General features: G+C 70.9%; 91 protein-coding genes, 1 pseudogene and 1 riboswitch. Of the genes and pseudogenes, 60 read left to right on the top strand and 32 right to left on the bottom strand.

What is annotated here, in order from left to right:
- Positions 1-141: 141 nt before the first annotated feature.
- On the bottom strand, positions 142-732 hold the full coding sequence (locus ABZ434_RS15375) for a M23 family metallopeptidase (protein WP_359135759.1): 591 nt from the start codon (positions 730-732) through the stop codon (positions 142-144).
- 423 nt (positions 733-1,155) lie between these two features.
- Between ABZ434_RS15375 and rpsB the strand changes: the two genes are divergently transcribed.
- The 5 genes from rpsB (at position 1,156) to ABZ434_RS15350 (ending at position 5,770) form a co-directional block, all read left to right on the top strand.
- Positions 1,156-2,088 carry a 30S ribosomal protein S2 gene (gene rpsB / locus ABZ434_RS15370; protein ID WP_306057991.1) on the top strand — a complete coding sequence of 311 codons (933 nt, stop codon included), beginning with the start codon at positions 1,156-1,158 and terminating at the stop codon, positions 2,086-2,088.
- A 99-nt stretch (positions 2,089-2,187) separates the two neighbouring features.
- Positions 2,188-3,024 (top strand): translation elongation factor Ts, encoded by an 837-nt coding sequence (gene tsf / locus ABZ434_RS15365; protein ID WP_359135757.1) that lies wholly within the window; start codon positions 2,188-2,190, stop codon positions 3,022-3,024.
- 157 nt (positions 3,025-3,181) lie between these two features.
- Complete coding sequence (pyrH, locus tag ABZ434_RS15360; RefSeq protein ID WP_359135755.1) at positions 3,182-3,958, top strand: UMP kinase; 777 nt, start codon at positions 3,182-3,184, stop codon at positions 3,956-3,958.
- 169 nt (positions 3,959-4,127) lie between these two features.
- Positions 4,128-4,685, top strand: a complete 558-nt coding sequence (gene frr / locus ABZ434_RS15355; protein ID WP_037690170.1) for a ribosome recycling factor — start codon at positions 4,128-4,130, stop codon at positions 4,683-4,685.
- On the top strand, positions 4,685-5,770 hold the full coding sequence (locus ABZ434_RS15350; protein WP_359135752.1) for a phosphatidate cytidylyltransferase: 1,086 nt from the start codon (positions 4,685-4,687) through the stop codon (positions 5,768-5,770). Before frr ends, ABZ434_RS15350 begins: the two co-directional genes overlap by 1 nt.
- Before the next feature lie 89 nt (positions 5,771-5,859).
- Here ABZ434_RS15350 and ABZ434_RS15345 read toward each other — a convergent pair whose 3' ends face one another.
- Positions 5,860-6,387, bottom strand: coding sequence for a hypothetical protein (locus tag ABZ434_RS15345; RefSeq protein WP_359135750.1), 528 nt, complete (start codon positions 6,385-6,387; stop codon positions 5,860-5,862).
- Between the two features lie 296 nt (positions 6,388-6,683).
- On the opposite strand from ABZ434_RS15345, the gene rlmN reads away from it, so the two are divergent.
- The 6 genes from rlmN to ABZ434_RS15315 all read left to right on the top strand — a co-directional run bounded on the left by rlmN (position 6,684) and on the right by ABZ434_RS15315 (position 14,319).
- Positions 6,684-7,790 carry a 23S rRNA (adenine(2503)-C(2))-methyltransferase RlmN gene (rlmN, locus tag ABZ434_RS15340; protein WP_359135748.1) on the top strand — a complete coding sequence of 369 codons (1,107 nt, stop codon included), beginning with the start codon at positions 6,684-6,686 and terminating at the stop codon, positions 7,788-7,790.
- A gap of 41 nt (positions 7,791-7,831) precedes the next feature.
- A riboswitch (TPP riboswitch) is annotated at positions 7,832-7,948 on the top strand.
- Positions 7,949-8,028: 80 nt separating this feature from the next.
- Complete coding sequence (locus tag ABZ434_RS15335; RefSeq protein ID WP_359135746.1) at positions 8,029-9,132, top strand: thiamine ABC transporter substrate-binding protein; 1,104 nt, start codon at positions 8,029-8,031, stop codon at positions 9,130-9,132.
- Positions 9,133-9,218: 86 nt separating this feature from the next.
- Positions 9,219-10,832: an iron ABC transporter permease gene (locus ABZ434_RS15330; protein WP_359135848.1), complete on the top strand. Its 1,614-nt coding sequence runs from the start codon at positions 9,219-9,221 to the stop codon at positions 10,830-10,832.
- A gap of 2 nt (positions 10,833-10,834) precedes the next feature.
- Positions 10,835-11,857 (top strand): ABC transporter ATP-binding protein, encoded by a 1,023-nt coding sequence (locus tag ABZ434_RS15325; RefSeq protein ID WP_359135744.1) that lies wholly within the window; start codon positions 10,835-10,837, stop codon positions 11,855-11,857.
- A 579-nt stretch (positions 11,858-12,436) separates the two neighbouring features.
- Positions 12,437-13,621 (top strand): globin domain-containing protein, encoded by a 1,185-nt coding sequence (locus ABZ434_RS15320; protein ID WP_359135742.1) that lies wholly within the window; start codon positions 12,437-12,439, stop codon positions 13,619-13,621.
- The gene (locus tag ABZ434_RS15315; RefSeq protein ID WP_359135740.1) at positions 13,618-14,319 is read left to right on the top strand and encodes a pyridoxamine 5'-phosphate oxidase family protein; all 702 of its coding nucleotides are present in this window, start codon (positions 13,618-13,620) and stop codon (positions 14,317-14,319) included. Before ABZ434_RS15320 ends, ABZ434_RS15315 begins: the two co-directional genes overlap by 4 nt.
- Positions 14,320-14,386: 67 nt before the next feature.
- Here the strand turns inward: ABZ434_RS15315 and ABZ434_RS15310 are convergent, their stop codons facing one another.
- The 5 genes from ABZ434_RS15310 to ABZ434_RS15290 all read right to left on the bottom strand — a co-directional run bounded on the left by ABZ434_RS15310 (position 14,387) and on the right by ABZ434_RS15290 (position 19,598).
- Positions 14,387-15,526, bottom strand: coding sequence for a Rossmann fold nucleotide-binding protein (locus ABZ434_RS15310; RefSeq protein ID WP_359135738.1), 1,140 nt, complete (start codon positions 15,524-15,526; stop codon positions 14,387-14,389).
- 46 nt (positions 15,527-15,572) lie between these two features.
- Positions 15,573-16,757 (bottom strand): hypothetical protein, encoded by a 1,185-nt coding sequence (locus tag ABZ434_RS15305; protein WP_359135736.1) that lies wholly within the window; start codon positions 16,755-16,757, stop codon positions 15,573-15,575.
- On the bottom strand, positions 16,739-17,476 hold the full coding sequence (locus ABZ434_RS15300) for an ATP-binding cassette domain-containing protein (protein ID WP_359135734.1): 738 nt from the start codon (positions 17,474-17,476) through the stop codon (positions 16,739-16,741). The genes ABZ434_RS15305 and ABZ434_RS15300 overlap by 19 nt, the downstream gene beginning before the upstream one ends.
- Positions 17,477-17,742: 266 nt before the next feature.
- Positions 17,743-19,122, bottom strand: a complete 1,380-nt coding sequence (locus ABZ434_RS15295; protein ID WP_359135733.1) for an aspartate aminotransferase family protein — start codon at positions 19,120-19,122, stop codon at positions 17,743-17,745.
- A complete protein-coding gene (locus tag ABZ434_RS15290) occupies positions 19,107-19,598 on the bottom strand; it encodes an Lrp/AsnC family transcriptional regulator (RefSeq protein WP_326739069.1) in 492 nt (163 codons plus the stop codon). The genes ABZ434_RS15295 and ABZ434_RS15290 overlap by 16 nt, the downstream gene beginning before the upstream one ends.
- Before the next feature lie 178 nt (positions 19,599-19,776).
- Here ABZ434_RS15290 and ABZ434_RS15285 point away from each other — a divergent pair, with 178 nt between their 5' ends.
- From ABZ434_RS15285 to ABZ434_RS15275, 3 genes are all read left to right on the top strand, one after another.
- A complete protein-coding gene (locus ABZ434_RS15285; RefSeq protein ID WP_359135732.1) occupies positions 19,777-21,216 on the top strand; it encodes a gamma-aminobutyraldehyde dehydrogenase in 1,440 nt (479 codons plus the stop codon).
- A 197-nt stretch (positions 21,217-21,413) separates the two neighbouring features.
- A complete protein-coding gene (locus ABZ434_RS15280; RefSeq protein WP_359135846.1) occupies positions 21,414-22,577 on the top strand; it encodes an extracellular solute-binding protein in 1,164 nt (387 codons plus the stop codon).
- A 54-nt stretch (positions 22,578-22,631) separates the two neighbouring features.
- The gene (locus tag ABZ434_RS15275; protein WP_359135730.1) at positions 22,632-23,177 is read left to right on the top strand and encodes a hypothetical protein; all 546 of its coding nucleotides are present in this window, start codon (positions 22,632-22,634) and stop codon (positions 23,175-23,177) included.
- A 1-nt stretch (position 23,178) separates the two neighbouring features.
- On the opposite strand, the gene ABZ434_RS15270 is transcribed toward ABZ434_RS15275, so the two are convergent.
- The 6 genes from ABZ434_RS15270 to ABZ434_RS15245 all read right to left on the bottom strand — a co-directional run bounded on the left by ABZ434_RS15270 (position 23,179) and on the right by ABZ434_RS15245 (position 29,047).
- Positions 23,179-24,375 carry a serine hydrolase domain-containing protein gene (locus tag ABZ434_RS15270; RefSeq protein ID WP_359135728.1) on the bottom strand — a complete coding sequence of 399 codons (1,197 nt, stop codon included), beginning with the start codon at positions 24,373-24,375 and terminating at the stop codon, positions 23,179-23,181.
- Between the two features lie 84 nt (positions 24,376-24,459).
- Positions 24,460-25,188, bottom strand: a complete 729-nt coding sequence (locus ABZ434_RS15265; RefSeq protein WP_359135726.1) for a response regulator transcription factor — start codon at positions 25,186-25,188, stop codon at positions 24,460-24,462.
- Complete coding sequence (locus ABZ434_RS15260; protein ID WP_359135724.1) at positions 25,185-26,390, bottom strand: histidine kinase; 1,206 nt, start codon at positions 26,388-26,390, stop codon at positions 25,185-25,187. The genes ABZ434_RS15265 and ABZ434_RS15260 overlap by 4 nt, the downstream gene beginning before the upstream one ends.
- A gap of 13 nt (positions 26,391-26,403) precedes the next feature.
- Entirely contained in the window at positions 26,404-27,210 is an 807-nt protein-coding gene (locus ABZ434_RS15255; RefSeq protein ID WP_359135722.1) for an SAM-dependent methyltransferase, read from the bottom strand.
- A gap of 64 nt (positions 27,211-27,274) precedes the next feature.
- Positions 27,275-27,988 (bottom strand): glycerophosphodiester phosphodiesterase, encoded by a 714-nt coding sequence (locus ABZ434_RS15250; protein ID WP_359135720.1) that lies wholly within the window; start codon positions 27,986-27,988, stop codon positions 27,275-27,277.
- A gap of 24 nt (positions 27,989-28,012) precedes the next feature.
- The gene (locus tag ABZ434_RS15245; protein WP_359135718.1) at positions 28,013-29,047 is read right to left on the bottom strand and encodes an adenosine deaminase; all 1,035 of its coding nucleotides are present in this window, start codon (positions 29,045-29,047) and stop codon (positions 28,013-28,015) included.
- Positions 29,048-29,167: 120 nt separating this feature from the next.
- Here ABZ434_RS15245 and ABZ434_RS15240 point away from each other — a divergent pair, with 120 nt between their 5' ends.
- Positions 29,168-29,932, top strand: a complete 765-nt coding sequence (locus ABZ434_RS15240; protein WP_359135716.1) for a DUF4190 domain-containing protein — start codon at positions 29,168-29,170, stop codon at positions 29,930-29,932.
- An 81-nt stretch (positions 29,933-30,013) separates the two neighbouring features.
- Here ABZ434_RS15240 and ABZ434_RS15235 read toward each other — a convergent pair whose 3' ends face one another.
- Positions 30,014-30,592 (bottom strand): NADAR family protein, encoded by a 579-nt coding sequence (locus ABZ434_RS15235; RefSeq protein WP_359135714.1) that lies wholly within the window; start codon positions 30,590-30,592, stop codon positions 30,014-30,016.
- A gap of 206 nt (positions 30,593-30,798) precedes the next feature.
- Between ABZ434_RS15235 and ABZ434_RS15230 the strand changes: the two genes are divergently transcribed.
- From ABZ434_RS15230 to ABZ434_RS15195, 8 genes are all read left to right on the top strand, one after another.
- Positions 30,799-32,313: a gamma-aminobutyraldehyde dehydrogenase gene (locus ABZ434_RS15230; RefSeq protein WP_359135713.1), complete on the top strand. Its 1,515-nt coding sequence runs from the start codon at positions 30,799-30,801 to the stop codon at positions 32,311-32,313.
- A 43-nt stretch (positions 32,314-32,356) separates the two neighbouring features.
- Positions 32,357-33,607 carry a spermidine/putrescine ABC transporter substrate-binding protein gene (locus ABZ434_RS15225; RefSeq protein ID WP_359135711.1) on the top strand — a complete coding sequence of 417 codons (1,251 nt, stop codon included), beginning with the start codon at positions 32,357-32,359 and terminating at the stop codon, positions 33,605-33,607.
- 58 nt (positions 33,608-33,665) lie between these two features.
- Complete coding sequence (locus ABZ434_RS15220; protein ID WP_359135709.1) at positions 33,666-34,814, top strand: ABC transporter ATP-binding protein; 1,149 nt, start codon at positions 33,666-33,668, stop codon at positions 34,812-34,814.
- Entirely contained in the window at positions 34,811-35,737 is a 927-nt protein-coding gene (locus ABZ434_RS15215) for an ABC transporter permease (protein ID WP_359135707.1), read from the top strand. The genes ABZ434_RS15220 and ABZ434_RS15215 overlap by 4 nt, the downstream gene beginning before the upstream one ends.
- Positions 35,737-36,537, top strand: a complete 801-nt coding sequence (locus ABZ434_RS15210; RefSeq protein WP_359135705.1) for an ABC transporter permease — start codon at positions 35,737-35,739, stop codon at positions 36,535-36,537. Before ABZ434_RS15215 ends, ABZ434_RS15210 begins: the two co-directional genes overlap by 1 nt.
- 23 nt (positions 36,538-36,560) lie before the next feature.
- Positions 36,561-37,976 carry an FAD-binding oxidoreductase gene (locus tag ABZ434_RS15205; RefSeq protein ID WP_359135703.1) on the top strand — a complete coding sequence of 472 codons (1,416 nt, stop codon included), beginning with the start codon at positions 36,561-36,563 and terminating at the stop codon, positions 37,974-37,976.
- Positions 37,977-38,115: 139 nt separating this feature from the next.
- The gene (locus ABZ434_RS15200; protein ID WP_359135701.1) at positions 38,116-38,601 is read left to right on the top strand and encodes a hypothetical protein; all 486 of its coding nucleotides are present in this window, start codon (positions 38,116-38,118) and stop codon (positions 38,599-38,601) included.
- Positions 38,602-38,664: 63 nt separating this feature from the next.
- Positions 38,665-40,491: a glycoside hydrolase family 18 protein gene (locus ABZ434_RS15195; protein WP_359135699.1), complete on the top strand. Its 1,827-nt coding sequence runs from the start codon at positions 38,665-38,667 to the stop codon at positions 40,489-40,491.
- Here ABZ434_RS15195 and ABZ434_RS15190 read toward each other — a convergent pair.
- Positions 40,476-41,063 (bottom strand): phosphatase PAP2 family protein, encoded by a 588-nt coding sequence (locus tag ABZ434_RS15190; RefSeq protein WP_359135697.1) that lies wholly within the window; start codon positions 41,061-41,063, stop codon positions 40,476-40,478. The genes ABZ434_RS15195 and ABZ434_RS15190 overlap by 16 nt on opposite strands.
- A gap of 383 nt (positions 41,064-41,446) precedes the next feature.
- Positions 41,447-42,787 (bottom strand): 4-aminobutyrate--2-oxoglutarate transaminase, encoded by a 1,341-nt coding sequence (gene gabT, locus ABZ434_RS15185; protein ID WP_359135695.1) that lies wholly within the window; start codon positions 42,785-42,787, stop codon positions 41,447-41,449.
- Positions 42,788-43,041: 254 nt separating this feature from the next.
- Here gabT and ABZ434_RS15180 point away from each other — a divergent pair, with 254 nt between their 5' ends.
- The 13 genes and pseudogenes from ABZ434_RS15180 (at position 43,042) to ABZ434_RS15120 (ending at position 61,326) form a co-directional block, all read left to right on the top strand.
- Positions 43,042-45,489, top strand: a complete 2,448-nt coding sequence (locus ABZ434_RS15180) for an ATP/GTP-binding protein (RefSeq protein WP_359135693.1) — start codon at positions 43,042-43,044, stop codon at positions 45,487-45,489.
- A gap of 129 nt (positions 45,490-45,618) precedes the next feature.
- A complete protein-coding gene (locus tag ABZ434_RS15175) occupies positions 45,619-47,187 on the top strand; it encodes a PucR family transcriptional regulator (RefSeq protein WP_359135691.1) in 1,569 nt (522 codons plus the stop codon).
- 134 nt (positions 47,188-47,321) lie between these two features.
- A complete protein-coding gene (locus ABZ434_RS15170) occupies positions 47,322-48,767 on the top strand; it encodes an aldehyde dehydrogenase family protein (protein WP_359135689.1) in 1,446 nt (481 codons plus the stop codon).
- A 412-nt stretch (positions 48,768-49,179) separates the two neighbouring features.
- Positions 49,180-51,141, top strand: coding sequence for an acyl-CoA dehydrogenase family protein (locus tag ABZ434_RS15165; RefSeq protein WP_359135687.1), 1,962 nt, complete (start codon positions 49,180-49,182; stop codon positions 51,139-51,141).
- A gap of 84 nt (positions 51,142-51,225) precedes the next feature.
- Complete coding sequence (aroA, locus tag ABZ434_RS15160) at positions 51,226-52,470, top strand: 3-phosphoshikimate 1-carboxyvinyltransferase (protein WP_359135685.1); 1,245 nt, start codon at positions 51,226-51,228, stop codon at positions 52,468-52,470.
- A gap of 42 nt (positions 52,471-52,512) precedes the next feature.
- Positions 52,513-53,025: pseudogene (locus tag ABZ434_RS15155) on the top strand (hypothetical protein); the annotation flags it as partial.
- Between the two features lie 96 nt (positions 53,026-53,121).
- Positions 53,122-53,898 carry a hypothetical protein gene (locus ABZ434_RS15150; RefSeq protein WP_359135683.1) on the top strand — a complete coding sequence of 259 codons (777 nt, stop codon included), beginning with the start codon at positions 53,122-53,124 and terminating at the stop codon, positions 53,896-53,898.
- A gap of 73 nt (positions 53,899-53,971) precedes the next feature.
- Positions 53,972-55,234 (top strand): 1-deoxy-D-xylulose-5-phosphate reductoisomerase, encoded by a 1,263-nt coding sequence (dxr, locus tag ABZ434_RS15145; protein ID WP_359135844.1) that lies wholly within the window; start codon positions 53,972-53,974, stop codon positions 55,232-55,234.
- Positions 55,231-56,541 (top strand): site-2 protease family protein, encoded by a 1,311-nt coding sequence (locus ABZ434_RS15140; RefSeq protein ID WP_359135681.1) that lies wholly within the window; start codon positions 55,231-55,233, stop codon positions 56,539-56,541. The genes dxr and ABZ434_RS15140 overlap by 4 nt, the downstream gene beginning before the upstream one ends.
- Before the next feature lie 184 nt (positions 56,542-56,725).
- Positions 56,726-57,880: a flavodoxin-dependent (E)-4-hydroxy-3-methylbut-2-enyl-diphosphate synthase gene (gene ispG / locus ABZ434_RS15135; protein WP_359135679.1), complete on the top strand. Its 1,155-nt coding sequence runs from the start codon at positions 56,726-56,728 to the stop codon at positions 57,878-57,880.
- A gap of 191 nt (positions 57,881-58,071) precedes the next feature.
- Complete coding sequence (locus tag ABZ434_RS15130) at positions 58,072-58,914, top strand: GNAT family N-acetyltransferase (protein WP_359135843.1); 843 nt, start codon at positions 58,072-58,074, stop codon at positions 58,912-58,914.
- Between the two features lie 62 nt (positions 58,915-58,976).
- Positions 58,977-59,552: a GNAT family N-acetyltransferase gene (locus tag ABZ434_RS15125; protein WP_359135677.1), complete on the top strand. Its 576-nt coding sequence runs from the start codon at positions 58,977-58,979 to the stop codon at positions 59,550-59,552.
- A 73-nt stretch (positions 59,553-59,625) separates the two neighbouring features.
- Entirely contained in the window at positions 59,626-61,326 is a 1,701-nt protein-coding gene (locus ABZ434_RS15120) for a proline--tRNA ligase (protein ID WP_359135675.1), read from the top strand.
- Positions 61,327-61,395: 69 nt separating this feature from the next.
- On the opposite strand, the gene ABZ434_RS15115 is transcribed toward ABZ434_RS15120, so the two are convergent.
- Genes ABZ434_RS15115 through ABZ434_RS15105 form a run of 3 tightly spaced genes read right to left on the bottom strand, consistent with a single transcriptional unit; the run spans position 61,396 to position 63,421 of the window.
- Positions 61,396-62,328 carry an aminoglycoside phosphotransferase family protein gene (locus tag ABZ434_RS15115; protein WP_359135673.1) on the bottom strand — a complete coding sequence of 311 codons (933 nt, stop codon included), beginning with the start codon at positions 62,326-62,328 and terminating at the stop codon, positions 61,396-61,398.
- Positions 62,329-62,357: 29 nt separating this feature from the next.
- On the bottom strand, positions 62,358-62,885 hold the full coding sequence (locus ABZ434_RS15110) for a ferritin-like domain-containing protein (protein ID WP_359135671.1): 528 nt from the start codon (positions 62,883-62,885) through the stop codon (positions 62,358-62,360).
- Complete coding sequence (locus ABZ434_RS15105; protein WP_359135669.1) at positions 62,882-63,421, bottom strand: hypothetical protein; 540 nt, start codon at positions 63,419-63,421, stop codon at positions 62,882-62,884. The genes ABZ434_RS15110 and ABZ434_RS15105 overlap by 4 nt, the downstream gene beginning before the upstream one ends.
- A 177-nt stretch (positions 63,422-63,598) precedes the next feature.
- Here ABZ434_RS15105 and rimP point away from each other — a divergent pair, with 177 nt between their 5' ends.
- From rimP to ABZ434_RS15060, 9 genes are all read left to right on the top strand, one after another.
- A complete protein-coding gene (gene rimP / locus ABZ434_RS15100) occupies positions 63,599-64,096 on the top strand; it encodes a ribosome maturation factor RimP (protein ID WP_359135667.1) in 498 nt (165 codons plus the stop codon).
- A gap of 2 nt (positions 64,097-64,098) precedes the next feature.
- Entirely contained in the window at positions 64,099-65,139 is a 1,041-nt protein-coding gene (gene nusA, locus ABZ434_RS15095) for a transcription termination factor NusA (protein WP_359135664.1), read from the top strand.
- A 158-nt stretch (positions 65,140-65,297) separates the two neighbouring features.
- Positions 65,298-65,576: a YlxR family protein gene (locus ABZ434_RS15090; RefSeq protein WP_176729335.1), complete on the top strand. Its 279-nt coding sequence runs from the start codon at positions 65,298-65,300 to the stop codon at positions 65,574-65,576.
- 148 nt (positions 65,577-65,724) lie between these two features.
- Positions 65,725-68,859: a translation initiation factor IF-2 gene (infB, locus tag ABZ434_RS15085; protein ID WP_359135662.1), complete on the top strand. Its 3,135-nt coding sequence runs from the start codon at positions 65,725-65,727 to the stop codon at positions 68,857-68,859.
- A gap of 137 nt (positions 68,860-68,996) precedes the next feature.
- On the top strand, positions 68,997-69,293 hold the full coding sequence (locus ABZ434_RS15080) for a DUF503 domain-containing protein (RefSeq protein ID WP_326739190.1): 297 nt from the start codon (positions 68,997-68,999) through the stop codon (positions 69,291-69,293).
- Positions 69,294-69,372: 79 nt separating this feature from the next.
- A complete protein-coding gene (rbfA, locus tag ABZ434_RS15075) occupies positions 69,373-69,822 on the top strand; it encodes a 30S ribosome-binding factor RbfA (RefSeq protein ID WP_359135660.1) in 450 nt (149 codons plus the stop codon).
- Positions 69,819-70,772, top strand: coding sequence for a tRNA pseudouridine(55) synthase TruB (gene truB / locus ABZ434_RS15070; protein WP_359135658.1), 954 nt, complete (start codon positions 69,819-69,821; stop codon positions 70,770-70,772). Before rbfA ends, truB begins: the two co-directional genes overlap by 4 nt.
- 191 nt (positions 70,773-70,963) lie before the next feature.
- Positions 70,964-74,602 (top strand): serine protease, encoded by a 3,639-nt coding sequence (locus ABZ434_RS15065; RefSeq protein WP_359135656.1) that lies wholly within the window; start codon positions 70,964-70,966, stop codon positions 74,600-74,602.
- A gap of 43 nt (positions 74,603-74,645) precedes the next feature.
- Complete coding sequence (locus tag ABZ434_RS15060) at positions 74,646-75,599, top strand: bifunctional riboflavin kinase/FAD synthetase (protein ID WP_359135654.1); 954 nt, start codon at positions 74,646-74,648, stop codon at positions 75,597-75,599.
- 74 nt (positions 75,600-75,673) lie between these two features.
- Here ABZ434_RS15060 and ABZ434_RS15055 read toward each other — a convergent pair whose 3' ends face one another.
- Positions 75,674-77,038 (bottom strand): MFS transporter, encoded by a 1,365-nt coding sequence (locus ABZ434_RS15055; RefSeq protein WP_359135652.1) that lies wholly within the window; start codon positions 77,036-77,038, stop codon positions 75,674-75,676.
- Positions 77,039-77,249: 211 nt separating this feature from the next.
- Here ABZ434_RS15055 and ABZ434_RS15050 point away from each other — a divergent pair, with 211 nt between their 5' ends.
- On the top strand, positions 77,250-77,828 hold the full coding sequence (locus ABZ434_RS15050) for a MarR family transcriptional regulator (protein ID WP_359135650.1): 579 nt from the start codon (positions 77,250-77,252) through the stop codon (positions 77,826-77,828).
- Positions 77,829-77,908: 80 nt separating this feature from the next.
- Positions 77,909-79,018 (top strand): XdhC family protein, encoded by a 1,110-nt coding sequence (locus ABZ434_RS15045; RefSeq protein ID WP_359135648.1) that lies wholly within the window; start codon positions 77,909-77,911, stop codon positions 79,016-79,018.
- 57 nt (positions 79,019-79,075) lie between these two features.
- On the opposite strand, the gene ABZ434_RS15040 is transcribed toward ABZ434_RS15045, so the two are convergent.
- The 8 genes from ABZ434_RS15040 to eccE all read right to left on the bottom strand — a co-directional run bounded on the left by ABZ434_RS15040 (position 79,076) and on the right by eccE (position 90,569).
- Positions 79,076-80,059: an ABC transporter ATP-binding protein gene (locus ABZ434_RS15040; RefSeq protein ID WP_359135646.1), complete on the bottom strand. Its 984-nt coding sequence runs from the start codon at positions 80,057-80,059 to the stop codon at positions 79,076-79,078.
- Complete coding sequence (locus tag ABZ434_RS15035) at positions 80,056-81,078, bottom strand: ABC transporter ATP-binding protein (protein WP_359135644.1); 1,023 nt, start codon at positions 81,076-81,078, stop codon at positions 80,056-80,058. Before ABZ434_RS15035 ends, ABZ434_RS15040 begins: the two co-directional genes overlap by 4 nt.
- A complete protein-coding gene (locus tag ABZ434_RS15030; RefSeq protein WP_359135642.1) occupies positions 81,075-82,043 on the bottom strand; it encodes an ABC transporter permease in 969 nt (322 codons plus the stop codon). The genes ABZ434_RS15035 and ABZ434_RS15030 overlap by 4 nt, the downstream gene beginning before the upstream one ends.
- Positions 82,040-83,122, bottom strand: a complete 1,083-nt coding sequence (locus ABZ434_RS15025; protein ID WP_359135640.1) for an ABC transporter permease — start codon at positions 83,120-83,122, stop codon at positions 82,040-82,042. Before ABZ434_RS15025 ends, ABZ434_RS15030 begins: the two co-directional genes overlap by 4 nt.
- A gap of 117 nt (positions 83,123-83,239) precedes the next feature.
- Positions 83,240-85,117 (bottom strand): ABC transporter substrate-binding protein, encoded by a 1,878-nt coding sequence (locus ABZ434_RS15020; protein ID WP_359135638.1) that lies wholly within the window; start codon positions 85,115-85,117, stop codon positions 83,240-83,242.
- Between the two features lie 197 nt (positions 85,118-85,314).
- The gene (locus tag ABZ434_RS15015) at positions 85,315-88,200 is read right to left on the bottom strand and encodes an SCO5717 family growth-regulating ATPase (RefSeq protein ID WP_359135636.1); all 2,886 of its coding nucleotides are present in this window, start codon (positions 88,198-88,200) and stop codon (positions 85,315-85,317) included.
- Between the two features lie 327 nt (positions 88,201-88,527).
- Positions 88,528-89,250, bottom strand: a complete 723-nt coding sequence (locus tag ABZ434_RS15010) for a hypothetical protein (RefSeq protein WP_359135634.1) — start codon at positions 89,248-89,250, stop codon at positions 88,528-88,530.
- Positions 89,250-90,569, bottom strand: coding sequence for a type VII secretion protein EccE (gene eccE, locus ABZ434_RS15005; protein WP_359135632.1), 1,320 nt, complete (start codon positions 90,567-90,569; stop codon positions 89,250-89,252). The genes ABZ434_RS15010 and eccE overlap by 1 nt, the downstream gene beginning before the upstream one ends.
- A gap of 225 nt (positions 90,570-90,794) precedes the next feature.
- On the opposite strand from eccE, the gene eccB reads away from it, so the two are divergent.
- From eccB to ABZ434_RS14985, 4 genes are all read left to right on the top strand, one after another.
- Positions 90,795-92,345: a type VII secretion protein EccB gene (eccB, locus tag ABZ434_RS15000; RefSeq protein WP_359135630.1), complete on the top strand. Its 1,551-nt coding sequence runs from the start codon at positions 90,795-90,797 to the stop codon at positions 92,343-92,345.
- 54 nt (positions 92,346-92,399) lie between these two features.
- Positions 92,400-93,665, top strand: a complete 1,266-nt coding sequence (mycP, locus tag ABZ434_RS14995) for a type VII secretion-associated serine protease mycosin (RefSeq protein ID WP_359135628.1) — start codon at positions 92,400-92,402, stop codon at positions 93,663-93,665.
- Positions 93,666-93,846: 181 nt separating this feature from the next.
- Entirely contained in the window at positions 93,847-94,197 is a 351-nt protein-coding gene (locus ABZ434_RS14990) for a hypothetical protein (RefSeq protein WP_359135626.1), read from the top strand.
- Between the two features lie 47 nt (positions 94,198-94,244).
- A complete protein-coding gene (locus ABZ434_RS14985; RefSeq protein ID WP_359135625.1) occupies positions 94,245-94,550 on the top strand; it encodes a WXG100 family type VII secretion target in 306 nt (101 codons plus the stop codon).
- A gap of 76 nt (positions 94,551-94,626) precedes the next feature.
- On the opposite strand, the gene ABZ434_RS14980 is transcribed toward ABZ434_RS14985, so the two are convergent.
- Positions 94,627-94,860, bottom strand: a complete 234-nt coding sequence (locus ABZ434_RS14980; protein ID WP_359135623.1) for a DUF397 domain-containing protein — start codon at positions 94,858-94,860, stop codon at positions 94,627-94,629.
- A gap of 199 nt (positions 94,861-95,059) precedes the next feature.
- Positions 95,060-99,013 (bottom strand): type VII secretion protein EccCa, encoded by a 3,954-nt coding sequence (gene eccCa, locus ABZ434_RS14975; RefSeq protein WP_359135621.1) that lies wholly within the window; start codon positions 99,011-99,013, stop codon positions 95,060-95,062.
- A 202-nt stretch (positions 99,014-99,215) separates the two neighbouring features.
- Here eccCa and eccD point away from each other — a divergent pair, with 202 nt between their 5' ends.
- The 6 genes from eccD to ABZ434_RS14945 all read left to right on the top strand — a co-directional run bounded on the left by eccD (position 99,216) and on the right by ABZ434_RS14945 (position 106,275).
- A complete protein-coding gene (eccD, locus tag ABZ434_RS14970) occupies positions 99,216-100,691 on the top strand; it encodes a type VII secretion integral membrane protein EccD (protein ID WP_359135619.1) in 1,476 nt (491 codons plus the stop codon).
- Positions 100,692-100,867: 176 nt separating this feature from the next.
- Positions 100,868-101,158, top strand: coding sequence for a 30S ribosomal protein S15 (rpsO, locus tag ABZ434_RS14965; protein WP_018551846.1), 291 nt, complete (start codon positions 100,868-100,870; stop codon positions 101,156-101,158).
- Between the two features lie 270 nt (positions 101,159-101,428).
- Entirely contained in the window at positions 101,429-103,642 is a 2,214-nt protein-coding gene (locus ABZ434_RS14960; RefSeq protein ID WP_359135841.1) for a polyribonucleotide nucleotidyltransferase, read from the top strand.
- Positions 103,639-105,018, top strand: coding sequence for a pitrilysin family protein (locus ABZ434_RS14955; protein WP_359135617.1), 1,380 nt, complete (start codon positions 103,639-103,641; stop codon positions 105,016-105,018). Before ABZ434_RS14960 ends, ABZ434_RS14955 begins: the two co-directional genes overlap by 4 nt.
- 19 nt (positions 105,019-105,037) lie before the next feature.
- Positions 105,038-105,790 carry a 4-hydroxy-tetrahydrodipicolinate reductase gene (gene dapB, locus ABZ434_RS14950; RefSeq protein WP_359135615.1) on the top strand — a complete coding sequence of 251 codons (753 nt, stop codon included), beginning with the start codon at positions 105,038-105,040 and terminating at the stop codon, positions 105,788-105,790.
- Between the two features lie 14 nt (positions 105,791-105,804).
- Positions 105,805-106,275, top strand: a complete 471-nt coding sequence (locus tag ABZ434_RS14945) for a tetratricopeptide repeat protein (RefSeq protein ID WP_359135614.1) — start codon at positions 105,805-105,807, stop codon at positions 106,273-106,275.
- Between the two features lie 208 nt (positions 106,276-106,483).
- Here the strand turns inward: ABZ434_RS14945 and ABZ434_RS14940 are convergent, their stop codons facing one another.
- Together ABZ434_RS14940 and ABZ434_RS14935 are read right to left on the bottom strand one after the other, a co-directional pair.
- Entirely contained in the window at positions 106,484-107,035 is a 552-nt protein-coding gene (locus tag ABZ434_RS14940; RefSeq protein WP_359135612.1) for a hypothetical protein, read from the bottom strand.
- A 94-nt stretch (positions 107,036-107,129) separates the two neighbouring features.
- The gene (locus tag ABZ434_RS14935; RefSeq protein WP_359135610.1) at positions 107,130-107,369 is read right to left on the bottom strand and encodes a hypothetical protein; all 240 of its coding nucleotides are present in this window, start codon (positions 107,367-107,369) and stop codon (positions 107,130-107,132) included.
- Between the two features lie 186 nt (positions 107,370-107,555).
- On the opposite strand from ABZ434_RS14935, the gene thyX reads away from it, so the two are divergent.
- The 3 genes from thyX (at position 107,556) to ABZ434_RS14920 (ending at position 111,162) form a co-directional block, all read left to right on the top strand.
- On the top strand, positions 107,556-108,293 hold the full coding sequence (gene thyX / locus ABZ434_RS14930) for an FAD-dependent thymidylate synthase (RefSeq protein ID WP_359135608.1): 738 nt from the start codon (positions 107,556-107,558) through the stop codon (positions 108,291-108,293).
- Positions 108,294-108,445: 152 nt separating this feature from the next.
- Entirely contained in the window at positions 108,446-109,345 is a 900-nt protein-coding gene (dapA, locus tag ABZ434_RS14925; RefSeq protein ID WP_359135606.1) for a 4-hydroxy-tetrahydrodipicolinate synthase, read from the top strand.
- A gap of 131 nt (positions 109,346-109,476) precedes the next feature.
- Positions 109,477-111,162: a ribonuclease J gene (locus ABZ434_RS14920; RefSeq protein WP_359135604.1), complete on the top strand. Its 1,686-nt coding sequence runs from the start codon at positions 109,477-109,479 to the stop codon at positions 111,160-111,162.
- The last annotated feature ends 413 nt before the right edge of the window (positions 111,163-111,575 follow it).

The following is a 111,575-nucleotide window of genomic DNA, read 5'->3' as shown; positions in this document are numbered from 1 at the left end:
GCAGGAGTCGAGGAGGGCAGCGCCGCAGCAGGGACGGCGGCGTGTCGTGGTTACGCCCGCGCGGGACCGGGTTCCGGCACGCCCCACACCGGCAGGAGTCGAGGAGGGCAGCGCCGCAGCAGGGACGGCGGCGTGTCGTGGTTACGCCCGCGCGGGACCGGGTTCCGGCACGCCCCACACCGGCAGCAGCCGGGAAGGGCCGCGCCGCAGCAGGGACGGCGGCAGCAGCGACAGCGGGTCCAGATACGCCTCCGCACGCCGCAGCCCCCAGTGCAGACAGCCGGAATCACAGTGCGACGGCCCGGCCGACAGGACCGCCACCGCCTGGCCGGCCGTGACCTCGTCGCCCTTCGCGACGAGCGGGCGTACCGGCTCATAGGTGGTCCGCAGCGGTGGATCGCCGGTCCCCGCAAGCTCGATCACGATCACTCCGCGCCCCGCCACGCCGCCCGCGAACGACACCCGGCCCGCCGCGGCCGCGAGCACCCGCGCGCCCGGCCCGGCACCGAGGTCCACCCCGCGGTGACCGCGCCCGTACTCGGTGGCGGGCGGTTCCCACCCCCGTACGACCGTGGGCCGCCCCTCCAGGGGCCAGACCCTCACCTCCGCCGGACCCTGCGGAAGGGGTGCTCGGCCATCCGCCGTACCCGGCGCCCCCACCTCGACCGCAACCCCCGCCACGCTCGGCGGCGGCCGTTCCGCCGCCAGGGCGTGCAGGCCGCTGCAGCTCATGACGAGCGGCCCCCCGAGCAGCAGCCCCGGGGCAGCCGCGACCGCCCCACCCGCCCACCACCGGCGGTGACCTGCGGGCCCGCCACGACGCTCGAATGGGCGGCGGCCGGACCGGATCGGGCGACAAAGGCGTCCAGCTGTGAATCGCATGTGGTCACCGTCCCCCGCCCGGCGCTTCCGTGGGGATCATGGACCGGATCTGTGGACTACCGAACGGTTGTGGACAGCGTCGTCACCCGGCACCCGGTGGGTCCCGTACACTTCTTTTGGCGATCCGGGTCACCGGGTCGACTTCGCACGCCCCGCCATCTCCTCTCCGGAGGTGGCCGCGCTCCTCGGTCCTTCGTGGCACGGCGCGTCGGGGCGTCAGGCGCGACAGCAAACCTGCGGTCGCGATAACCGAGCACCTCAAGGAGTACGGCCATGGCCGTCGTCACGATGCGGGAGCTGCTGGAAAGCGGCGTCCACTTCGGTCACCAGACCCGTCGCTGGAACCCGAAGATGAAGCGCTTCATCTTCACCGAGCGCAACGGCATCTACATCATCGACCTGCTCCAGTCGCTGTCGTACATCGACCGCGCCTACGAGTTCGTCAAGGAGACCGTCGCCCACGGCGGCTCCATCATGTTCGTGGGTACGAAGAAGCAGGCCCAGGAGGCCATCGCCGAGCAGGCGACGCGCGTCGGCATGCCGTACGTCAACCAGCGTTGGCTCGGTGGCATGCTCACCAACTTCTCCACCGTCTACAAGCGCCTTCAGCGTCTGAAGGAGCTCGAGCTCATCGACTTCGAGGACGTGGCCGCCTCCGGCCTCACCAAGAAGGAGCTCCTGGTTCTCTCCCGCGAGAAGGCCAAGCTGGAGAAGACCCTCGGTGGTATCCGCGAGATGCAGAAGGTGCCGAGCGCCGTCTGGATCGTCGACACCAAGAAGGAGCACATCGCCGTCGGTGAGGCGCGCAAGCTCCACATCCCGGTCGTCGCGATCCTGGACACCAACTGTGACCCCGACGAGGTCGACTACAAGATCCCGGGCAACGACGACGCGATCCGCTCCGTCACCCTGCTCACCCGCGTGATCGCCGACGCCGTCGCCGAGGGCCTCATCGCCCGCTCCGGCGCTGCGACCGGCGACTCGAAGCCGGGCGAGAAGGCCGCCGGCGAGCCGCTCGCCGAGTGGGAGCGCGACCTGCTCGAGGGCGACAAGAAGGCTGACGCCGAGGTGCAGACCTCCGCCGAGACCGAGAAGGTCGCGGACGCGGAGGCCGCTGAGGCCCCCGCCGCCGAGGCTGCTGCCGAGGCCCCCGCCGCCGAGGCCCCCGCTGCCGAGGCTCCGGCCGCGGACGCCGAGCAGGCCTGACACCCGTCACGGCTGAAGACGGCGGGGGCGGGAGCCACAGGCACCGCCCCCGCCGTTCACCCGTAGATCTTTCAGACTTCGAGAGAGACATACAGACTCATGGCGAACTACACCGCCGCTGACGTCAAGAAGCTCCGTGAGCTCACCGGCGCCGGCATGATGGACTGCAAGAAGGCCCTCGACGAGGCCGACGGCAACGTCGACGGAGCCGTCGAGGCGCTTCGCATCAAGGGCCAGAAGGGCGTCGCCAAGCGCGAGGGCCGCTCCGCCGAGAACGGCGCGGTCGTCTCCGTCCTCTCCGAGGACAAGACCTCCGGCGTCCTGCTCGAGCTGAAGTGCGAGACGGACTTCGTCGCCAAGGGCGACAAGTTCCAGGCCGTCGCCAACACGCTCGCCGCTCACGTCGCCGCGACCTCCCCGGCCGACATCGAGGCGCTTCTCGCCTCCGAGATCGAGCCCGGCAAGACCGTCCAGGCGTATGTGGACGAGGCCAACGCCAACCTCGGCGAGAAGATCGTCCTGGACCGCTTCGCGCAGTTCGACGGCGCCTACGTCTCCGTGTACATGCACCGCACCATGCCCGACCTGCCCCCGCAGATCGGTGTCCTGGTCGAGCTGGACAAGGCCGACGCCGACCTGGCGAAGGGCATCGCCCAGCACATCGCCGCCTTCGCGCCGAAGTACCTGTCCCGCGAGGACGTCCCGGCCGAGATCGTCGAGGCCGAGCGCCGTGTCGCCGAGGAGACCACGCGCGCCGAGGGCAAGCCCGAGGCCGCGCTCCCCAAGATCGTCGAGGGTCGCGTCAACGGCTTCTTCAAGGAGGCCACCCTCCTCGGCCAGCCGTACGCGCTGGACAACAAGAAGTCCGTCCAGAAGGTCCTGGACGAGGCCGGTGTCACCCTGAAGCGCTTCACGCGCATCAAGGTCGGCATCTGAGTCCGTCCGCGAAAAACGGTGGACCCCGATAGGGTCTGGTGCAGTCGACGGCCGCACACCGCCGTACGACCGCAGATCTGACGAGGAGGCCATTGCCGCTGAGGGACACAGACCCACCGGCAATGGCCTCCTTCGTATGTGCACGAGGAGAATCTCCATGAACAAGGGCGCGGACGCCGCAACAGGTGACCACAAGCGCGATGACGGCAAGGTGCGCGGACGCTTCATGCTGAAGCTGTCCGGAGAGGCGTTCGCCGGCGGCGGGGGTCTCGGCGTCGACCCCGACGTCGTGCACGCCATCGCCCGCGAGATCGCGGCCGTCGTCCGCGACGGCGCGGAAATCGCGATCGTCATCGGCGGCGGCAACTTCTTCCGCGGTGCCGAGCTCCAGCAGCGCGGCATGGACCGGGCCCGGTCCGACTACATGGGCATGCTCGGCACCGTCATGAACTGCCTCGCTCTCCAGGACTTCCTGGAGAAGGAGGGCATCGACTCCCGTGTCCAGACGGCCATCACCATGGGCCAGGTAGCGGAGCCGTACATTCCGCTGCGTGCCGTACGACACCTGGAGAAGGGCCGCGTCGTCATCTTCGGCGCCGGCATGGGCATGCCGTACTTCTCGACCGACACCACAGCGGCACAGCGCGCCCTGGAGATCGACGCCGAGGCACTGCTGATGGGGAAGAACGGCGTGGACGGGGTCTACGACTCCGACCCGAAGACCAACCCCGCTGCGGTGAAGTTCGACGCGCTGGAGTACAGCGAGGTGCTCGCCCGCGATCTCAAGGTCGCCGACGCCACCGCCATCACGCTCTGCCGTGACAACCAGCTGCCGATCCTCGTCTTCGAGCTGACCACCGCGGGCAATATCGCCCGCGCAGTCAAGAGTGAGAAGATCGGCACGCTCGTGAGTGACCAGGGCACCCGGGCCTGACAACCGGGGGGACCGCACCGGGGGAACCCGGCCGGGCCCGGGAGCGCGGGGGACGCTCCCGAAGGATGGACAACGGCCTGCCGGTCGGACACCGTGCAGGTGAGGACGCGACGCAGGACCCGCCGGGCCCGAGCACGCCGGGCCCACTCAAGACACGCAGGAGCACGTGGTGATCGAAGAAACCCTCCTCGAGGCCGAGGAGAAGATGGAGAAGGCCGTCGTGGTCGCGAAAGAGGACTTCGCCGCGATCCGCACCGGCCGTGCGCACCCGGCGATGTTCAACAAGATCGTTGCCGACTACTACGGCGCACTGACCCCGATCAACCAGCTGGCCTCGTTCTCGGTGCCCGAGCCCCGTATGGCCGTCGTGACGCCGTTCGACAAGACCGCGCTGCGCAACATCGAGCAGGCCATCCGTGACTCGGATCTCGGCGTCAACCCGAGCAACGACGGCAATATCATCCGGGTGACCTTCCCCGACCTCACCGAAGAGCGCCGTCGCGACTACATCAAGGTCGCGAAGACCAAGGCCGAGGACTCCAAGATCTCGATCCGGGCCGTCCGCCGCAAGGCCAAGGAGACGCTCGACAAGCTGGTCAAGGACAAGGAGTCCGGCGAGGACGAGGTGCGCCGCGCCGAGAAGGAGCTCGACGACACCACCGCGAAGTACGTCGCGCAGGTGGACGAGCTGCTCAAGCACAAGGAAGCCGAGCTGCTCGAAGTCTGATGAACGACTCTTCCTGGGGCGTCCCGCAGGGCGCCCGCCACCGGGCCGCGCCCGAGATGCGGGCCGCTCCGGCGGGTCCTGCATACGATGTGCATGACGCCCAGCAGACTCGGCCCATGCCCATCGTGCCGGACGTTCCCGACGCAGGTAGAGACGCTGACGACCGTGATGACCGGGACCAGGGGGCCGCACGCCTGAACGGCGGCCCCCTGTTCCGCGACGAGAAGCCGCAGGAGCCCATGTCCACCGCGCCGCCACCCCCGCAGAAGAAGCGTGCGGGCCGTGATCTCGGATCCGCCATAGGGGTCGGTCTGGGGCTCGGCGCGGTCGTCGCCGTCTCGCTCTTCGTCGTCAAGGCAGTCTTCGTCGGTGTGATCGTGGTCGCCGTCGTCGTGGGCCTGTGGGAGCTCACGTCCCGGCTGGAGGAGCGCAAGGGCATCAAGGCGCCTCTCGTGCCGCTCGCGATCGGTGGCGCGGCCATGGTCGTGGCCGGCTACGCACGGGGTGCCGAGGGCGCCTGGATCGCCATGGCCCTGACCGCCCTGGCGGTGCTCGTCTGGCGGATGACCGAGCCGCCGGATGGGTACCTCAGGGACGTCACGGCCGGTGTCTTCGCCGCCTTCTACGTGCCGTTCCTGGCGACCTTCGTCGCGATGCTCCTGACCGCCGACGACGGACCGCAGCGGGTTCTGACCTTCCTGCTGCTCACTGTCGTCAGCGACACGGGTGCGTACGCCGTCGGCTGGCGCTTCGGCAAGCACAAGCTCGCACCGCGCATCAGCCCCGGCAAGACACGCGAGGGCCTGTTCGGAGCCGTGGCCTTCGCGATGGTGGCCGGTGCGCTGTGCATGCAGTTCCTGATCGACGACGGCTCGTGGTGGCAGGGCCTGCTGCTCGGCCTCGCGGTCGCCGCCAGCGCCACCCTGGGTGACCTGGGCGAGTCCATGATCAAGCGGGATCTCGGGATCAAGGACATGGGCACACTGCTGCCCGGGCACGGCGGGATCATGGACCGGCTCGACTCCCTGCTGCCGACCGCTCCCGTGGTCTGGCTGCTGCTGGTGATCTTCGTCGGCTCCGGCTGATCGGCCCCAGCATTCTTCCGGGTGAGGGCCCGCCGTCCGTGGACGGCGGGCCCTCACCCGTATGCAGGGCGGCAGCGAGACAGCACGCGTCAGCTCTGGTTCCGCAGGGCGGAGCGCATGTGGTGATGGAGTTCCATGGCCCGGCGGTGCATCCACAGGATCCAGAGGCAGAACGCCACCACCCCGACCGTGAAGACCAGCGGAAACACCAGCGAACCGGTGGTCGCACCGAGGACGAGCATGCCGACCGCGGTCAGGCCCATGAACGCCAGCCAGTACGGCAGCCACCGCTTGCCCCGCTCCATCTTGCCCAGCTGATCGTCCACCAGCCGCCGCATCATCGCCCGTTCCTCCGGATCCCGCGGAACCTCACGGCGCCGGATCCTGCGGTTGAGACTGACGACCGTGCGCGGGTCGGCTCCGGTCGCGCGGGCGGTTCTACGGCGCTGAGCAGCGAGGACCGCGATGATCACAGCGGTGTAGAGCAGGCTCTGGACCACCCATAAGCCCGGATGGTCATCCCGGCGGAACAGGGCGCTGAAACCCATGCCCAGGACGAAGACCACCAGTGCCTGCCCGACCAGGCTGTGATTGAACCAGTGCTTCAAGGTGTGCATGGCACGTACCTCCTGCGAATGCGACGGAATGTCCCTCTCGCTCCCGGATACCCAGCCCGGCCCGGTCCATCGGCGGCATGCCCCAGCGCGCCGCCGCTCGCGTGCCGGCCGTGCCCGGGAAGCCGCAGCGGCTCATCGACCCGAACGCGCGGCCCTCGGGGCCCGCCTTCGGGTGCGATCCGTCACTGCCGTATGCGCGTCCGGGCCGTCATCGGGCCGCAGGCGCCGCCCCCGACGACGGCCCTCACCGTCGACGACCGCGAGTACCCCGGCGTGTCTGCGACACTGGAAGAACCATGCCTAAGCCCGGAGAACTCACTTTCGTCGCGCCCCGCGGAGCCAAGAAGCCGCCGCGGCACCTCGCCGACCTCACGCCCGCCGAGCGCAAGGAAGCAGTCGCCGCGATCGGCGAGAAGCCGTTCCGCGCGCAGCAGCTCTCGCAGCACTACTTCGCGCGGTACGCGCACGACCCGGCCGAGTGGACCAACATCCCGGCCGGGTCGCGGGGCAAGCTCGCCGAGGCGATGTTCCCCGACCTGATGTCCGTGGTGCGGCACATCAGCTGCGACGACGACACCACCCGCAAGACGCTGTGGAAGCTGCACGACGGGACGCTGGTCGAGTCCGTCCTGATGCGTTACCCCGAGCGGGTCACGATGTGCATCTCCTCGCAGGCCGGCTGCGGGATGAACTGTCCGTTCTGCGCCACCGGGCAGGCCGGTCTCGACCGGAACCTGTCCACCGCGGAGATCGTCCACCAGATCGTGGACGGCATGCGGGCCCTGCGCGACGGCGAGGTTCCGGGTGGGCCGGCACGGCTCTCCAACATCGTCTTCATGGGCATGGGTGAGCCGCTCGCCAACTACAACCGCGTGGTCGGCGCCATCCGCAGGCTGACCGACCCCGAGCCCGACGGGCTCGGGCTCTCGCAGCGAGGGATCACGGTCTCCACCGTGGGTCTCGTACCGGCGATGCTGCGCTTCGCGGACGAGGGCTTCAAGTGCCGTCTCGCCGTCTCGCTGCACGCCCCGGACGACGAGCTGCGCGACACGCTCGTGCCGGTGAACACCCGGTGGAAGGTGCGCGAGGTACTGGACGCAGCGTGGGAGTACGCGGAGAAGTCCGGTCGCCGCATCTCCATCGAGTACGCGCTGATCCGCGACATCAACGACCAGGCGTGGCGGGGCGACCGCCTCGGCCGGCTGCTCAAGGGCAAGCGGGTCCACGTCAACCTGATCCCGCTGAACCCGACCCCCGGGTCGAAGTGGACCGCCTCGCGGCCCGAGGACGAGAAGGCGTTCGTCGAGGCGATCGCCGCCCATGGCGTGCCGGTGACCGTCCGGGACACTCGGGGCCAGGAGATCGACGGAGCCTGCGGACAGCTGGCGGCAGCCGAGCGCTGAGGCCGGAACCGGCCGTGTAGCCTGGGCTTGAATTCAACTTCATATTCCGACAGGGGAGCGCCACAGCGCTGAGAGTGCGGCACCGAGGACAGGTTGGCCGCAGACCCTCTGAACCTCGCCCGGGTCATTCCGGGTAGGAAGTTCGGACCTTACTCAAGCTGTTGCGCCCTGCCCGCTTCCGGTTTCCCCCGGTGCGGGCAGGGCCGCGTCTCTTCCTGGTCACTCCAGGAGGAATCACATGAGCACCACCAAGAAGATCGCGGTGACGGCCGTCGCAGCCGCACTCGGTGCCACCGCGCTTGCCGGATGCGGGAGTTCCGACGACTCGTCGTCCGGTTCCGGAAGCACCGGCAGCACCGGCTCCAAGACCGTCACCCTCGTCAGCCACGACTCCTTCAACGCCTCCAAGGACGTACTGAAGGAGTTCACCCGGGAGACCGGCTACACGGTCAAGGTGCTGAAGAGCGGTGACGCGGGAGCGGCCCTCAACCAGGAGATCCTGACCAAGGGTTCGCCCCGCGGCGACGTGTTCTTCGGCGTCGACAACACCCTGCTCTCGCGCGCCCTCGACAACGGCCTGTTCACGCCGTACGAGGCCAAGGGCCTCGACCAGGTCGCGGCCGATGTCCAGCTGGACGCGGAGAAGCACCGGGTCACCCCGGTCGACACCGGCGACATCTGCATCAACTACGACAAGAAGTACTTCGCCGACAGGAAGCTGGCACCGCCGGAGACCTTCGACGACCTGGCGAAGCCCGCGTACAGGAATCTGCTCGTCACCGAGAACGCGGCAACCTCATCGCCCGGCCTCGGCTTCCTTCTCGGTACCGTCGCCACGTACGGCGAGGACGGCTACCAGGACTACTGGAAGAAGCTGAAGAGCAACGGCGTCAAGGTCGTCGACGGCTGGGAGCAGGCGTACAACGAGGAGTTCTCCGGCTCCGCGGGTGGCAAGAAGGCCAAGGCCGACCGTCCGCTCGTCGTCAGCTACGCCTCCAGCCCGCCCGTCGAGGTGCTGTACGCGGACCCGCAGCCGAAGACCGCCCCGACCGGCGTCGCCACCGGCACGTGCTTCCGCCAGATCGAGTTCGCCGGTCTCCTCGACGGGGCGAAGAACGAGGCGGGTGGCAAGGCCCTGCTGGACTTCCTGATCGGCAGGAAGTTCCAGGAGGACATGCCGCTCAACATGTTCGTCAGCCCGGTCACCAAGGGTGCGAAGGTGCCGGACCTCTTCACCGAGTTCGGTGCGACGGTCGACAAGCCGACGACCGTCGCCCCGGACGAGATCGCCAAGAACCGTGAGCAGTGGGTCCAGTCATGGTCCTCGCTCGTAGTGAAGTAGCGAAGACTCCCGTACGCGGACCGGGCGCGCGCGGGAAGGCCGCACGCGCCCGGTCGCTGCGCGGGGGCGCGGTACGGCTGGGGCTCATGGCCGTGCCCGTGGCGTTCTTCGCGCTGTTCTTCGCCTATCCCGTCGTCGCGATCGTGGGGCGCGGGCTCAGGGCCGAGGGCGTGTGGCAGTTCGGGCGGTTCGGCGAGGTGCTGAGCCGGCCGGACATCCAGGACGTCCTCCGGTTCACCCTCTGGCAGGCCCTCGCCTCGACCGCGTCGACCCTGCTGATCGCACTGCCGGGAGCGTACGTCTTCGCCCGGTTCGACTTCCCCGGCAAACAACTGCTGCGGGCGGTCGTCACCGTGCCGTTCGTGCTGCCCACCGTCGTCGTCGGCACCGCGTTCCTCGCACTGCTGGGCCGCGGCGGCTTCCTCGACGAGCTGTGGGGCGTTCGGCTGGACACCACGGTGTGGGCGATCCTGCTGGCCCATGTCTTCTTCAACTACGCGGTCGTCGTACGTACCGTCGGCGGACTCTGGGCGCAGCTCGACCCGCGGCAGGAGGAGGCGGCGCGGGTCCTCGGCGCGGGGCGTTTCGCCGCCTGGCGTCGCGTCACCCTCCCCGCGCTCGGCCCTGCCGTGGCCGCGGCGGCGCTGATGGTCTTCCTCTTCACCTTCACCTCTTTCGGCGTCGTCCAGATCCTCGGCGGCCCCGGCTTCTCCACGCTGGAAGTGGAGATCTACCGGCAGACCGCGCAACTGCTCGACCTGCCCACGGCCGCCGTGCTGACACTGGTGCAGTTCGTCGCGGTGGGCGCCGTGCTCGCCGTGCACGCGCGGACCGTGCGGCGCAGGGAGACGGCGCTGCAACTCGTCGACCCGGCGCAGACGGCCCGGAGGCCGCGCGGGGCGGGGCAGTGGGCACTGCTCTGCGGCGTGCTGTTGACCGTGCTGGTACTGATCCTGCTGCCGCTCGGCGTCCTCGTGGAGCGGTCGCTCGACGTGTCCGGCGGCCACGGGTTCGCCTACTACCGCGCGCTTGCCTCGACGGAGACGAACAGTGGCACATTTCTGGTCGCGCCCATCGAGGCGATCGGGAACTCACTGCGCTACGCCCTGGTCGCCACCCTCATCGCCCTGGTCGTCGGGGGACTGGCAGCGGCGGCCCTGACCAGGAAGGCGGGCCGGCTCGTCCGGGGATTCGACGCGCTGCTGATGCTGCCGCTCGGCGTCTCCGCCGTCACCGTGGGCTTCGGCTTCCTGATCACCCTCGACGAGCCGCCACTGGATCTGCGTACCTCGTGGATCCTGGTGCCGCTGGCGCAGGCGCTGGTCGGGGTGCCCTTCGTCGTACGGACCATGCTGCCGGTCCTCAGAGCGGTGGACGGGCGGCTGCGCGAGGCCGCCGCAGTCCTCGGCGCCTCGCCGTTGCGGGCCTGGCGCGAGGTGGACCTGCCGCTGGTGCGGCGGGCGTTGCTGGTCGCTGCGGGCTTCGCGTTCGCCGTGTCGCTCGGCGAGTTCGGCGCCACGGTGTTCATCGCGCGGCCCGACAATCCGACGCTCCCGGTCGCGGTGGCGCGGCTGCTGGGGCGGTCCGGCGAGCTCAATTACGGCCAGGCGATGGCTCTCAGCACCATCCTGATGCTCGTGTGCGCGGTGTCGCTGCTGCTGCTCGAACGTATCCGCACCGACCGATCCGGGGAGTTCTAGAGATGCTGACGCTCGAATCGGCCACGGTGCGCTTCGGCGCCCGCGCCGCGCTCGACGCCGTGGACCTCGAGGTCGACGAGCACGAGATCGTCTGCGTCCTCGGACCGAGCGGCAGCGGTAAGTCCACCCTGCTGCGGGTCGTCGCCGGGCTCCAGCAGGCCGACGGCGGGCGGGTTCTGCTCGACGGCGCGGACCAGGGCGGCGTGCCGGTGCACCGGCGGGGCCTCGGCCTGATGTTCCAGGACCATCAGCTCTTCCCGCATCGCGACGTCGGCGCCAACGTCGCCTTCGGGCTGCGCATGCACGGCGTGAAACGGACCGAGCAGGACAGCAGGGTGGCCGAACTCCTCGATCTGGTGGGCCTGCCCGGCGCCGAACGGCGGGCCGTCGCCACGCTCTCGGGCGGCGAGCAGCAGCGCGTCGCCCTCGCACGGGCGCTCGCCCCGCGGCCCAAGCTGCTGATGCTGGACGAGCCCCTGGGCCAGCTGGACCGCAGTCTGCGCGAACGCCTCGTCGTCGAACTGCGCACGCTCTTCGCCCGGTTGGGTACGACGGTGCTCGCCGTCACCCACGACCAGGGCGAGGCCTTCGCGCTCGCCGACCGGGTCGTCGTGATGCGCGACGGACGGATCGCCCAGGTGGGCACCCCGCTGGAAGTGTGGCGGCGTCCCGCCTCCGCCTTCGTCGCGCGGTTCCTCGGCTTCGACAACGTGGTGGACGCGATGGTCACCGGCGGGGCCGCGGTCACGGACTGGGGCAGGGTCCCGGTGCCCGCGGGCTCACCGCAGGGGGCGTGCGACCTGCTGGTGCGGCCCGCCGGAGTCCTGATCGGCGGCCCGCAGGACGGTCTGCGCTGCACCGTGGGCGCGCGCACCTTCCGCGGCAACCACGTCGCGGTGAAGCTGCACCCGGAACACGGGCCGGTGCTGGACGCGGAATGCCCGCTGAACAGCACTCCGGACGAGGGAGCGCAGGTCGGCGTCACCTTCGCCGCGGCGGAGAGCGTCGTGCTGCCCGCCGTTTGATCGGCCCTCCCCTGGCTCGCTCCGCGTCCGCGCCGGCGCGACGGAACCGGCCCCCGGCAGCTGCGGGCCGTCAGGGCGGGGCCGCCGCCCGGGACATGCTCTCGCGAGCGTGCCGCGCCATCGTGCGCGCACCGGACCTGCGTTCACGCAATCTCGCGGGTTTGCTTACCGAATCTCCCCGTCACGCTCGTTTGCAAACTGCCGGTGCCCCTCCGAGGGCATCATCAAGCAGGTCGGAGCTCTGGGGACGTTCCATGACCACGCCTCGCACGCGTAGGTGCGGACTGTCGGGGGACGCCGTTTTCCACGGGATTGTGTTTATTCGAGGATCGGGGGCAGACGCCATGGGTGGGTCCGGTCCTGGCAGCCTGTGCACAATGGCTCGTCAGGCGAACACAATTTCACTGTTCTGAACCCGAGTGACGTGGAACGTCCTTTTACGATTGCGAAATTCTACTTGCCAGCACATCCCGTACACCTGGTGTCCGCTTCACCATGTGCGCCACTCGCTCGTCCCCATCCCGTCGCCGTCCGACGCGTGAGGACGCGCCTGCGCCTCGCGCCCTTCGGGGGCAGATCGTGACATCGGCTCCGCTGACAGACCGGGAGATATCCCTGGTACGTACGAGTCTGGCGGTGGTCGCACCCCAGGCCACGGAGATGACCGTCTACTTCTACGCCATCCTCTTCACCCGGCACCCCGAAGTGCGGGGGTTGTTCCCCGACAACATGGACGTCCAGCGTGACCGGCTGCTGCGTGGACTGCTGCGCATCATCGATCTGGTCGATGACGTCGACAACCTTGTGCGGTTCTGCTCCCGGCTGGGCCGGGACCACCGTAAGTTCGGAGCCCTGGACGCCCACTACCCAGCAGTGGGTGACTGCCTGCTGGCCTCCCTGGCCCGCTACGCGGGAACCGCGTGGAACGCCGAGACCGCCGCAGCCTGGAGCCGTGCCTACACCGTCGCCGCCCAGGTGATGACCGCAGCCGCCGAGGACGACACGCGCCTGCGCCCGGCTGCCTGGGAAGCGCAGATCATCCGCCACGAATACCGCGGCAACGGCATCGCCGAGATCACCGTGCGGCCCGACCTGCCCTACCCCTACACCGCCGGGCAGTACGTGAGCATGGAGACCCCCTGGTACCCCCGTACCTGGCGGCACTATTCCCCCGCTCACCCGCCGCGCACGGACAACGCGCTGACGTTCCACGTCCGGGCCGTCCACGGAGGGCAGGTCAGCAACGCGCTGGTTCACCACGCCGCCGCCGGACACCGGGTGCGGCTCGGGCCGCCCCAGGGCGAGATGACCCTTGCCGCCGCGGGCGACCGCGACCTGTTGCTGGTGGCCGGCGGGACCGGCCTCGCGCCGATCCGCGCCCTGATCGAGGAAGCCGCCGCCCTGGACATGCGGCGCTATGTGGAGCTGTTCGTCGGAGCACGCACGGCTCAGGAGCTGTACGGGCTCGACGACATGCTGCGCCTGGCCCAACGTCACTACTGGCTGACCGTCAGGGCGGCCGTCTCGCACGAGCACATCCCCGGCCAGCAGGGCACACTCCCGCAGGTGCTGCGCGAGTTCGGCCCCTGGTACCGGCACGAAGCCTTCCTGTGCGGTCCGCCCGACATGGTCACCACGGCCGTGCGCACCCTCCTGCAGCAGGGCACCCCCCAGGCCCGCATTCACCACGACCCGCTCGACACACCCGTTCTCACCGCCCCCCTCACTCCGCCCCGACCCCATCAGGAGATCGACCAGCCGTGACCCGCCACGACGCCACGTCTTCGCACGGGGAGCGCCTGCTGCAGGCCCATCTGGGCACCAGCGAACGCGCCGACGCCTTCTACGACCGGCAGGTCCACCCGCACCTCACCGCAGCCATGCGTGACTTCATCGGCCGCCAGTCCATGGTCTTCCTCTCCACCGCCGACGCCCGTGGCCACTGCGACGCCACCTTCCGCGCCGGCCCTCCCGGATTCGTCTCCGTGCTGGACGACCGCACCCTGGCCTACCCCGAGTACCGCGGGAACGGCGTCATGGCCAGCGCCGGCAACATCACCGACAACCCACACATCGGTCTGCTCTTCATGGACTTCACCCGAGACCACATCGGACTGCACGTCAACGGCTCCGCCCAGCTCGTCAGCGACCGGGAACTGCGCGCCGCCCACCCCTGGATACCCGCCGAGACCGCCCCGGGGCGGCTCCCCGTGCTGTGGACGCACATCACCCTCGACGAGGCCTACGTGCACTGTTCCAAACACATTCCCCACCTCGAGCCCGCTCCCCGGCCGCTGGGAATGGCGCGCAGTCGCCCCAAGGACGCCGACTACTTCCCCGAACCGGTTTCGCAGGCCGCATCCGGCCCGAGGCCGGACCCGGCACCGGTAAACGCCGACGTCTGCGACCCTGCCCACGTCCGTTCGGCCGCGCATCCGCTGATCGGCTCACGCGACCGCTGAGATCCTCCGGCGTGGACAGCCGGCGGCCTCAACCCCCGGGTTCCACGACCGCGGCACCGACCGGTCGTCACCCGCCTGCGACGCCCCGCATCGAGGACAGCCGCGCGAGCGCCTCGGGCGCTTCCTCCACCGAGTCGACGAGCGCGATGCGGGACTCCATCGGCCGGCCCGCCGCGAGGGCCTGGAGCAGCGGCCAGGCCGGCAGTTCCCGCGTCCAGTGGTCCCGGCCGACCAGCACCATCGGGGACGGATCGCCGCGCGAGCCGTAGTAGTTGGGGGTCGCGCTGTCGAAGATCTCCTGGACCGTGCCGGCCGCGCCCGGCAGGAAGACCACGCCCGCGGTCGAGCGTGCCAGCAGCCCGTCCTCGCGCAGGGCGTTGGCGAAGTACTTCGCGATGTCCCCGGCGAACGGGTTCGGCGGCTCGTGCCCGTAGAACCAGGTAGGGATCGACACGGAACGTCCGCCCTCGGGCCAGCGCTCGCGCACGGCGAACGCGGCCAGCGCCCAGTCGGTGACGGAGGGGGTGAAGGAGGGGACGGCGCCCAGGAGTTCGCAGGCCTCGTCCAGCATCGCGTCGGGGTGCGGGGCCGCGTAGGCGCCGAGGTTCGCCGCCTCCATCGCGCCCGGCCCGCCGCCCGTGGCCACGGTCAGGCCGCTGCGGGCGAGAGTCCTGCCGAGACGGGCCGCCGCCGCGTACGCAGCGCTGCCGCGAGGTGTCGCGTGGCCGCCCATCACGCCGACGACCCGTGCTCCGACGACGAGTTCGTCCAGGGCGTCGGAGACCGCGTCGTCGTGGAGGGCTCGCAGCATCGAGGCGAAGGCGTCCCCGTCCGAGCGGGTGCGGCAGAACCAGCGGTAGGCCCGGAAGTCGGGCGTCGCCTCGTAACCTCCCTGCGCCAGCCCGTCGTAGAGAGCGTCGGGGGAGTAGAGGAGACCGCGGTACGGATCGAAGGGGAGCCCCGGCACCGGAGGGAAGACGAACGCGCCGTCGGCCCGCACCTTCTCGTCCGCGGCAGGCTCCATCCGGCAGCCGAGGAAGACGGCGCGGGACGTGTCCGTGGCCAGCAGCGCCGCGCTGCGGTCCGTCAGGTCGACGGACTGGACGCGGTGGCCCACCAGTGAACCGGTGGCGACCGCCGCGTCGAACGCGGCGAGCGACTCGATCTCGACGCCGGGTGCGGGAATGCTGACATCTGGGCTCTCCACGCCCACATGCTACGGACCGGCCGGGGGCACGCCCCGGCCGGTCCGCTCAGGCGGTCAGCGGCAGTGCGGCCAGCTCGGCGATCGCCCAGGTCAACGGGGCGAAGACGAGCAGCAGGGCGGCCGCGCGCAGGGCCGTCGCCGCGCGCAGCGCCGAGGCCGGTGCGCCGAGGCGCAGCAGCGCCCGGGCCGTCTCGGCACGGGCCTGCCTGGCCTCCAGCGCCGAGGTCAGGAGCGTCGCGGTGGTGCAGCCGATGACGAGGACCGCACCGAGCGCGGTGAGCGGGCCGAACGGCCGCGGGCCCGTCCCGTACAGCGCGTACGCGGCGACGACGGCGGAGAGGACGGCGCACACGATGCCCAGCGGCCGGCCGATCCGGTGCGCCTCGCTCATCAGGACCCGGCCCGCCAGGAGACGTACCGCTCCGGGGCGCACCGCCTGCAAGAGGCGGCCGCACAGGTGGGTCAGGCCCGGGCCGGCCATGGCCAGACCGATCGCCGTCAGGGTCCATCCGACGAGCACCCAGGCAGGTGTGGAGTCGAGCTTGCCGGGGAGCGGGAAGAGGCTGCCGCTCGAACCGCGGTTCGCGTACGCCTCCACGGCGAGTCCGGCGGCGGTCAGGGCAACGCCCCACGGCAGCCCGGTGGGGGGCGCCGCCGGGGCCGGGATCTGCTCCTCGGGCAGCAGGTCCTCGGCTTCCTCCGGCCTGCCCGTGGCCCGCACCGGGGCGGTGCGCAGGGCCAGCGCGCTCGCTGTGGCGGCGGCCGCGGGCACCAGGGTCAGGAGCACGAGGGCGGCGGCCAGGGGCAGCGGCGCCTCGGCGCCGAGCAGCCCGGCCGCGGCGCCGTCGAACGGCAGTCCGGACAGGTCGCCGCGCAGGTGGAGGAAGAAGAGCAGCGCCACCATCGAACCGAGGGTGCACGAGACGGCGGTGGAGACCGCGGCGAGCACGCTGAGGCGCACGGGTCCGAGGCCGACGGCGGACAGCCCGGCGCGCGGGCGGGTGCTCGGGTCGGTACGCGCCACCGCGACCGCGAACTGCACCGTGGCGGCCAGCGGTACGAAGCACCACAGCAGCCGCAGTACGGCACCGGCGGAGTGTGCCGGATGTCCGGAGGCGTAGCCGAGCGTGCACAGCAGGAGGAAGCCGACCCCCGCGGACGCGGCCGCGACGAGCAGGCGGCGCATCAGGACCAGTGGATGGGAACCGCGGGCTAGACGGAGAGCGAGCACGCCGCGCGGCCCTCCGTATCGGTCACGGCGGGCAGGGCGACCGTGGCGACCCGGCGTCCGTCCAGCAACGGCACCATGCGGTCGGCGAGCGCGGCGATCTCCGCGTCGTGCGTGGCCAGCACCACCGTGATGCCGTGCGAGCGGGCCGCGCTCGTCAGGGTGCGCAGCACATGGGCGCGGTCGGTGCGGTGGAGCGTCGCGGTCGGTTCGTCGGCGAAGATCACCGAGGGTGCGGCCGTCAGGGCGCGGGCCACGGAGATCCGCTGCCGCTGGCTCTGCTGGAGGGTGTGCGGCCGCTTCCGTGCGCACATGCCGATGTCGAGACGCTCCAGCCACTCCATGGCGGTCTTCTTGGCCTCGCGGTGGGAGGTGCCGCGCAGCAGCAGCGGGAGGGCGGTGTTCTCCCAGGTGTTCAGTTCCGGGACCAGTTGGGGTTCGGGGGCGATCCACCCGAACTTGTCGCGGCGCAGCCGCTCACGCAGCCGTGGGCCCATGGTGTGGACGGGGACGCTGTTGAACCACACCTCGCCCTGCTGGGGCACGAGCTGACCCGAGAGGCAGTGCAGCAGGGTCGTCTTGCCGCTGCCGCGGGGGCCGGTCACCGCGAGGATCTCGCCGTCGCGGATCCCCAGGGAGACTCCGCCGAGAGCGGGTGAGCCGTTGTGGGAGTGCTGCAGGGAACGCGCCCAGATCACGTCGTTGTCCGGCGGGGCCACCATGGCGTACACCTCGGTTCAGATCAGAAATCCCGTTCCCCCGTACGGGGGAACGAAGGCGGGGCCGATCGGTCACTCGGCACCGTAAGGATTCGGATCGCGGTGTGCGCACAGCACGCGGCCCGGGTGCGCTTCTTCCCACTCGAATGGGCGCATCCGGGCCGCGTGAGCCGTATGAAATGACCGCCGGGAGGCCGTCGGGGGACGGTCAAGCGGTGGTCAAGCCGGCGCCGGCCGTTGGGCCGTCCGGCCCCACGCACGGCCCCAGGTCAGAGCTTCGTCCAGGCCTCCGTCAGGACGGACCGCAGGATGCCCTCGATCTCGTCGAACGTGGACTGGTCGGAGACCAGCGGCGGGGCGAGCTGGACGACCGGGTCGCCGCGGTCGTCGGCCCGGCAGTACAGGCCGTTGTCGTACAGCGCCTTGGAGAGGAAGCCGTACAGGACGCGCTCGGTCTCCTCGTCGGTGAACGTCTCCTTGGTGACCTTGTCCTTCACCAGCTCGATGCCGTAGAAGAAGCCGTTGCCGCGGACGTCGCCGACGATCGGCAGGTCGTGCAGCTTCTGCAGCGTGGTGAAGAAGGCGTTCTCGTTGTCGAGGACGTGCTGGTTGAGGCCCTCGCGCTCGAAGATGTCGAGGTTGGCGAGGCCGACCGCCGCGGACACCGGGTGGCCGCCGAAGGTGTAGCCGTGCAGGAAGGTGTTGTCGCCCTGGTAGAACGGTTCGGCGATCCTGTCCGAGACGATGCAGGCACCGATCGGCGAGTAGCCCGAGGTCATGCCCTTGGCGCAGGTGATCATGTCCGGCACGTAGCCGAACTTGTCGCAGGCGAACATCGTGCCGAGGCGGCCGAAGGCGCAGATGACCTCGTCGGAGACGAGCAGTACGTCGTACTTGTCGCAGATCTCGCGGACGCGCTGGAAGTAGCCGGGCGGGGGCGGGAAGCAGCCGCCCGCGTTCTGTACGGGCTCCAGGAAGACGGCGGCGACGGTGTCCGCGCCCTCGAAGAGGATCTCCTGCTCGATCTGGTCGGCGGCCCAGCGGCCGAAGGCCTCCGGGTCGTCGCCGTGGATCGGGGCGCGGTAGATGTTGGTGTTCGGCACCTTGTGCGCGCCCGGGACCAGCGGCTCGAAGGGGGCCTTGAGGGCCGGCAGACCGGTGATGGACAGGGCGCCCTGCGGGGTGCCGTGGTAGGCGACCGCACGCGAGATGACCTTGTACTTGGTCGGCTTGCCCTTGAGCTTGAAGTACTGCTTGGCCAGCTTCCAGGCGGTCTCGACCGCTTCGCCGCCACCGGTGGTGAAGAACACCTTGTTCAGGTCGCCCGGGGCGTAGTCCGCGAGACGCTCGGCCAGCTCGACGGCCTTCGGGTGGGCGTAGGACCACACCGGGAAGAAGGCCAGCTCCTGCGCCTGCTTGTACGCGGCCTCGGCGAGCTCGTGACGCCCGTGGCCGGCGTTGACCACGAACAGGCCGGACAGCCCGTCGAGGTACCGCTTGCCCTGGTCGTCGAAGATGTAGGTGCCCTCGCCACGCACGATGGTGGGAACGGGCGCGTTCTCGTAGTCCGACATGCGGGTGAAGTGCATCCACAGGTGGTCGTACGCGGTCCGGCTGAGGTCCTTGCTCACGGCTATCGGGTTCCCCACATATAGGTCTGCTTCTTGAGCTTGAGGTAGACGAAGCTCTCGGTGGAGCGCACACCGGGTATGGCCCGGATGCGTTTGTTGATCGTCTCCAGCAGGTGGTCGTCGTCCTCGCAGACGATCTCCACCATCAGGTCGAAGGAGCCCGCGGTCATCACCACGTACTCGCATTCGGTCATGGCCGACAGGGCCTCCGCGACGGGGTCGAGGTCGCCCTCGACATTGATTCCCACCATCGCCTGCCGTCGGAAACCCACGGTGAGCGGGTCGGTGACGGCGACGATCTGCATCACGCCCTGGTCGAGCAGCTTCTGGACGCGCTGCCGCACGGCCGCCTCGGAAAGGCCCACGGCCTTGCCGATCGCGGCGTACGGACGGCGCCCGTCCTCCTGGAGCTGCTCGATGATTGCGAGGGACACGGCATCGACCGCTGGGGACGATCCGTTCCCGGTCCTGGAGTCTGCGCTGCGACTGGCCACAGAGCCACTCTGCACCGGGACTCGTCTGTCTTGCAACCCTCGATCGATGAAATTCGTTGTGCCGAGGCTCGGATCTCACTGAATCCGAAGTTGGTGGCGGGTGGGTATGTCGAAACCGTTACCCATGCGACTAGGCTGGACGTCTCACCCATTGGACGTTTCGACAGGAGGGGTGGTTGTGACCACCGAGGTGCGCCGTCTGCGCAACTACATCAATGGCGAGTTCCGGGACGCCGCCGACGGGCGGACCATCGATGTGGTCAACCCGGTGACGGAGGAGGTCTACGCGACCTCCCCGCTGTCCGGTGAGGCCGACGTCGATGCCGCCATGGACGCCGCCGCTGCCGCCTTCCCCGCGTGGCGTGACGTCACGCCCGCCGAGCGCCAGCGCGCCCTGCTGAAGATCGCGGACGCCTTCGAGGAGCGTGCCGAGGACCTCATCGCGGCCGAGTCCGAGAACACCGGCAAGCCGCTCGGTCTGACCCGCACCGAGGAGATCCCGCCGATGGTGGACCAGATCCGCTTCTTCGCGGGTGCCGCCCGGCTGCTGGAGGGCCGCTCGGCCGGCGAGTACATGGAGGGCCTGACCTCCATCGTCCGTCGTGAACCGGTCGGTGTCTGCGCGCAGGTCGCGCCGTGGAACTACCCGATGATGATGGCCGTGTGGAAGTTCGCCCCGGCCCTCGCCGCGGGCAACACCGTCGTCATCAAGCCGTCCGACACCACTCCGGCGTCCACGGTGCTGATCGCCGAGATCATCGGGCAGATCCTGCCGAAGGGCGTCTTCAACGTCGTCTGCGGCGACCGCGACACCGGCCGCGCGATGGTCGAGCACCGGACCCCGGCCATGGCCTCCATCACCGGCTCGGTCCGGGCCGGCATGCAGGTCGCCGAGTCGGCGGCCAAGGACGTCAAGCGGGTCCACCTGGAGCTCGGCGGCAAGGCTCCCGTCGTCGTCTTCGAGGACACCGACATCGCCAAGGCCGTGGAGGACATCTCGGTCGCGGGCTACTTCAACGCCGGACAGGACTGCACGGCCGCGACCCGCGTGCTCGTCCACGAGTCGATCCACGACGAGTTCGTCACCGCGCTGGCCAAGGCCGCCGCCGACACGAAGACCGGGCACCCGGACGACGAGGACGTGCTCTACGGCCCGCTCAACAACGCCAACCAGCTCGCCCAGGTCAGCGGCTTCATCGAGCGGCTCCCCGCCCACGCCAAGGTCGAGGCGGGCGGTCACCGGGTCGGTGAGAAGGGCTACTTCTACGCCCCGACCGTCGTCTCCGGGCTCAAGCAGGACGACGAGATCATCCAGAACGAGGTCTTCGGCCCGGTCATCACCGTCCAGTCCTTCACGAACGAGGCCCAGGCCCTGGAGTGGGCGAACGGCGTCGAGTACGCGCTGGCCTCCTCCGTCTGGACCAAGGACCACGCCCGCGCCATGCGGATGTCCAAGAACCTCGACTTCGGCTGCGTGTGGATCAACACCCACATCCCGCTCGTCGCCGAGATGCCGCACGGCGGGTTCAAGAAGTCCGGCTACGGCAAGGACCTCTCCGCCTACGGCTTCGAGGACTACACCCGCATCAAGCACGTCATGACCTCGCTCGACGGCTGACCGTCGCGGCATTCGGAACCCGGACGGCCCCGGGCGCGCTGTGCGAGCGCCTGGGGCCGTCCGCGTGCTCGCCCCCGTACCGCCCGGCCCTCGACAGGGTGTGCGCGGGGGACGGCCGCCGCTGGACGGTTGGTCCATTGTCCGCCGCACCGGCCGACCGGCATCCTGCGCAGGTGCGAGCGATCCCGAACCACCCCATGTCCCGCCGGTCCCTGCTCCGCGCCTTCGGGTCGGGAGCGGCCGGCGTCACGCTGGCCGGCTGCGGAGTCCCCGCCGCGTACGTCGAGCCGGGTGAGCGCGCCGGACGCGACGACTCCGCCCGCGATCACACCCTGCACTTCGCCAACTGGCCCCTCTACATCGACACGGACGACGAGGACGAGTCGAAGCGGCCCACCCTCGACGCCTTCGGGAAGCGGACCGGGATCTCCGTCACGTACACCGAGGAGATCAACGACAACGACGAGTTCTTCGGCAAGATCAGCCCGGCCCTGATGAACCACCAGCAGACCGGCCGCGACCTGATCGTCATCAGCGACTGGATGGCCGCGCGGTTCGTCCGGCTCGGCTGGGTCCAGGAGATGGACCGGGCGAAGCAGCCCAACGTGACGAAGTACCTCGATCCGCAACTGCGCTCGCCCGCCTTCGACAAGGGCCGGACGCACAGTGTGCCCTGGCAGTCCGGCATCACCGGCATCGCGTACAACCGCAGGAAGCTCGGCCGGGAGATCAGGCACACGAGCGACCTGTGGGCGGACGACCTGAGCGGCAGGGTCACCTTGCTGTCCGGGCTCGACGAATCCTTCGCCCTGCTGATGCAGGGCAACGGAGTCGACATCACCCGCTGGAAGCGCGACGACTTCTACGACATCTGCGACCAGGTGGAGAAGCTGGTGAGGAGCAGACACATCCGCCGCTTCACCGGCAACGACTACATCAAGGACCTCTCCACGGGGGACGTGCTCGCCTGCCAGGCCTACTCCGGTGACGTCATCCAGCTCCAGGCGGACAACCCCGACATCGAGTTCGTGGTGCCCGAGGAGGGGGCAGAGCTCTGGGCCGAATCGCTCATGATCCCCAACCTCGCCCACCACAAGCGCAATGCGGAGAAGCTGGTCGACTACTACTACGAGCCGGAGGTCGCCGCCGAGCTCGCCACCTGGGTCAACTACGTCTGCCCCGTTCCCGCCGCCAGGGACGTGCTGGCCTCCGCCAAGGACGAGGAGACCGCCGCGCTCGCCGAGGACCCGCTGATCTTTCCCGACGACGGCATGCGCAAGCGGCTGGCGATCGCCCGCGACATCACCTCGGAGGAACGGACCGAGTTCGCCAAGAAGTGGAACGCCGTCGTCGGCCTGTGAGGACGCCTCCGAGGTCTTGTGAAGAGCCCATAAGTATGGGCGTACGCTGCGGGTATGAGCGAGCGACGCGCCCTGCAAAGGCGCATACGCGTGTGGTTGGCCGCCTTCATCGTCTGTCTCGTACTCAGCGGGCTCACCGCCTTTCCGCTCGTCCACGAACTGCGCTGGGCAGAGGACCTGCTGAGCTCTTCGTCGTCGCCCGTCCCCGAGCACTTCCCGGCCCTGATGGAGTGGATCACCCGCGTCCGCACCGGCCTGGACGAGGCCGATGCCAGGTACCCCTTCGTGCTCTACGGCACCGACTGGCTGGCCTTCGCCCATCTCGTGATCGCGGTCGCCTTCTACGGCCCCTACCGCGATCCGGTCCGCAACATCTGGGTGATCGAGTTCGGCATGATCGCCTGTGCCGGGATCATCCCGCTCGCCCTGATCTGCGGACCGCTCCGCGACATCCCCTTCTGGTGGTCGGTCATCGACATGTCGTTCGGCTTCATCGGTGTGATTCCGCTGCTGATCGTGCACCGCCGGATCAAGCGGCTGGAGGCCATGGAGCGGACCCCGGAGCCGGTGACCGCCGGCGAGTCCGTTCCCGCGGTCTGAATCACCCGGCGGAGGGGGCACCGAAAGCCGCCACCACGATGTCCCGTGCTGTGGCATTCATGTCGCCGCCTTTCGCGTCCGTCGCGTTGACGCTGTAGACGAGGGTCCGGGAGAGGTCACGGGTGGCCGCGACGGCCGTGTTGTATCCCCAGCGGCCTCCCGTCTTGCCCCAGACCTGGCGTCCGCCCAGCGTCATCACGGAGAGACCCGCGCTGAACGCGGCGGGTCCGCCCGTGCCGTACTCCCGCACCGAGGCGTCGGGCAGCGTGAACATCTCCTCCAGCAGTGGTCCGCGCACCACCTTCCCGCCGAACAGTGCCCGGGTGAACCGCTCCAGATCGGCGGTGGTCGAGATCAGGTCCCCTGCCGCCCAGGCGTCGCTCACCCCCCACACCGTCACATCGCGCAGCTCGCCCTGCGTGCCGAAGACCTGGTAGCCGTGGTTGTGCCGTCCGCGTATCGACGGATCGGTGCCGGGGAAGAAGGTGTCCTTCAGGCGCAGCGGCTCCAGGACGCGGCGCGAGACCTGGGAGGCGTACATGTCGCCGGTGACCCGCTCGATCAGCAGGCCCGCCACGGTGTAGCCGATGTTGGCGTAGTGCTGCTGGGTGCCCGGCGCGAAGTCCGGCCGCTGCGCGGTGGCTTCGCGCACCACGTCCGCCGGGTCGATCAGGTCGAAGCGGTGCGCGTACCAGTCCTCCAGCGTGTCGCCGTTGCCCGGGTCCACGGACGGGATGCCGCTCGTGTGGTTCAGCAGCTGGCGCACCGTGACCTTCCCGTACGCCACCGGGATCAGGTCCGGCAGATAGTGCCGGGCCGGACGGTCCAGGCCGATCCTGCCCTCCTCGGCCAGCTGGAGCACCACGGCGGCCGTGAACACCTTGGTGACCGATCCGACCCGGAAGCGCCCGGCCGGGTCCGCCGGCCGCCCGGACGCCAGGTCGTGGACGCCGGAACTGCCCCGCCACACACCCCCGGTGCCCGAGACGCGCACGAGGGCGGCGGTGGCCCCCTCCGAGGGCAGCCCGCCGATCGCGGCCCGCAGCGCCTCGGCCTCCGGCGCCCGGACGGTCGGTGACTGTGCGACCGGGCCGGCCGCCGGGGGAGCGGCCGCGGCCAGGGCCGGCGGGGCGGTACCCGCGGCGATGCCGAGAAGCACTGCGGCTGCGATGACGGTGCGGGACGTGCGGGCGTTCATGTCCGGTGCCTCCTGGGCGTGGAATGCGGTGGCTTCCTCAACTGCTTTCGGAATCCATCCTGTTGATCCAGGCACCCGGACGGATCACCCGTGCGAGGGTTTCCCGGAGGGAGACCTCCTCCCCTGTGCGGGGGAGGACGCGTGGGCCCCTCCCTCCGCAGAGGGAGAGACGACACCGCATTCGTACGCGCAGATCACCGCCTGGATCCGGTCACGCAGGCCCAGTTTGGACAGCACGTTGCCGACATGGGTCTTCACCGTGTGCTCGCTGACGACCAGCGCTGCCGCGATCTCCGCGTTGGACATGCCGCGCGCAAGATGGAGCAGGGTCTCGTGCTCACGCGTGGTCAGCACGTCCAGGCGCGTGGACGGGTTCGAAGCCGCAGCTGCCGGGCGCGAGGTGTACGCGGCCACCAGCCGGCGAGCCACCGAGGGTGCCAGCAGCGAGTCCCCGGCGGCCACCACCCGTACCGCGTGCACCAGGTCGTCCCGCCGGACATCCTTGAGCAGGAAGCCGCTCGCACCCGCGTGCAGAGCCTCGTAGACGTACTCGTCCGAGTCGAACGTGGTCAGCATGACCGTCCGGCAGTCACTCCCGGCAGTGATGGCGCGGCAGGCCTCGATGCCGTCCGTGCCGGGCATCCGGATGTCGAGCAGAGCCACCTCGGGAGCCAGCCGCCGCACCGCCTCGACCGCCGAGGCACCGTCGCCGGCCTCGGCCACCACCTCGATGTCCGGCTGCGCGTCCAGGATCATCGCGAAGCCGCTGCGCACCAGCTCCTGGTCGTCGGCCACCACGACGCGGATCGTCATCGTCTCGGTCCTGTCTGCTGTTCCGGCTCCGGTTCCGGTTCGGGCCGCGGGTGCGGGATCGTCACTCCGACCCGGAATCCCCCACCGTCCGGACCGGGACCGGTGCAGGCCGTGCCGCCGTGCGCTGCGGCGCGTTCCCGGATGCCGGTGAGCCCCAGCCCGGATCCGCCTCCGGGGCCGCGCCCGTCATCGGTGACGGTGAGGGTCAGCATGTCGGTCCCGTGCTCCAGGTGCACCCGCACCGAGGCCGCGTCCGCATGCCTGACCACGTTCGTCAGGGCCTCCTGCACGATCCGGTAGATGGTGGCCTCGACGGCCAGGCCGGGTGGCCGGGGCCTGCCCGTGATCTCGTACGAGACGGCGGGACCGCCCAGGCGGACCCGCTCCAGCAGCCCGGGCAGCCCGTCCAGCGCGGGCTGGGGTTCGCGCGGCGCGTCCGGTGAACCCGCGTCCTCGCGCAGCACGCCGAGCATCCGGCGCAGCTGCACCATCGCGTCGCGGCCCGTCTCCGAGATCGCGTCGAAAGCCGCTTCGGCGCGCTCCGGCGCCCTGCGCACCGCCACCGGGCCTGCCTCCGCCTGCACGATCATCAGGCTCACCGCATGGGAGAGGATGTCGTGCATCTCCCGTGCGATCCGGGCCCGTTCACGAGCCGCGGCCTGCTCGGCCTCGATGCGGTGCGTCAGCTCCAGGTGACGCGCCCGGTCCTCCACCGCCCGCAGATAGGCCTTGCGCGTCACCGCGAACCGGCCGAAGGCATAGGCCGCGGCGAACACGAAGAGGGAGAAGAGGAGCTCCCGCAGGGCGTCGCCGTCGAGACCGACCGAGACCAGCACCGCCATCGCCGTGAGCACCGCGATGCCGGCCCGCTTCGCCGGCGAGGAGAGTTCGGCCACCGTGTAGAACGCCACGAGGCCCGTGTACGGGAGCGGCTGGCCCGGGCCTTCGACGGCGAACCGGTACAGGCCGCCCGCCGCGAGCACGGTGATGAGGACCGCGACCGGCGCCCGGCGGCGGACGACCAGCGGCAGCACCATCAGGGTGGTCAGCCCGTATGCCGTCCACGTCGCCTCCGGCAGCTCCGGCGCGCGCGGGACGACGAACGGCATGGTCACGGCCGCCTGCACCAGCAGCGTGATGAGGAGGTCGACGGTGTGGGGGCCGGGCTTCCGCGCTCTCGCCGTGATGTCTCGTACGCGCATCGGTGCGGCGCCGTCAGGGCTTGCGCGCCACGGCGCCGAACTGGGCGACCTCGGCCCCGGCCGGGCCGGGCCCCGGGCGCCAGCGCGCGCACGAGACGATGCCCGGCTCCACGGGGTCCAGGTCGTCCAGGAACGCCGCGAACTCGAAGCGCCCACGGGCGGTGATCGGGGGAGTGGCGTTCTCGTTCCAGAACCGCATCGCCGCCTCGTTGCCCTCGCCGCCCAGTTCCAGCGTGGGGTGGGTGAGGACCAGATAGCTGCCGGACGGCACCGCGGCCATCAGCTGCCGGACGATGCGCAGTGCCTCGTCCGTGTCGAGGACGAAGTTCAGGATGCCCAGCAGCATGACCGCGACCGGCCGCTCCAGATCGAGGGTCGGCTGTGCGGCCCGCAGGATCTGTTCCGGGTGACGGGCATCGGCGTCGATGTACTCGGTCGCGCCCTCCGGCGAGCTGGTGAGGAGCGAGCGGGCGTGCGCCAGGACGATCGGGTCGTTGTCGACGTAGACGACGCGGGCGTCAGGGGCGGTGTGCTGGGCCACCTCATGGGTGTTCTCCGCTGTCGGCAGGCCGGTGCCTATGTCCAGGAACTGACCGATGCCCACGTCACCGGCCAGATACCGCACCGCCCGCCCCAGGAACGCCCGGTCCGCCCGCGCCACTTCACCGATGCTCGGGTACATGCCGGTGACCCGGTCGCCGACCGCCCGGTCCACCGGGAAGTGGTCTCCTCCGCCGAGCCAGTAGTTCCAGACCCGGGCGTTGTGGGCGACGTCTGAACGGACGCGGGAAGGAAGGGAATTGCTGCGGGGGGCGGTCACGTCTGGCTCCTTGGCGCCGGCCTGGCATCGGGGCGATGCGGTCCCGACCATGATGCCGGACCGGTCAAGTTCGCCGGCCTGTCACCGAGTTGCGGATCACCTTGTGCAGGACGTCGATCCGGTTGGTGGTGACGGAGTCCACGCCCTGCCGGATCAGCCGGCGCATCGTGCGGCCGGTGTCCGCCGTCCACGCCGACACCAGGAGCCCGTCCCGGTGATTGCGGTCCGTCAGTTCCCGGCTCACCAGGCCGAACCGGTAGTTCAGCCAGCGCGGCCGCACCGCGTCCAGCAGCGCCGTCCGGGGCGGCGCGAGCGTCGTCCATGTCATCGCGATCTCGGCGGACGGGTCGGCGGCCCGTACCCGCAGCATCGCCTCGGGCCCAGCGCAGTAGTAGACGCGTTCACCGGCCCCGCACTCACGGACCACGCCGACGGTCCTCCGTACGGAATCGTCGGTGGAGCCGGGCAGATCGAGCATGAGGCGGTGCGCCCCGGCGACGAGCAGGGCCTCGCGCAGGGTCGGGACCGACCCCGCGGTCAGTTCGGTCAGGTCCTGGTGCGTGAGCCGGTCGAGCCGCAGGTCATGACCCCACAGCCGGTCCAGCGTGGCGTCGTGCAGCAGGACCGGCACGCCGTCGCGGGTGACCCGGACGTCGATCTCGACCGCGTCCGCCCCCCGTTCGAGGGCGGAGCGGATCGAGAGGAGGGTGTTCTCGCGGACGCGGTAGGGATCTCCGCGGTGCGCGACGGCGGTGACAGCAGCGACAGGGGTGGCCATGGGGCCATTGTCACCACTGCGGGGTCACCGACCGGTGTGCTCCAGCCAGTCCGCCGTGTACGTGTCGATCTCGGCGGACAGCGTGCGCTTGCCGGCCGCGTCGAGGAAGGATGCCTCGACGGCGTTCTTCGCGAGTGCGGCGAGACCCCGCTCGTCGAGGCCCAGGAGGCGGGCCGCCACCCCGTACTCGCTGTTGAGGTCGGTACCGAACATGGGCGGGTCATCGCTGTTGATGGTGACCAGGACGCCGGCGTCCACCATCTCCCGGACCGGGTGCTGCTCGATGTCCGCGACCGCCCGGGTGGCGATGTTGGAGGTGGGGCACACCTCGAGCGCGATGCGGTGCTCGGCGAGGTGGGCCAGCAGCTTCGGATCGCGCACCGAGCTCGTGCCGTGGCCGATGCGTTCGGCCCGCAGTGAGGTCAGCGCGTCCCAGACCGTCTGCGGCCCCGTGGTCTCCCCGGCGTGCGGCACGGAGTGCAGACCCTCGGCGATCGCCCGGTCGAAGTAGGGCTTGAACTGCGGCCGGTCCACGCCGACCTCCGGGCCGCCGAGACCGAAGGAGACGAGCCCTTCCGGCCGCAGGTCCACGGCCAGGCGGGTGGTCTCCTCCGCGGCCTCCAGACCGGCCTCGCCCGGAATGTCGAAGCACCAGCGCAGGACGACTCCGAGCTCCGACTCGGCGGCCTTGCGGGCATCCTCGATGGCCTCCATGAACGCCTGCTCGGGAATCCCGCGGCGGGTGGAGGAGAAGGGGGTGACGGTCAGCTCCGCGTACCGGATGTTCTGCCGCGCCATGTCGCGGGCGACCTCGAACGTCAGCAGCCGGACGTCCTCCGGGGTGCGGATCAGGTCCACGACCGAGAGGTACACCTCGATGAAGTGGCCGAAGTCGGTGAAGGAGAAGTAGTCGGCCAGCGCCTCGGGGGCGGTGGGGACCTTAGAGTCCGGGTGGTGCGCGGCCAGTTCGGCGACGATGCGGGGCGATGCCGAGCCGACATGGTGGACATGGAGCTCGGCCTTGGGCAGCCCCGCGATGAAGGGGTGCAGATCGGTCATCGGATCCTCCGGGGGCAGGGGTGGTGCGGGGCCCGGTGCGGCGGGGAACCGGGCAGGGGACGGGAGTCATCGTAGGACGGGGGGGCCCGTAGCATGACCGCATTACGATGGGGGAGGCCCATGTCAGACAGCTCAGAACGGCCCACTGACGGGTCCGCGCCGCAGGATCCGTGGGCTCCGCCGGGCAGCAAGGTGCCGCTGGACAAGAACACCGGCGGCAGCGGCTCTCAGGCGGACGCAGGCACCGGGAACCCGGGCCCGCCGCCCGTGTACGACCAGCAGACGGTCACGTCGATGCCGAACGCCGGGACGGGCCCGATACCCACGGCCGGTTTCGGTCCACCCGACCAGGGACAGCCGGCCGGCCCCTGGCAGGGCCCGGGGTCGGTCCCGCCGCCGCCGGTCGGGCCGAACGGCCCGGGTCAGCCGGTCCCACCGCCGGTGGGGCAGTACGGCTACCCGGCCCAGCCGCAGCCGCAGTACGGCTACCCGGCCCCGCCCGCCCCGCAGTACGGCGGCTACCCGGGCTACGGCGGCCAGCCCGCGTGGGGCGCCGGGCCCTCGAACGGCATGGGCACGGCGGCGATGGTGCTGGGGATCCTGGCTGTCTGCCTCTTCTGCGTCTACGGCATCCCCAGCCTCGTCCTGGGCACGCTCGCGCTGATCTTCGGCATCATCGGCCGCAAGCGGGCCGCACGCGGGGAGGCGGACAACGCCGGCCAGGCACTGGCCGGGGTCATCCTCGGGTCCGTGGGCATAGCCATCGGTGTCGTCATCATCGGAGGACTCATCTGGCTCTTCGCCACGCATGCGGACGAGTTCAACGACGACACCTACGACGACAGCACCTACGGGGCGTCCCTGGTGATCGAGGACGCGCGATGACGATCCCGGTCCCGGGCACGGTCCGATAGGGACCGGAAGCCGGGCCCGCGGGGCCGTGGGGTCGCACCCCACGGCCCCGCTTCATATGCCGTCCGCCCCGTCCCGCAGCGCGGCCCGTGCCTCCATCAGCGCGAACCCCAGCAGATTCAGGCCCTGCCACGTCGCCGGGTCCTCCGCACGCGGATCGTCTGCCGCCAGACCGATGCCCCAGATCCGGTCCGTCGGGCTCGCCTCCACCAGCACGCGGTCGCCCGTGCCCAGCAGGAATCCGCCCAGCTCCGGGTTCTGGCCGAACTTGTGGACGCTGCCCGCGACCACCAGCCCGTACCGTTCGCGCTCCCAGACGGTGGCGTCGAAGCCGCGGACCAGCCGGCCCACCTTCTTCGCCTCGGCCGGGCTCTTCGCCGCCACGGCCCGCTCCGCGGCCTCCGCGTCACCGAACAGCCGCGCCTTGCCGGCCATCATCCAGTGCTCGGCCGACGCATACGTCACCCCGTCCACCGTGAACGGCGACGGCCACCACTGACTGAGGCAGCTCGCGCCGATCCGGCCGTCCGAGCGCGGCCGGTGGCCCCAGAACAGCAGGTACTTCACCCTTTCGCCCGCGGACGCCCGCGACACGAGTGCGCCGAGCTCCCGGACATCCCCGATGTGTTCCATGACACGCGAGTCTGGCATCCGCCACTGACACTCCGTACCGGGAATTCCGCACCGACCCGACACATGGTCGACAGATTCCGTCGCGTAACCAAAAGGCAACAACGGAATCACTTGTTGGGCTCGGTCACCTCTGTCAGGATCGGCACTCAAATCGAGCAGAAGCTACGCCGCCCCCGGTCTGCGGGGCAGCGGCGGAGGAGAGCGTGATGGGCAACAGCTTCCAGGTGCAGGACCGTTTCGCGGACGGCGCGCAGTACATCGGCGGAAGGCTGCGGTCCGGCACATCAGGACGCAGGCACGAGGTGGTGAACCCGGCCACCGGCGGCACCGTCTACACATACGAGCTGGCCGGAACGGCCGACGTGGACGCGGCCGTCGCCGCGGCGCGCGAGGCGTTCCCCGGCTGGTCCGGAGCCACCCCGGCCGAGCGGTCCGAGGCCATGCACCGCTTCGCCGCGGTCCTCGCGGACCAGGCGGACGACTTCGCGTACGCGGAGTCCCTCCAGTGCGGCAAGCCGGTCAAGCTCTCCACCGAGTTCGACGTCCCCGGCACGATCGACAACACCTCCTTCTTCGCCGGCGCCGCCCGTCATCTGGAGGGGAAGTCCGCCGCCGAGTACGACGGCGACCACACCTCGTACGTCCGGCGTGAGGCGATCGGGGTCATCGGCTCCATCGCCCCCTGGAACTACCCGCTCCAGATGGCTGCCTGGAAGATCCTCCCGGCCGTCGCCGCCGGAAACACCATCGTGCTCAAGCCCGCCGAGATCACCCCGCTGACCTCGCTGATGTTCGCCCAGGCGGCCACCGAGGCCGGCATCCCGGACGGTGTGATCAACATCGTCACCGGCGCCGGCAAGGACGCGGGCGAGCACCTCGTCGGTCACCCGGACGTCGTGATGACCTCCTTCACCGGCTCCACCGCGGTCGGCAAGCGCGTCGCGGAGATCGCCACCGCCACCGTCAAGCGCCTCCACCTCGAGCTCGGTGGCAAGGCGCCCTTCGTGGTCTTCGACGACGCCGACCTGGAGGCCGCGGTCAACGGAGCCGTCGCCGGATCCCTCATCAACACCGGCCAGGACTGCACGGCGGCCACCCGCGCCTACGTCCAGCGGCCGCTCTACGACGCCTTCGTCCAGGGCGTCGCCGCGCTGATGGAGACCGTCCGGGTCGGCGACCCGTTCGACCCGAGGACCGACCTCGGCCCGCTGATCAGCCACGCCCAGCGTGACCGGGTCGCCGGCTTCGTCGAGCGCGCCCGCGCCTACGCCACCGTCGTCACCGGCGGCGAGGCCCCCGGCGGCGAGCTGGCGGACGGCGCCTACTACCGGCCGACCCTCGTCGCCGGCGCCGCCCAGGACAGCGAGATCGTCCAGTCCGAGATCTTCGGCCCGGTCCTGGTCGTCCTGCCCTTCGACACCGACGACGAGGGCATCGCGCTGGCCAACGACACCCCCTACGGACTCGCCGCCTCCGCCTGGAGCCGCGATCTGTACCGCGCGAACCGCGCCACCCGCGAGATCAAGGCGGGCTGCGTGTGGATCAACGACCACATCCCGATCATCAGCGAGATGCCGCACGGCGGATACAAGGCCAGCGGCTTCGGCAAGGACATGTCGTCGTACTCCTTCGAGGAGTACACGCAGGTCAAGCACGTCATGTACGACAACACGGCGGTCGCCCGGAAGGACTGGCACCGCACGATCTTCGGGGACCGATAACCCGGCCGGTCCGGCCGCACACCCACCCGAAAGGGCAACGCGTATGGAGCAGTACGAGCCCGAGCGTCTCTCGGCGGCCCAGCTGGCCGCTGCGCGCCGGAGTCTGACCAACGGCAGGGGAGCCCTCACCCGCCGATCGCTGCTGCGCGCCTCAGGCCTCGGCGCGCTCGCCCTCGGCGGTCTGGGGACGCTGAGCGCGTGCGGCATCCCGCCCGCCGAACGCGAGGGGGACGCGGCCGCGGCCTCGGACGACCACTCGGCCAAGGAGAAACAGATCAACTTCTCCAACTGGACCGAGTACATGGACGTCAGCGAGGACGAGAAGCACCGGCCCACCCTGGACGCGTTCACACAACGCACCGGGATCAAGGTGAAGTACACCGAGGACATCAACGACAACGTCGAGTTCTTCGGGAAGATCAAACCGCAGCTCGCGGCCGGCCAGGACACCGGCCGTGACCTGATCATCGTCACCGACTGGCTGGCCGCCCGCATCATCCGGCTCGGCTGGGCCCAGAAGCTCGACCCGGCGAACCTGCCGCACGCGTTCGCCAACCTCTCGCCCCAGTTCCGCACCCCCGACTGGGACCCGGGCCGCGCCTACTCCTATCCGTGGACCGGCATCCCGACCGTCATCGCGTACAACGCGAAGGCGACCGGCGGCCGCAAGGTCGACTCCGTCACGCAGCTGCTGGACGACCCCAAGCTCAAGGGCCGGGTCGGCTTCCTCTCCGAGATGCGCGACTCCGTCGGCATGACCCTGCTCGACATGGGCAAGGACCCCGGGAAGTTCACCGACGCCGACTACGACGCCGCGATAGGCCGGATGCAGAAGGGCGTCGACAAGAACCAGATACGCCGCTTCACCGGCAACGACTACACGGCGGACCTCGACAAGGGCGACATCGCCGCCTGTGTCGCCTGGGCCGGAGACATCATCCAGCTCCAGGCCGGCAACCCGGACATCAAGTTCGCCATCCCGGCCGCCGGATACATCACCTCCAGCGACAACATGCTGATCCCGGCCAAGGCACGGCACAAGACCAACGCCGAGAAGCTCATGGACTACTACTACGAGCCCCCGGTCGCGGCCCAGCTCGCCGCTTACATCAACTACGTCTGCCCGGTCGACGGGGTCCGCGGCGAACTCGCCAGGATCGACGAGTCCATGGCCGCCAACACACTGATCCTCCCTGACAAGGCCATGGCCGCGAAGTCCCACGCGTTCCGCTCCCTGACCGCCGAGGAAGAGACGGCGTACGAGGAGAAGTTCGCCAAGCTCATCGGCGCCTGACGCCGCACCTCTCGATGACTCCCCTGATCTCCCTCTGACACCACTGGGACTGCGATCCATGACACAGCAGCAGACAGGCGGCGATGTCCGCCTCACCGGGATCAGCAAGACGTACGGCTCCTTCGCCGCCGTCCAGCCGCTCGATCTGACCGTCCCGCAGGGCTCCTTCTTCGCGCTGCTCGGCGCGTCCGGCTGCGGCAAGACCACCACCCTGCGGATGATCGCGGGCCTGGAGGAAGCCACCACCGGCACCGTCTCGCTCGGTGACCGGGACATCACCGACCTCCCCCCGTACAAGCGGCCCGTCAACACGGTCTTCCAGAGCTACGCGCTGTTCCCGCACCTCGACATCACGGAGAACGTCGCCTTCGGACTGCGCCGCCGCGGCATCAAGTCGGTCAGGAAGCAGGTCGACGACATGCTCGAGCTCGTCCAGCTCGGCGACTTCGCGAAGCGCAAGCCCCATCAGCTCTCCGGGGGCCAGCAACAGCGCGTCGCCGTCGCCCGCGCCTTGATCAACCACCCGCAGGTCCTGCTCCTCGACGAACCCCTCGGCGCCCTGGACCTCAAACTCCGCCGCCAGATGCAGCTCGAACTCAAGCGCATCCAGACCGAGGTCGGCATCACGTTCATCCATGTCACCCACGACCAGGAGGAGGCCATGACCATGGCCGACACCGTCGCGGTGATGAACGCGGGCCGGGTCGAGCAGCTCGGCAACCCGGCCGATCTGTACGAGAACCCGCGGACCACCTTCGTCGCCAACTTCCTCGGCACCTCGAACCTCATCGAGGGCGAAACCGTCTCCACCGGCACGGACATCGTCGTATCGGCCGGCGGCGGCAAGCTGCGGCTGCCCGCCGACCGGTGCACGGCACCGACCGCGAACGGCGGCAGGCTGTTGCTCGGCATCCGGCCCGAGAAGATATCGCTCGCGCACCGCGACGACGCCGACGCGATAGCGGAGGGCCGCAACCGGGTCACCGGCCGGATCGTCGACTCCAGCTTCATCGGGGTCTCCACGCAGTACGTGGTGGAGAGCCCGGCGGGCAAGTCCCTCCAGGTCTACGAGCAGAACATCGAGAGAGACACCCGGCTCACCGCCGGGGCCGAGGTGGTCCTGCACTGGAACCCGGCGCACACTTTCGGCCTGGACGCCGCCCAGGACATCGACGCCGGTGTGGAGACGGTGGAGGACGCGGCGTGAGCCTCACCAAGGAGGCGCCACCGGCCCCCGCCACCGAGCCGGAAGTGCGCAAGCCCTCCACCCGCAAGCGCCTCGTGCCCTACTGGCTGCTGCTCCCCGGCATCCTGTGGCTCGTCGTCTTCTTCGCGCTGCCGCTCGTCTACCAGGCCTCGACCTCCGTACAGACGGGATCCCTGGAGAAGGGGTTCGAGGTCACCTGGCACTTCCGGACGTACTGGGACGCGCTGGCCGACTACTACCCGCAGTTCATCCGGTCCCTGCTCTACGCGGGCACCGCCACGATCCTGTGTCTGCTCCTCGGGTACCCGCTCGCCTACCTCATCGCGTTCAAGGCAGGGCGCTGGCGCAACCTGGTTCTGGTGCTGGTCATCGCGCCGTTCTTCACCAGTTTCCTGATCCGCACCCTCGCCTGGAAAACGATCCTCGCGGACGGTGGGGCGGTCGTCGACGTACTGAACACCCTGCACGTCCTGGACGTCACCAGCTGGCTCGGGTGGACCGAGAACAACCGGGTGCTGGCCACCCCGATGGCGGTGGTCTGCGGACTCACGTACAACTTCCTGCCGTTCATGATCCTGCCGCTCTACACCTCGCTGGAGCGGATCGACGGCCGGCTGCACGAGGCCGCCGGGGACCTGTACGCCACCCCCGCCACCACCTTCCGCAAGGTGACGTTCCCGCTGTCCATGCCGGGCGTCGTCTCCGGGACGCTGCTGACCTTCATCCCGGCCAGCGGTGACTACGTCAACGCGGAACTGCTCGGTTCCACCGACACCAAGATGGTCGGCAGCGTCATCCAGAGCCAGTTCCTGCGCGTCCTCGACTATCCGACGGCGGCCGCGCTCTCCTTCATCCTCATGGCGGTCGTCCTGATCATGGTCACCGTCTACATCCGCCGCTCCGGGACGGAGGACCTGGTCTGATGCCCGTACTGCGCTGGCTGCGACGCCATCTGATCGTCATCGCGGGTCTGCTGACCCTCGCCTACATGATCCTTCCGAACATCGTCGTGATGGTGTTCTCCTTCAACAAGCCCAACGGGCGCTTCAACTACTCCTGGCAGCGCTTCTCCACGGACGCCTGGAAGGACCCCTGCGGCGTCGCCGACATGTGCGGCTCGCTCTCGCTCTCCCTCCAGATCGCGCTCTGGGCCACGATCGGCGCGACCGTGCTCGGCACCATGATCGCGTTCGCCCTGGTCCGCTACCGCTTCCGGGCGCGCGGCGCGATCAACTCGCTGATCTTCCTGCCGATGGCGATGCCCGAGGTCGTCATGGCGGCGTCGCTCCTCACGCTGTTCCTCAACATGGGGGCGCAGCTGGGCTTCTGGACGATCCTCATCGCGCACATCATGTTCTGCCTCAGCTTCGTGGTGACGGCCGTCAAGGCGCGCGTCATGTCGATGGACCCGAGGCTGGAGGAGGCGGCCCGCGATCTGTACGCGGGCCCCGTACAGACCTTCGTACGGGTGACCCTGCCGATCGCCGCCCCCGGCATCGCCGCCGGAGCCCTGCTCGCCTTCGCGCTCTCCTTCGACGATTTCATCATCACCAATTTCAACGCGGGCTCCACCGTCACCTTCCCCATGTTCGTCTGGGGCTCGGCGCAGCGCGGCACGCCCGTACAGATCAACGTCATCGGCACGGCGATGTTCATCATTGCGGTACTGGTGGTTCTCGTCGGTCAGCTGATCGCGAACCGGCGCAAGAACGCACGGCCCTGAAAGTCCCGAAGGAGTTGGAAACCATGGCCCCAGCCGCCATGCGTACTGCTGCACGATCACTGTCCGACGCGAAGCCGGTGTCGTTCTGGCTGGACGACCCCGGCAGGCCCGGGGCGCTTCCCGCGCTCACCGGCGACGAGCACTGCGATCTGCTCGTCATCGGAGGCGGCTACAGCGGTCTGTGGACCGCGCTGCTCGCCAAGGAACGCGAACCGGAACGTGATGTCGTACTGATCGAGGGGCACGAGACGGGCTGGGCCGCGTCGGGCCGCAACGGTGGATTCTGCGCCGCGTCCCTCACCCACGGCCTGCCCAACGGGCTGGAGCGCTGGCCCGGGGAGATCAAGAGGCTGGAGGAACTGGGCGCCCGCAACCTCGACGCCATCGAGGCGGCCGTGGCCCGCTACTCCATCGACTGCGAGTTCGAGCGCACCGGCGAGATCGACGTCGCCACCCAGCCCCACCAGCTCGAAGAGCTGCGGGAATGGCACCAGGAGGCCGAGCGGCACGGCTTCGGCGGGGTCGACTTCCTCGACCGGGACGAGTTGCGCGCCGAGGTCGACTCACCGACCTTCCTGGGCGGTCTCTGGGACCGGCGCGGGGTCGCGATGCTGCACCCCGCCAAGCTGGTCTGGGGTCTGAAGCAGGCCTGTCTGGACCTCGGGGTGCGCATCTACGAGCACACCCGAGGGCTGGAACTGGCCAGAACCGGAACCGGAATGGCGGTGCGCACGTCGTACGGAAAGGTCCTGGCCCGGCGTGTCGCCCTGGGCACGAACATCTTCCCCTCGCTCGTGAAGCGGGTTCGCCCCTACACCGTGCCGGTCTACGACTACGCGCTGATGACCGAGCCGCTGAGCGAGGACCAGCTCGCCGCCATCGGCTGGCGGAACCGGCAGGGGCTCGGCGACAGTGCCAATCAGTTCCACTACTTCCGCCTGTCCGCGGACAACCGGATTCTGTGGGGCGGATATGACGCGATCTATCCGTACGGTGGCCGGCTCAGCTCCGAACTCGACCAGCGGCCGGAGACGTTCCTGAAACTCGCCGGGCAGTTCTTCGAGTGTTTCCCGCAATTGTCGGGCGTGCGGTTCACCCACGCCTGGGGCGGCGCCATCGACACCTGTTCCCGCTTTTCCGCATTCTTCGGAACGGCTCATCAGGGCCGGGTCGCCTACGCCGCCGGATTCACCGGACTCGGTGTCGGGGCCACCCGGTTCGGTGCCGACGTCATGCTCGACCTCCTCGCGGGCCGGCCGACCGAGCGGACCGCTCTGGAGATGGTGCGGTCCAAGCCCATGCCGTTCCCGCCGGAGCCTCTCGCGTGGGCCGGGATCGAGCTCACGAAGCGGTCGCTGGCCAGGGCGGACGACAACGGGGGCCACCGCAATCTGTGGCTGCGGACGATGGACCGCGTAGGCCTCGGTTTCGACAGCTGAGCCGCCGGGAGCGGCCACGTGACCCAGCTCACTGCCGATCGGCGGCCCGAACTCGCGTAAGGGATCGGCCCGTCGCCTCTCTCCATGGGTGAACGCACCGGCAACTCCTGCCGGTGCGACACGGAAACGGAGGCCGGCCATGACGGGCACGGGGGTCAAGGCAGCTGTCGAGTGGCTCGCGTCGGTGGCACCGGATCCCGGCGCCTGCCGGTGGGAGTGGGAGCGCAATCCGCGAGGGATCGCGCTCCTGCCCGCCGGCAGGCGCTGGGACGTGCTGATTCTTCCGGGGGAGCTGGGCTATCCGACGCTCGACGTGCTCACCCGCCTCATCGACCGGCCGGGACCGGTCCTCTCCGACTTCGGCGACGCCCGGATGGGTTTCTTCGTGCCGCCGGGCACGGTCGCCCGCTGGGTGGGCACGGGGGTGCGGGGTGCGGGCCAGGGCACCTGGATCGTCGTCCCCCACCCGGGCCGTGCCGTCGTCGGCGGTGTGCGCTGGCTGATCCCGCCCGACGGGTCCGGCACGCTCACCGACGCCACACTGCTCGAGCTGGCGATGCACGAGGCGGCCGGCCGGGCAGCGACGGAAGGCAGGGATCAGGCGGGTGGGTGCCAGAGGTCTTGACAACCTGATTGGTCTGGACCATGTTGTGCGCCACACTCAATTCCCCCCTGCACGGAGGCCGTTGTGGAACGCACGGGACCCCCCGCCCGCATGACCGGACTTCTGGCCGCCTTCTCGGCCGCCCTGCTGGCCGCCGGCGGTCTGGCGGCGACGGCGCCGACCGCTGCCGCGGCCGACGCCGATCTGGCCCGCAACGGCACCTTCGAGGCCGGTCTGACCGGCTGGAACTGCACGGGCGGCAGCGGTACCGCCGTCAGCACGCCCGTACACGGCGGCACCTCGGCGCTGAAGGCGACCCCGGCCGGCAGCGACAACGCCAAGTGCTCCCAGACCGTGACGGTCAAGCCCGACTCCACGTACACGCTGAGCGCCTGGGTGCAGGGCAGTTATGTCTATCTGGGCGCCGAGGGCACCGGCACGACGGACGTGTCCACCTGGACGCAGTCCGCCGGGGCGTGGCAGAAGCTCACCACCACCTTCAGGACCGGTGCGTCGACCACCTCGGTCAAGGTCTACACGCACGGCTGGTACGGCACCCCCGCCTACTACGCCGACGACCTCACCCTCGTCGGTCCCGGCGGCGACCCGGTCGTGCTCCCGGCGGCCCCCGCGGGCCTGAGGGCCGGCACGCCCACCTCGTCCACCGTCCCGCTGTCCTGGACCGCCGCCACGGGCGCCACCGGCTACAACGTCTACCGGGGCGGTACGAAGGTCCTCTCCACCGCCGGCACCTCGGCGACCGTGACGGGCCTGACCGCCTCGACCGCGTACAGCTTCCAGGTCACCGCCACCAACGAGGCCGGCGAGTCCGCGAAGTCCGCCGCCGTCCCCGCGACCACCACGGCGGGCGGCGGCGGAGGCGGCGGCTCGGACCTGCCGGCCCACGCGCTCGTCGGCTACCTCCACTCCAGCTTCGCCAACGGATCCGGCTACACCCGCATGGCGGACGTGCCCGACTCCTGGGACGTCATCGACCTGGCCTTCGGTGAGCCGACCTCCGTCACCTCGGGCGACATCCGCTTCTCGCTCTGCCCGGTGGCCGAGTGCCCGAACGTCGAGTCCGTGGCCGAGTTCAAGGCGGCCATCAAGGCCAAGCAGGCCGCGGGCAAGAAGGTGCTGATCTCCATCGGCGGCCAGAACGGCCAGGTGCAGCTCGCCACCACCGCCGCCCGTGACACCTTCGTCTCCTCGGTCAGCAAGATCATCGACGAGTACGGGCTGGACGGCCTGGACATCGACTTCGAGGGCCACTCCCTCTCACTGAACACCGGCGACACCGACTTCCGCAGCCCCACCACGCCCGTCGTCGTCAACCTGATCTCCGCGGTGAAGTCCCTCAAGGCCAAGTACGGCGAGAAGTTCGTCCTCACCATGGCCCCCGAGACCTTCTTCGTGCAGCTCGGCTACCAGTACTACGGCTCAGGGCCGTGGGGCGGCCAGGACCCGCGCGCCGGTGCCTACCTGCCGGTGATCCACGCGCTGCGCGACGACCTCACGCTGCTGCACGTCCAGGACTACAACTCGGGCTCCATCATGGGGCTGGACAACCAGTACCACTCCATGGGCGGCGCCGACTTCCACATCGCGATGACCGACATGCTGCTGACCGGGTTCCCGGTGGCGGGTGACCAGACCAAGATCTTCCCGGGGCTGCGCCCCGAACAGGTCGCGATCGGACTGCCGGCCTCCACCCAGGCGGGCAACGGGCACACCTCGCCCGCCGAGGTCACCAAGGCGCTGAACTGCCTGACGAAGAAGAGCGACTGCGGCTCGTACGCCACGCACGGCACCTGGTCGGGGCTGCGCGGGCTGATGACGTGGTCCGTCAACTGGGACCGCTTCAACAACTGGGAGTTCTCGAAGAACTTCGACGCCTACTTCGGCGGCTGAGAGCCCGTAGCCTTCCGCCGCCCACCTCGGCGGCTGAGCAACCCCAGCGCCACCAGCAGCACTCCGCACAGCCACAGGCTGCCGGCCACGTCGAGGGGCCAGTGGTAACCGCGGAGCACCAGACCGATGCCCGTCGCCGCCGTCATCAGGACGGCGGCGACGGGCATCATCCATGCGTGCCGCACGTACGGGGCGAGCAGGACCGCGGCGGCGCCGTACGCCACGGCGGCGGTCGCGGCGTGGCCCGACGGGTAGTAGCCGGTGGCATCGGTCAGAGGTCCCGGGCGGGCGATCCAGGCCTTGAGCGGGACGACGAGGAGCGGTACCGCCGCCATGGCCAGGGCGGCGGCGACGGGAGCCCGCCGCTCCCCTCGCACCACGGTCCAAAGGATCGCGCAGCCGAGGACCGGGAGCGCGATCTGCATGTTGCCGAGATCGGCGAGGAATTCGGTGAGCCGCTCCGGGCCGTGGCCGACGAGGGCGCGGCCGACGCGCTCGTCGAGGCGGCGCAGCGGCCCGTCGGCCGCGATCTGCCAGGTGGTGAGTGCGAACAGGGCGAGCAGGCCCGACACCACGGAGAGGAAAAGGGCCGTCCGGCCCGGGACAGGGGGGGTTGTTCCGGGCCGGACGGTGGGACCGGTTTGCCGCGCGCCCCGGGGGGTGTGGGGCGGGCGGCCATCCGATCGGTGAGGAGTTCCGGAGCCGGAGGCTCCAGTGGTGTGCGCGAAGGCACAACCAGGACGGCGCTGGGGAAGCTCCGGCCCGGCATCACCCGCAGTCCCCTGCGGGCGGGGTGTTTCTCTCATCTGCGGAAACCGTACGTCAGGCGATGGGGGGACCGACAGGAGGAACGGTATCCCGCCATCGGCCCCCCACACCTTCTTCACAGGCCCTCACGCGGGCACCGGGCATCCGCGGAGAAAACGCCGTGCGCTGCCACCGGGGGCTCCGCGGATCAGACTCCGGCGAACGCCTGCTCGATGACGTCGAGGCCCTCGTTCAGCAGGTCCTCGCCGATCACCAGCGGCGGAAGGAAGCGCAGGACGTTGCCGTAGGTGCCACACGTGAGCACGAGAACGCCCTCGGCGTGGCAGGCCTTCGCGAGCTGCGCCGCCGCCTGCGGGTTCGGGTCCTTCGTCCCCGGCTGCACCAGCTCGATCGCGATCATCGCGCCCCGGCCGCGGATGTCACCGATGAGGTCACCGTTGGGCAGCTTCGCCTGCATCTCGGCGAGCCTGGCCTTCATGACCTCCTCGATGCGCTTCGCCTTCCCGTTCAGGTCCAGCTCGCGCATCGTCTCGATGGCGCCGAGCGCACCCGCGCAGGCGACCGGGTTTCCGCCGTACGTGCCGCCGAGGCCGCCAGCGTGCGCGGCGTCCATGATCTCGGCGCGGCCGGTCACGGCGGAGAGCGGAAGTCCGCCCGCGATGCCCTTGGCGGTCGTGATCAGGTCCGGGACGATGCCCTCGTCCTCGCAGGCGAACCACTGGCCTGTGCGGCAGAAGCCGGACTGGATCTCGTCGGCGACGAAGACGATGCCGTTGTCCTTGGCGAACTGCGCGATCGCCGGCAGGAAGCCCTTGGCCGGCTCGATGAAGCCGCCCTCCCCGAGGACCGGCTCGATGATGATCGCGGCGACGTTGTCCGCCCCGATCTGCTTGGTGATCTCGTCGATGGCCTGGGCGGACGCCTCCGCACCGGCGTTCTCGGCACCGGTCGGCCAGCGGTAGCCGTACGCCACCGGGACGCGGTAGACCTCGGGCGCGAACGGCCCGAAGCCCTGCTTGTACGGCATGTTCTTCGCCGTCAGCGCCATCGTCAGGTTGGTCCGGCCGTGGTAGCCGTGGTCGAAGACGACGACCGCGGTGCGCTTGGTGTGGGCGCGGGCGATCTTCACCGCGTTCTCGACGGCCTCGGCACCCGAGTTGAACAGGGCGGACTTCTTCGCGTGGTCGCCCGGGGTGAGCTCGGCGAGCTGCTCGCAGACCTCGACGTACCCCTCGTACGGAGTCACCATGAAACAGGTGTGGGTGAAGTCGGCGAGCTGGGCGGAGGCGCGGCGCACGACGGCCTCGGCGGAGGCGCCGACGGAGGTCACGGCGATGCCGGAACCGAAGTCGATCAGACGGTTCCCGTCCACGTCCTCGATGATGCCGCCGCCCGCGCGGGCGGTGAAGACCGGCAGGGTGGAGCCCACACCTGCGGCGACCGTCGCGAGCCGGCGGGCCTGCAGCTCCACGGACTTCGGGCCGGGAATGGCAGTGACGACGCGGCGCTCCTGCGGAATTGCGGTCATGCGGGGCTCCTGGGGGTGTTTCGGACGCTTCTCCTTCTGCAGGCTAGGGGCGGGAAGGGCGGTCCGGCATGCTCCGATCGGGAGTGGTGCAGCGCGTGTCCTTGTCCGCGACGGACAGAAGGAGGTGCGAGGGCCGTACGGGAGGCGGTGCCCCCGGCCCGTCACTATCCGGGCGCCTTGCTGAACTCACCGTGTGCGCGCACTAGATTGGCCGGGGCAGCGGTCGGACCTGGCTGGTCAGGGGGCAACGGTTCATGGACAACGAAGGCACGCACGGCACCAGGGGCACGCGGGGGGCGCAGCCGCCCGACGGCCGGCCCGCCGGCTCCGTGCCGCACCCGGCCGGCCCGCCGCCCGCGTCCCCGCCGGTGTTCCCCCCGACGGTCCCGCCGCCCACGGCGCCGCCCTCCGTGCCGAAGCGGCCCCCGACCGCCCCGGGCCGGCCCCGGCCGGCCGGAACACCGTCGGACACGGCCGAGTGGCTGAACGCACCGCGCCCCGTGACCGAACCGGGCGTGTGGCGGTACGCCCACGTGCCACGGCCCGCCGAGCGCCCGCCGCGCCCCTCGCTGGTGGGCCCGTTGGCCACGATGACCTTGTGGCTCCTGCTGTGGCTGCTGCTCACGGAGCGCGCCGTCCCCTACGTGTCCAAGCCGATCGAGATCATCACCGGCCCCGAGTGGTGGTCCTTCGGCGGGCTCAAGGAGGACGCGCCGGCGCTGGTGGTCAACTCGACCACGCTCTACTACCAGGTCCTGGTCCTCGGCCTGGGCTTCTGGGCCGCCCGGATCGGGGGCTGGGCCCACGTCTTCCGCTACTTCGCCGGCCCTCGGCTCGCCCGGGCCAGGCTGCTGATCTCGGTGTGCGGTGCGGTGCTGGCCGTATGGCTCGTCTGGACGCGGCGCGTGCCGCTCGCCGACATCGTCCTGCCCGCGGTTCCGACCAGCTGGATGCAGGGCGGAGGCAACCAGTACGTGGCACTCCTCGTCTCGATCGTGGCCTACGCCCTGATCGGCACCGCGATCGTGTGGCCGTTCGCCAGAACCGGCCAGTGGCCGGCGGCGCTCGGCGCCCTTCGGGGACGCGGCGACCGCGTCCCCGACCGGCCCTCGACGGCTCCCGCGCAGGCCGGTCCGGACCTCGCTCACTGGCCCGAACTGCGGGCCGCCGGAAGCACGGACGCCGCGGATGCGCTCACCGCGGCCGTGCGCGCCGACCGGCTCAACGACATCGACTGCGTACGGCTGCGCCACGCCTGGGGGACCGCCCGCAACCGCCCCGACCTGCGGGCCTCCTTCACCGAGACCGTGCTGCGCAAGGGGGCCGACGCCTACCTCCACCCCTCCGGACGCCGGGACCTGCCGCGGCGCACCGCCGTGCACGACCCGCTCACCGGCCAGGTCCGCATCGGTGCCTGCGCCGACGACCCGCGCAACCCCTATGCGCGCCGGGGCTCGGGAATGGCGCTGGAACCCGCGTCGCTGGGCACGTCGCTGCTGGTCGTCGGACCGCCCGGTGCGGGGAAGACGGAACGGGTGGTGCGGCCCGTCGTCGAATCCCTCGCCCTGCGGGCGCTCACCGGCCAGGCGGCCGTGCTCGTCGTCGGCGGGGCCGGCGACCGGCTCGGCCCGGACGGTGCCTATGACGTCGTCGTCAGGATCGGCGACCCCGCGTCCCTGCACGACTTCGACCTGTACGGCGGTACCACCGACCCCGACGAGGCGGCGGCCACCCTGGCGGAGGGGCTGGCCGGAGACCTCCCCGCCCTGGACACCCGACGCGCGGCGACCGCGCTCGGCCAGTTGCTCGGCCCGTACCGCGCCGTTCACGGCACCTTCCCCGGTGTACCCGAGCTCCGGGAACTCCTCGAAGGCTCCACCGCCGCGCTGAGCGGCCTGCGAGAGGCCCTGGAGTCGGCCGGGCACCGCGCGATGCTGCGCGAGCTGGACGCCCGGCAGCGTCAGGCGGGGGGCTCCGGCGACCCGGCAGGCGTCCTCGCCGACCGGATCGCGGTGCTCGACCGGCCGGCCTTCGCCGGATTCTTCGCCACCGGACAGGCCGCCCGCCCGTTCTCGCTGCGCTCGCTGGAGCAGCATCCGCTGCGGGTGCGCATCGATCTGCCGGAGCGCGCCCATGCGGAGGCGTCCCGGGTACTGGCCCGTCTGATCCTCGCCCAGTTCAACGCGATCACCGCGGCCCGGGCCGACCGTTCCCTCTTCGTCTGCCTGGTCCTGGACGACGCGACCCACACCGTCACCGCCGAGACCGTCCGGGGCATCCGCCGGCTGCGCTCCGTCAACGCGGGCGCGGTCCTGGCCCTGCGCACCCTGGACGACGTGCCCGAGGAGCTGCATACCGCGCTGCTCGGTGCGGTCGGCTGCACCATGGCCTTCCCCGGCGTCACCACCTGGGACGGCAAACGCTTCGCGGAGACCTGGGGCAAGGAATGGGTCGAGGTCCGCGAGGTCGCCCAGCACGGTGTCTTCGCCGACCAGCCGCTCACCCGCGCCCTGCACGCCCTGCGGAAGATGGCCACGGGCAAGGCCGTCACCACGGACGCGGTGACCGTACGCCAGGTCGAACGGGAGCGGTGGTCCGCCTCAGGACTGGCCTACGAGCTGCCCGTCGGCCACGCGGTGCTCTCCCTCACCACGGTCGACGGCGAACACGCGCCGCCGCTCCTGGTGCGGCTGGGTGACTGACGGGGCCACCAGGGCCTGCAAGACGGTGACGGGGACTCTGCCACCCTGGCAGAATCGCTTGGAGCCGTTCATACGGGACGGCGAAATCACCCCTCCCCAAGGCCCCGATCCAAAGGTCGCCCGAACCCCATGCCCCCCACTCTCGCCTCGCTCGTCCAGCACTCGGCGCTCAAACTCACCGTGCGCGCGGGGGCGGACCGGCTCGACACGCCCGTGCGCTGGGCGCACGCCAGTGAGCTGGCCGACCCCGTCCCCTACATGGAGGGCGGTGAGCTGCTCCTCGTCACCGCGACGAACCTCGACGCGGAGAACGCGGAGGTCATGCGACGGTACGTGCGACGGCTCGCCGGGGCCGGCGTGGTCGGGCTGGGCTTCGCCGTCGGGGTCACCTACGACGACGTACCGCAGCCCTTGGTCGACGCCGCCGAGGAGGTAGGGCTGCCCCTGCTCGAAGTGCCGCGCCGCACCCCGTTCCTCGCCATCGCCAAAGCCGTCTCGTCGGAGATCGCAGCCGACCAGTACCGGGCCGTCACCGCGGGCTTCGAGGCCCAGCGGGAACTCACCAGGGCGGCCCTCGCCGGGGACGGCCCCGCCGAACTCCTCACCCGTCTCGCCGCGCACGTCGACGGCTGGGCCGCGCTGTACGACGCCTCCGGCGCGGTCGTGGCCGCCGCCCCCGAATGGGCTGCCCGCCGAGCCGCCCGGCTCACCCCCGACGTGGAACGCCTGCGCGAACGCCCGGCTCCGGCCAGCGTCGTCGTCGGGGACACCGACGACCGCGTCGAGCTCCAGTCCCTGGGCACCGGGCGGCGCGTCCGGGGCGCGCTCGCCGTGGGCACCGGGGCGGCGCTCGGCACCGCGGAGCGCTACGCGGTGCATTCGGCAGTCGCTCTGCTCACCCTCACCACGGCCCGCTCCCGCTCCCTCCAGGGCGCCGAACAGCGGCTCGGTGCAGCGGTGCTGCGCATGCTCCTGGCCGGCCAGCCGGACCATGCGCGCGGCGTCGCCGGGGACCTGTACGGAGGGCTGCTCGACGCGCCCTTCCGGCTGCTCATCGCCGAAGCGGCCGAACCGTCGACCACCGCGCAGCTGACCGAGGCCATGGAGACCGCGGCCGCCCGCTCCGGGGAGACGCTGCTGACGGTGCCCGAGGGTGAACGCCTTGTCGTGCTGGCCGCCGACGGTGGCGCCGCCGTCGCCGCGGTCGCCGCCTACGCCGAGGCCCAGGAGGCCGCAGCCCCGCGCGAGCCGTCCGCACAGGACGCGGAGGTGGTCGTCGGCCTCTCCGCCCCCGCGGGACCGATCGCCGTCTCGGCCGCGTACAAACAGGCCGAACAGGCCCTCTCGGTCGCCCGGCGCCGCGGCAGGGCCCTGGTCGAGCACGAGGAACTGGCCGCCGGATCCGTACTGCCGCTGCTCGCGGACGATGCCGTCAGGGCCTTCGCCGACGGCATGCTCCGCGCCCTGTACGAGCACGACGCGAAGGGCCGCGGCGACCTCGTGGCCTCCCTGCGGGCCTGGCTCTCGCACCACGGCCAGTGGGACGCGGCCGCGGCGGACCTGGGAGTGCACCGGCACACCCTGCGCTACCGCATGCGACGCGTGGAGGAGATCCTCGGGCGTTCGCTGGACGACGCGGACGTACGGATGGAGCTGTGGCTCGCCCTCAAGGTGGCGAGCCCCCCGACCGCGTCGTAGAACCCCTCTCCGTCCTCCGACAAACCGGCGCACCCCGGCACGCCTCTGCTCCACGCCGGACAAACGCCAGGCGGACCGTGCGGCCCTACGGTGGGGGACGGAACACCCCACGCCATCGAAGGGCCGGAACCTCCATGACCTCCACCCACGCCTTCTGGCTGGCCGGCCGAGAGGCCACCGGCGAGGAAAGCTTCGACGTCACCAACTCCTGGGACGGGCGTCTCGTCGGCACCGTCAGCGTGCCCACGGAGGCCCAGGTGGAGGAGGCCGTCGCCGCCGCGCACGCCGTGCGGGACGAGTTCGCCGCGACCCCGGCCCACGTCCGCGCCGCCGCGCTCGACCACGTGGCACGGCGCCTGACGGAGCGCACCGAGGAGATCGCCCAGGTGATCTCCGCCGAGAACGGCAAGCCGATCAAGTGGGCGCGCGGCGAGGTCGGCCGGGCCGTCTCCGTGTTCCGCTTCGCCTCCGAGGAGGCCCGCCGCTTCAACAGCGGTGACGCCCAGCGCCTGGACACCGATGCGGGCGGCACCGGCCGTCTGGGCCTGACCCGCCGCTTCCCGCGGGGCACGGTCCTGGGGATCGCCCCGTTCAACTTCCCGCTGAACCTGAGTGCCCACAAGGTGGCCCCGGCCATCGCCGTCGGCGCCCCGATCATCCTGAAGCCCGCACCGGCGACTCCGATCTCGTCGCTGATCCTTGGCGAGCTGCTGGCCGAGACCGACCTGCCCGCCGGTTCCTGGTCGGTGCTGACGGTCCCCAACGACCGCATGCCCGCCCTCGTCCAGGACGAGCGCCTGCCCGTGATCTCGTTCACCGGGTCCGCCCCGGTCGGCTACTCGATCATGGACTCGGTGCCGCGCAAGCACTGCACCCTGGAACTCGGCGGCAACGGCGCCGCGGTCGTCCTCGGCGACTACGCCTCCGAGGCGGACCTGGACTGGGCCGCGACCCGTATCGCGACCTTCTCCAACTACCAGGGCGGCCAGTCCTGCATCTCGGTGCAGCGCGTCATCGCGGACGCCGCCGTCTACGACCGGCTCCTGCCGAAGATCGTCGCGGCCGTCGAGGCACAGGTCACGGGAGACCCGTCCGACGCCACCACCGACGTCGGCCCGCTCGTCGACGAGAACGCCGCCAAGCGCGTCGAGTCCTGGGTCGACGAGGCCGTGCAGGCCGGCGCCCAGCTGCTCGCCGGCGGCAAGCGCGACGGGGCGACGTACGCGCCGACCGTCCTCGCCGAGCTCCCCGACGGTGTCACCCTCTCCCACGAGGAGGTCTTCGGACCTGTCCTCTCGGTCCGGAAGGTGGACGGCGAGGCCGAGGCCTTCGCCTGCGTGAACTCCTCCAAGTACGGCCTCCAGGCAGGCGTGTTCACCCACGACCTGCAGACCGCCTTCCGCGCCCACCGCGCACTGGAGGTCGGCGGCGTGATCATCGGCGACGTCCCCTCGTACCGCGCGGACCAGATGCCGTACGGCGGCGCCAAGCAGTCCGGCGTCGGCCGCGAGGGCGTCCGCTACGCGATGGACGACTACACCTACGAGCGCGTCCTGGTGCTCACCGGTCTCGCCCTGTAGGCCCCTGCCGCCCGCACTCCGCCCGGACAGCGAGACGGCGGGCGGCGGGCGGCAGAGGAACGGCCCGAACCCGCTGTGCGGGGGTTCGGGCCGTTCTCGCGTACTGGCGCAGGCCCGGGAACCCGGGGTGCGGAAGGCCGCACCGGCTGCCCGCGCCCCTCGGCGAAGACGTCCGCCTGACACACCGGATCCCCGCCGGGCGGCGGGGATCCAGCCTTTCCTGCATGCCGCACGCCGCAGCGGGCAGTGGAGTGGTGCCCGACCCGATCGGCTCCCGGAGGCTGGTGACAGTGGCAGGAATCGGGTACATACGGACGAGTAGAACCGATAGGTACGCACGGGCGGACGGTTCACCCGCCACCGCGGACCTGTCGGGACCACCCACCCCACGAAGCGGCGAGGTGAGCTCCTCATGTCCGCACCATCCGCACAACGCCCATCCGCACAACCGCACACCCCCAAGGTCACCGAGCGCGAAGCCCGGCAGGTGGCCGAGGAAGCGCGCGAGCAGGACTGGCGCAAACCCAGTTTCGCCAAGGAACTCTTCCTGGGCCGCTTCCGGCTCGACCTGATCCACCCGCATCCGCTGCCCGCCGGCGAGGACGTCCGGCGCGGCGAGGAGTTCCTCGCCCGGCTGCGCGACTTCTGCGAGACCCGGATCGACGGCGCCCTGATCGAACGCGAGGCGAAGATCCCCGACGAGGTGGTCAACGGCCTCAAGGAACTCGGCGCTCTGGGCATGAAGATCGATGTGAAGTACGGCGGCCTCGGGCTGACGCAGGTCTACTACAACAAGGCCCTCGCCCTGGTCGGCTCCGCCAGCCCCGCGATCGGCGCCCTGCTCTCCGCCCATCAGTCCATCGGGGTGCCGCAGCCGCTGAAGATCTTCGGCAGCCAGGAGCAGAAGGACACCTTCCTGCCCCGGCTGGCCCGTACGGACATCTCGGCGTTCCTCCTCACCGAACCGGACGTGGGCTCCGACCCGGCGCGGCTCGCCACCACAGCCGTCAGGGACGGGGACGACTACGTCCTCGACGGGGTGAAGCTGTGGACGACCAACGGGGTCGTCGCGGACCTGCTGGTCGTCATGGCGCGCGTACCGAAGTCGGAGGGCCACAAGGGCGGAATCACGGCCTTCGTGGTCGAGGCCGACGCCCCGGGCATCACCGTGGAACACCGCAACGCCTTCATGGGCCTGCGCGGTCTGGAGAACGGCGTCACCCGCTTCCACCAGGTGCGCGTCCCCGCCGCGAACCGCATCGGGCCGGAGGGGGCAGGGCTCAAGATCGCCCTCACCACGCTCAACACCGGCCGGCTCTCCCTGCCCGCCATGTGCGTCGGCTCCGGGAAATGGTGTCTGAAGATCGCCCGCGAATGGTCGGCCGTCCGTGAGCAGTGGGGCCGCCCCGTGGCTCGGCACGAGGCCGTGGGCGCCAAGATCTCGTTCATCGCGGCAACCACCTTCGCCCTCGAAGCCGTGGTCGACCTCTCCTCGCAGATGGCGGACGAGGACCGCAACGACATCCGGATCGAGGCGGCACTCGCCAAGCTGTACGGCTCCGAGATGGGCTGCCTCATGGCCGACGAGCTGGTCCAGATCCGCGGCGGCCGCGGCTTCGAGACCGCGGAATCCCTCGCCGCCCGGGGTGAACGGGCCGTCCCCGCCGAGCAGATGCTCCGGGACATGCGGATCAACCGGATCTTCGAGGGTTCGACGGAGATCATGCACCTCCTGATCGCCCGCGAGGCGGTCGACGCCCACCTCAAGGTCGCGGGCGACATCATCGACCCGGACAAGCCGCTCTCCGCCAAGGCCCGGGCGGGTGCGAACGCCGCCGGTTTCTACGCGAAGTGGCTCCCGAAGCTCGTCACCGGACCGGGACAGCTCCCGCGCACCTACGGGGATTTCCACCCGCCCGGCCACGCCGACCTGTCCGGGCACCTGCGCTACGTGGAACGGGCCTCCCGCAAACTGGCCCGATCCACCTTCTACGCCATGTCCCGCTGGCAGGGCCGGATGGAGACCAAGCAGGGCTTCCTCGGCAGGATCGTCGACATCGGCGCGGAACTCTTCGCCATGAGCGCAGCCTGTGTCCGGGCCGAGCACCTGCGTACCGAGAACGACCACGGCCGCGAGGCGTACCAACTCGCCGACACCTTCTGCCGCCAGTCCCGCATCCGGATCGAGGAGCTCTTCACCCGGCTCTGGTCCAACACCGACGACCTCGACCGGAAGGTGGTCGACGGAGTCCTCGCGGGCACGTACACCTGGCTGGAGGAGGGCGTCGTCGACCCGAGCGGCGAAGGCCCCTGGATCGCCGACGCCACCCCGGGCCCCTCGGACCGGGAGAACGTGCACCGGCCGATCCGCTGAGTCCGTGACGCCGGAACGGCGGGGCACGTCCACGCGCTGGACGTGCCCCCCCGCCGTGCGCCCGGCACGGCAGGATGGGCGCCCGTGACCGTCATCCATGTCCCCGGTTCCAAGTCCGTCACCGCGCGCGCCCTCTTCCTGGCCGCCGCCGCGAACGGCACCAGCACCCTCCTACGCCCCCTGAGCTCGGACGACACCGAAGGCTTCGCCGAAGGACTCACCGCCCTCGGCTACGCGGTGGTGCGGGAGCCGGAGGCCTGGCACATCACGGGCCGCCCGTCGGGGCCCGCCGCCACCGACGCCGACGTCTACTGCCGGGACGGTGCCACCACCGCCCGGTTCCTGCCGACCCTCGCGGCGGCCGGTGCCGGTGGCAGCTACCGCTTCGACGCCTCCGCCCAGATGCGCCGCCGCCCCCTCGCCCCGCTCACCGAGGCGCTGCGCACGCTCGGTGTCGACCTCCGCCACGAGGCCGCCGAGGGCCACCACCCGCTGCGCATCGAGGCGGCCGGCATCAAGGGCGGCGAACTGACCCTGGACGCCGGGCAGTCCAGCCAGTACCTCACCGCGTTGCTGATGCTCGGACCGCTGACCGCGGAGGGGCTCACGATCACCGTCACCGATCTGGTGTCGGCGCCGTACATCGAGATCACTCTCGCGATGATGCGCAGCTTCGGCGTCGAGGTCACCCGCGGGGGCCCCGGGAACGCGGTCTTCACCGTGCCGCCCGGCGGCTACCGGGCCACCACGTACGCGATCGAGCCCGACGCCTCCACCGCGAGCTACTTCTTCGCGGCGGCGGCCCTCGCGGGCGAGGTCACCGTTCCGGGCCTCGGGCAGGGCGCCCTCCAGGGAGATCTGCGGTTCGTCGACGTCCTGCGCCGCATGGGCGCGGAGGTCCACATGACGGCGGAGTCCACCACGGTCCGCTCCACCGGCGAGCTCCGGGGCATCACCGTCAACATGCGCGACATCTCCGACACCATGCCGACGCTGGCCGGGATCGCCCCCTTCGCCTCGGGGCCGGTCCGCATCGAGGACGTCTACAACACCCGGGTCAAGGAGTGCGACCGGCTGGAGGCGTGCGCCCAGAACCTGCGGCGGATGGGCATCACGGTCGCCACCGGCCCGGACTGGATCGAGATCCGACCCGGCACCCCGCGCCCCACGGAGATCACGACCCACGGCGACCACCGCATCGTCATGTCCTTCGCCGTCACCGGTCTGCGGACGCCCGGCATCACGTACGACGACCCCGGCTGCGTACGCAAGACGTTCCCCGGCTTCCACGAGGCGTTCGCGGCGTTCGCCGGCCTCACGCAGGGATAGGGATCCGGGCCGGGCAGATCTCCGGGCGCGAGCCGGTGCGGGAGGGCTAGGCTGCGCGCCATGATGTCCGCCTCCGATGTGCTGTCCGTTCTCGCCGTGGCGCGCGAGGCCGGTGCGGATGTGGTGATCGCGGGTGGCTGGGGCGTCGACGCGCTGCTCGGCGAGGAGACCCGCGGCCACCGGGACCTCGATCTGCTGCACCGCCGGGAACAGGAAGATGCCCTCGTCGCCGCCCTGACGGCGGCCGGATACGCGCAGACGCTCGACCGGCGACCCGTTCGCTTCGTCCTCAGCCACCCGTCCGGGCGGGAGATCGACCTGCACCCCCTGCGGTTCGCCCCTGACGGATCGGCGACCCAGTCCTCGCCCGACCCGGAGGAGCCGTTCCGCTACCCGGCGGAGTGCTTCGTCAGCGGCACCATCGGCGGGACGCGGGTGCGCTGCATCTCGGCCGAGCAGCAGGCCGGGTTCCACCAGGGGTACGACCCCGGTGAGGCCGACCTGCACGACATGGCCCGGCTCCGCGAGGCATTCGGTGTGGCCACACACTTCTGAGCCGATCCGGCCCGCCGGTGACTCCGGCCGACGGCATGCGGCACCATCGCGCCGGTCACACGCGTGATGAAGTAACAGGGAAAACGGGAACCACGAATGGGGACAGGCATGTACGGGGTGAGGAACCATCGGGGCCGCGGGCGCCGGGTGGCGGCCGTCGGGATCGTGGCCGCGATGGCGCTGGGCATGTCCGCCTGCGGCGGTGACGAGGACGCGGCCGGTTCCGCGGGTGCGGGCAAGGACGGCAAGGCCTCGGCCGAGCCGCCCGCGCCCGCGGCACCCGACGAGGCCCGCCTGAAGGCCGCGTCCTTCACCGACGGCGAGAAGGCCGGCACGTACACGGCGTCCGAATACGTCCTCGACGGCCCGCTCGGCGATGCGTACACCGCCGTCCCGGACGGCTGCCAGCCGCTGGTCAGCCTCTCCGGCGAGGTCAGCGACCCGGATCCGGCTGCCGAGGTCCAGCGCAAAGTCGACATTCCGGACGAGATGCTCGGGGTCAGCGTCGACGTCACCCTGCGCAGCTACGCGAACGGCGGCGCGGCCACCGTCATGAAGGCGCTCGACAAGTCGGGAAAGGACTGCGCCGGCGGGTTCACCGAGCAGCGAGCCGTCGCGGCGGCGAAGTACCTGAAGGTCGAGCCGGCCAAGGCACCCGCCTTCGCCGCGGAGGCCGACGAGGCGAAGGCGTACCGCTTCACCATCCTCGACGTGAAGGGGCAGCAGAAGCTGTACGAGTACCTCACCGTCGTCCGTTCCGGCTCCACGACCCTCGCGTTCCGGGCGGAGATCACCTCCACCAAGGACATCGGCGGGGTACCGCCCGAGGTGATGGCCGCCCAGTGGGCCAAGTTCCGCGCGGCGAAGGGCTGAGCGCCCCATGAGCGAGCAGCCACGACGCGGCGCGAGGGGCGCGCTGTCCACACGCACAGCCGATGCGGCAACAATGGGGGGCATGAGCGACAGCCCCGCCCCCCTCGCCGACCCGCACCTCGTCTTCGACGCCGTGGAGGGCCGCCGGGATCTCGTCATCCTCGGCTCCACCGGGTCCATCGGCACCCAGGCCATCGACCTGGTACTGCGCAACCCCGACCGCTTCCGCGTCACCGCGCTCTCCGCGGCGGGCGGCCGGGTCGCCCTCCTCGCCGAGCAGGCCCGCCAACTGGGGGTGCGCACGGTCGCCGTCGCCTCTCCCGACGCGGTGCCGGCCCTGCGTGAGGCCCTGCGCAAGGAGTTCGGAGCGGGGGAACAGCCGCCCGAGATCCTGGCCGGACCCGACGCCGCCTCGCAGCTGGCCGGCAGCGACTGCCACACCGTGCTGAACGGGATCACCGGTTCGATCGGCCTGGCTCCCACGCTGGCCGCGCTGAAGGCGGGCCGCACGCTGGCGCTCGCCAACAAGGAGTCGCTGATCGTCGGCGGGCCCCTGGTCAAGGCGCTCGCAGCCCCCGGACAGATCATCCCGGTCGACTCCGAACACGCCGCTCTCTTCCAGGCGCTCGCCGCCGGCAAGCGCGCCGATGTGCGCAGGCTCGTCGTCACCGCGTCCGGCGGCCCGTTCCGGGGACGGACCAGGAGTGAGCTCGCGGACGTCACGCGGGAGCAGGCCCTGGCCCATCCGACCTGGGCCATGGGCCCGGTCATCACCATCAACTCGGCCACTCTGGTCAACAAGGGTCTTGAGGTCATCGAGGCGCACCTCCTCTACGACATCCCCTTCGACCGGATCGAGGTCGTGGTCCACCCCCAGTCGTACGTGCACTCCATGGTGGAGTTCACCGACGGCTCCACCCTCGCCCAGGCCACCCCGCCCGACATGCGCGGACCCATCGCCATCGGCCTCGGCTGGCCGCAGCGCGTTCCCGACGCGGCGCCCGCCTTCGACTGGACGAAGGCCTCCACGTGGGAGTTCTTCCCGCTGGACACCGAGGCCTTCCCGTCCGTCGGACTGGCCCGGCACGTGGGCGCGCTGGGCGGTACCGCTCCGGCGGTGTTCAACGCGGCGAACGAGGAGTGCGTGGACGCGTTCCTGGCCGGGCGGCTGGCGTTCAACGGCATCATGGACACGGTCACCGCGGTGGTGTCCGAGCACGGATCGCCTCCGGCGGGAACTTCGCTGACGGTCGCGGACGTCCTTGAAGCGGAGGCCTGGGCGCGGACCCGGGCCCGGGAGCTCTCGGCCAAGGCCACCGCGGAGGCGCGCGCATGAGTATGACGACGATCCTGCTGACGATTCTCGGCATCGCCGTCTTCGCGGTCGGCCTGCTGTTCTCCATCGCCTGGCACGAGCTGGGCCACCTGTCGACCGCGAAGCTCTTCGGTATCCGCGTGCCCCAGTACATGGTCGGCTTCGGCCCGACGGTCTGGTCGCGGAAGAAGGGCGACACGGAATACGGGATCAAGGCCATTCCGGCCGGAGGCTACATCCGCATGATCGGGATGTTCCCGCCGGGACCGGACGGGAAGCTGGAGGCACGCTCCACGTCGCCCTGGCGCGGCATGATCGAGGACGCCAGATCCGCCGCCTTCGAGGAGCTCGAACCGGGCGACGAGAAGCGCCTCTTCTACACGCGCAAGCCGTGGAAGCGCGTCATCGTGATGTTCGCCGGACCGTTCATGAACCTGGTCCTGGCCGTGGCGATCTTCCTCGGTGTGGCCATGACCTTCGGATTCCAGACGCAGACGACCGATGTCGCGGGCGTCCAGAAGTGCGTGATCTCGCAGAGCGAGAAGCGGGACAACTGCAAGAAGTCCGACCCGGTCTCGCCCGCGCAGGCGGCGGGGCTGAAGGTGGGCGACAAGATCGTCGCCTTCAACGGTCAGAAGATCGACGAGTGGTCCGTACTCTCCGACAGGATCCGCGACACGATCGGCCCCGCCACCATCACGGTCCAGCGCGACGGGCAGGAGAAGACCCTTCACGCCGTGCTCAAGAAGAACGCCGTGGCGAAGAAGGACTCCGACGGCGAGGTCATCCCGGGGAAGTTCGTCTCCGCGGGCTACCTCGGCTTCGCGGCGCAGACGGAGATCGTCCCCCTGTCCTTCGGCGACTCCGTCGTCCGCATGGGCGACATGATCGAGAACGGCGTCGATTCGATCATCGCCCTGCCGTCCAAGATCCCCGGCCTGTGGAACGCGGCCTTCTCGGACGGCGAGCGCGCGGACGACTCCCCGGTGGGTGTCGTCGGCGCGGCCAGGATCGGCGGCGAGGTGATGACGCTGGACGTACCGGCGCAGAACCAGATCGCGATGATGCTGTTCCTGCTGGCCGGCTTCAACCTCTCGCTGTTCCTCTTCAACATGCTGCCGCTGCTGCCGCTCGACGGCGGTCACATCGCAGGGGCGCTGTGGGAGGCGCTGCGGCGTAACGTGGCGCGCGTCTTCAGGCGTCCCGACCCCGGCCCGTTCGACGTGGCCAAGCTGATGCCGGTCGCCTACGTGGTCGCCGGGGTGTTCATCTGCTTCACCCTGCTCGTCCTGGTCGCCGACGTCGTCAACCCGGTCAAGATCTCCTGACCCGGCCGTCCGGGGGCCGTAAGCACCCCGAGTGACGACGGATGCGCACGGTGCGTCCGGGAGCCCATATTTTGCCGGAGCTCCCGGACGCGGTGTGCTTCACGCCGTGCTCGGTGCCGTAACCTCGAAGGCCGGAGCCCGCCGACTTCGGGACCTCGATCCACACCTTGGGGATGCTCAGCGCATGACTGCGATTTCTCTCGGAATGCCCGCCGTTCCGACCAAGCTCGCCGACCGGAGGGTCAGCCGCAAGATCCAGGTCGGGTCGGTGGCGGTCGGTGGGGACGCGCCGGTTTCGGTGCAGTCGATGACGACGACGCGTACGTCGGACATCGGCGCGACGCTCCAGCAGATCGCGGAGCTGACCGCGTCGGGCTGCCAGATCGTGCGGGTGGCCTGTCCGACCCAGGACGACGCGGACGCGCTCGCCACGATCGCCTCGAAGTCGCAGATCCCGGTGATCGCCGACATCCACTTCCAGCCGAAGTACGTGTTCGCCGCGATCGACGCGGGCTGCGCGGCGGTGCGGGTGAACCCGGGGAACATCAAGCAGTTCGACGACAAGGTCAAGGAGATCGCGCGCGCGGCGAACGACGCCGGGACGCCGATCCGGATCGGCGTGAACGCGGGTTCGCTGGACGCGCGACTGCTGAAGAAGTACGGCAAGGCGACGCCGGAGGCTCTGGTGGAGTCGGCGCTGTGGGAGGCGTCCCTCTTCGAGGAGCACGGCTTCCGGGACATCAAGATCTCCGTCAAGCACAACGACCCGGTCGTCATGGTCAACGCCTACCGGCAGCTCGCCGCCCAGTGCGACTACCCGCTGCACCTCGGCGTGACCGAGGCCGGACCGGCGTTCCAGGGCACCATCAAGTCGGCCGTCGCCTTCGGCGCCCTGCTGAGCGAGGGCATCGGTGACACGATCCGGGTCTCCCTGTCGGCGCCGCCGGCCGAGGAGGTCAAGGTCGGGCTCCAGATCCTGGAGTCGCTGAACCTGAAGCAGCGCCGGCTGGAGATCGTGTCCTGCCCGTCGTGCGGCCGCGCCCAGGTGGACGTGTACAAGCTGGCCGACCAGGTGAGCGCGGGTCTCGAGGGCATGGAGGTGCCGCTGCGCGTCGCCGTCATGGGCTGCGTCGTCAACGGCCCCGGCGAAGCGCGCGAGGCCGACCTGGGCGTGGCCTCGGGCAACGGCAAGGGCCAGATCTTCGTCAAGGGCGAGATCATCAAGACGGTGCCCGAGTCGAAGATCGTGGAGACCCTCATCGAGGAAGCCCTCAAGATCGCCGAGCAGATGGAGAAGGACGGCATCGCCTCCGGCGAGCCCGAGGTCTCCATCAGCTGACCCATGACACCCACAGGCTGATCCATGACATTCACGACAGCGCCCCGCCGGAGGAACCCTCCGCGCGGGGCGCTGCTCGTGAGCGAGGTCACCGGGGATCGCAAGGGCTGTTCAAGGCCACGAGCGGCGTGCCCCAGCCTCTTTGGGTACAGTGCGGAAATCAGCAGACCGTATGGTGAGGCCCCCTCGTGTTGACGCAGACCACCACCCGGGTCCTCGAACCCAGCGACCTCGGCGCCGCCCTCGCGGTGCTGGAGAGCGAACCCGTAGCCAACGCCTTCGTGACCTCCCGGGTCCAGATCGCGGGCCTGGACCCCTGGCGCCTGGGCGGCGAGATGTGGGGCTGGTACGCCGACGGCCACCTGCGCTCCCTGTGCTATTCGGGAGCCAACCTCGTCCCCATCTGCGCCACCCCCGAAGCCGTCCGGGCCTTCGCCGACCGCGCCCGCAGGGCCGGCCGCCGCTGCTCCTCGATCGTGGGCCCGGCCGGGCCCACCGCACAGTTGTGGCGGCTCCTCGAACCGGGCTGGGGCCCCGCCCGCGAAGTCCGGGCCAACCAGCCCCTCATGGTCACCGAGAGCCCGTCCGCCGACGTGGCACCCGACCCGCTGGTCCGCCGCGTCCGCAAGGACGAGATGGAAGTCCTCATGCCGGCCTGCGTCGCCATGTTCACCGAGGAGGTCGGCATCTCCCCGCTCGCCGGCGACGGCGGGCTGCTCTACCAGGCCCGCGTCGCCGAGCTCATCGGCGCCGGCCGGTCCTTCGCCCGGATCGAGGACGGCAAAGTCGTCTTCAAGGCGGAGATCGGCGCCACCACCGCACAGGCCTGCCAGATCCAGGGCGTCTGGGTCGCCCCCGAGTTCCGTGGCCGCGGCCACTCCGAGACCGGCATGGCGGCCGTACTGCGGTATGCGCTGGCCGACGTCGCGCCGATCGTCAGCCTGTACGTGAACGACTACAACACCCCCGCCCGCAAGGCGTACCGCCGCATCGGCTTCCGTGAGACCGGCGCTTTCATGAGCGTGCTGTTCTGATCCTTCAGCCGGTCCGTCCCGGCCCGTACCCGGCACCCCGCCACGGACAGTAGGGTCTGTTCATGGCAGCAGCTTCCGGGGGCGGCCCCCACACACCCAGCGTCCGGATCGAACCGATCGATCTCGCCGCACGCGTGGACGAGGCGCTCGCCGTGCAGGCCGTGGCGTTCGGACTCGGCCCCGAAGAGATCGAAGTGCGCCGCCACATCGTCCTTCGCCACCTCGACCACCCCTGCGCCCGCGCGCTGGGCGCCCTGACCCCGGACGGCGGCCTCGTCGGGTTCGTCTACGGCATGCCCAACGAACGCGGCCACTGGTGGTCCACCGTCGTCGAGCCCCACCTGCGGGCCACCGGCTCGGCCGGCTGGCTGGACGACTCCTTCGTGATCACCGAACTCCACGTCCACCCGGATTACCAGAACCGCGGCGTCGGCCGCGGCCTCATCACCACCGTCACGGACGCCGTCGACCAGCCCCGCTCGATCCTCTCCGCCATCGACACGGAGAGCCCGGCACGCGGTCTCTACCGCTCGCTCGGATACCGGGACCTGGCGCGGCAGGTGCATTTCCCCAGTGCTCCCATGCCGTACGCGGTCATGGGGGCACCACTTCCGCTGCTCCGCCACGGGCGCGCCTGAGGGAATCGATTTCCGCCCGCCCGGGCCGCCCGGCTAACCTCCTGCACATCACCCTTCCGAGCAGGAGTTCATCATGGCCCAGGTCCAGCGCATGTCCCGATTGATGATCAAGACACTGCGCGACGACCCGGCGGACGCCGAGACGCTCAACCACAAGCTCCTCGTCCGCGCCGGTTACGTACGCCGCACCGCGGCCGGCATCTGGTCCTGGCTGCCGCTCGGCAAGAAGGTCCTGGAGAACATCACCCGCGTCGTCCGCGAGGAGATGGACGCCATCGGCGGCCAGGAGGTCCTGCTGCCCGCGCTGCTCCCCAAGGAGGCGTACGAGGCGAGCGGCCGGTACGACGAGTACGGCGACCTGCTGTTCCGGCTCAAGGACCGCAAGGGCGCCGACTACCTCCTCGGTCCCACCCACGAGGAGATCTTCACCCAGGTCGTCAAGGACATGTGCTCGTCCTACAAGGACCTGCCCGTGATCCTGTACCAGATCCAGACCAAGTACCGCGACGAGGCCCGCCCCCGTGCCGGCGTGCTGCGCGGCCGAGAGTTCCAGATGAAGGACTCGTACTCCTTCGACACCACCGACGAGGGTCTCGCCGAGGCGTACCAGCTGCACCGCGCCGCCTACATCCGGATCTTCGAGCGGCTCGGCCTCGACCACCGCATCGTCTCCGCCGTGTCCGGCGCCATGGGCGGCTCCGCCTCCGAGGAGTTCCTCGCCCCCGCGCCCGCCGGTGAGGACACCTTCGTCGACTGCCCGAACTGCGACTACGCCGCCAACACCGAGGCCGTGACCTACCGGGCCACCCCGGTCGACGGCTCGGCGACCGCCCCCGTCGAGGAGCTGGACACCCCCGACACTCCGACCATCGAGACCCTCGCCGCCCACCTCGGCGTCCCGGCCTCCGCCACCCTGAAGAACCTCCTGGTCAAGGTCGACGGCGAGATCGTGGCCGTGGGCGTGCCCGGCGACCGCGAGGTCGACCTCGGCAAGCTCGGCGAGCACCTCGCCCCCGCCGTCGTCGAGCTCGTCACCGCCGAGGACTTCGTGGGCCGCCCCGACCTGGTGCGCGGGTACGTCGGCCCGCAGGGCCTGGAGAAGGTCCGCTACATCGCCGACCCCCGCGTCGCCGCCGGCACCGCCTGGATCACGGGGGCCAACAAGGAGGGCAAGCACGCGAAGAACGTCGTCGCGGGCCGCGACTTCGAGGTCACCGACTACCTCGACGTCGTCGTCGTCGAGGCGGGCGACCCCTGCCCCAACTGCGGCGCCGGGCTCCAGGTGGACCGCGCCATCGAGATCGGTCACATCTTCCAGCTCGGCCGCAAGTACGCCGACATCTTCTCCCTCGACGTGCTCGGTCAGCAGGGCAAGCCCGTCCGCGTCACGATGGGCTCGTACGGCATCGGCGTCTCCCGCGCCGTCGCCGCACTCGCCGAGCAGACCGCCGACGACAAGGGCCTGTGCTGGCCCCGCGAGATCGCCCCCGCCGATGTCCACGTCGTCGCCGCCGGCAAGGCGCTCCAGACGGAGCTCGCCCTCGACGTCTCCGAGAAGCTGAACGCCGCCGGCCTGCGCGTCCTGGTCGACGACCGCCCGGGCATCTCGCCCGGCGTCAAGTTCACCGACTCCGAGCTCATCGGTGTCCCGAAGATCCTGGTCGCCGGCCGCCGCTCGGCCGAGGGCGTCCTGGAGCTGAAGGACCGCCGCACCGGCGAGCGCGAGGAGCTCACGGTCGACGAGGCGATCGCCCGCCTCATCGAGCAGGGCTGACCGCTCCGCAGCACAGCGCAGGGGCCCCGTACGGACGACGTCCGTACGGGGCCCCTGCCGTGTGCGGCACTACAGCCAGCCCGCGAACTCCAGCGTCACTTCGCCCTCCTGGCGGCGCCCGGCCGCAAGGGCCCGGGTCCCTGACTCCACCGCGCGGAACAGCGTCCAGGCGTGCAGCCGTTCACGGTCCACCTCCAGCGCGTCCGCGAGCTTCTTGATCCTGCGCCGGGCGGTCATCGCACCACCGGACGAGGCGATCAGGTCCTCGACCCGGTCCCGGACCAGCCGTGCCAGATCGTAGGCGCGCTCGCCGACCACCGGCTCCGGCCCGACCGTCAGCCAGGGCGCGCGTTCACCCGAGAGCACCTTGCTCTGCCGGAAGTTGCCGTGCAGCAACAGGGTCTCGGGGGAGTGGGCGACAAGTTCCGCGCGTGCCGCCAGGGCCGCCGACACCAGGGGTTCCAGGGCGGGATCGGCCGCCGCGGAGGCCTGCATCGCGTCGATGCGGAGCCCCGTCCGCCCGGCGACGGTCTCGAAGGCATGCGCCGGGGGCGGTTCGACCCAGAGCCTCCGCACCGTTCCGGCCGCCTCCAGCAGTGCCTTCGCCTCCGGAAGCGAGCGCAGCGACACCTCGGGGTGCAGCCGTTCCAGCAGCAGCGCGCCACCTGCGGCCTTCGACGGTGCTGCCTCGTCGGGGGAAGCGATCAGCTTCACCGCGCCCCAGCCGTTCCAGTGCGCCAGCGCCGCCCTTTCGAGCTCGGGATCCGCCCCGGCGGGGGCGAGTTTCAGCGCTGCCGGGGCGCCCTCGGCATCCCGTACCAGCAGGACCAGACTGCTGCGCCCGCCCGGGGCGGCGACCCGTTCCACGGTCATCTCCCGTCCGGTCGCGGCCAGAGCCTGCTCGGACAGCCCGGGAAGCCCCGCGAGCCAGTCCCCGGCGGCCGTATCCCCGTACGACTCGCCGAGCGCTCGCACCAGACGCTGCGGCGGTTCAAAACCCATACGTGCCGTGTTCCCTTTCAGAGCCTGCTTCAGTGCGTCGTGCCGGTTCCGGCCTGCGCGTCGGACCCGGCCTTCGCGCGGTCCCCGGTCGTCCCGTCCTTCTCGGCGGTCCCGTCGGTACGGGACCCGTCCGCGGCCCGCTCGGCGAGCCCGGGAAAGGGTACGCCGCTGCCGCGCCAGCGGACCGCGCGCACCGCGGCCTCCCGCAGGGCGTCGGCCGCCGACCGCCGCAACGGCCCCTCCGAGGCCCGTACGAGGTCGGAGTAGACATCCGCGACCCGGTCCTCGAGCACGGCGGCGAGGCGCACGGCCGCGGCGGCGTCCGGTACTGCGAACGGCAGAGCGTACGCGGGGCCCGCGGCCGCCGGTTCACCGCCCAGGTCGCGCACCGTCCGCACCAGTGCGTCGCGCCGGGCCCGGTGGGCGTGGTGCGCGGCGGTCGCCTCGGCGCGGCGGTCCGCGGCGACCCGGGCGCCCGCCACCCCGTAGCCGTACAGGGTCGCGTGCTCGGCGGCCAGTGCCGCCTGCGCGGCCTCCAGCGTCCGGTCCTCGCTCATGCCTTCGTCTCCTTGGCCAGCTCGGTCAGCAGATAGGCGTGGGCCGAGGCCGCCGCCGCGACCGACGCGAGGAGCCTGGCGAGCTCCGGCGGAGCCTTCATCAGCGCTTCGGTGTGCGAGGCCGCGGCACGGTGTTCCGCCGCGGCCAGGTCCCTGACCGCCGTCCGGGCGTCACCGGTGCCGGGCCGGGTCCGGACGAAGCCGAGTGCGTCGCCGGGGCCGAGGGCCGTGATGTGGGCGCGGACGGCGTCCCGGAGCGGAGTGAGGCCGGCCGCGGTCGCCGGATGCGTCCTGACCACGGCCTCGTACTGGGCGACCAGCGACGTGCTCACGCCGCGGGCCTGCGCCCGGAGCGAGGCCTCTGCCCGGCCCGCCGACGCGCGGTCGGCCGCGGTCCGCGCGTCGGCCCGTGCGGATCCCCCGCGCGCGGCGCTCTCGTCATCGCTGCCGCTGCCGCAGCCGGCCAGCACCGCCCCCATGGCGATCGCTCCCGTCGCGGTCAGCGCTCCCCTGCGCGTCGTCCCCGTGCGCCGCACTTGTTCTCCTTCGGGCCTGGACCTGTCTTGACTGGATCTGTCCGGAAGTGATCACCGTTGGTGAGCGTACTCGCGCCCAGGGGGTCGACGGACAGCAACACCCCTTGGGACCGGATACCCTTTGACCAGACACGCGACGATCCCCACAACAGCACACGCGGCCGAGGAGTCACCCGGATGAGCACCACCCAGAGCGAGAGGCTGCGCGGGCTGGTAGAACCGCTCGTCAGCGCCGAGCAGCTGGATCTGGAAGAGATCGAAGTGTCCCGGGCCGGCCGTCGCCGGGTGCTGCGGATCGTCGTGGACTCCGAGGAAGGCGTGGAGCTCGACGCCTGTGCGGATCTGAGCCGCGCGATCTCCGCCAAGCTCGACGAGACCGACGCGATGGGCGAGGACGAGTACGTCCTGGAGGTCAGCTCTCCCGGTGCCGACCGCCCGCTGACGGAGCACCGCCACTACGTACGTGCCACGGGCCGCCTGGCCAGACTCACCCTGAACGAGGGCGGCGAGCTGGTGGCCCGCATCCTCGCGGTCGACGAAGAGGGCCTGGATCTCGAAGTGCCGGGCGTCAAGGGCCGCAAACCCACGTCCCGCCGGATCGCCTTCGACGAGATCGCCAAGGCGCGCGTGGAGCTGGAATTCAACCGCAAGGACAAGAAGGAAGAGGAGGCGTAGCCGTGGACATCGATGTGAAGCTGCTGAAGGGCTTGGCGCAGGACAAGGAGATCCCGTTCGACGTGCTCGTCGAGGCGATCGAGTCGGCCCTCCTCATCGCCTACCACCGCACGGACGGCAGCCACCGCAGGGCGCGCGTGGAGCTGGACGAGCGCGGCCATGTGACCGTGTGGGCCAAGGAGGACCCGGCGGACCTCGAGGAGGGCCAGCAGCCCAAGGAGTTCGACGACACCCCGTCGGGCTTCGGCCGGATCGCCGCGACCACCGCCAAGCAGGTCATCCTGCAGCGGCTGCGCGACGCGGAGGACGACCGGACGTTCGGCGAGTACGCGGGCCACGAGGGTGATGTCGTGACCGGCGTCGTCCAGCAGGGCAAGGACCCGAAGAACGTCCTGGTCGACATCGGCAAGCTGGAAGCCATCCTCCCGGTGCAGGAGCAGGTCCCGGGCGAGGAGTACACCCACGGCCTGCGGCTGCGCACCTACGTCGTGCGTGTCGCCAAGGGTGTCCGCGGCCCGTCCGTGACCCTCTCGCGGACCCACCCCAACCTCGTGAAGAAGCTCTTCGCGCTGGAGGTCCCGGAGATCGCCGACGGGTCGGTCGAGATCTGCGCGATCGCCCGCGAGGCCGGCCACCGCTCCAAGATCGCCGTCCGCTCCACCCGCTCGGGCCTGAACGCCAAGGGCGCCTGCATCGGCCCGATGGGCGGACGTGTGCGCAATGTCATGGCCGAGCTGCACGGCGAGAAGATCGACATCGTGGACTGGTCGGACGACCCGGCCGAGATGGTCGCCAACGCGTTGTCGCCCGCACGGGTGAGTGAGGTCGAGGTCGTTGACCTCGGAGCGCGCTCGGCGCGGGTCACCGTGCCGGACTACCAGCTGTCGCTGGCGATCGGCAAGGAGGGGCAGAACGCCCGTCTCGCCGCCCGCCTGACCGGCTGGCGCATCGACATCCGCCCGGACACCGAGACCGACGCCGAGCGCGACGTCGCGGACCGCGAGCGGGCCGAGCGGGCCCGGGAGCGCTCCGAGCGACGCTGACCGGACGCGGATCCCGACGGCCCGGGCGGGCCCTGCCAGGACCGGGCCGACGGGGTGACAAGGAATAGATCTCGTCGACACGCCGCTGAGATCACGACAACATCCGTTCGATTTTTACCCCAAAGGGGTGAGGTCGGTGCGGGGAGGTAGACTTAAACGTGTCTGGCCGGACGCACGCCCGCGCTTGCCCCGAGCGAACCTGTGTGGGATGCCGGGAGCGAGCGGCCAAGAGCGAGCTGCTGCGCATCGTGGTGGACGGGGACGCATGCGTCCCTGATCCTCGCGGTACGCTGCCCGGCCGGGGTGCATATGTACACCCCGTCTCTGTCTGTCTGGACCTGGCGGTTCGCCGCCGGGCCTTCCCCCGGGCCTTCAAGGCCAAGGGGCCGTTCGACCCCGCTGCGGTGCAGCGGTTCGTCGAGCGGGTGACACCGTAGGAAATTGAACGGCACGGGTCCCCGTGCGGTCAGGTACCTCGCGAGTTGGAAGTAGGTCGAGATTGCGATGAGCACTCGATGAGTACGCGATGAGTACGCCCATGAAGTAGCGACGGTCCGGCGGTAACCCGGACCTAAAAGGAGCGAAGTGGCTAAGGTCCGGGTATACGAACTCGCCAAGGAGTTCGGGGTTGAGAGCAAGGTCGTCATGGCCAAGCTCCAAGAACTCGGTGAATTCGTACGTTCGGCGTCCTCGACGATCGAGGCGCCGGTTGTACGCAAGTTGACTGACGCACTGCAGGGGCCCGGCGGCAACGCCGGCAAGTCCGCTGCAAAGCCTGGCGCGCCCCGTAAGGCCGCCCCTGTGAAGCCCGCGGCGCCCTCCCCGGCCGCTGCGGCACGTCCTGCTGCCCCGAAGCCCGGCGCCCCGGCCCCCAAGCCGGCCGCCGCCGAGGCCCCGAGCAGCACCCCCGCCGCACCTTCCGCGCCGTCCGCGGGCCCGCGTCCGGGCCCCAAGCCGGCGCCCAAGGCCGCCCCGGTCACCCCGGTGCCCGCAGCCGAGTTCTCGGCTCCGGCTCCGGCCCAGCCGGCGGCGCCGCAGCAGCAGCAGGCCCCGCGTCCCGCGGGTGCCACCCCGGGTCCCCGTCCCGCAGCGGCCCGTCCGGCTCCGGCCGGCGGTCAGCGCGACGGCGGCCGTGACGGTGGCCAGCGTGACGGCGGCCGCGGTGGAGAGCGTGGCGCCGAGCGCCCCGCACGCCCCGCGGGCCAGGGCGCACCGCGTCCCGGCGGCGCACGTCCGGCCGGTCCCCGTCCGGGCAACAACCCCTTCACCTCCGGCGGCTCGACGGGCATGGCCCGTCCGCAGACGCCCCGTCCCGGTGGCGCCCCGCGTCCCGGTGGCGGTCAGGAGCGTCCCGGCGCCCCGCGTCCGCAGGGCGGCCCCGGCGGCGCCCCGCGCCCGCAGGGTCAGGGCGGCGCACGTCCGTCTCCGGGCGGCATGCCGCGCCCGCAGGCTCCTCGTCCCGGCGGCGCCCCCGGCGCCGGCGGTAACCGTCCGAACCCGGGCATGATGCCGCAGCGTCCCGCTGCCGGCCCGCGTCCCGGTGGTGGCCCCGGCGGTGGCCGTGGTCCCGGTGGCGGCGGCGGCCGTCCCGGCGGCGGTGGCGGCGCAGGCCGTCCCGGTGGCGGCGGCTTCGCAGGCCGTCCGGCCGGTCCCGGTGGCGGTGGCGGCGGTTTCGCCGGTCGTCCCGGTGGCGGCGGTGGCGGTGGCGGCGCAGGCCGTCCCGGTGGTGGCGGCGGCTTCGGCGGTCGTCCCGGATTCGGTGGCCGTCCCGGTGGTCCCGGTGGCCGTGGTGGCACGCAGGGCGCCTTCGGCCGCCCCGGCGGTCCCGCGCGTCGTGGTCGCAAGTCGAAGCGGCAGAGGCGCCAGGAGTACGAGGCCATGCAGGCCCCGTCGGTGGGCGGCGTCATGCTGCCTCGCGGCAACGGACAGGCCGTCCGGCTGTCGCGCGGTGCCTCCCTCACCGACTTCGCCGAGAAGATCAACGCCAACCCGGCGTCGCTCGTCGGCGTGATGATGAACCTCGGCGAGATGGTCACTGCCACGCAGTCCGTCTCCGACGAGACGCTGAGGCTCCTCGCGGACGAGATGAACTTCGTCCTGGAGATCGTCAGCCCGGAGGAGGAGGACCGCGAGCTGCTCGAGTCCTTCGACATCGAGTTCGGCGAGGACGAGGGCGGCGAAGAGGCCCTGGTCTCCCGTCCGCCGGTCGTGACCGTCATGGGTCACGTCGACCACGGTAAGACCCGACTGCTGGACGCGATCCGCAAGACGAACGTCATTGCGGGCGAGGCCGGCGGCATCACGCAGCACATCGGTGCGTACCAGGTCGGTGCCGAGGTCAACGGCGAGGACCGCCGCATCACCTTCATCGACACCCCGGGTCACGAGGCGTTCACCGCCATGCGTGCACGTGGTGCGAAGTCCACCGACATCGCGATCCTCGTGGTGGCGGCGAACGACGGTGTGATGCCCCAGACGATCGAGGCGCTGAACCACGCCAAGGCGGCCGACGTGCCGATCGTGGTCGCGGTCAACAAGATCGACGTCGAGGGTGCGGACCCGACCAAGGTGCGCGGTCAGCTCACCGAGTTCGGTCTGGTGGCCGAGGAGTACGGCGGCGACACGATGTTCGTCGACATCTCCGCCAAGCAGGGCCTCAACATCGAGGCTCTTCTGGAGGCTGTCGTCCTCACCGCCGACGCCTCGCTCGACCTGCGGGCCAACCCGGAGCAGGACGCGCAGGGTATTGCGATCGAGTCCCACCTCGACCGCGGCCGTGGTGCCGTTGCGACCGTCCTGGTCCAGCGAGGCACGCTGCGGGTCGGCGACACGATGGTGGTCGGCGACGCGTACGGCCGAGTCCGCGCGATGCTCGACGACAAGGGCGAGAACGTCGAGGAAGCGGGTCCCTCGACCCCCGTCCTCGTGCTGGGTCTCACCAACGTCCCGGGTGCCGGCGACAACTTCCTGGTCGTCGACGAGGACCGTACGGCCCGTCAGATCGCCGAGAAGCGTGCCGCTCGTGAGCGCAACGCCAACTTCGCCCGCAAGGGTGTCCGGTTCTCCCTGGAGAACCTGGACGAGGCGCTCAAGGCCGGTCTGGTCCAGGAGCTCAACCTCATCATCAAGGGCGACGCGTCCGGTTCGGTGGAGGCTCTCGAGTCCTCGCTGCTCCAGCTCGACGTCGGTGAAGAGGTCGACATCCGGGTCCTGCACCGCGGTGTGGGTGCGGTCACCGAGTCGGACATCGACCTGGCGACCGGCTCCGACGCCATCGTGATCGGCTTCAACGTGCGCGCCGCAGGGCGTGCCGCGCAGATGGCCGACCGCGAAGGTGTGGACGTCCGGTACTACTCGGTCATCTACCAGGCGATCGAAGAGATCGAAGCGGCCCTCAAGGGCATGCTCAAGCCGGAGTACGAAGAGGTCGAGCTCGGTACGGCGGAGATCCGCGAGATCTTCCGCTCGTCCAAGCTGGGCAACATCGCCGGTGTGCTGGTCCGCTCCGGCGAGGTCAAGCGCAACACCAAGGCGCGCCTGCTGCGCGATGGCAAGGTCATCGCGGAGAACCTCAACATCTCCGGTCTGCGCCGCTTCAAGGACGACGTCACCGAGATCCGCGAAGGCTTCGAGGGCGGTATCAACCTCGGAAACTTCAACGACATCAAGATCGACGACGTCATCGCGACGTACGAGATGCGCGAGAAGCCGCGAGGCTGACCCGTACCTCAACAGTCGGGGCCGGTCGACGGGACGTATTTCCGTCGATCGGCCCCGGCCGTTCCGTGTACGGTTCTTGTGTCCCTGCCAATCACCGGCGGGGCGCGAACCCGAACCGGCGGGACATCCGGACATACATGTATGTGGGGACACTGTCCTTCGATCTGCTTCTCGGCGACGTACGGTCGCTGAAGGAGAAGCGCTCCATAGTCCGTCCGATCGTTGCCGAGCTCCAGCGCAAGTACGCGGTGAGCGTGGCGGAGACGGGCGGTCAGGACCTCCATCGCAGGGCCGAGATCGGCCTCGCCGTGGTCTCCGGGGACACCGGACACCTCACAGACGTGCTCGACCGGTGCGAGCGGTTGGTCGCCGGCCGGCCGGAAGTGGAACTGCTGTCCGTACGGCGGCGGCTGCACAGCGACGAAGACGATTGAGCAGGACCGACCGGGATCGGTGGGTGGGCGACGCCGCCCCCCGGACCCGGTCGGTACAGAGCGAGAAGGAGACGGACCAGTGGCCGACAACGCGCGGGCTAAGAAGCTGGCGGACCTCATCCAGGAGGTGGTCGCCGAGAAACTGCAGCGTGGGATCAAGGACCCCCGCCTGGGCACGCACGTGACCATCACGGACACCCGCGTCACGGGCGACCTGCGGGAGGCCACGGTCTTCTACACGGTCTACGGCGACGACGAGGAGCGGGCGAGCGCGGCGGCGGGCCTGGAGAGCGCCAAGGGCATCCTGCGCTCCGCGGTCGGCTCCGCGGCGGGGACGAAGTTCACCCCCACCCTCTCCTTCGTGGCGGACGCGCTGCCCGAGAACGCCAAGGCGATCGAGGACCTCCTCGACCGGGTACGGGCCTCTGACGCCAAGGTGCGCGAGGCGTCCTCGGGCGCCGCGTACGCGGGCGACGCGGACCCGTACCGCAAGCCGGAGGACGAGGACGAGGACTCACCTTCCGCATGACGCAGAACAACACCCCCCGGGAAGGCAGCGGGAACGCGGCGACCCCGGGCAGGGGTGGCGGCAGGCGCGGGGAGGACGGGCTCGTCATCGTCGACAAGCCGTCCGGCTTCACTTCGCACGACGTCGTCGCCAAGATGCGCGGCATCGCCCGGACCCGCCGGGTCGGTCACGCCGGCACGCTGGACCCGATGGCGACCGGCGTGCTCGTGCTCGGCGTCGAGAAGGCCACCAAGCTCCTCGGGCATCTCGCGCTGACCGAGAAGGAGTACCTCGGTACGATCCGGCTCGGCCAGGACACCGTCACGGACGACGCGGAGGGCGAGATCACCTCCTCCACCGACGCCTCCGGTGTGACGCGCGAGGGTATCGACGCGGGGGTCGCCGCCCTGACCGGCGCCATCATGCAGGTGCCCTCCAAGGTCAGCGCCATCAAGATCGACGGCAAGCGGTCCTACGCGCGGGTGCGCGGCGGCGAGGAGTTCGAGATCCCGGCCCGGCCGGTGACCATCTCGTCCTTCAACGTCTACGACGTCCGCGGGGCCGTGGCCGAGGACGGCACCCCGGTGGTCGACCTCGTCGTCTCGGTGGTCTGCTCCTCGGGTACGTACATCCGGGCCATCGCCCGTGACCTCGGCGCCGGGCTCGGCGTGGGCGGGCATCTGACCGCCCTGCGGCGCACCCGCGTCGGTCCGTACGGTCTCGATGCCGCGCGGACGCTCGACCAGCACCAGGAGGAGCTGGTCGTGATGCCGGTGGCCGAGGCCGCAGCATCGGCGTTCGCCCGGTGGGACGTCGACGAGAGGCGGGCGAAACTGCTGCTCAACGGCGTGCGGCTCGACATGCCCGCGTATCCGCCGGGTCCGGTCGCGGTCTTCGGGCCCGACGGGCGGTTCCTGGTCCTCGTCGAGGAGGAGAAGGGCAAGGCCAAGAGCCTCGCCGTCTTCGCCTGACCTGCGGGGGACCCCGTCGTGGAGCGGGCCAGGGCCCCTGTGCCCGCTCCACGCCCCCCACCGGATCCTGTCCGGTGAACGCCCCGGATTCACCCCAACGGGCAGGCGCTCGGAGTGAATCGGGGGTGCAAACGGGGCGCTTTTACCCCGATCGCTTCTCGTGCCGATCACCGCCGCCCTAACGTCGGATCATGGGATGCGGGGACCGGGCGACGCTGGTACGACTGTGCGATCCGGCGGGCCGCCCGCGGGGGACAGGCTTCGTCGCGGACGACCGGGGCACGGTCGTGACCAGTCACGAAGCGGTCGACGGCCTCCCTCACGTCGTGCTGCACGGCGCGGACGGCCGCACCTGCCGCGTCCGGTCCCACGACATCACCGCACTGCCGGAGCTCGATCTTGCGCTCCTGCCCACCGACGGACCCGAGACGCTCGGCGTGCCGGCCCTGCCGATCGCCTCGCGGGAGCGGATCGACGCCGGTACGTATGTGACCATCGCCGCGCACGGCCGGCGGCAGGCACGCGTCCTCGGTCCGACCTCGGTGACGTACACCGCGGGCGGCCGCACGCACACGATCGGCCGGGTGCTGGAACTGGCCCTCGGGACGGACGGCAGCGATGCGCTCAGGCTCGGCGGGGCGGCCGTCGGCGGGCCGGTGTCCGACCCGGACACCGGCGCTGTCATCGCCGTCCTGGGTACGGCGCTGCGCACCGGGCACGCCGCCGCGGGCTGTGCGGTGCCGCTGGCCGGCCCCGACCGCGACGGCCCGCTGGCCGACCTGCTGCGGCGCAACGCGACGGGGGTACCCGGATACGGAGTCGATCTGAACGCGGCGGGGGCGCTCCAGCTCACCGCCATGTCGGTCGGCTCCGCAGGCGGCCCGAGTGCCTGGCCCGATCCGGTGGTACGGCCCGAGGTCCTCGCGGAGTCCGACGACTTCGCATCGGCCGCCCGGCCGGAGGGCGACGAAGGGCCCGCCGTGGTCCTCGGCCTGGTCGGGGCGCCCGGCACGGGCCGCACCACCGAACTGGCCGCGCTCGCCGCACGACGCGCCCGGGGCCCGGTACCCGCGCTCACCCTGTGGCTGCGCGGTGCCGATCTGCTGGCCGACGACACCTCCCTCGCCGACGCGATCGCCCGCGCCCTCCGACAGGCCGGCCGCATCGTCACCGCCGCCGGAGCCATGGGTGACATGGCGACCGCCACCCCCGAGCGGGTCGCCCGGCTGGCCGCGGACGCGGGCAGCCCGCTGCTCGTCCTGCTGGACGGCCCGGAGGAGATGCCGCCCGTCCTGGCCCACCGGCTGGCCCGGTGGACGGAGGGCACGGCCCACTGGCTGCGGGAGCACGGGGCGCGCCTCGTCGTCGCCTGCAGGCCCGAGCACTGGGAGACCGCGGGCGCGCTCCACCCGCCCGGCACACTGCACCGACCGGCCCGCCCCGCCAGGCGGCTCCCCCCGGCGGTCCGCATCGGCGACCTGACGGCGGGCCAGGCCGAAGGGGCCCGGGAGCGGTACGCCCTGCCACCCGACGCGCTCGCCGTCGGCCACGACCGGCACCCCCTCACACTGCGGCTGCTCGCGGAGGTGCGAGGGGCCCTGCCGGCGGACACCCCGGGGCGCCCCGACACGGAAGAGGTCTTCGGCGCCCACCTGGACCTCATGTGCCTGCGCATCGCGGTCCGGATCGCCGCCCAGTGGCACCCCGCGCCCCACGGTGCGGCGGTGCGGCGGCTGGCGGCGCGGGTGGCGGGCCAGGTCCACGAGGCGGCCCGGCGCTGCCTGGGACCCGGGCAGGGGGAGCTGGACAGGGCCGCGTTCGAGGAGGTCTTCCCGTGGCGCGCGGGCTGGGCCTCGGCGGTGCTGACCGAGGGGCTGCTGATCCCGGCGGGAGCCGGGTACCGGTTCGCGCACGAGGAGCTCGGTGACTGGGTCCAGGGGGCGCATCTGGACCTGGACGCGGCGCTGCGGGCGCTGGTGCACCGCTGGCACGCGGACACGGTGGCGGTGGAGGGCGAGGGCCGGGTGCCCCACCCCCGCCGCCCGGGTGGGGCGGCCGCACCGGGGGCTCCCGCTCGGGAGCAGCCGCACACCCTCCCCGTGCCGCGCCACCGGATCGGCCCGGTGATCCAGGCACTCCTCCTCCTGGCCCGCCGCCAGGGCCCTGCCGCGCTCGCCCACCGGCTGGCCGACCTGATCGAGGCGCTGGAGCGGCTGTCGGCCGGGGAGACGGCACACGCCGAGGAGGGGGAGACCGGCCCGCCGTTCCCCGACGCGCGGTGGTGGGCCGCGCACCTGCTGTCCGAGACGCTGCTACGGGTTCCCGACGCCCGGCCGCACCTGGGGGTGCTCCGGCTGCTCGCCGGCCGCATCGTCCGCAGCTCGGCCGATGCCGGCGGGTCCGGTCCGCGGGGCGCGTACGCCGAGTTCGGGCCCTGGTTCTGGCGGCGGCTGCGGCTGCCCGAGGCGGACCGGATGGACCTGTTCCGCCGCCTCGTCCCCGCCGACGGGCCCCCGGGCGCCGAATCCGAGGGCGACGGCGGCCGGTTCCTGGACGCCGTGGCCCGACGGCTCGCCGCCCAGCCGCGTACGCTCCAGCCGCTCCTGTGCCTCTGGTTCACGGATGAGCGCCCGCTGGCGGCCGAGGTGGACCTCGTCCCGCGGCCCACCGTCGCGGCGGCCGCGCAGGCGCTCCTCCACGCCCGCCGCGACCTCGCCGCGGACGATCTGGCCGACGCGCTCGTCTCGTCCGGCCACCCCCGTGCCGATGAGCTCCTCGCCGCGCTGGCCGAGGACGAACCGACGGCGCTCTGCCGGGCCGTCGAGCGGTGGTCACGCGACGACGACCGTCGGTCGCGCCGGATCGCGGCGGCCTCCTACGGGGCGCTCGTCGCCCCGTATCTGAGCCGGGACACGGATCGTGCCCTGGTGCGCCGGGCGGCCCTCGCCCTGCTGGCCCGCCCGGCCGACAGCGATCTGCACGGCCCCGTGCTCGCCCTGCTCGTGGCCGATCCGCAGACCCGGGACCGCTATCTGCCGCAGGCCCTGCGGGCCTTCGCCGCGGACGGGCCGAAGGTGTCCGCCGGAGCGCTCGCCGTCGCACTGCCCACCCATCCGGAGCCGGTGCTGGCCGCGTACCGGGCGCGGCTCGTACGGCCCGGGGACGGCGCGGGTGAGGTGCTCCGCGCGCTCGCCGGGATCGATGCCCCCGCGCTCGCCCTGCACAGCGCCGGGCTCGTACGCGCCTATGTCGACAGCCACCCCGGGGACACCTCGCACACCGCCGCCTACCTCGACCGCAGGCTGGAGCACGGGCCCGCCGCCCGGGCCCTGCTGCTTCCGCTGCTCACCGGACTGCTCCGGGACCGCCCGGCGCCGGCGCCGGTCCGGGGCGCGCTCGCCGGGGTACTGGCCTCGCCCGGCAGCCCGGCGTCCCAGCAGCTTCGGGACACCTTGCTGGAAGTGCTGCTGGACTTCGAGCAGGGCGGTGCCCATCGGGACCCGATCGTGCTGGAGGCACTGCTGCGCGCCGCCGCGACCGGCTGCGCGGGGCGGTCACCGGCCCGCACCCGGGCGCTGGTGCACCGCACCGGGATGCTGCTGGTGCGCACCACCGAAGGGGCCGGACTGTTCGACCGTCTGCTGGTCGCCCTCGCCCGGGACGTGCCCGGGTTCGGCGGCCTGGTCATCGAGTGGCTGGCCGACGCCCCGCAGGAGTGGGCCGCGGTCATCGGCCCCAGCGCCCGGCGGACGGTTGAGGCCCTCGGAGCCCCGATGACCATGCCGATGCAGGCCGCAGGGCGTGAGCATGGCAGTCTTAGACCTGCGTAAGAGACAAACCCACGTACACAGGTTCGGGCGAGGAGCGGTCAGAGTGCAGCGCTGGCGTGGCTTGGAGGACATCCCCCAGGACTGGGGACGCAGCGTCGTCACCATCGGCTCCTATGACGGGGTGCACCGCGGACACCAGCTGATCATCGGCCGGGCCGTCGAGCGGGCCCGCGAGCTGGGGGTGCCGTCGGTCGTCGTCACGTTCGACCCGCACCCCAGCGAGGTCGTCCGGCCCGGCAGCCACCCGCCGCTGCTCGCCCCGCACCACCGCCGCGCCGAACTGATGACCGAGCTCGGCGTGGACGCGGTGCTGATCCTGCCGTTCACCACCGAGTTCTCCAAGCTCGCTCCGGCCGACTTCATCGTGAAGGTGCTCGTCGACAAGCTGCACGCCCAGCTGGTCATCGAGGGCCCCAACTTCCGGTTCGGCCACAAGGCCGCCGGGAACGTGCAGCTGCTCACCGAGCTCGGCGACACCTACGACTACCAGGTCGAAGTCATCGACCTGCGGGTGCGCGGCGAGGCCGGCGGAGGCGAGCCGTTCTCCTCGACCCTGACCCGGCGCCTGGTCGCCGAGGGGGACGTGGCCGGCGCCGCGGAGATCCTCGGCCGTCCGCACCGCGTCGAGGGCATCGTCGTCCGCGGTGCGCAGCGCGGCCGTGAACTCGGCTTCCCCACCGCGAACGTGGAGACCCTGCCGCACACCGCGATCCCGGCCGACGGGGTGTACGCGGGCTGGCTGCATGTGGACGGCGAGGCGATGCCCGCCGCGATCTCGGTCGGCACCAACCCGCAGTTCGACGGCACGGAGCGGACGGTGGAGGCGTACGCGATCGACCGCGTCGGCCTCGACCTGTACGGGCTGCACGTCGCCGTGGACTTCCTCGCGTACGTACGCGGCATGCTGAAGTTCGACTCGATCGACGATCTGCTCGTGGCGATGGCCGCCGATGTGAAGCGGTGCAGCGAGCTGATCTCCGCGTACGACCGGGGCTGACGACTTGCCCCGTCCCTACGGCTCCGGCCGGGACCGCTGTCACGCGGTCCCGGCCGGAGCCGTAGCGGCACGTGTCAGCTGTTGAGCTCCTCCAGCGTCTTCCCCTTGGTCTCCACGGCGAAGAGCGCGATCACCGCGCCCACTGCCGCCACACAGCCCAGCTGGGTGAAGACCATGGTCAGGCCGGCGCCCGAGCTGATGATCGCGCCGACCACGATCGGTCCGAGGATGACTCCCAGCCGGTTCCACACCCCGCCGAAGGAGGCCCCGCGCGCCCGGCTCCGGGTCGGGTAGAGCTCGGGGGTGTAGAGGTAGAGGCTCACGTTGGTGGCGAAGACGAAGAGCGTCGTGACCGAGGCCCACACGGCGACCTGGCCGCCTGACGTGGCGCCGGAGACGGCCAGCGAGAGCAGGGCGACGGCCGCCCCGCCCAGCCCGACGGTCAGGCACACCCGGCGCCCCGCCTTGTCGATGACGAGCGCGACCAGGAGACAGCCGATCAGGCCGGTCACATTGCTCAGCAGCGCGTAATTGAGCGCGGTGCGCAGATCGAGACCGAACTCCTTGGTGTAGAGGGAGGGCAGCCACGTGGCGATGCCGTGGTTGACGTAGTAGGCGACGAACCACAGTGCCGACACCACGGCCGTGCGCCGCAGGTAGCGGCCCGTGAAGAGATCCCGCAGCCCGCCCCGAGAGGTCTCGACGGCTGTCGCCGGGCCGGGGTCGGGGAGCGCGGCTCCGGTCGACTTCGCCACGTCCTTCTCGATCCGGGCGATGACCTGTTCGGCCTCCGCGACGCGTCCCCGGGAGAGCAGCCAGCGGGGCGACTCCGGCACCTGGCGGCGCAGGACGACGACGAGGAGTACGGGCAGGGCGCCGATCACGAACATCACCCGCCAGCCGAAGCTGGGCACCACCCAGCTCGCGACGAGCGTGGCCGTGGCGAGGCCGGCCGGGAAGATGAGCTCGTAGAGCAGCACGAAGCGGCCCCGGTGATCCGCCCGGGCGATCTCGTTGATGTACGTGGCGGCGACCGGCACGACACCACCGATGCCGAGGCCCTGAACGAAGCGGAAGAGCGTGAACAGGGCGAATCCGGGGGAGAGCGCGACGGCGAGGCTGGCCAGCGCGGTCACGGCGACGCCCAGGGCGACGGTGTTCACCCGGCCCATCCGGTCCCCGAGCCAGCCGGCGACGAGCGCACCGAGCAGCATGCCCACGGAACCGCTGGTGACGATCATGGTGCCCTGGCCGGTGCTCAGCTTCCACTGTTCGGTCAGGACGGGCAGTGCGGAGGCGGTCAGCAACTGGTCGAACGCCTCGAAGAACGTGACGGTGCCGATCAGTGTGCGGACCTTGATGTGCCAGCGAGAGCTCGGCAGGCGTTCGAGTCTGGCCGAGACGGAGCTCACGGCGGGGCCGTTGGCCACGATTGACATGGGGATCCTTCCGCGAACAGGAGTTGCGGTGACCCTAGGAAGAAGTGCCTTAGCGGTCAATGACTAAGTGCTTAAACGTTACGGAGGCTTCCGGGACCGGGGACCTGGAGGCGGGCTCCGGTTGTATCGTGAACACCTCACCGCTGCGCCGGGCGCGGTGTGTCCGGAAGGAGGCGCGAGGGCGCGGCACCGCACCGTCCTCCCACCGCACATGACCCGTAGAGCATCCGGCCGCCCTGACGCGGTCGACCTCGTCCTCGAGCAGTGGAAGCGCGAACTGCCCACTCTGGATGCCTCGCCGATGGAGGTGCTCGGCCGGCTCCACCGCAGCTTCCTGCGATACCAGGGACTGCTGTCCGAACTCTTCGAGTGCTTCGACCTGAACATGGCCTCCTTCGATGTGCTGGCGGCTCTGCGCAGGTCAGGGCCGCCATATCGGCAGACCGCCGGTCAGCTCGCGGACATCGCCCTGGTCACCACCGGCGGCATCACCCTGCGGCTGGACCGGCTGGAGAAGGCCGGGCTGGTGACACGGGAGCGCGACGCGAAGGACCGCAGGGTCGTGTACGCATGCCTGACCGAGCGGGGCGTCGAGGTCGTCGATGTGGTCGCCGTCGCCCACTTCGCCAACGAGGAGCGGATGCTCGCCGAACTGTCCGACGCCGAGCGGCGCCGGCTGAGTCAGCTGCTCGGCAAGCTCGAACGCTCACTGGAGACGGCCGAGCAGACTCCGCCGGACCGTGAGGCGCTGACGGCGTCCGTGCGACGGGATTCGGTGCATAATCCATAGTGCTCGTTATCTGAGTGCTCAGGCTTTGCTCCAGGAGCGCCGCCTGGGCCCGGTCCACCGGCCCCGAGGAGGTTCGTGACGTGCGTGAACTGTTGTCGGAACTGCGCGCCTGGCACGACGCCGGCACGCCCTTCGCGCTGGCGACGGTCGTCTCCGTCCGCGGCAGCGCTCCCCGGGCGCCCGGGGCCATGATGGCCGTGACCGCCGACGGCACGGTGGCGGGCAGCGTGTCCGGGGGCTGCGTCGAGGGAGCGGTATACGAAGTGGCCGGCGAGGTGCTCGCCACCGGGACCCCGCAGCTGCGGTCGTACGGGATCAGCGACGACGAGGCGTTCGGCGTCGGCCTGACGTGCGGCGGCACCATCGATGTCCTCGTCGCGCCCTTCGCCGCGCCCGGCGACCGGACCTGGCTACGGGATGTCGGTGAGACCGTCGCACGTGGAGAACCCGTCGCCGTGGCCACGCTCCTGCCCGACGAGGGCCGTGCGAGCGCGCGGCGGGTCGTTCGGGCGGACGGCGCGGAGGGATCGCTGGGCAACGAAGGGCTCGACGCGGCGGTCACCGACGACGCCCGGGGTCTCCTGGCCCAGGGGGCGACCGGCCGTCAGCGGTACGGGGCCCACGGCGAACGCAGGATGCAGGACGTGTCCGTCTTCATCCAGACGTACGCGCCACCGCCCCGCATGATCGTCTTCGGCGCCATCGACCACGCGGCGGCCACCGCCCGCATCGGCTCCTTCCTCGGTTACCGGGTCACCGTGTGCGACGCCCGCCCGGCCTTCGCGACCCGCGAACGCTTCCCCACCGCCGACGAGGTGATCCGCGCCTGGCCGCACACGTATCTGGCGGATACGGAAGTCGACGCGCGCACCGTCCTGTGCGTGCTCACGCACGACCCGAAGTTCGATGTGCCGCTCCTGGTCGCCGCACTGCGCACGCCGGCGGCCTACATCGGGGTCATGGGCAGCAGGCGCACCCACCACGACCGGCTGGCCCGGCTGCGGGACGAGGGTGTGAGCGAGGCCGACCTGGCCCGGCTCGCCTCGCCGGTCGGGCTCGATCTGGGCGCCCGGACGCCGGAGGAGACGGCCGTCTCGATCGCCGCGGAGATCATCCAGCACCGGTGGGGCGGCACCGGGCGGCCGCTCGGCGAACTGTCCGGTGCCATCCACCATCACGGACAGCGGTAACGGGCGGGCCCCCGAAGCCGAGGACCCGCCCGCCGGACACTCCCACCGCCACACTCCCTACGGCTGCGCCACCGCCGCCCAATGGCACGCCACCTGGGTCTCGCCGCCGCCCGCGAGCACCGGCAGGTCCTTCGTGCGGCAGGCGTCCGCGACACCCGCCCGCTCCGCCTCGCCCGAGGCCAGGACCTGGCAGCGGAGATGGAAGCGGCACCCCGACGGCACCTTGGACGGGTCCGGCGGCTCACCGGTCAGTACCACCGGTTCGCCCTCGGCCTCCGGCAGCACCGACAACAGCGCCTGGGTGTAGGGATGCTGCGGAGCCGTGAGGATCTGCTCCACCTCCCCCGTCTCCACGATCCTGCCGAGATACATCACCGCCACCCGGTCCGCGATGTTCCACGCGAGACCGAGGTCGTGCGTGACGACCAGCGCGGACAGACCCAGTTCGTCCCGCAGCCGCAGCAGCAGCGCCAGGATCTCACCGCGCACCGAGGCGTCCAGGGAGGCCACCGGCTCGTCGGCGACGATGAGTTCCGGCTCCAGGACCAGGGCGCCCGCGATCACGACCCGCTGCCGCTGGCCGCCCGACAGCTCGTGCGGGTAGCGGAGGAAGAAACGCTCCGGAGGCCGCAGACCGGCCCGGGACAGCGCGTCGGCCACCGCCTTCCGCTCGTCGCCCGGGTAGCGGTGGATCCGCAGGCCCTCGGCCACCGCGTCGTACACGGTGTGCCGCGGGTTCAGCGAACCGCTGGGGTCCTGGAGCACCAGCTGGACCCGCTTGCGGTACGCCTTCAGCGCACGGCTCCCGTAGTCGAGCGGCTTCCCGTCGAAGGTGACCTGCCCGCCCGTCGGTGGAACCAGACCCAGCAGCGAACGGGCCAGGGTCGTCTTCCCGCACCCCGACTCACCGACCAGGGCGACGATCTCGCCCGGCCGGATGTCCAGGTCCACCCCGTCCACGGCACGTGCCGGATCGGCGCCGTGCCTTCCGGGGAAAGCGATCCGGAGATCCCGCGCACTGAGCAGGTCCGTGGTGGTCATGATGTGCTCCTTGCTTCCTCGGCGCCCTGCGGGGCCGCGGCCCCTTCCGGGCCCACCAGCACACAGGCGGCCTCCCGCCCGGGCCCCGCCACCCGCAGCACCTGGTCCTGCGTGGTGCAGGAGTCCAGGGCCACCGTGCAACGCGGATGGAACGTGCAGCCGGCCGGCAGCGCCGACGGGTCGGGCGGATCGCCGGGCAGCCCCCGCGGGGCGAACCGTGAGGCCGGGTCGCCGATCCGCGGGAAGGCACCCGACAGGGCCTTGCTGTACGGGTGGTGCGCCCGCTCGTAGACCTCGGACGCCGGGCCCTGTTCCACGACCCGTCCCGCGTACATCACCGCGAGCCGGTCGCAGGTGTCCGAGAGCACCGCGAGGTCATGGCTGATCATGATGAGACCGAGGTCCTGCTCGGAGACCAACTGCTCGATCAGCCGCAGGATCTGGGCCTGGATCATCACATCGAGGGCCGTCGTCGGCTCGTCGGCGATGATCAGCCCCGGGTCGCAGGCGAGCGCCATCGCGATCATCACGCGCTGGCGCTGCCCGCCGGAGAGCTCGTGCGGATAGGCGTCCGCCCGGGCGGCGGGCAGACCCACCTGCTCCAGCAGCTCACCGGCACGCTTGCGTGCCGCGGCCTGCGTCGTCTTCTTGTGCAGGACGATCGGCTCGGCGATCTGGTCCCCGATGCGGTGCACCGCGTTGAGCGAGTGCATCGCGCCCTGGAAGACGATTGAGGCGCCCGCCCACCGCACGGCCCTGACCTGACCCCACTTCATGGCGAGGACGTCCTCGCCGTTCAGCAGGATCTCGCCGGTGACCTTCGTGCCCGCGGGGAGCAGTCGCAGCAGCGCGAGCGCCAGCGTGGACTTCCCGCAGCCCGACTCCCCGGCGATGCCCAGCTTCCTGCCCGCGTCGACCTCGAGGTTCACGCCGCGGACCGCCTGGGCCCCTCCGGCGTACGTCACCGTGAGATCGCGTACCTCGAGGAGAGGTGTCTTGCGGATGCTCGTCGTGCTCAACGGGCCACCCCCAGCTTGGGATTGAGGACGGTCTCGATGGCGCGGCCGCACAGCGTGAACGCCAGGGCCACCAGGGCGATGGCGATGCCGGGCGGTGCCAGGTACCACCAGTCGCCCGCGCTCACGGCGCCGGCTTCGCGCGCGTCCTGGAGCATGCCGCCCCAGGAGGTGATGGTCGGGTCGCCGAGGCCGAGGAAGGCGAGGGTCGCCTCCGTCAGGATCGCGCTGGAGATGACCAGGGTGGTCTGCGCGAGCACCAGCGGCATCACGTTCGGCAGTACGTGCCGGAGCATGATGTGCCCGTGCCCGCCGCCCAGTGCGCGGGCGCGCTCGATGTACGGGCGGGACTCCACGGCAAGGGTCTGCGCCCGCACCAGCCGGGCCGTCGTCGGCCAGGTCGTGACGCCGATGGCGATGATGACCGTCCACAGGGAGCGGTCCATCACGGTGGCGAGCGCGATCGCGAGGACGAGGGTCGGCATCACCAGGAACCAGTCGGTGACGCGCATCAGGACCGTCGAGTACCAGCCGCGGAAGTGCCCCGCGACGATCCCGACGACCGTACCGATGGCCACGCAGAGGAACGCCGCGAGCAGCCCCACGGTCAGTGAGACGCGCGCACCCCAGATCAGCAGGGCGAGGACGCTGCGTCCGAACTGGTCGGTTCCGAGCGGGAACTCGGCGCTCGGCGACTCCAGCGCCCCGCCCGGAGCCTCGGTGACGCTCTGCGCGTCCGCGCCGGTCAGTACGGGCGCGCAGACGGCGATCAGCGCGATCAGGACGAGCCCGGCCAGGCCCCACAGCCCGCCCCGGTGGCTGCGGTACTCCCGCCAGAACCGGGCCATGGAACGCCGCTTGCGGGCCCGGGCCAGGGCGCCCGGGCTCCTGGCCTCCTCGGGCCCGGATTCCTCGGGCGCGGGGGCCTTCGCCCCCGGCGTCGACGCGGGCATGGATTCGGTCGTCATCGGCCCACCCGGGGATCGAGCAGCGGATACAGCAGATCGGCCAGGGTGTTCGCCAGGATCACCGCGGTGGCGAAGACGAAGAACAGCCCCTGGACGAGCGGAAGGTCGGGGACGCTCAGCCCTTGGTAGAAGAGTCCGCCGAGGCCCGGCCAGGAGAACACGGTCTCCACCAGGATCTGGCCCGCGACCACATGGCCCAGGTTGACGAACATCAGCGTGAAGGTCGGGAGCATCGCGTTGGGGACGGCGTGCCGGCGGCGGACGGTGTCGTCGCGCAGCCCCTTCGCGCGCGCCGTCGTCAGATAGTCGCTGCCCATCTCGTCGAGGAGCGAGGAGCGCATCACGAGGAGCGTCTGCGCGTAGCCGACCGCGACCAGGGTGATCACGGGGAGCACCATGTGGTGCGCGACGTCGAGCACGTACGCGAAGCCGGACTCGTTGCCCGACTCCAGCCCGCCGGTCGGGAACATGCCCGGGATCGGTCCGACGCCCACGGAGAAGACGATGATCAGGAGCAGACCGAGCCAGAACGAGGGCACGGAGTAGAGCGTGAGCGCCAGCGCGGTGTTGAACCGGTCGCTCTTCGACCCGTTGCGCCAGGCGGTACGGGTGCCGAGCCAGATGCCCAGCGCGCTGTAGAGGACGTACGCCGTTCCGGTGAGGAGCAGGGTCGCCGGGAGCGCCTCGGTGATCTTGTCCATGACCGGGGCGTGGTACTGGAACGAGGTGCCGAAGTCGCCGGTGAGGGCGTCGCCCACATACGTCGTGAACTGCTGCCACATCGGCTGGTCGAGACCGAACTGGTGACGCAGTGACTCGAGTTGCTCGGCGGACACACGGCGTCCGCCCGTCATCTGCTTCACCGGGTCGCTCGGGATGAGCCGGAAGAGGAAGAAGCTGGTGACCAGTACGGCGAACAGCGAGACGGCCGCGCCGACGATCTTGGCGGCCACGTACTTCAGATAGGCCTGGGTGTTGCGCGCCCGTGGGCCGCGGGCGGCCGGAGAGCCGACCGGAGCCGGGCCTTCCGTGTCCGCGTCCGCCTGCTTCACGAGCGCCGGAGTGCTGTCAGCTGTCATGGGAACTCTCGTTACTCGTGCTGCACTTAGAGGGATCGGACGGCGGGGCCCGGCTGCCCGGGCCCCGCCGCCGACCGCTCTCATCCCGTCCGCGGGAAATACCCGCGGGCCGTGGAACTACTCGCGGTCGTCCGCGGTGGTGCGGCGGCGCCGGGAGATGAGGAACCCGCCACCGGCGAGGACCAGCACGGCGACGACGATGCCGATGACGATCCCCGTGGAGCTCGAACCGGAGTCGCTGTCACCCTCCCCGTCGCCACTGCCGGCCGGAACGGCCGACCACCAGCTCCAGTACCCGTCCTGGCCGTAGATGTTGCCGGCCGCCTCGGGCATCGTGGTGATCGACTTGATCTGGTCGGTGCGGTAGGCCTCGACCGCGTTCGGGTACGCGATGACGCTCATGTACCCGGAGTCGTACAGCCACGACTGCATCTGCCCGACGAGGTCCGCCCGCTTGGCGGTGTCGTACTCGGCGAGCTGCTTCTTGTACAGCTCGTCGTACGTCTTGTCGCAGATGAAGTTGTCCGTGGCCGCGCTCGCCTTGGCCTTGGTCGGCAGGGCGGCGCAGGTGTGGATGCCGAGGACGAAGTCCGGGTCGGGGTTGACGGACCAGCCGTCGAAGGCGAGGTCGTACTCACCCGCGTACCAGGGCACGGAGACGTCGTCGAGGCAGTCGACCTTGAGGCCGACGCCGAGCTTGCCCCACCACTCCTTGAGGTACTTGCCGATCGCCTTGTCGTTCGGGTCCGTCGCGTGGCACAGGATGCGCAGGTCGAGCGCCTTGCCGTCCTCGCCGACGCGCTTGCCGCCCTTGAGCTCGTAACCCGCCTGGTCCAGGAGCTTTCCCGCCTTGGCGGGATCGTAGGCGAGGTTCTGGCTCTGCGACGGCTGCCAGCTGTACTCCGAGAAGCGCGGCGGGATGTACCCCTGGCCCTCGACGGCGTGGCCCTGGAACACCTTGTCGATGATCGTCTTGCGGTCGATCGACAGGAACAGCGCCTGACGGACCTTCTGGTCCAGCAGCGCCTTGTTGCCGTTGCCGAACTTCTTGCCGTCCTTGGTCTGCGCGCCCGGGTTGGTGGCCAGCGCGAAGAAGCGGCGGCCCGGACCCTCGTTGACCTTGATGTTGGCGTCACCCTTGAGCGACGCGGCCTGGGCGGGCGTCAGCGCGGGCGAGCCGGCGACGAAGGAGACCTCGCCCTTGCGGAGCGCGGCGACTGCGGCGTCCTGGTCCTTGTACGTCTTGAAGACCAGCTCGTCGAACTTGGGCCTGCCGCGCCAGAAGTCCTTGTTGGCCTTGAGCTTCACGTACTGGTCGACCTTGTAGTCGCTCAGTACGAAGGGCCCGTTGCCCACGACCGGGAAGGCCGTGTCGTTGTTGAACTTCGAGAAGTCCTCGACCTTCTCCCAGACGTGCTTGGGGACGATCGGCACATCGAGCGCGGCCATCGTGGCCTGCGGTTCCTTGAGCTCGATGACCAGCTGCGTCGGGCTGGGGGCGGTCACCTTCTTGAAGTTGGTGACGAAGCTGCCGTTCGCCTGGGCGGCGCCCTCGTCGGTCATGATCTTGTTGAACGTCCAGGCCGCGTCCTCGGCGGTGGCCTGCTGGCCGTCCGACCACTTCGAATTGCTCCGAATGGTGTACGTCCACGTCAGCTTGTCGGCTGACGGCTCCCACTTGGTGGCGAGACCCGGGACGGCGTGATTGTCCTTCGGGTCGTAGTTCGTCAGGAAGTCGTACATGAGCCGGGAGACGCTGGTGCTCAGCAGCTTCTGGGCGAGGAACGGGCTCAGGGAGTCGACGCTCTGCGCGACCGCGACGGTCAGCGTCTTGTTGCCGCTGTCGGCGGCCTGCGCCTGCTGGGGCGCGGCTCCGAGGGGGATGCCCGGCACGACGGACCCGGCCGCCAGAGCAAGGGCGGCGGTGCCGGACGCCAGGAGGATTCGCAGACGTGAGCGTGGCTGGGCTGAGGGCGGTGGGACTCTTTCGACCATGGTCAGGGACCTCGCGTCATGACTCGCACGGAGAAGGCGGGTTGATCTGTGGTTCGCCAGCTGGTGAAGCGAAGGTTTATCAGCGGTGGTCGAGCCGCGTCAACGGTCACCGAAACGGCGTGTGGTCTGCGGGAATGCAATGAGGGTCCGCATCGCGTAAGCGATGCGGACCCTCATTGGTTCAGACCTCTGACGCCCTACTGCTGAGGCGCTGGCGGCGGCTGTGGAGGCTGCTGCTGCCACCCCGCCGGCGGGACGGGACCGTGGAGTTCGGGGTGGGCGGGCTGACCCGGCTGACCTGGCTGTCCGCCGTGCGGCTGCGGCTGAGGCGGGCCGGCCTGACCGGCCGTCGACTGCGCCTGCGAGGGCAGTGACTGCTGCCAGTTCTGCCCGGCGCCGGGCGCCTGCGGGGGATAGGGCTGCTGCGGCTGCCCGCCGTAGGGCTGCTGCTGCGGGTAGGGCTGGCCGGGCTGCTGCGGTGGCTGCGGCTGCTGGGGAGCATACGGCTGCTGGCCGGGCGCCGGCTGGCCCGGCATCTGCATGCCCGGCATCGGAGGGGCGTACTGCGGGGGCGGGTTGCCGCCGTTCGACGTCCACAGCCCTTGCTGCTGCTGGGCGCGCGCGAAGTCCTCGGCGACGAGGGCGGAGAGGTGGAAGTACGCGTCCCGGGTCTTCGGGCGCATCATGTCGAGGTCGACCTCGGCGCCGGCCGACAGGTGTTCGTCGAACGGCACGACGACCACGCCTCGGCAGCGCGTCTCGAAGTGCTGGACGATGTCATCGACCTTGATCATCTTTCCGGTCTCGCGTACCCCGGAGATGACGGTGAGGGAGCGCTGGACCAGCTCCGCGTACCCGTGCGCCGACAGCCAGTCCAGCGTGGTGGACGCACTTGACGCACCGTCGACCGACGGGGTCGAGATGATGATCAGCTGGTCGGCGAGGTCCAGCACCCCGCGCATCGCGCTGTACAGCAGGCCGGTGCCCGAGTCCGTGAGGATGATCGGGTACTGCTTGCCCAGCACCTCGATCGCGCGCCGGTAGTCCTCGTCGTTGAACGTGGTCGAGACCGCCGGGTCCACGTCGTTGGCGATGATCTCCAGACCGGAGGGCGCCTGCGAGGTGAACCGCCGGATGTCCATGTAGGAGTTGAGGTGCGGGATCGCGTGGACCAGGTCACGGATGGTGGCCCCGGTCTCGCGACGGACCCGGCGGCCCAGCGTGCCGGCGTCGGGGTTGGCGTCGATGGCGAGGATCTTGTCCTGCCGCTCGGTGGCCAGGGTCGCGCCCAGAGCGGTGGTCGTCGTGGTCTTCCCCACGCCGCCCTTGAGGCTGATCACCGCGATCCGGTAGCACGAGAGCACCGGGGTGCGGATCAGATCGAGCTTGCGCTGCCGCTCGATCTCCTCCTTCTTGCCGCCCAGCTTGAAGCGGGAAGCGCCGGACGGGGTGCGGCTGCTCTTCGCCTTCTGCTTGCCCCGGACGAGCCGGTCGGATGAGAGCTCCACGGCAGCCGTGTAACCGAGCGGTGCGCCCGGAACGGAACGCTCGCGCTGGTCATGGGTGACCGGCGTGGGCCAGGCGGTTCCGGCCCGGGGGTCGGCGGGCGGTCCCTGCGGCGGTCCCTGCGGCGGTCCCTGGGGCGGGAGTTGCTGCGGGTGCGGCTGCTGTGCGTGCTGCTGGTACGGGGGCTGCGGCTGCTGCGGCGGAATCTGCGCGGGCAGATTCGGGGTGGCCTGAGCCGGCGGCAGGCCGCCCTGCGGGAACCCGTAACCGCTCTGCGGCTGCTGTGCGGCCTGAGGCGGCTGAGGTGCCTGAGGTGCCTGAGGTACGGGCGGGGGCAGGGCAGCTGCCTGCTGCCCGGGCCACTGGTGAGCCTGAGGTGCGGGCGGCGGCGGGAGCTGCGCCGGCAGGGCCGCTCCCGGCTGGACCTGCTGAGGCTGAGGCTGCTGGGGGAAGCCGTACCCTCCCTCCGGCGCGGGGGCGGCCGGCTGAGGCTGCTGCGGGAAGGGGAGAGCCTGCGGGGTCTGCGGGCCCGGAGGGGTCTGGGCGGCCGGATCCTGCGGGAAGCCGTAGCCGCCCCGGCCGCTGTCGGCCGGGGCCGACGGGGGCCAGTGGGAAGCGGGCCGGGGTGCCTCGGGCTGCGGCGCCGCGGGCTGGAACGACGGCGGCAGCGGCGGCAGTCCGCCCAACGCCGGCGCGGGGGTCCAGGGGGCGGGCGCCGCGTCCTGCGGTGCACTGCCCTGCGGTACGTCGAGGGGGGCCGCATCGGCGGGGACGGGCGGGGGCACGGCATCCGAGGGCGCCGAGTCCGTGGGCACGGCGTCGGAGGGCTCGTCGGCGTGCGGGCCGCCGTCGCTGCCGTCATGGCTCGCGGAGACGTCCGGCGCAGGGGCGTCGCCGGGCTCGCCCGCGTCGGTCTCGGGGGCGTCGTCGTCCGCGGCGAGGGACGGCAGCGCGTCGGACGGCCCGGACGACGAGGAGTCCGAGGCGGCGGCGGAGGACGGCAGCGCGTCGGACGGCCCGGATGACGAGGAGTCGGGGGCCGCGTCGGTCTCCCCGGCCTTCCCGGAACCGTTCTGCGGGTCGTCCCCCACCTCGTCACCGGCGGGGCCGGCCGCCGGGCGGCTGTCCTCCACCTCGTCGGCAGGCGCGGAAGCGGCCTCCGCGGCGGCTTCGCGCTCGGCGATCTCCCGCTTCAGCGCGGCGGACGAGAAGCGCATGGTCGCGCCGCTCTCCACGTCACCGCTCCCGAAGGGGTCCGGCGCGTCGGCCGCACCCGGCACCGGGTGATCGGCGGCGGCACCGTGCGCCGGTGCCGGCGGCGCCGGAGTCCGGTCGGGTTCGAATGCGCCCGCGGCCGGCAGCCCGGGCACGGACACCGGGGCGCCGGTGGGCGGCGGGGGCGGGGCCAGATGCGTGCCGGCTCCGCCCGACGAGTCGCCCGGCGCGTTCTGCGTGTACCAGGCGGGCGGGGTGTAGTCGATGGTGAACTCACCCGTCATCTCGGCGGGCTCCGCGTCGGACGACTCGTCGACGGGCTTGTTCCAGCCCCCGCGCATCTCGTCCCGATCGCCGTTCACTTTGCCTCCTGATGTGGTCGAGCACCCTTGTGCCGTGGTGGGTGGGGGCGACCGTTCCCTCAGGTCCGGACACAACCTGGTGCGAACCGCCCGGCTCTCCCCCTGGGACGCGCACTGCCTGCCCGCAGGTTCTCCTGCCGCGCCCGGACCCACCCTAATCGCCATAGGGCTCGCCACGGCAGGCCGTACGGCACCGCGATCGCTGTCCCGTACGTCACGTACTGCCCCCAAGTGGACTGAGTGCGACCGAGAGTGAGGCGTAAAGCGGTCAAACATGCACATCTGTGCCGGGGAATCTGAACAATTCGCACACGTCGTGGTGAGTCGTCAGTCCATCCGGCGGGCGCTGCCCAGTAGTCCCGATTCCGCATCGGTCGCCCGCATCATCACGAACTTCCGGTCCTGCCGTGTGCACCAGAGGGTGACCCCGTCCGTCAGGGTGGACAGGGCCCGGGTCTCGTCGGACCCGAGGCACATGAGATGCCCGATCTGCTCGGCTTCGTCGGGGGACACCCGCTGAACGCCGACCAGGGACGACTTCTCCATCAGCCCGGCCGCCACCGGACTCAGATACGGCAGCAGTGTCACCACCGACTGCCACGGACCGGACGTCACCCGCCCGCGCGGTGGCCTTATGCCGCAGTCCCGCACCACGACGACCGGCGAGCCTGCCGAAGGGCCCTGCGGTGGCACCCTCCCCACCTCGTGCAGAGCGATGCCGCAGCCTTCACCGCCCACCGCCCGCACCAGTCCCTCCCATGCCGGGGTCCGTCCCGTCTCGACCACGACCCGGGCGCCGGTCGCCGCCACCCGCAGCGCCAGCACCTGTGCCGTCCAGAGCCCTCCGATCAGCGTGACGTCGTACGGAGTGGGCCGGATGACGCCGAGCACGGCCGGGCGTTCCTCGCCGTCGACACCGATCACCACGCCGTCGTCGCCGACCGGCAGGGCCAGCGACGCGAGCTGCTCGGGCCGGACCGTGTGCCGGGGGCGGCGCGGGCCGGTCAGCCCGAACCCCGGTCGCCCTCGGCCCCGTGCGGGTGCGGACATCAGCGGGTACCTCCCAGTGGCAGGGTGGCGAGCACACCGGGCAGCTGCTCACGGTCGAGCCGCACCAGCGAGGTCTTCACGCCACGGGCCGTACGTTCCAACTCGTGCCGGGCTGCGAGGAGTTCCTGTTCATCGCGGCCGGTGACCCGGACGTGGCCGGTGACCGTGATCTCCTGCCGGTCGCCGCTCCCCAGTGTGAGGCTGAACGTCGTGGCCAGGGCCGGGACCGAGGTGAGCAGCGCGACGAACTGAGGCATCGGGGCACCGCCTTCTCCCAGTTCCGGCCAGCGGCGCACCCAGTACGTGGTGTGCAGCCGGTCGTCGCACTGCCAGGTGCGGGTGGTCTCGCGGGTGCGACGGGCGGGCGCCCCGTCCCGTCCCGCCCCCGCAGTGGCCGGCGGACGCGCACAGGTGGACGTGGCGATCGCCGCGCCGAGTTCCTGCTCGGTGAGCACCGTCGCGGACAGACCGGCCCCGGACAGCCTGCCGGCCAGCTGGTCGGCCGCGCGCACCAGACACTTCTGCGCCCCGGTGAGACCGCCGCCCCGGGCCCGGACCGCTTCCGGGCAGAGCTCCGGGGCCAACTTCAGGGCGATCCAGGTGATCCGAAGGGCCGGGGTACCCGTCCGAGCCTGCAGAGGGGCGTAGTTGCGGGCGGCGACCGACTGTTCCGGGAGATGCGGCGCGGGCGCCGGCTGGGTGTGCTGCACGATCTGCGCCGACTCCAGCTTGATGCCGTCGACTTCGAGCGCGTCCCGTACGAGAGCAAGGGGGAGCGGTCTCGCGGACCGGTCCCGTCGCAGCGCAGTGCCGTCCCCGTCGATCCTGAGGACCGCCGTCAGATACGTACCGTCGCCGATCATTCCGGCCGGATGCCGGTCGCCTCCCCCGAACGAGTGCGTACGCAGGGCCGGTTCGCACTCGACCAGGGGAGCGATGCCCGGTTCGGTGCCCGCCGCGGGCCCCGTCGACGCGGCCCTGCGATTGCGGGCACGCAGCGCGAGGACCGCGTGCAGCAGCGCGGGAAGGGAACGGCGGCGCCTGCGCACGACGGCGAACATCACCAGCAGCGCGGCCGGCACCGAGGCCGGGACCAGCAGCAGTGGTTCCACGGCCCACGCGCACAGCAGCAGCGCTCCCGCGATCTCGAACAGGACGAGTTGGTGGAGCCGCCACGGTCCGAACCATCCGGTCCGGCCGCTCCACCGCGTCCTGCCCGCCCCGCTGCCGCCGGCCGGAGGACCCGGCGCCGCCGTCCGGGGAGTTGCGGGAGGCACGGTGTCCGGGACCTGAGCCGTCCGCGTCGCGGAAGCCGTCATCGCGGCATCCCCCCGTTCATCCGGCCCGGCGCGCCTCTCGGAGCGACCCGTGCCGGGCCCGTCCCACCGGGGTCTCCGGCGGGGTGAATCACCCTACCCGGCCCACAACACCGCTGGATCTACAGGCATAGTAGGGAGCCGGTCCGGCATCGGGGGTCCGGTACGGGACGCCGGCCGCGGCCGCTCCCGGTGCCGTGCGGTCGGACACGGGAGACGGACGGACTCATGGCATCGCGGCGCGACGACCTCAACGCGTACACCTTCGCGAAGCGGCGCGTGGTGGCAGCTTTCCTCCAGCCCTCACCCACCGGCTCGGACGAGGGTGCCCCGCGCCCCCTGCGCGCCGTCCTTCCGGGCCTGGTCGCCGGCGCACTGATCCTCGCGGGGTTCGGCGCCTACGGCATGTTCAGGCCGGCGGCCCCCAAGGACTGGGACAGCCCCGGCACCAAGGTGATCGTCGGCAAGACGTCGACCACCCGCTACGTGGTGCTCACCACCGGCAAGGGCGGGAACCGGCGGACGCAGCTGCACCCCGTGCTGAACCTCGCCTCGGCCCGGCTGCTGCTGACCCCGCAGAACTACGGCGTCATCCAGGTCGCCGACGACATCCTCGACGCGGGCAACCCTCCGCGCGGGCCCGTCCTCGGCATCCCGTACGCCCCCGACCGGCTGCCCGAGGAGGACGACGCGGGCACCGCCAAGCGCTGGGCCGTCTGCGTGCAGCCCGGCAGCAGGGGGAACACCGTCCAGAAGGCCGCCTTCGTCCTCGCCGAACGCGACAAGGAACTGACCGAGGGGGCGGGGAGGCTCACCGGCGGTCAGGTCCTCTACGTCAGGGGGCAGGACCGCACCCGCTACCTCGTCGACGCCCGCGGCACCAAGTACCGCATCGACGAGACCGCCGCCGACCTCGGCCATCTCACCGGCGCCCTGGTCGGAGGCGCGCAGCCGCAGCCCGTCACCGACGACTGGCTGGCCACCCTCCACGAGGGCAGCCCCGTCGCCTTCCCGCGGATCCCCGGCGACGTCGGCGCCCCCGCACACATCGAGGGCCACCTCTCCGCGCGGGAGAACCGCGTGGGCACGGTGTTGCGCACCAGGAACGGAGAGGGCACCGCCTACTACGTCGTCCTCGACAAAAGGGTCCTGCCCGTCTCCGAGTTCACCGCCTGGCTGCTGATCAACTCCCCGCAGACCGCAGCCCTCGATGCGGCCGGCGAGGCACGCCCGGCCGGCCTCCAGGACTTCGTCCCCGGTTCCGAGCCCTTCGCGGGCCAGGCCCCGCACTGGCCCGCGCGCCGAGCCGTCCGCGTCAACGCCGCCGATGCGGGCGCCGCCGGCCGCGACACCGTCTGCAACGTGCTGCGCCGCACGGACGGCAAGGGCCGTACGACGCTGAGCGTCTGGGCCGGCGCCGCGTACCCCGCGCCCGTCGGCGCAGGCGGCACGAGCACGTACGTCACCCCGGGCAGCGGACTCCTCTACACGCAGGTCCGGGAAGGGCAGTCCAGCCCGGACGGATCACTCTTCCTGGTGACCGACACCGGACTGCGGTACGCGGTTCAGGCGAACGGCGACAGCGACGCCGAACGCTCGGACATCGGCACCGACGGCGCGAAGGCCGGTGCGGACGGGCGTCCCGAACCCAGCCAGGCCCAGATCAGGCTCGGATACGGGAAGGTCACGCCCGCCCTCGTCCCGATCGCCTGGTCGGAGTTCCTCGCCAGAGGCCCCCGGCTCGACACCAACAGCGCCCGCCGGCCCCAGGGTTCCTGAAGGGCCGGACGGGGCGGCGGTACACCAGTGGACACACGTGGGGGAGAGTGCGCGATGCCGTACCGGAAGAGGCTCCTGCTGGCGGCGGCCGCGGCCGCGCTGGGCGCCTTCGCGGGGCCGCAGGCCGCGTACGCCGTTCCGGCGCCGGACGGTCTGCGGATGGACGGCGTCGGCACAGGCGTTCCGGCGCCGGACGGTCTGCGGATCGACGGCGTCGGCACGTGCGACTTCCCGATGAAGGAGCAGTTCGAGGGGCGCCCCTGGCCGCTCCAGCGGGTGCTCCTGGACGAGCTGTGGCAGGACACGCGGGGCAAGGGGATCCGGGTCGCCGTCATCGACACCGGGGTGGACGACACGAACCCTCAGCTCAGGGGTGCCGTGGACGCCTCCGCCGGCATCGACTACACCGAGGGCGGCGGCAGCGACGGGACCGTGGACGAGGTCGGTCACGGCACCAAGGTCGCCGGCATCATCGCCGCCCGCCCCCGCACCGGCACCGGATTCGTCGGTCTGGCCCCCGAGGCCACCGTCATCCCGATCCGTCAGACCGACGGGCGGCACAACGGACTGGACAGCGCGATGGCCGCCGCGATCGACCACGCGATCACCGAGCGCGCCCAGGTCATCAACATCTCCCAGGACACCACCAGGCCGCTCGCCGCCGACTCGCTGCTCGGGCGGGCGGTGGCGCGGGCGATCGCCGAGGACATCGTGGTGGTCGCCGCCGCGGGCAACGACGGTATGGACGGCCGGAGACGGCGCACCTACCCCGCCGCCTTCGACGGTGTCCTCGCCGTCGCCGCTTCCGACCGCAACAACGAGCGCGCACCCTTCTCCCAGTCGGGGGACTTCGTCGGCGTCGCCGCACCCGGCGTCGACATCGTCTCCACCGTCCCGGGCAACGGCCAGTGCACCGACAACGGCACCAGTTTCGCCGCGCCGTACGTCACCGGGGTCGTCGCGCTGATGCGCGCCAGGTACCCGGACTGGACGGCGGCACAGGTCATCGCCCGTATCGAACAGACGGCGGAACGCTCCGTCAACGGGCGTGACGCCTTCGTCGGATGGGGTGTAGTCGATCCCGTCCGCGCGTTGTCGGGAGACGACGAACCGCAGGACACCCCCCACCCGGACGCGCCGGCTGCCGGAGCCCGGGCACCCGAGCCCGCACACCTGGCGTTGTCGGAGACCTCGCAGCAACGCAGCAAGCGGTACGCGACCTACGCACTGGCCGCGGCGGCCGTGCTCGTCGGTGTGGTGGCCGGCGCCGCGACCGTGGCACGAGACCTTCGTGGACGCCGCGCCCCACGCCGTCGCTGACCCGCGTACGGACAGCTCTCCGTAGCCGTGATGTCTCGGAGAGCGACGCCGAAGTGGCTAATGTGATCACGGACTTCACATGAGTGACGGGGGATCAGGAACCGGCCGAAGGGATGTCACCCGAGCCGGCGCGACCCACCCCTGCCCCGCTTCCCTTCGCGAACCGAGAGAGGACCTCCGCATGACCAACCCCGCGGGCGGTTTCGGACTTGCCGACGAACCGGTCATCCAGGCCAGGAACAAGATCGTCAAAACCGCCGAGGCGGTCTCCACGCAGTCCAGGGAACTGGCCGACATCCTCGCGACAGCCGGGGCGGGGTGGACCGGCGTCGGCGCTTCGGGATTCACGTCCGCACAGCTTCTGATCAACGAGGACCACGACGAGATCCGCCGCCTGCTGAACGTGCTGCTCCACGCCGTGGGCAGCACCAGGAACCTCAGCAACGCGAACGACGAGGAGGTCCGCGCGGCCTTCAACGCGGTCAGGACACCGGCCTCGGCGGGCAACGCCTCGGGGCTCAACGGCGTCTGAACCGGCCCTCGTTCCACTCCCCGCAGCAGAGCCAGAGGAGAACCCTGATGGGGCACGATCCGCACACCAAGGTCAGGTACGAAAGCGTCCAGGAGATGGCGAACCGCATCCGTGTGGTCTCGCAGAACATCTGCCGTGACCTGGAGGAGATGGACGGCGCGCTCAAGGTGGTCACCGACACCTGGGACGGCGAGGCCCACACCGCGTACGTGATGCTCCAGAACAAGTACCGCGGCAAGGCGGACGACATGAAGGGCCGCCTGGAACACGTGGCCAGGATCATCGAGAACGGCAAGGGCAACTACCGCGCCACGGACCTCAGGGCCTCACGCCTGTTCACCGAGGCGTACTGAACGCGGGCCCACGGGCCGCGTACGGGGGAGGGGCACGTTCACCCGGACGTGCCCCTCGCTCATGCCGCGCCCGCCCTCACGTGAGGTCGAACTCGCCGTCCCGGGCGCCCAGTACGAACGCACGCCACTCGGCCTCCGTGTACCGCAGCACGGTCTCGGGGTCCAGCGAGGACCTCATCGCCACGGCCCCGCCCGGCAGATGCGCGATCTCGACGCGCTCCTGCGCCTGCTCGGTCCCGGGCGCACTCAGCCATTCCACCCCCGAGATGTCGAGTGCGTACAGCTCGTCCTTCTCCGCCTGCGTGCCCATGGTCAAGAGTTCCTCTCCGTACGTGGCTCTGCACGGCACCGTACAGGCCCCGCCACGGCCTTTGGCCAGGTCGCCGATTCCCCGGCGAAGGACGCTTTTCTGTGCTCCCGTGACGCCGTGCGCACGGCCCGCCGACTGCCCGTGGCCTCTCGTTCCGGCCGTGCCGGCTCCCGGGACCCGGCCTGCCGGACCAGAGGCCTCAGGCCCGATCCGGAAGCCGTCCGGTCTGCACCAGCGGGCAGCCCCGCCGCCGGGTGGCGAAGTACCCGCGCCCCGGCGGCATCGGATGCCCGCGCACCGCCCCGATCAGGTCGCCCTCGGCGGGATTGCCGGAGAGCACCACCCCTTGCGCCCCCAGCTCCTTGATCCGCTGCAAGAACGTCTCGTACATCGCCCGCGACGCCCCCGCCGAACTGCGAGCGACGACGAAACGCACGCCGGTGTCCCGGGCGAACGGCAGGTACTCCGCCAACGGGGCCAGCGGCCCACCCGCGCCCGTCGCCACCAGGTCGTAGTCGTCGACGACGACGAAGATCCGCGGACCGGTCCACCAGCTCCGGTCCCGCAACTGCTGCGGAGTCACGTCCGCCGGAGGCTGCCGCCGCGCGAACACACCGGCCAGCGCCTCCATGTGCGTCGCCAGCGCGTCCGCCGTCGGCGCGTACTCCAGCAGATGGCTCTCCGGCAGCGCGCCCAGCAGCCCCCGCCGGTAGTCCCCGACGACGAGCTTCGCCTCGTCGGGTGAGTACCGCTCCGCGATCTGCTTCGTGATCAGACGCAGCAGATTGGTCTTGCCCGACTCGCTCTCGCCGAAGACCAGGAGGAACGGATCGGTGTCGAAGTCGACGAACACCGGTTCCAGATCCGTCTCGGCGATCCCGATCGCGATGCCCCGGTCCGGGAACTCGAACCCCTTCGGCAGCTGTTCCGCCGGCAGCTTGACCGGCAGCAGCCGTACGGACGGGGCCGGGGGGCCCGGCCAGTTCGCCCGCACCTCGGCGACGAGCGCGGCGGTCGCGTCCGCCAGGCCCGTCGCTCCGGTGACCGAGTCGATGCGCGGCAGCGCGGCCATGAAGTGCAGCTTCTCCGCCACCTGACCACGGCCGGGCACCCCGGCGGGCACTCGGCCGGCGACCTTCCGGTCGAACTCCGAGTCCATGACGTCGCCGAGCCGCAGTTCGAGCCGCCCGAGGATCTGGTCCTTGAGCGCGGCGCGCACCTCCATGTACCGCGCGGCCGAGAGGACCACATGGACTCCGTAGCCGAGACCGCGCGCGGCGATGTCCGTGACGACCGGCTCCAGCGACTCGTACTCGGTCCGGAAGCCGCCCCAGCCGTCGATGACCAGGAACACGTCCCCCCACGCCTCGCCGGGCAGCTCACCGACAGCGCGGCTGCGCCGGTACGTGGCGACCGAGTCGATGCCCCGGGCCCGGAAGAGCTCCTCGCGCCGGGCCAGCACCCCCGCCACCTCCGCGACCGTGCGGCGCACCCGCTCCGGGTCCAGCCGGGAGGCGACCTGTCCCACGTGCGGCAGCCCGGCCAGCGGGGCGAGCCCGCCGCCACCGAAGTCGAGGCCGTAGAACTGCACCTCCCGCGGGGTGTGCGTGAGCGCGAACGAGGCGATCAACGTCCGCAGCAGCGCCGATTTCCCCGACTGCGGACCGCCGACCACCATCAGATGCCCCGCAGCCCCGGAGAAGTCCCTGTACAGCACCTCGCGCCGTTGCTCGAACGGCTTGTCGACCAGGCCCAGCGGGACCGTCAGCCCGCCGGGCCGGGTGTACTCCGTGGCGGTGAACCCGCGCCCCTCGGCCGGCGCGAGCCCCGGCAGCAGCTGGTCCAGCGCCGGAGCCCGGTCCAGCGGCGGCAGCCACACCTGATGCGCCGGTACCCCCTGGCCCTCCAGCCGCCGCACGACCACGTCGAGCACGGTGTCCGTGACCGCGTCCGCCCGGACCCGCCCGGCCCGCGGGACGACGCCGTCCACCTCTGCTTCCGCCGACGCCACCGGCAGCGCACGGAAGAGGGCGGCCCGCCGCGCGGCCGGCAACTGCCCCGTCGTGGAGGCTGGTACGCCCGTGCGGTACGCCCCCGACACGTACGCCGCCTTGAAGCGGGTCATCTCCTCCGTGCCGGACTTGAGATAACCCGAGCCCGGCACGGAGGGCAGGTGGTACGCGTCAGGTACCCCGAGCGCCGTCCGGGACTCCGCGGCCGAGAAGGTCCGCAGCCCGATCCGGTACGAGAGGTACGTGTCCAGGCCGCGCAGCCTGCCCTCCTCCAGCCGCTGCGAGGCCAGCAGCAGATGCACACCCAGCGAACGGCCGATGCGGCCGATCTGGATGAACATGTCGATGAAGTCGGGCTTGGCGGTCAGCAGTTCGGAGAACTCGTCGATCACCAGTACCAGCGAGGCCAGCGGCTCCAGCGCGGCACCCGCCGCCCTGGCCTTCTCGTAGTCTTGGATGTTGGCGTAGTTGCCCGCCGAGCGCAGCAGCTCCTGCCGGCGCTGGAGCTCACCACGGATCGCGTCGCCCATGCGGTCGACGAGGCCCAGGTCGTCGGCCAGGTTGGTGATGACCGCGGCCACGTGCGGCAGCTGCGACATCCCGCTGAACGTCGCCCCGCCCTTGAAGTCCGCGAGCACGAAGTTCAGCGTCTCGGAGGGGTGCGTGACCGCGAGCCCCAGCACCAGTGTCCGCAGCAGCTCCGACTTGCCGGAACCCGTCGCACCGATGCACAGCCCGTGCGGCCCCATGCCCTCCTGCGCCGCCTCCTTGAGGTCCAGCATCACCGGCAGCCCGTCCTCGCCGACCCCGATCGGCACCCGCAGCCGCTCGGAGACCGGCCGCGACCGCCAGGTGCGCGCCACATCGACCGCGCCCGCGTCGCCGAGGCTCAGCAGTTCCGCGAAGTCCAGGTCGGACAGCAGCGGTTCACCGTCCTTGCCGCCGCCCGTCCGCAGCGGCGCCAGCTGCCGGGCAAGCGCCTCGGCCGCGGCCGGCGAGATGCCGTCCGGTACGCCCTCGCAGGCCGCGCCCGCACCCGCCTCCATCCGCAGCAGCCCCGGCCGCACCATCACGGACAGTCCGCCGCGGGAAGCGGCGGGCGCACCCTCGACCACCTCGACGACGGTCACGCCCTGCAACCCCTCGGGCGCCGCCAACACCGAGTCGGGCGCCGTCCGGCCGCCGTCCAGGACCACCACGATGTGCGGCTGGTCCAGCAGCGGCGCGCTCTCCCGGCCGAACCGCGGCCGCCCCTCCAGCCGGCCGGCCAGCAGCGGCTCCAGAGCGGCCAGGTCCGCCGCGAACAGCCGCTTCGAACCGGCCCCGTCGACCTGACCCGGCACCTGCGAGTGCGGCAGCCACTTCGTCCAGTCCCAGCGCGCCACCGCCTCCGGCCCCGCCACGACCGCGACCACCAGATCATCCGGCGAGTGCAACGTCACCAACTGGGCCACCACCGCCCGGGCCACCGACTGCGCCGACTCCGGCAGCCCGCACACCGTCACCCGGTGGAAGCCCCGCACCGGGAACGCCACAGGCAGCCCGCTCAGTGAGCTGTGCACCGCCAGGAACCGCCGCAGCGCCCCCGCGCACACCGGCTCCGGATCGTCGGCCGGATCGGATTCCGGCGCCGACAGCGGCGTCGACAGCGCCTGCACCCCGAGCCCGATCCGCACCTGCCCGAAGTCCTGGTCACCGGAACGCCGTTCCCAGACCCGGACGCCCTCCGCCACCACCGACCACAACTGTTCGGGATCGGGGTGCAGATACAACTGCGCATCACGCTGGGCGCGCGCCGTCCGGCGCACCGTACGCCGCATCTGCGCCAGATACGCGAGGTAGTCACGCCGGGCGTCCGCCAGCTGCCCCTGCGTACCACGCCGGTGACGGACCAACTGGGCGACCACCATGGCGACCGTCGACACCAGCATCAGCACACCCATGATCCGCATGAACGGCGGTGCCTGCGGTGAGAAGAAGAAGACCACCGACGAACCCATGCCGAGCACCGGCAGGACCTGCATCAGCAAGCCCTCGCGCTGCCCTCGCGGAAGCAGGGGAGGGGCCTTCAACGTCAGCCCGTCCGCGGGCAGTTCCGGCGGCAGGGCCCGCGGCGGACGCTTCACGACGATCTGGCTCACCGGTGCATCAATCCCTCGGTACGGACGGGCCGGGGGCCGGACGGACCCGCACCGGCGCCCCCGTGGCTGCCTCCGCCCACGGACTGGCCTCCGCGCGACGGCGATCCTACTTGCCGGACTCCGTCGAAGGTTCCGGGATTCACCCCTCCCGGTAGGGTGGCGCGCGCATCCTGCGCAACCGCGGACCAGGGGGACCAGACACGTGAGTACGACCGCAGCGACCGGCTTCTGCCGCGTCACTGTCGTGGCGCCCGACCGCCGGATCGACGTCGCACTGCCCGAGGACCTCGCCGTCGCCGACATCTGCCCGGAGATCGTCCGCCTCACCGGCCGGACCCAGGCCGTCGCCGTCCCCGCCGGCCACCACCTCGTCCGGCGCGACGGCACGGTCCTCGACGGAGCCCGCACCCTCGCCGCCCAACGGGTGCTCGACGGGGAGATCCTCAGCCTGCGGCCGTTCGCCGAATCGCTGCCGCCCGCCGTGTTCGACGACGTCTCGGACGCCGTCGCCTCCGCCGTCGCCCGCGACCGCCACCTGTGGAGCGACGACCTGCTGCGCGGCGCCGGCCCGGCCGGCGCCGCACTGCTGCTCGTCCTCATGGGTTTCGTCCTCTGGTTCGCCGACCCGGTCCGCCACGACATGCACGGCCTGCCCGGCATCGTCGCGGGCGCCGCCGGAGTGCTGCTCACCGCCTTCGCGGGGGTGCGCGCCCGGGTCTACGGGGACCGGGTCACAGCCGTCGCCCTCGGCCTCGGCGCCCTGCCCCTCGTCCTCGTCGCGGGCTCCGGCATCATCGGCCCGGACGCCGGCCAGGGGCCGGGCCGGCTCCAGCTGCTGCTCGGCTGCGTCGCCGTGCTGGTCGCCTCGGTGGTCCTGGTCGCCGTCACTCCGAGCGGCGACGCCCCGTTCGTCGCGGCGGCCCTCCTCGCCACCGCGGGCACCCTGGCGGCCTTCGCCGCGATCCTCGCCGAGTCCTCGGCCGCCGCGGCGGCAGCCGTCTGCGCCCCGGCCGCCATCGGACTCGTCGCCTTCCTGCCGGGCCTCTCGGCCCGCTTCGCCCGCCTCCCCATCGGATACGCCCCGCAGCACACCGCGCGGACCGGCTACGACGACCCCTTCGCCGATCCGGACACCGGACACCGGGACGCCCCCGTCGACGCCGCGCACATCGCGGAGCGGGCACGGCGCGGCCACGAGCTCCTGCTCGGCCTCGTCGGAGGCTGCGCGGCCCTCGTCGTCGCGTCCGCCGCGGTGCTCGGCTTCTCCGGGGACACCTGGGCGCAACTGCTCGCCCTGGCCACGGGGGCGGCCATGCTGCTGCGCGCCCGGCTCTTCCGCTACACCTCGCAGGTCGTCTGCGTGCTCGCGGCGGGACTCGGCGCCCTCGCCCTGCTGATCCTCGGACTCGCACTGAATCCGCCCGCCGACCTGGTGACGGAGCTCGCCCGCTACGGAGACCGAGGCTCCCTCGACCTCCGTACCATCTGGATCTGCGCCGCCGTCGCCGCAGGCGCGACCCTGCTCACCGCCGCCGGCCTGATCGTTCCCCGCAAGGGACTCTCCCCGTTCTGGGGCCGGACCCTGGACCTGGCGGAGAGCGCGCTCCTGCTGTCGCTGGTCCCGCTCTGCCTGGCCGTCCTCGACGTCTTCGCCAGGGCCAGAGCGCTCACGGGCTGAGGCCCGTAAGGGCCGCTCCGGACGGCTGGTAGTCTGGCTGTGGCCGTTTGTGTACGCGTTCCCGGTTGATTCTGGGAGCTGCGCTCATCGGACCTTCGCTCCCGAGTCACTCAAGCTCCCCTGAGATCAAGACCAGGGGCACTCGTGGGCGCATCGAACACCAAGAGGAGTACCGCGTGCCGCTCGACGCCGCTACGAAGAAGCAGATCATGACCGAGTTCGCGCAGAAGGAGGGCGACACCGGTTCCCCCGAGGTTCAGGTCGCCATGCTTTCGCGCCGCATCTCGGACCTGACGGAGCACCTCAAGACGCACAAGCACGACCACCACTCCCGTCGTGGTCTGCTGATCCTGGTCGGCCAGCGTCGCCGCCTCCTGCAGTACCTGGCCAAGAAGGACATCCAGCGCTTCCGTGCGCTCGTCGACCGCCTCGGCATCCGCCGTGGCGCGGCCGGCGGCGCCAAGTAAGGACGCTGTGACAGGGAGCGGTTCCCACTTCCAGGGGGCCGCTCCCTTTGCCGTACGTGCGCTACCGGGGGCAACCTCAGTAACCTGGACGTACAACAACAGACGAGGAGAGGCGCGCCACGGCCGCCGCCGGTCCTCGGTAGTGGCCCCCGGGAAAACGCCCGGGAGCTTCGATCGAAGACCGGCCCCGCACACAAGGTGCGCTTCTCCGCACCGTCCTGCGCCACACGGGCGCCAGGACGAAAGACGACGAGTATGGAGAAATCACTAGTGGAGAACGAGACCCACTACGCCGAGGCCGTTATCGACAACGGAACCTTCGGCACCCGCACCATCCGCTTCGAGACGGGCCGCCTGGCCAAGCAGGCCGCCGGCTCCGCCGTCGCGTACCTGGACGACGACACCATGGTGCTGTCGGCCACCACCGCTTCCAAGCGGCCCAAGGACCAGCTCGACTTCTTCCCCCTCACGGTGGACGTCGAGGAGCGGCAGTACGCCGCCGGCAAGATCCCCGGCTCCTTCTTCCGCCGGGAGGGACGCCCCTCCGAGGACGCGATCCTCACCTGCCGCCTGATCGACCGCCCGCTGCGCCCCTCCTTCAAGAAGGGCCTGCGCAACGAGATCCAGATCGTCGAGACGATCATGGCGCTCAACCCCGACCACCTGTACGACGTGGTCGCGATCAACGCCGCCTCCGCGTCCACGATCCTGGCGGGCCTGCCCTTCTCCGGCCCCATCGGCGCCACCCGCGTCGCCCTGATCAAGGGCCAGTGGGTCGCCTTCCCGACGCACACCGAGCTCGAGGACGCCGTCTTCGACATGGTGGTCGCCGGTCGCGTCCTCGATGACGGCGACGTGGCGATCATGATGGTCGAGGCCGAGGCCACCGAGAAGACCATCCAGCTCGTCAAGGACGGCGCCGAGGCCCCGACCGAAGAGGTCGTCGCCGCCGGTCTGGAAGCCGCGAAGCCCTTCATCAAGGCGCTCTGCAAGGCCCAGTCCGACCTCGCCGCCAAGGCTGCCAAGCCCACCGGTGAGTTCCCGGTCTTCCTCGACTACCAGGACGACGTCCTGGAGGCGCTCTCCAAGGCCGTCAGCACCGAGCTCGCCAAGGCGCTCACCATCGCCGGCAAGCAGGAGCGCGAGGCGGAGCTCGACCGCATCAAGGAGATCGCGGGCGAGAAGCTCCTCCCGGCCTTCGAGGGCCGCGAGAAGGAGATCTCCGGTGCCTACCGCGCGCTGACCAAGAAGCTGGTCCGCGAGCGCGTCATCAAGGACAAGGTCCGCATCGACGGCCGTGGCGTCACGGACATCCGTACGCTCGCCGCCGAGGTCGAGGCCATCCCGCGCGTGCACGGCTCGGCGCTCTTCGAGCGTGGCGAGACCCAGATCCTGGGCGTCACCACCCTCAACATGCTCCGTATGGAGCAGCAGCTGGACACCCTCTCCCCGGTGACCCGCAAGCGCTACATGCACAACTACAACTTCCCGCCGTACTCCGTCGGCGAGACCGGCCGCGTGGGCTCGCCCAAGCGCCGCGAGATCGGCCACGGTGCGCTCGCCGAGCGCGCCATCGTGCCGGTGCTGCCGTCGCGCGAGGAGTTCCCCTACGCGATCCGCCAGGTCTCCGAGGCGCTGGGCTCCAACGGCTCGACGTCCATGGGCTCGGTCTGCGCCTCCACCATGTCCCTGCTGAACGCCGGTGTGCCCCTCAAGGCCGCCGTCGCCGGTATCGCCATGGGCCTGATCTCGCAGGAGATCGACGGCAAGACCCACTACGTCGCCCTCACCGACATCCTCGGTGCCGAGGACGCGTTCGGTGACATGGACTTCAAGGTCGCCGGTACGAAGCAGTTCGTCACCGCGCTCCAGCTCGACACCAAGCTCGACGGCATCCCCGCCTCGGTCCTGGCCGCCGCGCTGAAGCAGGCCCGTGACGCGCGCCTCCACATCCTCGACGTGATGAACGAGGCCATCGACGTCCCGGACGAGATGTCCCCGAACGCCCCGCGGATCATCACCGTCAAGATCCCGGTGGACAAGATCGGTGAGGTCATCGGCCCCAAGGGCAAGATGATCAACCAGATCCAGGAGGACACCGGCGCCGACATCACGATCGAGGACGACGGCACCATCTACATCGGTGCCCAGCAGGGCTCGCAGGCCGAGGCCGCGCGCGCCACGATCAACGCGATCGCCAACCCGACCATGCCGGAGGTCGGCGAGCGCTACCTGGGTACGGTCGTCAAGACCACCACCTTCGGTGCCTTCGTCTCCCTGATGCCCGGCAAGGACGGCCTGCTGCACATCTCGCAGATCCGCAAGCTCGCCGGTGGCAAGCGCGTGGAGAACGTCGAGGACGTGCTCGGCGTCGGCGCCAAGGTCCAGGTCGAGATCGCGGAGATCGACTCCCGCGGCAAGCTCTCCCTCATCCCCGTCATCGAGGGCGAAGAGGACGAGACGAAGGACGACACCGACAAGTGACGTCCCGTAGTTCCGTGACGACGGCCCGCCCCTCCTCGGAGGGGCGGGCCGTCGCCCGTACCCAAACGCTTCTCAAGGGCACCAACGGCATCGGCACGGTCCGCCGCACGGTCCTGCCCGGCGGCCTGCGCATCGTCACCGAGACGCTGCCCTCCGTACGCTCCGCCACCTTCGGCATCTGGGCCAACGTCGGATCACGCGACGAGACCCCGACGCTGAACGGCGCGACGCACTACCTCGAACACCTCCTCTTCAAGGGCACCGCCAAGCGCAGCGCCCTCGACATCTCGTCCGCGATCGACGCGGTCGGCGGCGAGATGAACGCCTTCACGGCGAAGGAGTACACCTGCTACTACGCGCGGGTCCTCGACACGGACCTGCCGCTGGCCATCGACGTCGTCTGCGACATGCTGACCGGCTCCCTGATCGCCTCCGAGGACGTCGACGCCGAGCGCGGCGTCATCCTCGAGGAGATCGCGATGACGGAGGACGACCCGGGCGACTGCGTGCACGACCTGTTCGCGCACACCATGCTCGGCGACACCCCGCTCGGCCGCGCCGTCCTCGGCACCGTCGACACGATCAACGCCCTGAACCGCGGCCAGATCGCCCGGTTCTACAAGAAGCACTACGACCCCACGCACCTGGTCGTCGCCGCCGCCGGCAACGTCGACCACGCCACGGTCGTACGCCAGGTCCGCAAGGCCTTCGAGCGGGCCGGGGCACTCTCCCGCACCGACGCCGTCCCGACGGCGCCGCGCGAGGGCTCCCGCACGCTGCGCACCGCGGGCCGGGTCGACCTGCTGAACCGCAAGACGGAGCAGGCCCACGTGGTCCTCGGCATGCCGGGACTGGCCCGCACCGACGAGCGCCGCTGGGCCCTCGGCGTGCTCAACACCGCCCTCGGCGGCGGTATGAGCTCCCGCCTCTTCCAGGAGGTACGGGAGAAGCGCGGCCTCGCCTACAGCGTCTACTCGTACACCTCGGGCTTCGCGGACTGCGGACTCTTCGGCGTGTACGCGGGCTGCCGGCCCAGCCAGGTCCACGACGTCCTCAAGATCTGCCGCGACGAGCTCGACCGGGTCGCGTCGGACGGACTCGACGACGAGGAGATCAGCCGCGCCATCGGCCAGCTCTCCGGCTCCACCGTCCTCGGCCTGGAGGACACCGGTGCTCTGATGAACCGGATCGGCAAGAGCGAACTGTGCTGGGGCGAGCAGATGTCGGTCGACGACATGCTGGCCCGCATCGCGCAGGTGACCCCCGACGACGTCCGAGCGGTGGCGGGCGAGGTCCTCGGACACCGCCCCTCGCTCTCCGTCATCGGCCCGCTCAAGGACAAGCAGGCCGACCGCCTCCACGAATCAGTCGCCTAGTCACCCGAAAGAAGCAAGCATGAGCAAGCTGCGCGTGGCCGTTCTCGGTGCCCGGGGCCGTATCGGCTCCGAAGCGGTACGAGCGGTCGAGGCCGCCGACGACATGGAACTGGTGGCCGCACTCGGCCGCGACGACAAGCTGGAGTCCCTGACGGACTCCGGCGCCCAGGTCGTCGTCGAGCTCACCACCCCCGCATCGGTGATGGACAACCTCGACTTCTGCGTCCGGCACGGCATCCACGCCGTGGTCGGCACCACCGGCTGGACCGACGAACGGCTCGCACAGCTCGACACCTGGCTCTCCGGCTCGCCGGAGACCGGTGTGCTCATCGCGCCGAACTTCTCCATCGGCGCGGTCCTGACGATGAAGTTCGCCCAGCAGGCCGCTCGCTACTTCGAGTCGGTCGAGGTCATCGAGCTCCACCACCCCAACAAGGCGGACGCCCCCTCCGGCACCGCCGCGCGCACCGCCCAGCTGATCGCCGAGGCCCGCCGCGAGGCGGGCTGCGCGCCCCAGCCGGACGCCACGGCGACGGCACTGGACGGGGCGCGTGGCGCGGACGTGGACGGGATCCCGGTCCACTCGGTCCGGCTCCGTGGGCTCCTGGCCCATCAGGAGGTGCTGCTCGGGGGTGAGGGCGAGACCCTCACCATCCGGCACGACTCCCTGCACCACAGCAGCTTCATGCCGGGCATCCTGCTCGGAGCACGCCGCGTGGCGACCACACCGGGCCTCACCTTCGGCCTGGAAAACTTCCTCGACCTGAACTGACTGAGCCCACCGCCATGCGCGCAAAGATCACGTACATCGTCACCGCTGCCGTCCTGGTCTTCTACTTCCTCCTGGTCGGCAGCCGAGGTGTCCTGCTCATCAAGCACGGCACGCTGCTGACGGTGACCTTCGGGGTCGCCGTGCTGATCCTTCCGGTGATCGGCATCTGGTTCCTCTGGAAGAACACCCAGTTCGTCCGGAGGGCCAATGCCCTGGCCGTCGAACTCGACGCCGAGGGCGGCCTGCCCGTCGACGACCTGGCCCGTACCCCGAGCGGGCGTATCGACCGGGACTCTGCCGACGCGGTGTTCGCGCGCCGCCGTGAGGAGACGGAGGACACGCCGGACGACTGGCGCTGCTGGTTCCGCCTTGCTGTGGCCTACCAGGACGCCCGGGACACTCCCCGGGCCAGGAAGGCCATGCAGCGGGCCATCGCCCTCCACAGCCACCGCACACCGGCCTCACAGGCCCCTTCCGGCACCTGAGGGCTGTCCCGCACTCCCGCTTGCCGCGCCGCCCCTCGGGCGACGGCAGGCCCTGGGCGTACGACGAGGTCCCCCCTGCCCGACGGCGGACGGGGACTGCATTCAGTACCCGCCCTGCGCCTGTCGCCCGCACAGGAAGACCGCCCGGCGTTCGTCGTGAACGCCGGGCGGTCTTCCTGTGTTGCAGCCGGGGAGGGCGGGCCGGACCTCAGTGCTGCCGGTACTCGTCCCCCCAGGCCTCGATCGTGTCGGCGGCCCTGTCGAACGCCTCACCGCGCGCCAGGAAGTCCGCGTTGGAGTCCGTGAGCAGCGGCGGCACCGCGTCGCCGCCCTTGCGCACGACGATCAGGGCCTGGCCCTGCACCGTGCGCGGGAACCCGAGCCACTTGACCGGCTGCTGCACCGTACGCACCGCGGCGGCGCGGTTCCACGGCACCGTCGTCGTCCGGAAGAAGCCCACCCGGCGCACACCGTGCCGGCTCACCCAGGCGCCGACCCGCAGCATCCGCAGAGCGCAGATGATCACCGCGAGGGCCAGCGCGAGACACGCGCCGGCCCCGGGCATCGCTCCGGCGAACGCTGTGATCATCCCGGCGAACAGGACGAACGAGGCAAGCAGCAGCAACCCGGCCGCGGCCGCGACGCGCCAGGGCCCGGGGCGGTAGGGGCGCCGCCAGCTGTCGTGGTCGTCGAACGGCAGCGCGACGTCCTCAGCGCTCGCGTCAAATGCGCGGTCGGCCGTCAGAAAGGGCAGGGGCACGACTGATCCTCACTCACAAGCACGCTCGATTGCTGTGCCCGGTGAGGCTACCGAGGAGGCTACCGACCGGACCACCCCAGGGGGCCCGTACGAGTCAGCGCCCGTGCGCGGCCTCGGTCTGCTGGTGGTGCGACGGCGACTGCTCGGGGTCCAGCGCCGGGAGACCCAGCAGCAGGGATCCGGCAAGACCGGCGACGACCGCCAGGCCCGTGAGTGCGCGGCCCGCCTTCTCGGAGAGGGAGGCACGCTCCCGCGGGGGAGGTGTGACGTTACTGCGGAACCGGTCGGCCTCGGCTACGAACGAGAACGGGACGGATTCACGCCGGCGGAACATGAGGTAACTCTCCTTGAACTCTGATTCGGGTGGTGCTACTGAGTCAGACGCATGGCGAGCCCGATCGGTGCCCCGAATCGCCGGATTGGCGGAAGAAATCCCGGGACGGGCGGTGCGGACCGCGTTGTCAGCGGTGGCCCGTAGAGTGGACGCCGCCCGAGCGACGCCATTGGAAGGACCCCGCCGGTGACCGAGACCCCCGAGCCCGCAAAGCCCAGCTTCCGCAGCGATGTCACCGTTGACCTGGTGAAACACGCTGCCGGTGACTCCGATGTGCTGTTCGCCGCCCGAGTTTCGACGGCCGGTGAGCAGTCCCTCGAAGAGATCACCAAGGATCCGGAGCGCTCCAAGGGGCTCATCAACTACCTGATGCGGGACCGGCACGGAAGCCCGTTCGAGCACAACTCGATGACCTTCTTCATCAGCGCCCCGATCTTCGTGTTCCGCGAGTTCATGAGACACCGCGTGGGCTGGTCGTACAACGAGGAATCGGGCCGCTACAGGGAGCTGGAGCCGGTCTTCTACGTTCCGGGGGAGTCCCGCAAGCTCGTCCAGCAGGGCCGCCCCGGCAAGTACGAGTTCGTCGACGGCACGCAGGCGCAGGCGGACCTCACCGGTCGTGTCATGGAGGACTCGTACCGCCAGGCGTACGAGGCCTACCAGGAGATGCTGGCGGCAGGAGTGGCCCGCGAGGTGGCCCGTGCGGTCCTCCCGGTCGGCCTGTTCTCCTCCATGTACGCCACGTGCAACGCACGCTCGCTGATGCACTTCCTAGGCCTGCGCACGCAGCACGAGCTCGCGAAGGTTCCGTCGTTCCCGCAGCGGGAGATCGAAATGGTCGGGGAGCAGATGGAGGCGCACTGGGCGCAGCTGATGCCGCTCACCCATGCAGCCTTCAACAAGAACGGACGCGTCGCCCCGTAGGCGGTGTCCGTATTGCGGCGTTTCGTGAAGTTCATCTAGGCTGATCAAACGGACCCGGCACTGCTTGAACCCCCGAGCAGGCAGTGCCGGGCTCCTCTTGCTTGTCCCCCCGAGGGGGCAATGGACGCCGAGCAACGAGTAGCGTGTTACCCATGGCTCCGATCTCCACTCCGCAGACCCCCTTCGGGCGGGTCCTCACCGCTATGGTCACGCCCTTCACGGCGGACGGCGCACTCGACATCGACGGCGCCCAGCGGCTCGCCACCCATCTGGTGGACGCAGGCAACGACGGCCTGATCATCAACGGCACCACCGGCGAGTCCCCGACCACCAGCGACGCGGAGAAAGACCAGCTCGTACGGGCTGTGCTGGAGGCGGTCGGAGACCGGGCGCACATCGTCGCCGGCATCGGGACCAACGACACCCGCCACAGCATCGAACTCGCCCGCACGGCCGAGCGCACCGGCGCCCACGGCCTCCTGGCGGTCACGCCGTACTACAACAAGCCGCCGCAGGAGGGCCTCCTCCGCCACTTCACAGCGATCGCGGACTCCACCGGCCTTCCGGTGATGCTCTACGACATCCCCGGCCGCAGCGGTGTGCCGATCGACACCGAGACCCTGGTCCGGCTGGCCGAGCACCCGCGCATCGTGGCCAACAAGGACGCCAAGGGCGACCTCGGCCGCGCCAGCTGGGCCATCGCACAGTCCGGCCTGGCCTGGTACTCGGGCGACGACATGCTGAACCTGCCGCTCCTGTCGGTCGGCGCGGTCGGCCTGGTCTCCGTCGTGGGCCATGTCGTCACGCCGGAGCTGCGTGCCCTCGTCGAGGCCTACATCGGCGGAGACGTGCAGAAGGCAACGGAGATCCACCAGAAGCTGCTGCCGGTGTTCACGGGAATGTTCCGTACCCAGGGTGTGATCACCTCCAAGGCCGCGCTGGCCCTCCAGGGCCTCCCCGCAGGTCCGCTGCGCCTCCCGCTGGTGGAACTCAGCGCACAGGAAACGGCGCAGCTCAAGATCGACCTTGCCGCCGGTGGGGTACAGCTGTAACCACGGACTTCACAACTGAATACGCGAAGAAAAATCGCAACTGAGCACCACCAAAGACAACAGCAAGTGCACGAATGACACGCGCGCCACGTGCCCAAGCGGTACGTGGCGCGCGTGGTAAGGAGAGTCTTTTGAGTCATCCGCATCCTGAACTCGGCACCCCGCCGAAGCTCCCGAAGGGCGGCCTGCGGGTCACCCCTCTGGGCGGCCTCGGCGAAATCGGCCGCAACATGACGGTCTTCGAGTACGGCGGCCGCCTGCTCATCGTCGACTGCGGTGTCCTCTTCCCCGAAGAGGAACAGCCGGGAATCGACCTGATCCTTCCGGACTTCACCACCATCCGGGACCGCCTGGACGACGTCGAGGGCATCGTCCTCACGCACGGACACGAGGACCACATCGGTGGTGTCCCGTATCTGCTGCGCCTGAAGCCGGACATCCCCCTCATCGGCTCCAAGCTGACCCTCGCGCTCATCGAGGCCAAGCTCCAGGAGCACCGCATCCGCCCGTACACCCTCGAGGTCAAGGAGGGGCAGCGCGAGCGCATCGGAGTCTTCGACTGCGAGTTCATCGCGGTCAACCACTCCATCCCGGACGCTCTCGCGGTCGCCATCCGCACGCCTGCGGGGTTGGCCGTCGCCACCGGCGACTTCAAGATGGACCAGCTCCCGCTGGACGGCCGCCTCACCGACCTCCACGCCTTCGCCCGGCTGAGCGAGGAAGGCATCGACCTTCTGCTCTCCGACTCGACGAACGCAGAGGTCCCCGGCTTCGTCCCGCCCGAGCGCGACATCCAGAACGTCCTGCGCACGGTCTTCGCCAACGCGCAGAAGCGCATCATCGTGGCAAGCTTCGCCAGCCACGTGCACCGCATCCAGCAGATCCTCGACACGGCTCACGAATACGGCCGCAGGGTCGCCTTCGTCGGGCGTTCGATGGTCCGGAACATGGGCATCGCCCGCGACCTGGGCTATCTGAAGGTTCCCGCGGGCCTGGTCGTCGACGTCAAGACCCTTGACGACCTGCCGGACGACGAGGTGGTGCTGGTCTGCACGGGCTCGCAGGGCGAGCCGATGGCGGCACTGTCCCGGATGGCCAACCGCGACCACCAGATCCGCATCGTCCAGGGCGACACCGTCATTCTGGCCTCGTCGCTGATCCCGGGTAACGAGAACGCGGTCTACCGCGTGATCAACGGTCTGACCCGCTGGGGCGCCAACGTCGTCCACAAGGGCAACGCCAAGGTCCACGTCTCGGGCCACGCCTCGGCCGGCGAGCTGCTGTACTTCTACAACATCTGCAAGCCGAAGAACCTGATGCCGGTCCACGGCGAATGGCGCCACCTCAGGGCCAACGCCGAACTGGGCGCCCTCACCGGTGTCCCGAAGGACCACATCGTCATCGCCGAGGACGGCGTGGTCGTCGACCTGATCGACGGCAAGGCCAAGATCGTCGGCAAGGTCCAGGCCGGCTATGTGTACGTCGACGGCCTCTCGGTCGGCGACGTCACCGAGACCTCGCTCAAGGACCGCCGCATCCTCGGCGACGAGGGCATCATCTCGGTCTTCATCGTGGTGGACAGCTCCTCCGGCAAGATCGTGGGCGGCCCCCACTTCCAGGCCCGGGGATCCGGAATCGACGACTCGGCGTTCAGCGCCGTGGTGCCGAAGGTCGAAGAGGCCCTCAACAAGTCGGCGCAGGACGGCGTCATGGAGCCGCACCAGCTCCAGCAGCTCGTCCGTCGCACGGTGGGCAAGTGGGTCTCCGACACCTACCGCCGGCGCCCGATGATCCTCCCCGTCGTCGTCGAGGTCTGACCCTCTGACAGGCGCGAACTCCGGAGCGGGGCCCCCGATTTGCATCGGGGCGCCCCGCTCCAGTAGGTTTACGTCTCCGCCTCACCGGGAAGCACCGCGCACACATGTGTGCTGCGAGCCCCGAGGGGACGGGAAATTCCGACTCAGAACTTCTGATAATGTCGGATGCGCCGAAAGGCAAGGCCACTTCAACGGCCACTGGAATTCAAATTCGGACCGGAAACGGCACGGACGCGGTCTGGTAAGGTTGAAACCGCTGGAAAGGGAAAGCGCGAAAGCGAAGAACTGAAAAGCGGAAATGCGAGACCCGCTTCGACCGGGAATCGGACACGAAAGGGTCTGATAGAGTCGGAAACGCAAGACCGAAGGGAAGCGCCCGGAGGAAAGCCCGAGAGGGTGAGTACAAAGGAAGC

The organism is Streptomyces sp. NPDC005761 (assembly GCF_040630635.1).
Lineage (GTDB): Bacteria > Actinomycetota > Actinomycetes > Streptomycetales > Streptomycetaceae > Streptomyces.
The sequence above is the reverse complement of the archived record's forward strand: the minus strand, read 5'-3'. Positions and strand labels throughout refer to the sequence as shown.

Bases quoted from the DNA above. Each gene is read 5' to 3' on its own strand.
- ABZ434_RS15330 (WP_359135848.1), top strand. From the start codon at position 9,219: ATGGCCGTGCCCGTGGCGTTCTTCGCGCTGTTCTTCGCCTATCCCGTC.
- tsf (WP_359135757.1), top strand. From the start codon at position 2,188: ATGGCGAACTACACCGCCGCTGACGTCAAGAAGCTCCGTGAGCTCACC.
- ABZ434_RS15280 (WP_359135846.1), top strand. From the start codon at position 21,414: ATGTCCCGCCGGTCCCTGCTCCGCGCCTTCGGGTCGGGAGCGGCCGGC.
- ABZ434_RS15245 (WP_359135718.1), bottom strand. From the start codon at position 29,047: ATGACCGATCTGCACCCCTTCATCGCGGGGCTGCCCAAGGCCGAGCTC.
- ABZ434_RS15055 (WP_359135652.1), bottom strand. From the start codon at position 77,038: ATGTCAATCGTGGCCAACGGCCCCGCCGTGAGCTCCGTCTCGGCCAGA.
- ABZ434_RS15220 (WP_359135709.1), top strand. From the start codon at position 33,666: ATGACACAGCAGCAGACAGGCGGCGATGTCCGCCTCACCGGGATCAGC.
- rpsB (WP_306057991.1), top strand. From the start codon at position 1,156: ATGGCCGTCGTCACGATGCGGGAGCTGCTGGAAAGCGGCGTCCACTTC.
- ABZ434_RS15165 (WP_359135687.1), top strand. From the start codon at position 49,180: ATGTCCGCACCATCCGCACAACGCCCATCCGCACAACCGCACACCCCC.
- ABZ434_RS15025 (WP_359135640.1), bottom strand. From the start codon at position 83,122: ATGACAGCTGACAGCACTCCGGCGCTCGTGAAGCAGGCGGACGCGGAC.
- ABZ434_RS15050 (WP_359135650.1), top strand. From the start codon at position 77,250: ATGACCCGTAGAGCATCCGGCCGCCCTGACGCGGTCGACCTCGTCCTC.
- ABZ434_RS15250 (WP_359135720.1), bottom strand. From the start codon at position 27,988: ATGGCCACCCCTGTCGCTGCTGTCACCGCCGTCGCGCACCGCGGAGAT.
- ABZ434_RS15270 (WP_359135728.1), bottom strand. From the start codon at position 24,375: ATGAACGCCCGCACGTCCCGCACCGTCATCGCAGCCGCAGTGCTTCTC.
- dapA (WP_359135606.1), top strand. From the start codon at position 108,446: ATGGCTCCGATCTCCACTCCGCAGACCCCCTTCGGGCGGGTCCTCACC.
- ABZ434_RS14980 (WP_359135623.1), bottom strand. From the start codon at position 94,860: ATGGGCACGCAGGCGGAGAAGGACGAGCTGTACGCACTCGACATCTCG.
- ABZ434_RS15325 (WP_359135744.1), top strand. From the start codon at position 10,835: ATGCTGACGCTCGAATCGGCCACGGTGCGCTTCGGCGCCCGCGCCGCG.
- ABZ434_RS15275 (WP_359135730.1), top strand. From the start codon at position 22,632: ATGAGCGAGCGACGCGCCCTGCAAAGGCGCATACGCGTGTGGTTGGCC.
- ispG (WP_359135679.1), top strand. From the start codon at position 56,726: ATGACTGCGATTTCTCTCGGAATGCCCGCCGTTCCGACCAAGCTCGCC.
- ABZ434_RS15010 (WP_359135634.1), bottom strand. From the start codon at position 89,250: ATGTCCGCACCCGCACGGGGCCGAGGGCGACCGGGGTTCGGGCTGACC.
- mycP (WP_359135628.1), top strand. From the start codon at position 92,400: ATGCCGTACCGGAAGAGGCTCCTGCTGGCGGCGGCCGCGGCCGCGCTG.
- truB (WP_359135658.1), top strand. From the start codon at position 69,819: ATGACGCAGAACAACACCCCCCGGGAAGGCAGCGGGAACGCGGCGACC.
- ABZ434_RS15020 (WP_359135638.1), bottom strand. From the start codon at position 85,117: ATGGTCGAAAGAGTCCCACCGCCCTCAGCCCAGCCACGCTCACGTCTG.
- dapB (WP_359135615.1), top strand. From the start codon at position 105,038: ATGAGCAAGCTGCGCGTGGCCGTTCTCGGTGCCCGGGGCCGTATCGGC.
- ABZ434_RS15180 (WP_359135693.1), top strand. From the start codon at position 43,042: ATGGACAACGAAGGCACGCACGGCACCAGGGGCACGCGGGGGGCGCAG.
- ABZ434_RS14945 (WP_359135614.1), top strand. From the start codon at position 105,805: ATGCGCGCAAAGATCACGTACATCGTCACCGCTGCCGTCCTGGTCTTC.
- ABZ434_RS15125 (WP_359135677.1), top strand. From the start codon at position 58,977: ATGGCAGCAGCTTCCGGGGGCGGCCCCCACACACCCAGCGTCCGGATC.
- ABZ434_RS15375 (WP_359135759.1), bottom strand. From the start codon at position 732: ATGAGCTGCAGCGGCCTGCACGCCCTGGCGGCGGAACGGCCGCCGCCG.
- ABZ434_RS15235 (WP_359135714.1), bottom strand. From the start codon at position 30,592: ATGGAACACATCGGGGATGTCCGGGAGCTCGGCGCACTCGTGTCGCGG.
- ABZ434_RS15030 (WP_359135642.1), bottom strand. From the start codon at position 82,043: ATGACGACCGAATCCATGCCCGCGTCGACGCCGGGGGCGAAGGCCCCC.
- rimP (WP_359135667.1), top strand. From the start codon at position 63,599: ATGAGCACCACCCAGAGCGAGAGGCTGCGCGGGCTGGTAGAACCGCTC.
- ABZ434_RS15110 (WP_359135671.1), bottom strand. From the start codon at position 62,885: ATGAGCGAGGACCGGACGCTGGAGGCCGCGCAGGCGGCACTGGCCGCC.
- pyrH (WP_359135755.1), top strand. From the start codon at position 3,182: ATGAACAAGGGCGCGGACGCCGCAACAGGTGACCACAAGCGCGATGAC.
- ABZ434_RS15265 (WP_359135726.1), bottom strand. From the start codon at position 25,188: ATGACGATCCGCGTCGTGGTGGCCGACGACCAGGAGCTGGTGCGCAGC.
- ABZ434_RS15225 (WP_359135711.1), top strand. From the start codon at position 32,357: ATGGAGCAGTACGAGCCCGAGCGTCTCTCGGCGGCCCAGCTGGCCGCT.
- ABZ434_RS14990 (WP_359135626.1), top strand. From the start codon at position 93,847: ATGACCAACCCCGCGGGCGGTTTCGGACTTGCCGACGAACCGGTCATC.
- ABZ434_RS15200 (WP_359135701.1), top strand. From the start codon at position 38,116: ATGACGGGCACGGGGGTCAAGGCAGCTGTCGAGTGGCTCGCGTCGGTG.
- ABZ434_RS15350 (WP_359135752.1), top strand. From the start codon at position 4,685: ATGAACGACTCTTCCTGGGGCGTCCCGCAGGGCGCCCGCCACCGGGCC.
- ABZ434_RS15150 (WP_359135683.1), top strand. From the start codon at position 53,122: ATGGGGACAGGCATGTACGGGGTGAGGAACCATCGGGGCCGCGGGCGC.
- ABZ434_RS14935 (WP_359135610.1), bottom strand. From the start codon at position 107,369: ATGTTCCGCCGGCGTGAATCCGTCCCGTTCTCGTTCGTAGCCGAGGCC.
- dxr (WP_359135844.1), top strand. From the start codon at position 53,972: ATGGGGGGCATGAGCGACAGCCCCGCCCCCCTCGCCGACCCGCACCTC.
- ABZ434_RS15175 (WP_359135691.1), top strand. From the start codon at position 45,619: ATGCCCCCCACTCTCGCCTCGCTCGTCCAGCACTCGGCGCTCAAACTC.
- eccB (WP_359135630.1), top strand. From the start codon at position 90,795: ATGGCATCGCGGCGCGACGACCTCAACGCGTACACCTTCGCGAAGCGG.
- ABZ434_RS15260 (WP_359135724.1), bottom strand. From the start codon at position 26,390: ATGCGCGTACGAGACATCACGGCGAGAGCGCGGAAGCCCGGCCCCCAC.
- ABZ434_RS15300 (WP_359135734.1), bottom strand. From the start codon at position 17,476: ATGGTGGCCCCGCCGGACAACGACGTGATCTGGGCGCGTTCCCTGCAG.
- ABZ434_RS15170 (WP_359135689.1), top strand. From the start codon at position 47,322: ATGACCTCCACCCACGCCTTCTGGCTGGCCGGCCGAGAGGCCACCGGC.
- ABZ434_RS14985 (WP_359135625.1), top strand. From the start codon at position 94,245: ATGGGGCACGATCCGCACACCAAGGTCAGGTACGAAAGCGTCCAGGAG.
- eccE (WP_359135632.1), bottom strand. From the start codon at position 90,569: ATGACGGCTTCCGCGACGCGGACGGCTCAGGTCCCGGACACCGTGCCT.
- rlmN (WP_359135748.1), top strand. From the start codon at position 6,684: ATGCCTAAGCCCGGAGAACTCACTTTCGTCGCGCCCCGCGGAGCCAAG.
- ABZ434_RS15140 (WP_359135681.1), top strand. From the start codon at position 55,231: ATGAGTATGACGACGATCCTGCTGACGATTCTCGGCATCGCCGTCTTC.
- ABZ434_RS15240 (WP_359135716.1), top strand. From the start codon at position 29,168: ATGTCAGACAGCTCAGAACGGCCCACTGACGGGTCCGCGCCGCAGGAT.
- gabT (WP_359135695.1), bottom strand. From the start codon at position 42,787: ATGACCGCAATTCCGCAGGAGCGCCGCGTCGTCACTGCCATTCCCGGC.
- ABZ434_RS15230 (WP_359135713.1), top strand. From the start codon at position 30,799: ATGGGCAACAGCTTCCAGGTGCAGGACCGTTTCGCGGACGGCGCGCAG.
- ABZ434_RS15205 (WP_359135703.1), top strand. From the start codon at position 36,561: ATGGCCCCAGCCGCCATGCGTACTGCTGCACGATCACTGTCCGACGCG.
- ABZ434_RS15210 (WP_359135705.1), top strand. From the start codon at position 35,737: ATGCCCGTACTGCGCTGGCTGCGACGCCATCTGATCGTCATCGCGGGT.
- ABZ434_RS15345 (WP_359135750.1), bottom strand. From the start codon at position 6,387: ATGCACACCTTGAAGCACTGGTTCAATCACAGCCTGGTCGGGCAGGCA.
- ABZ434_RS15335 (WP_359135746.1), top strand. From the start codon at position 8,029: ATGAGCACCACCAAGAAGATCGCGGTGACGGCCGTCGCAGCCGCACTC.
- ABZ434_RS15120 (WP_359135675.1), top strand. From the start codon at position 59,626: ATGGCCCAGGTCCAGCGCATGTCCCGATTGATGATCAAGACACTGCGC.
- ABZ434_RS15115 (WP_359135673.1), bottom strand. From the start codon at position 62,328: ATGGGTTTTGAACCGCCGCAGCGTCTGGTGCGAGCGCTCGGCGAGTCG.
- ABZ434_RS15065 (WP_359135656.1), top strand. From the start codon at position 70,964: ATGGGATGCGGGGACCGGGCGACGCTGGTACGACTGTGCGATCCGGCG.
- ABZ434_RS15080 (WP_326739190.1), top strand. From the start codon at position 68,997: ATGTATGTGGGGACACTGTCCTTCGATCTGCTTCTCGGCGACGTACGG.
- ABZ434_RS15040 (WP_359135646.1), bottom strand. From the start codon at position 80,059: ATGACCACCACGGACCTGCTCAGTGCGCGGGATCTCCGGATCGCTTTC.